General features: G+C 49.7%; 110 protein-coding genes and 1 other RNA gene (2 of these 111 only partly in view). 47 read left to right on the forward strand and 64 right to left on the reverse strand.

Translation table 11 applies throughout. From position 1 onward, the window contains the following. The 9 genes from ACYVAM_RS19470 to ACYVAM_RS19510 form a co-directional block, all read right to left on the reverse strand. Positions 1–1,268 carry the 5' portion of a hypothetical protein gene (locus tag ACYVAM_RS19470; protein ID WP_461070054.1) on the reverse strand. The gene continues 271 nt to the left of window position 1, outside the view, so 1,268 of the gene's 1,539 nt are visible here — the first part of the coding sequence; it begins with the start codon at positions 1,266–1,268; its stop codon lies beyond the left edge, outside the window. A 134-nt stretch (positions 1,269–1,402) separates the two neighbouring features. Then, a complete protein-coding gene (locus tag ACYVAM_RS19475; RefSeq protein WP_461070056.1) occupies positions 1,403–1,759 on the reverse strand; it encodes a four-helix bundle copper-binding protein in 357 nt (118 codons plus the stop codon). A gap of 86 nt (positions 1,760–1,845) precedes the next feature. After that, positions 1,846–2,985, reverse strand: a complete 1,140-nt coding sequence (locus ACYVAM_RS19480) for a glycosyltransferase family 61 protein (protein WP_461070058.1) — start codon at positions 2,983–2,985, stop codon at positions 1,846–1,848. 185 nt (positions 2,986–3,170) lie between these two features. Next, a complete protein-coding gene (locus tag ACYVAM_RS19485) occupies positions 3,171–3,737 on the reverse strand; it encodes an AraC family transcriptional regulator (RefSeq protein WP_461070060.1) in 567 nt (188 codons plus the stop codon). Then, positions 3,737–6,073, reverse strand: a complete 2,337-nt coding sequence (locus ACYVAM_RS19490) for a TonB-dependent receptor (RefSeq protein ID WP_461070062.1) — start codon at positions 6,071–6,073, stop codon at positions 3,737–3,739. Before ACYVAM_RS19490 ends, ACYVAM_RS19485 begins: the two co-directional genes overlap by 1 nt. Before the next feature lie 73 nt (positions 6,074–6,146). Next, positions 6,147–6,593: an HYC_CC_PP family protein gene (locus tag ACYVAM_RS19495; protein ID WP_461070064.1), complete on the reverse strand. Its 447-nt coding sequence runs from the start codon at positions 6,591–6,593 to the stop codon at positions 6,147–6,149. A gap of 115 nt (positions 6,594–6,708) precedes the next feature. Continuing rightward, positions 6,709–7,227, reverse strand: a complete 519-nt coding sequence (locus ACYVAM_RS19500) for a DUF4494 domain-containing protein (protein WP_461070066.1) — start codon at positions 7,225–7,227, stop codon at positions 6,709–6,711. Between the two features lie 112 nt (positions 7,228–7,339). Continuing rightward, positions 7,340–8,251, reverse strand: a complete 912-nt coding sequence (locus tag ACYVAM_RS19505; RefSeq protein ID WP_461070068.1) for an SDR family oxidoreductase — start codon at positions 8,249–8,251, stop codon at positions 7,340–7,342. Positions 8,252–8,323: 72 nt separating this feature from the next. Continuing rightward, entirely contained in the window at positions 8,324–9,163 is an 840-nt protein-coding gene (locus ACYVAM_RS19510) for a crotonase/enoyl-CoA hydratase family protein (RefSeq protein WP_461070070.1), read from the reverse strand. A 196-nt stretch (positions 9,164–9,359) separates the two neighbouring features. On the opposite strand from ACYVAM_RS19510, the gene ACYVAM_RS19515 reads away from it, so the two are divergent. Beyond that, positions 9,360–10,478, forward strand: coding sequence for a trans-sulfuration enzyme family protein (locus ACYVAM_RS19515; protein WP_461070072.1), 1,119 nt, complete (start codon positions 9,360–9,362; stop codon positions 10,476–10,478). A 55-nt stretch (positions 10,479–10,533) separates the two neighbouring features. Here ACYVAM_RS19515 and ACYVAM_RS19520 read toward each other — a convergent pair whose 3' ends face one another. Next, entirely contained in the window at positions 10,534–10,878 is a 345-nt protein-coding gene (locus ACYVAM_RS19520) for a hypothetical protein (RefSeq protein ID WP_461070074.1), read from the reverse strand. Positions 10,879–11,020: 142 nt separating this feature from the next. Between ACYVAM_RS19520 and ACYVAM_RS19525 the strand changes: the two genes are divergently transcribed. The 3 genes from ACYVAM_RS19525 to ACYVAM_RS19535 all read left to right on the forward strand — a co-directional run bounded on the left by ACYVAM_RS19525 (position 11,021) and on the right by ACYVAM_RS19535 (position 13,512). Beyond that, complete coding sequence (locus ACYVAM_RS19525; RefSeq protein ID WP_461070076.1) at positions 11,021–11,617, forward strand: NAD(P)H-dependent oxidoreductase; 597 nt, start codon at positions 11,021–11,023, stop codon at positions 11,615–11,617. An 89-nt stretch (positions 11,618–11,706) separates the two neighbouring features. Continuing rightward, entirely contained in the window at positions 11,707–13,020 is a 1,314-nt protein-coding gene (locus ACYVAM_RS19530; RefSeq protein WP_461070078.1) for a peroxiredoxin family protein, read from the forward strand. Between the two features lie 102 nt (positions 13,021–13,122). Further along, positions 13,123–13,512, forward strand: a complete 390-nt coding sequence (locus ACYVAM_RS19535) for a VOC family protein (RefSeq protein ID WP_461070080.1) — start codon at positions 13,123–13,125, stop codon at positions 13,510–13,512. 49 nt (positions 13,513–13,561) lie between these two features. On the opposite strand, the gene ACYVAM_RS19540 is transcribed toward ACYVAM_RS19535, so the two are convergent. Further along, on the reverse strand, positions 13,562–14,749 hold the full coding sequence (locus tag ACYVAM_RS19540; protein ID WP_461070843.1) for a cysteine desulfurase family protein: 1,188 nt from the start codon (positions 14,747–14,749) through the stop codon (positions 13,562–13,564). Between the two features lie 104 nt (positions 14,750–14,853). Between ACYVAM_RS19540 and ACYVAM_RS19545 the strand changes: the two genes are divergently transcribed. Both ACYVAM_RS19545 and ACYVAM_RS19550 read left to right on the forward strand, forming a co-directional pair. Further along, positions 14,854–15,723: a mechanosensitive ion channel family protein gene (locus ACYVAM_RS19545; protein ID WP_461070082.1), complete on the forward strand. Its 870-nt coding sequence runs from the start codon at positions 14,854–14,856 to the stop codon at positions 15,721–15,723. Between the two features lie 337 nt (positions 15,724–16,060). Then, positions 16,061–16,897, forward strand: a complete 837-nt coding sequence (locus tag ACYVAM_RS19550; protein WP_461070084.1) for a nuclear transport factor 2 family protein — start codon at positions 16,061–16,063, stop codon at positions 16,895–16,897. 76 nt (positions 16,898–16,973) lie between these two features. Here ACYVAM_RS19550 and ACYVAM_RS19555 read toward each other — a convergent pair whose 3' ends face one another. From ACYVAM_RS19555 to ACYVAM_RS19570, 4 genes are all read right to left on the reverse strand, one after another. After that, positions 16,974–18,221 (reverse strand): sugar MFS transporter, encoded by a 1,248-nt coding sequence (locus ACYVAM_RS19555; RefSeq protein WP_461070086.1) that lies wholly within the window; start codon positions 18,219–18,221, stop codon positions 16,974–16,976. A 203-nt stretch (positions 18,222–18,424) separates the two neighbouring features. Beyond that, entirely contained in the window at positions 18,425–18,952 is a 528-nt protein-coding gene (locus ACYVAM_RS19560) for a transposase (RefSeq protein WP_461070088.1), read from the reverse strand. Between the two features lie 113 nt (positions 18,953–19,065). Then, positions 19,066–20,607 carry an RtcB family protein gene (locus ACYVAM_RS19565; protein ID WP_461070090.1) on the reverse strand — a complete coding sequence of 514 codons (1,542 nt, stop codon included), beginning with the start codon at positions 20,605–20,607 and terminating at the stop codon, positions 19,066–19,068. Positions 20,608–20,799: 192 nt separating this feature from the next. Continuing rightward, a complete protein-coding gene (locus tag ACYVAM_RS19570) occupies positions 20,800–21,909 on the reverse strand; it encodes a slipin family protein (protein ID WP_461070092.1) in 1,110 nt (369 codons plus the stop codon). A gap of 636 nt (positions 21,910–22,545) precedes the next feature. On the opposite strand from ACYVAM_RS19570, the gene ACYVAM_RS19575 reads away from it, so the two are divergent. The 5 genes from ACYVAM_RS19575 to ACYVAM_RS19595 all read left to right on the forward strand — a co-directional run bounded on the left by ACYVAM_RS19575 (position 22,546) and on the right by ACYVAM_RS19595 (position 26,445). Further along, positions 22,546–23,577: a helix-turn-helix transcriptional regulator gene (locus tag ACYVAM_RS19575; protein WP_461070094.1), complete on the forward strand. Its 1,032-nt coding sequence runs from the start codon at positions 22,546–22,548 to the stop codon at positions 23,575–23,577. A 233-nt stretch (positions 23,578–23,810) separates the two neighbouring features. Next, complete coding sequence (locus ACYVAM_RS19580; protein ID WP_461070096.1) at positions 23,811–24,413, forward strand: TetR/AcrR family transcriptional regulator; 603 nt, start codon at positions 23,811–23,813, stop codon at positions 24,411–24,413. 128 nt (positions 24,414–24,541) lie between these two features. Next, positions 24,542–25,075, forward strand: coding sequence for a YceI family protein (locus tag ACYVAM_RS19585; protein WP_461070098.1), 534 nt, complete (start codon positions 24,542–24,544; stop codon positions 25,073–25,075). A gap of 11 nt (positions 25,076–25,086) precedes the next feature. After that, on the forward strand, positions 25,087–25,791 hold the full coding sequence (locus ACYVAM_RS19590) for a DsbA family oxidoreductase (RefSeq protein WP_461070100.1): 705 nt from the start codon (positions 25,087–25,089) through the stop codon (positions 25,789–25,791). Positions 25,792–25,812: 21 nt separating this feature from the next. After that, positions 25,813–26,445 carry an NAD(P)H-dependent oxidoreductase gene (locus tag ACYVAM_RS19595; protein WP_461070102.1) on the forward strand — a complete coding sequence of 211 codons (633 nt, stop codon included), beginning with the start codon at positions 25,813–25,815 and terminating at the stop codon, positions 26,443–26,445. Between the two features lie 467 nt (positions 26,446–26,912). On the opposite strand, the gene ACYVAM_RS19600 is transcribed toward ACYVAM_RS19595, so the two are convergent. From ACYVAM_RS19600 to ACYVAM_RS19610, 3 genes are all read right to left on the reverse strand, one after another. Continuing rightward, a complete protein-coding gene (locus ACYVAM_RS19600) occupies positions 26,913–27,791 on the reverse strand; it encodes an NmrA family NAD(P)-binding protein (protein ID WP_461070104.1) in 879 nt (292 codons plus the stop codon). 106 nt (positions 27,792–27,897) lie between these two features. Beyond that, positions 27,898–28,812 carry a helix-turn-helix domain-containing protein gene (locus ACYVAM_RS19605; RefSeq protein WP_461070106.1) on the reverse strand — a complete coding sequence of 305 codons (915 nt, stop codon included), beginning with the start codon at positions 28,810–28,812 and terminating at the stop codon, positions 27,898–27,900. 154 nt (positions 28,813–28,966) lie between these two features. Then, the gene (locus tag ACYVAM_RS19610; protein ID WP_461070108.1) at positions 28,967–29,719 is read right to left on the reverse strand and encodes a hypothetical protein; all 753 of its coding nucleotides are present in this window, start codon (positions 29,717–29,719) and stop codon (positions 28,967–28,969) included. 381 nt (positions 29,720–30,100) lie between these two features. Between ACYVAM_RS19610 and ACYVAM_RS19615 the strand changes: the two genes are divergently transcribed. Then, on the forward strand, positions 30,101–31,129 hold the full coding sequence (locus ACYVAM_RS19615; RefSeq protein ID WP_461070110.1) for a LacI family DNA-binding transcriptional regulator: 1,029 nt from the start codon (positions 30,101–30,103) through the stop codon (positions 31,127–31,129). A 9-nt stretch (positions 31,130–31,138) separates the two neighbouring features. On the opposite strand, the gene ACYVAM_RS19620 is transcribed toward ACYVAM_RS19615, so the two are convergent. Then, positions 31,139–32,005, reverse strand: a complete 867-nt coding sequence (locus ACYVAM_RS19620) for an AraC family transcriptional regulator (RefSeq protein ID WP_461070112.1) — start codon at positions 32,003–32,005, stop codon at positions 31,139–31,141. Positions 32,006–32,169: 164 nt separating this feature from the next. Between ACYVAM_RS19620 and ACYVAM_RS19625 the strand changes: the two genes are divergently transcribed. The 3 genes from ACYVAM_RS19625 to ACYVAM_RS19635 are packed head-to-tail and all read left to right on the forward strand — an operon-like array spanning position 32,170 to position 35,361. Then, the gene (locus tag ACYVAM_RS19625) at positions 32,170–33,081 is read left to right on the forward strand and encodes a dihydrodipicolinate synthase family protein (protein ID WP_461070114.1); all 912 of its coding nucleotides are present in this window, start codon (positions 32,170–32,172) and stop codon (positions 33,079–33,081) included. A gap of 16 nt (positions 33,082–33,097) precedes the next feature. Next, entirely contained in the window at positions 33,098–34,102 is a 1,005-nt protein-coding gene (locus ACYVAM_RS19630) for a 4-hydroxyproline epimerase (RefSeq protein WP_461070116.1), read from the forward strand. Beyond that, positions 34,099–35,361, forward strand: coding sequence for an NAD(P)/FAD-dependent oxidoreductase (locus ACYVAM_RS19635; protein ID WP_461070118.1), 1,263 nt, complete (start codon positions 34,099–34,101; stop codon positions 35,359–35,361). The genes ACYVAM_RS19630 and ACYVAM_RS19635 overlap by 4 nt, the downstream gene beginning before the upstream one ends. A 67-nt stretch (positions 35,362–35,428) precedes the next feature. Here the strand turns inward: ACYVAM_RS19635 and ACYVAM_RS19640 are convergent, their stop codons facing one another. From ACYVAM_RS19640 to ACYVAM_RS19650, 3 genes are all read right to left on the reverse strand, one after another. Continuing rightward, on the reverse strand, positions 35,429–36,718 hold the full coding sequence (locus ACYVAM_RS19640; RefSeq protein WP_461070120.1) for a hypothetical protein: 1,290 nt from the start codon (positions 36,716–36,718) through the stop codon (positions 35,429–35,431). A gap of 235 nt (positions 36,719–36,953) precedes the next feature. Continuing rightward, complete coding sequence (locus tag ACYVAM_RS19645; protein ID WP_461070122.1) at positions 36,954–38,357, reverse strand: tetratricopeptide repeat protein; 1,404 nt, start codon at positions 38,355–38,357, stop codon at positions 36,954–36,956. 112 nt (positions 38,358–38,469) lie between these two features. After that, the gene (locus tag ACYVAM_RS19650; RefSeq protein ID WP_461070123.1) at positions 38,470–39,525 is read right to left on the reverse strand and encodes an NAD-dependent epimerase/dehydratase family protein; all 1,056 of its coding nucleotides are present in this window, start codon (positions 39,523–39,525) and stop codon (positions 38,470–38,472) included. A 216-nt stretch (positions 39,526–39,741) separates the two neighbouring features. Between ACYVAM_RS19650 and metG the strand changes: the two genes are divergently transcribed. Further along, positions 39,742–41,793, forward strand: coding sequence for a methionine--tRNA ligase (metG, locus tag ACYVAM_RS19655; RefSeq protein ID WP_461070125.1), 2,052 nt, complete (start codon positions 39,742–39,744; stop codon positions 41,791–41,793). Between the two features lie 132 nt (positions 41,794–41,925). Here the strand turns inward: metG and ACYVAM_RS19660 are convergent, their stop codons facing one another. Further along, on the reverse strand, positions 41,926–43,182 hold the full coding sequence (locus ACYVAM_RS19660; RefSeq protein ID WP_461070845.1) for a DUF2264 domain-containing protein: 1,257 nt from the start codon (positions 43,180–43,182) through the stop codon (positions 41,926–41,928). 170 nt (positions 43,183–43,352) lie between these two features. Here ACYVAM_RS19660 and ACYVAM_RS19665 point away from each other — a divergent pair, with 170 nt between their 5' ends. Next, a complete protein-coding gene (locus tag ACYVAM_RS19665) occupies positions 43,353–45,116 on the forward strand; it encodes an ABC transporter ATP-binding protein (protein WP_461070127.1) in 1,764 nt (587 codons plus the stop codon). 181 nt (positions 45,117–45,297) lie between these two features. Here the strand turns inward: ACYVAM_RS19665 and ACYVAM_RS19670 are convergent, their stop codons facing one another. Together ACYVAM_RS19670 and ACYVAM_RS19675 are read right to left on the reverse strand one after the other, a co-directional pair. After that, positions 45,298–45,609 (reverse strand): hypothetical protein, encoded by a 312-nt coding sequence (locus ACYVAM_RS19670; protein ID WP_461070129.1) that lies wholly within the window; start codon positions 45,607–45,609, stop codon positions 45,298–45,300. A gap of 51 nt (positions 45,610–45,660) precedes the next feature. Beyond that, entirely contained in the window at positions 45,661–46,950 is a 1,290-nt protein-coding gene (locus tag ACYVAM_RS19675) for a hemolysin family protein (RefSeq protein ID WP_461070131.1), read from the reverse strand. A 117-nt stretch (positions 46,951–47,067) separates the two neighbouring features. On the opposite strand from ACYVAM_RS19675, the gene ACYVAM_RS19680 reads away from it, so the two are divergent. After that, positions 47,068–47,763, forward strand: coding sequence for an NUDIX hydrolase (locus ACYVAM_RS19680; RefSeq protein WP_461070133.1), 696 nt, complete (start codon positions 47,068–47,070; stop codon positions 47,761–47,763). A gap of 25 nt (positions 47,764–47,788) precedes the next feature. Here the strand turns inward: ACYVAM_RS19680 and coaD are convergent, their stop codons facing one another. The 4 genes from coaD to ACYVAM_RS19700 all read right to left on the reverse strand — a co-directional run bounded on the left by coaD (position 47,789) and on the right by ACYVAM_RS19700 (position 50,321). Continuing rightward, on the reverse strand, positions 47,789–48,262 hold the full coding sequence (coaD, locus tag ACYVAM_RS19685; protein ID WP_461070135.1) for a pantetheine-phosphate adenylyltransferase: 474 nt from the start codon (positions 48,260–48,262) through the stop codon (positions 47,789–47,791). Positions 48,263–48,304: 42 nt separating this feature from the next. Continuing rightward, a complete protein-coding gene (locus ACYVAM_RS19690; RefSeq protein WP_461070137.1) occupies positions 48,305–49,195 on the reverse strand; it encodes a DUF3822 family protein in 891 nt (296 codons plus the stop codon). A 75-nt stretch (positions 49,196–49,270) separates the two neighbouring features. Then, complete coding sequence (locus ACYVAM_RS19695) at positions 49,271–49,768, reverse strand: NUDIX domain-containing protein (RefSeq protein ID WP_461070139.1); 498 nt, start codon at positions 49,766–49,768, stop codon at positions 49,271–49,273. Positions 49,769–49,883: 115 nt separating this feature from the next. Next, a complete protein-coding gene (locus ACYVAM_RS19700; protein ID WP_461070141.1) occupies positions 49,884–50,321 on the reverse strand; it encodes a CBS domain-containing protein in 438 nt (145 codons plus the stop codon). 139 nt (positions 50,322–50,460) lie between these two features. On the opposite strand from ACYVAM_RS19700, the gene ACYVAM_RS19705 reads away from it, so the two are divergent. After that, positions 50,461–51,951: an ATP-dependent DNA helicase gene (locus ACYVAM_RS19705; protein ID WP_461070143.1), complete on the forward strand. Its 1,491-nt coding sequence runs from the start codon at positions 50,461–50,463 to the stop codon at positions 51,949–51,951. A gap of 109 nt (positions 51,952–52,060) precedes the next feature. Further along, positions 52,061–52,696 (forward strand): DUF4126 domain-containing protein, encoded by a 636-nt coding sequence (locus ACYVAM_RS19710; protein WP_461070145.1) that lies wholly within the window; start codon positions 52,061–52,063, stop codon positions 52,694–52,696. 91 nt (positions 52,697–52,787) lie between these two features. Here ACYVAM_RS19710 and htpG read toward each other — a convergent pair whose 3' ends face one another. Further along, positions 52,788–54,617, reverse strand: a complete 1,830-nt coding sequence (htpG, locus tag ACYVAM_RS19715) for a molecular chaperone HtpG (protein WP_461070147.1) — start codon at positions 54,615–54,617, stop codon at positions 52,788–52,790. A gap of 571 nt (positions 54,618–55,188) precedes the next feature. On the opposite strand from htpG, the gene ACYVAM_RS19720 reads away from it, so the two are divergent. Further along, positions 55,189–55,497 (forward strand): rhodanese-like domain-containing protein, encoded by a 309-nt coding sequence (locus tag ACYVAM_RS19720; RefSeq protein WP_461070148.1) that lies wholly within the window; start codon positions 55,189–55,191, stop codon positions 55,495–55,497. On the opposite strand, the gene ACYVAM_RS19725 is transcribed toward ACYVAM_RS19720, so the two are convergent. The 3 genes from ACYVAM_RS19725 to rplS form a co-directional block, all read right to left on the reverse strand. Beyond that, positions 55,494–56,423 carry a bestrophin family protein gene (locus ACYVAM_RS19725; RefSeq protein ID WP_461070150.1) on the reverse strand — a complete coding sequence of 310 codons (930 nt, stop codon included), beginning with the start codon at positions 56,421–56,423 and terminating at the stop codon, positions 55,494–55,496. The two genes, ACYVAM_RS19720 and ACYVAM_RS19725, sit on opposite strands and share 4 nt — an antisense overlap. Before the next feature lie 43 nt (positions 56,424–56,466). Then, the gene (dapF, locus tag ACYVAM_RS19730; protein WP_461070152.1) at positions 56,467–57,240 is read right to left on the reverse strand and encodes a diaminopimelate epimerase; all 774 of its coding nucleotides are present in this window, start codon (positions 57,238–57,240) and stop codon (positions 56,467–56,469) included. Between the two features lie 79 nt (positions 57,241–57,319). Then, a complete protein-coding gene (gene rplS / locus ACYVAM_RS19735; protein WP_461070154.1) occupies positions 57,320–57,694 on the reverse strand; it encodes a 50S ribosomal protein L19 in 375 nt (124 codons plus the stop codon). A 114-nt stretch (positions 57,695–57,808) separates the two neighbouring features. Between rplS and ACYVAM_RS19740 the strand changes: the two genes are divergently transcribed. Beyond that, positions 57,809–59,326, forward strand: a complete 1,518-nt coding sequence (locus ACYVAM_RS19740; protein WP_461070156.1) for an NAD(P)H-hydrate dehydratase — start codon at positions 57,809–57,811, stop codon at positions 59,324–59,326. Between the two features lie 388 nt (positions 59,327–59,714). Here ACYVAM_RS19740 and feoB read toward each other — a convergent pair whose 3' ends face one another. From feoB to ACYVAM_RS19755, 3 genes are all read right to left on the reverse strand, one after another. After that, the gene (gene feoB, locus ACYVAM_RS19745; protein ID WP_461070158.1) at positions 59,715–61,832 is read right to left on the reverse strand and encodes a ferrous iron transport protein B; all 2,118 of its coding nucleotides are present in this window, start codon (positions 61,830–61,832) and stop codon (positions 59,715–59,717) included. 70 nt (positions 61,833–61,902) lie between these two features. Then, positions 61,903–62,136, reverse strand: coding sequence for a FeoA family protein (locus ACYVAM_RS19750; protein WP_461070160.1), 234 nt, complete (start codon positions 62,134–62,136; stop codon positions 61,903–61,905). A gap of 78 nt (positions 62,137–62,214) precedes the next feature. After that, the gene (locus tag ACYVAM_RS19755; protein ID WP_461070162.1) at positions 62,215–62,979 is read right to left on the reverse strand and encodes a sulfite exporter TauE/SafE family protein; all 765 of its coding nucleotides are present in this window, start codon (positions 62,977–62,979) and stop codon (positions 62,215–62,217) included. A gap of 230 nt (positions 62,980–63,209) precedes the next feature. Here ACYVAM_RS19755 and ACYVAM_RS19760 point away from each other — a divergent pair, with 230 nt between their 5' ends. The 12 genes from ACYVAM_RS19760 (at position 63,210) to ACYVAM_RS19815 (ending at position 71,947) form a co-directional block, all read left to right on the forward strand. Then, complete coding sequence (locus tag ACYVAM_RS19760) at positions 63,210–63,884, forward strand: heme exporter protein CcmB (RefSeq protein WP_461070164.1); 675 nt, start codon at positions 63,210–63,212, stop codon at positions 63,882–63,884. A gap of 67 nt (positions 63,885–63,951) precedes the next feature. Continuing rightward, a complete protein-coding gene (gene ccsA, locus ACYVAM_RS19765) occupies positions 63,952–64,611 on the forward strand; it encodes a cytochrome c biogenesis protein CcsA (protein ID WP_461070166.1) in 660 nt (219 codons plus the stop codon). 66 nt (positions 64,612–64,677) lie between these two features. Next, positions 64,678–64,932: a CcmD family protein gene (locus tag ACYVAM_RS19770; RefSeq protein ID WP_461070168.1), complete on the forward strand. Its 255-nt coding sequence runs from the start codon at positions 64,678–64,680 to the stop codon at positions 64,930–64,932. Between the two features lie 59 nt (positions 64,933–64,991). After that, positions 64,992–65,432 (forward strand): cytochrome c maturation protein CcmE domain-containing protein, encoded by a 441-nt coding sequence (locus ACYVAM_RS19775; protein WP_461070170.1) that lies wholly within the window; start codon positions 64,992–64,994, stop codon positions 65,430–65,432. Between the two features lie 26 nt (positions 65,433–65,458). Then, positions 65,459–65,656 carry a hypothetical protein gene (locus tag ACYVAM_RS19780; protein ID WP_461070172.1) on the forward strand — a complete coding sequence of 66 codons (198 nt, stop codon included), beginning with the start codon at positions 65,459–65,461 and terminating at the stop codon, positions 65,654–65,656. Continuing rightward, the gene (locus ACYVAM_RS19785; RefSeq protein WP_461070173.1) at positions 65,653–65,880 is read left to right on the forward strand and encodes a hypothetical protein; all 228 of its coding nucleotides are present in this window, start codon (positions 65,653–65,655) and stop codon (positions 65,878–65,880) included. Before ACYVAM_RS19780 ends, ACYVAM_RS19785 begins: the two co-directional genes overlap by 4 nt. Positions 65,881–65,914: 34 nt before the next feature. Next, on the forward strand, positions 65,915–68,596 hold the full coding sequence (gene ccsA / locus ACYVAM_RS19790) for a cytochrome c biogenesis protein CcsA (protein WP_461070175.1): 2,682 nt from the start codon (positions 65,915–65,917) through the stop codon (positions 68,594–68,596). Positions 68,597–68,687: 91 nt separating this feature from the next. Next, a complete protein-coding gene (locus ACYVAM_RS19795) occupies positions 68,688–68,915 on the forward strand; it encodes a hypothetical protein (RefSeq protein WP_046574475.1) in 228 nt (75 codons plus the stop codon). Positions 68,916–69,001: 86 nt separating this feature from the next. Beyond that, positions 69,002–70,282: a hemolysin family protein gene (locus tag ACYVAM_RS19800; protein WP_461070177.1), complete on the forward strand. Its 1,281-nt coding sequence runs from the start codon at positions 69,002–69,004 to the stop codon at positions 70,280–70,282. A gap of 31 nt (positions 70,283–70,313) precedes the next feature. Further along, positions 70,314–70,952, forward strand: a complete 639-nt coding sequence (gene pyrE, locus ACYVAM_RS19805) for an orotate phosphoribosyltransferase (RefSeq protein WP_461070179.1) — start codon at positions 70,314–70,316, stop codon at positions 70,950–70,952. Positions 70,953–71,033: 81 nt separating this feature from the next. Further along, positions 71,034–71,477: an OsmC family protein gene (locus ACYVAM_RS19810; protein WP_461070181.1), complete on the forward strand. Its 444-nt coding sequence runs from the start codon at positions 71,034–71,036 to the stop codon at positions 71,475–71,477. A 26-nt stretch (positions 71,478–71,503) separates the two neighbouring features. Continuing rightward, entirely contained in the window at positions 71,504–71,947 is a 444-nt protein-coding gene (locus ACYVAM_RS19815; RefSeq protein WP_461070183.1) for a (4Fe-4S)-binding protein, read from the forward strand. Positions 71,948–71,982: 35 nt separating this feature from the next. On the opposite strand, the gene ACYVAM_RS19820 is transcribed toward ACYVAM_RS19815, so the two are convergent. From ACYVAM_RS19820 to ACYVAM_RS19840, 5 genes are all read right to left on the reverse strand, one after another. Beyond that, the gene (locus ACYVAM_RS19820) at positions 71,983–73,332 is read right to left on the reverse strand and encodes a dihydrolipoyl dehydrogenase family protein (RefSeq protein WP_461070185.1); all 1,350 of its coding nucleotides are present in this window, start codon (positions 73,330–73,332) and stop codon (positions 71,983–71,985) included. 124 nt (positions 73,333–73,456) lie between these two features. Beyond that, a complete protein-coding gene (locus ACYVAM_RS19825) occupies positions 73,457–75,088 on the reverse strand; it encodes an ABC-F family ATP-binding cassette domain-containing protein (RefSeq protein ID WP_461070187.1) in 1,632 nt (543 codons plus the stop codon). Between the two features lie 113 nt (positions 75,089–75,201). Continuing rightward, entirely contained in the window at positions 75,202–76,083 is an 882-nt protein-coding gene (locus tag ACYVAM_RS19830) for a formylglycine-generating enzyme family protein (RefSeq protein ID WP_461070846.1), read from the reverse strand. Between the two features lie 196 nt (positions 76,084–76,279). After that, positions 76,280–77,860 carry a sulfatase family protein gene (locus ACYVAM_RS19835; protein ID WP_461070189.1) on the reverse strand — a complete coding sequence of 527 codons (1,581 nt, stop codon included), beginning with the start codon at positions 77,858–77,860 and terminating at the stop codon, positions 76,280–76,282. A gap of 112 nt (positions 77,861–77,972) precedes the next feature. Next, on the reverse strand, positions 77,973–78,911 hold the full coding sequence (locus ACYVAM_RS19840; protein WP_461070191.1) for an EamA/RhaT family transporter: 939 nt from the start codon (positions 78,909–78,911) through the stop codon (positions 77,973–77,975). 111 nt (positions 78,912–79,022) lie between these two features. On the opposite strand from ACYVAM_RS19840, the gene ACYVAM_RS19845 reads away from it, so the two are divergent. The 3 genes from ACYVAM_RS19845 (at position 79,023) to ACYVAM_RS19855 (ending at position 82,193) form a co-directional block, all read left to right on the forward strand. Further along, entirely contained in the window at positions 79,023–79,694 is a 672-nt protein-coding gene (locus ACYVAM_RS19845; RefSeq protein ID WP_461070193.1) for an outer membrane beta-barrel protein, read from the forward strand. Positions 79,695–79,769: 75 nt separating this feature from the next. Then, positions 79,770–80,906, forward strand: coding sequence for a serine hydrolase domain-containing protein (locus ACYVAM_RS19850; protein ID WP_461070195.1), 1,137 nt, complete (start codon positions 79,770–79,772; stop codon positions 80,904–80,906). Between the two features lie 318 nt (positions 80,907–81,224). Further along, positions 81,225–82,193 carry a hypothetical protein gene (locus ACYVAM_RS19855; RefSeq protein ID WP_461070197.1) on the forward strand — a complete coding sequence of 323 codons (969 nt, stop codon included), beginning with the start codon at positions 81,225–81,227 and terminating at the stop codon, positions 82,191–82,193. 300 nt (positions 82,194–82,493) lie between these two features. Here the strand turns inward: ACYVAM_RS19855 and ACYVAM_RS19860 are convergent, their stop codons facing one another. From ACYVAM_RS19860 to ACYVAM_RS19870, 3 genes are all read right to left on the reverse strand, one after another. Further along, positions 82,494–82,841 carry a HigA family addiction module antitoxin gene (locus ACYVAM_RS19860; RefSeq protein ID WP_461070199.1) on the reverse strand — a complete coding sequence of 116 codons (348 nt, stop codon included), beginning with the start codon at positions 82,839–82,841 and terminating at the stop codon, positions 82,494–82,496. Continuing rightward, positions 82,841–83,149, reverse strand: a complete 309-nt coding sequence (locus ACYVAM_RS19865; RefSeq protein WP_461070201.1) for a type II toxin-antitoxin system RelE/ParE family toxin — start codon at positions 83,147–83,149, stop codon at positions 82,841–82,843. Before ACYVAM_RS19865 ends, ACYVAM_RS19860 begins: the two co-directional genes overlap by 1 nt. Before the next feature lie 146 nt (positions 83,150–83,295). Next, positions 83,296–84,036: an EcsC family protein gene (locus tag ACYVAM_RS19870; protein WP_461070848.1), complete on the reverse strand. Its 741-nt coding sequence runs from the start codon at positions 84,034–84,036 to the stop codon at positions 83,296–83,298. A 106-nt stretch (positions 84,037–84,142) separates the two neighbouring features. Here ACYVAM_RS19870 and ACYVAM_RS19875 point away from each other — a divergent pair, with 106 nt between their 5' ends. Beyond that, on the forward strand, positions 84,143–84,862 hold the full coding sequence (locus ACYVAM_RS19875) for a murein L,D-transpeptidase catalytic domain family protein (protein WP_461070850.1): 720 nt from the start codon (positions 84,143–84,145) through the stop codon (positions 84,860–84,862). Here ACYVAM_RS19875 and ACYVAM_RS19880 read toward each other — a convergent pair. Further along, positions 84,832–86,031, reverse strand: a complete 1,200-nt coding sequence (locus tag ACYVAM_RS19880; protein ID WP_461070203.1) for a L,D-transpeptidase family protein — start codon at positions 86,029–86,031, stop codon at positions 84,832–84,834. The two genes, ACYVAM_RS19875 and ACYVAM_RS19880, sit on opposite strands and share 31 nt — an antisense overlap. 60 nt (positions 86,032–86,091) lie before the next feature. Further along, positions 86,092–86,421 (reverse strand): hypothetical protein, encoded by a 330-nt coding sequence (locus tag ACYVAM_RS19885; RefSeq protein ID WP_461070205.1) that lies wholly within the window; start codon positions 86,419–86,421, stop codon positions 86,092–86,094. Between the two features lie 193 nt (positions 86,422–86,614). Between ACYVAM_RS19885 and ACYVAM_RS19890 the strand changes: the two genes are divergently transcribed. Further along, positions 86,615–87,553: a hypothetical protein gene (locus ACYVAM_RS19890; RefSeq protein ID WP_461070207.1), complete on the forward strand. Its 939-nt coding sequence runs from the start codon at positions 86,615–86,617 to the stop codon at positions 87,551–87,553. Positions 87,554–87,620: 67 nt separating this feature from the next. Here ACYVAM_RS19890 and ACYVAM_RS19895 read toward each other — a convergent pair whose 3' ends face one another. The 3 genes from ACYVAM_RS19895 to ACYVAM_RS19905 all read right to left on the reverse strand — a co-directional run bounded on the left by ACYVAM_RS19895 (position 87,621) and on the right by ACYVAM_RS19905 (position 91,158). After that, on the reverse strand, positions 87,621–88,199 hold the full coding sequence (locus tag ACYVAM_RS19895; RefSeq protein WP_461070209.1) for a fasciclin domain-containing protein: 579 nt from the start codon (positions 88,197–88,199) through the stop codon (positions 87,621–87,623). Positions 88,200–88,340: 141 nt separating this feature from the next. Further along, positions 88,341–90,740, reverse strand: coding sequence for a gliding motility-associated C-terminal domain-containing protein (locus tag ACYVAM_RS19900; RefSeq protein ID WP_461070211.1), 2,400 nt, complete (start codon positions 90,738–90,740; stop codon positions 88,341–88,343). A gap of 160 nt (positions 90,741–90,900) precedes the next feature. Then, positions 90,901–91,158, reverse strand: a complete 258-nt coding sequence (locus ACYVAM_RS19905; protein ID WP_461070213.1) for a hypothetical protein — start codon at positions 91,156–91,158, stop codon at positions 90,901–90,903. A gap of 133 nt (positions 91,159–91,291) precedes the next feature. Here ACYVAM_RS19905 and ACYVAM_RS19910 point away from each other — a divergent pair, with 133 nt between their 5' ends. The 4 genes from ACYVAM_RS19910 (at position 91,292) to ACYVAM_RS19925 (ending at position 94,676) form a co-directional block, all read left to right on the forward strand. Then, entirely contained in the window at positions 91,292–91,759 is a 468-nt protein-coding gene (locus tag ACYVAM_RS19910) for an FKBP-type peptidyl-prolyl cis-trans isomerase (RefSeq protein ID WP_461070215.1), read from the forward strand. A gap of 77 nt (positions 91,760–91,836) precedes the next feature. Next, the gene (locus ACYVAM_RS19915) at positions 91,837–92,790 is read left to right on the forward strand and encodes an L-threonylcarbamoyladenylate synthase (RefSeq protein ID WP_461070217.1); all 954 of its coding nucleotides are present in this window, start codon (positions 91,837–91,839) and stop codon (positions 92,788–92,790) included. Between the two features lie 813 nt (positions 92,791–93,603). Next, a complete protein-coding gene (locus ACYVAM_RS19920; RefSeq protein WP_461070219.1) occupies positions 93,604–94,095 on the forward strand; it encodes a hypothetical protein in 492 nt (163 codons plus the stop codon). A gap of 380 nt (positions 94,096–94,475) precedes the next feature. Then, a complete protein-coding gene (locus ACYVAM_RS19925; protein ID WP_461070221.1) occupies positions 94,476–94,676 on the forward strand; it encodes a hypothetical protein in 201 nt (66 codons plus the stop codon). 408 nt (positions 94,677–95,084) lie between these two features. Here ACYVAM_RS19925 and ACYVAM_RS19930 read toward each other — a convergent pair whose 3' ends face one another. From ACYVAM_RS19930 to ACYVAM_RS19940, 3 genes are all read right to left on the reverse strand, one after another. After that, entirely contained in the window at positions 95,085–96,158 is a 1,074-nt protein-coding gene (locus ACYVAM_RS19930) for a phosphotransferase family protein (protein ID WP_461070223.1), read from the reverse strand. A 40-nt stretch (positions 96,159–96,198) separates the two neighbouring features. Further along, complete coding sequence (locus ACYVAM_RS19935; RefSeq protein WP_461070225.1) at positions 96,199–97,476, reverse strand: acyl-CoA dehydrogenase family protein; 1,278 nt, start codon at positions 97,474–97,476, stop codon at positions 96,199–96,201. Positions 97,477–97,572: 96 nt separating this feature from the next. Continuing rightward, the gene (locus tag ACYVAM_RS19940) at positions 97,573–98,496 is read right to left on the reverse strand and encodes a 1-aminocyclopropane-1-carboxylate deaminase/D-cysteine desulfhydrase (RefSeq protein WP_461070227.1); all 924 of its coding nucleotides are present in this window, start codon (positions 98,494–98,496) and stop codon (positions 97,573–97,575) included. Between the two features lie 71 nt (positions 98,497–98,567). Here ACYVAM_RS19940 and ACYVAM_RS19945 point away from each other — a divergent pair, with 71 nt between their 5' ends. From ACYVAM_RS19945 to ACYVAM_RS19960, 4 genes are all read left to right on the forward strand, one after another. Next, the gene (locus tag ACYVAM_RS19945; RefSeq protein ID WP_461070229.1) at positions 98,568–99,620 is read left to right on the forward strand and encodes an RluA family pseudouridine synthase; all 1,053 of its coding nucleotides are present in this window, start codon (positions 98,568–98,570) and stop codon (positions 99,618–99,620) included. A 71-nt stretch (positions 99,621–99,691) separates the two neighbouring features. Continuing rightward, positions 99,692–100,144 carry a GNAT family N-acetyltransferase gene (locus ACYVAM_RS19950; protein WP_461070231.1) on the forward strand — a complete coding sequence of 151 codons (453 nt, stop codon included), beginning with the start codon at positions 99,692–99,694 and terminating at the stop codon, positions 100,142–100,144. A 141-nt stretch (positions 100,145–100,285) separates the two neighbouring features. Next, positions 100,286–102,559, forward strand: a complete 2,274-nt coding sequence (locus tag ACYVAM_RS19955; protein WP_461070233.1) for a transglycosylase domain-containing protein — start codon at positions 100,286–100,288, stop codon at positions 102,557–102,559. 11 nt (positions 102,560–102,570) lie between these two features. Next, positions 102,571–102,942: a hypothetical protein gene (locus ACYVAM_RS19960; RefSeq protein WP_461070235.1), complete on the forward strand. Its 372-nt coding sequence runs from the start codon at positions 102,571–102,573 to the stop codon at positions 102,940–102,942. 120 nt (positions 102,943–103,062) lie between these two features. Here ACYVAM_RS19960 and ACYVAM_RS19965 read toward each other — a convergent pair whose 3' ends face one another. From ACYVAM_RS19965 to eat, 12 genes are all read right to left on the reverse strand, one after another. Continuing rightward, a complete protein-coding gene (locus ACYVAM_RS19965) occupies positions 103,063–103,695 on the reverse strand; it encodes an NAD(P)-dependent oxidoreductase (protein WP_461070237.1) in 633 nt (210 codons plus the stop codon). Positions 103,696–103,805: 110 nt separating this feature from the next. Beyond that, positions 103,806–104,636 (reverse strand): phosphatase PAP2 family protein, encoded by an 831-nt coding sequence (locus tag ACYVAM_RS19970; protein WP_461070239.1) that lies wholly within the window; start codon positions 104,634–104,636, stop codon positions 103,806–103,808. 2 nt (positions 104,637–104,638) lie between these two features. Continuing rightward, the gene (ppk1, locus tag ACYVAM_RS19975) at positions 104,639–106,711 is read right to left on the reverse strand and encodes a polyphosphate kinase 1 (RefSeq protein WP_461070241.1); all 2,073 of its coding nucleotides are present in this window, start codon (positions 106,709–106,711) and stop codon (positions 104,639–104,641) included. 36 nt (positions 106,712–106,747) lie between these two features. Next, on the reverse strand, positions 106,748–107,422 hold the full coding sequence (gene trmD, locus ACYVAM_RS19980) for a tRNA (guanosine(37)-N1)-methyltransferase TrmD (RefSeq protein WP_461070243.1): 675 nt from the start codon (positions 107,420–107,422) through the stop codon (positions 106,748–106,750). Further along, the gene (gene rimM / locus ACYVAM_RS19985) at positions 107,412–108,020 is read right to left on the reverse strand and encodes a ribosome maturation factor RimM (protein ID WP_461070245.1); all 609 of its coding nucleotides are present in this window, start codon (positions 108,018–108,020) and stop codon (positions 107,412–107,414) included. The genes trmD and rimM overlap by 11 nt, the downstream gene beginning before the upstream one ends. 181 nt (positions 108,021–108,201) lie before the next feature. Further along, positions 108,202–108,798 carry a 30S ribosomal protein S16 gene (locus ACYVAM_RS19990; protein ID WP_461070247.1) on the reverse strand — a complete coding sequence of 199 codons (597 nt, stop codon included), beginning with the start codon at positions 108,796–108,798 and terminating at the stop codon, positions 108,202–108,204. 164 nt (positions 108,799–108,962) lie between these two features. Then, positions 108,963–109,373, reverse strand: an RNA gene (rnpB, locus tag ACYVAM_RS19995) — RNase P RNA component class A. A gap of 77 nt (positions 109,374–109,450) precedes the next feature. Further along, a complete protein-coding gene (locus ACYVAM_RS20000) occupies positions 109,451–110,746 on the reverse strand; it encodes a DUF4403 family protein (protein WP_461070249.1) in 1,296 nt (431 codons plus the stop codon). A 145-nt stretch (positions 110,747–110,891) separates the two neighbouring features. Next, on the reverse strand, positions 110,892–111,920 hold the full coding sequence (locus tag ACYVAM_RS20005) for a Smr/MutS family protein (RefSeq protein ID WP_461070251.1): 1,029 nt from the start codon (positions 111,918–111,920) through the stop codon (positions 110,892–110,894). Between the two features lie 150 nt (positions 111,921–112,070). Then, positions 112,071–112,859, reverse strand: a complete 789-nt coding sequence (eutC, locus tag ACYVAM_RS20010) for an ethanolamine ammonia-lyase subunit EutC (RefSeq protein ID WP_461070253.1) — start codon at positions 112,857–112,859, stop codon at positions 112,071–112,073. Beyond that, on the reverse strand, positions 112,856–114,238 hold the full coding sequence (locus ACYVAM_RS20015) for an ethanolamine ammonia-lyase subunit EutB (protein ID WP_461070255.1): 1,383 nt from the start codon (positions 114,236–114,238) through the stop codon (positions 112,856–112,858). The genes eutC and ACYVAM_RS20015 overlap by 4 nt, the downstream gene beginning before the upstream one ends. 15 nt (positions 114,239–114,253) lie before the next feature. After that, positions 114,254–115,343: the 3' portion of an ethanolamine permease gene (gene eat, locus ACYVAM_RS20020; protein ID WP_461070257.1), read on the reverse strand. Its footprint extends 245 nt past the window's final position; only the last 1,090 of its 1,335 coding nucleotides appear in the window; its start codon lies off the right edge, out of view — the gene reads right to left on this strand; its stop codon occupies positions 114,254–114,256.

Below are 115,343 nucleotides of genomic sequence, written 5' to 3' on the forward strand. Positions count from 1 at the left end.
GATGTCGGCTGGTAGATAGCCAGCTCTTCCGCCGATTTCTTGACGTTTTCATATCGGCCATAAACCGCTACTTTATCCAGTTGCAGGCTACTTTCTGCCAGGTACGAATTCTCACCAGCGCCATCGTGGCTATTGCGCCCCCAAACAACCGCCGACGTTATATAGCTGGAAGGTCCCAGTCCCTTGCTGTGCAAAATGGATGCCGTAGTTCGGGTGATGTTTTCTTCGGGATGCGCTTCTTCGGGGCTGTGCAGAAATCCCTGCGAGAATTGAACGGCAAAGGAAGGCGACGGATTCACGGATAAACGATAGGAATAACTGTCAAATTTAGGCGTATCGAAGTTATAGCGATTCTCGTCGGGTTCACGCCCTTTAAAAGTCGATGCCTCCAGCTTGGCCCATTTGTACCGAAAACCCGCCGTAGCAACGCCAAACAAAATGTGTGTAGCATCCTGCCAGTGGTGGCTGAGGGGTGCGTCGGGGTTGTTGAATGCCGAAATCCGGTGCATAAACGCAGGCGGCCCAAGGGCGGGTTCGCCTGGATACCCGACGTATCCATATACATCTACGTCTTTACTAAGCGCATGACTGTAACTCACGGATAGCTCTGACACAAGATCATGTGGGTGTTGCCGATCTATCAAAGGCTGGCCTTTATATGTTTCGCCCGTTTGAAACAGCAACGGGTACCCACCATTTCCCACCGTCAGCGGGTCGAGCGACACCATAGCGCGCACCTGAAACAGGCCACGCTGCCCAACTTTACGTTGCGCCATGCCCATAAACCAGTTCGGTGCCCCCAGTTGCTGCCCACGCCCCCGACTGTCAGGATTGTTGCCATTCTGATTTGTGTACCGTAAATAAATGGCGTAGTGCAGCATATAACTCCAGCCTTTGGGCGTTGGCTGGCTCATGTAGGCATACATGGGCGTATTGTCGGGATGCCACGATGTGCCGGAACCATTCCGGTTCATGGGTAAATTCCGCGATAACGAGTGCGTCATACCCATCGTTGTGTCCATTGTCAGGCCCTGATTCAGGGCTTTCATGTCACCTGTCATTTCCATACCCTTTTGCTGATCCATATTCATACCATGGTGTCCGGAATGATCCATGGGCAGGGTGGTATCAGCAACCGTTTTGCCGGAAGTTTTCCCGTTCGCAGGCGTATTCTGAGCGGGCATTTTCATGCCTTCGTGGTGCTGATGCTGCGCCTGAACGACACCAGTCAGCGCTATGAGCCAAAAGAAGAAAAGTATTTTTGTCATAACGTCGGTATGAGTATGGCCTCGACTTGAAAAAATGGCGCAAATTACGACGTACACTTAAGTCGTGTTTTAACATTGATTAGTAGTAAGCAAACAACTACTAATCAATGTTTTATGCTCCACGAAGACTGTTTTTATGCATTTGCCGACATTGACCGGCACTCTTCGGCACACTTGCGGCAAGCTTCAGCGCAGGCTTTGCAATGAGCAAAATGATCTGCGTGTTTTTCGCATTCTTCGGCACAGGCTTCGCATACTTCGGCGCACAACACCATGAAATCGCGGGCAAATTCAGAGCCGCGGGCATCTAACCGACCGCAGAGTGTGCAAATATCGGCACAATCGCGACAGAGCTTGATGCAGGCCGTCATGTCATGGCCTTTGCCATCTTTGTCACCCATTTCCAGGCAGGCAGTAGCGCACCGTTCGCACGCTTCCGCGCAACTGAAACAAGTATCCGTGTGGCTGTGGTTGTGTTGCATGGTTTCCATAATCGTTGTCATTTTATTGACCACCGTTGGTCTGACAAAATAACTACGCTTTCCCGATAGAGTTTTTACATAATTGTGGTCTGGTTTTATACCTGCACGAATAATGCGTCGAGACTTTTCTCCAGATCGGCAATGGAGACGAAGACGTCTTCCTCAATATGGTGCTTCGTCTGCCCCATTTTAATGACATGGCTGTAGGCCGAATAACGCATGTCCATAACCTGGGAGAGGTACGCGAAGTGGTCGACAATCATGTTGGCCGGGAACAACTCAAAAAGGTGCGTTCCGGGTTCGCACCAGATTATATTCGTAAAGGAAGCCCCGTGTGGCCCCATGATAAACGAAGCATTTTTATAGATCGTTACCTGCTCCGCCACCGACCGGGGTTTGTCTTCAATGATGGTGAAGTCGTACTTTTCCAGCAGTTTAAGTAAGGCGGCTTCGTTCACAACTTTGCGACGAGTGGACCGGCTTATATAAATTCGGCTTTGGTTCGTTTGTTTGATCGTCAGTTTGGCTTCTACCAGTTCTTTCAAGGCAAAAATATCGGCTGGGTCCGGGTAAAACCAGTGCCCGCTATTGGCCAGAATACACCGGTCAAACCGAATATCATACGCGACGCTATCGAAGATATGATCTGGTTCAACCCCAATCAACGCCAGGTACTCCTGCTCGTAGGTCGTCTTGAAAAGCGGATATGCCAGGGCGGCCTCGGCGAAGACCTGCTCTGGCAAGGCGGCTTTCATACGGCTCAGTTTAGCAGCCACCAGTATGACAAAGTCATAATAGCCTCCAAAGACGACGATATCCAGATAATGGCTAAAGGGGGCAATAACCGTTTCATACGCTAGCAGGGTTCGCTTACCAAAGCCCCGCCAATTTTTAACCAGGTGGTAACTCTCGAAATCCAGACACAATACCTTGCCTTCGGCCAGAATACCTCCATAAGGTAGTTGAACCGCCTTTTTCGTTCCCCGTTTGTAACTCCAGACAAATGACGGATGCGTGGCGGCCCGGACGGGCGAAAAAATAAGCTTTGTCAGCTCCCCCTGATTTTGCACACCGGGTATAAAGACCTCTCTTACCGGGCTTTTCGCCGTTTGATAGTTCTCCAGAAAGGTTTCTGTTTCCTGTTTCGTCAATGGATCAACTTTACATGCCTTCAGGACCCGCTTAAGTAAGGCCCTGGGAAAAGCCTTCACGGTTGCAAAAAAAGAATAGATCATACATATGGTTAGGTTATGCTTCTTTAGACTGATTTCTTTTATAATCAGACACATAGACAACCTTATGTTAGAACGATTCTGCCGAACCAGGTATCCTGCCTGACAGGCCCAGCGGTATCTTGACGAGTTGCTTTCCACCGCCTACGGCGAAAAATTACTACCCAGCAAGCCAATCCGTAGTTGTCCTAAATGGCGTCCAGGTTGCGTCGGTTTGCATGGACGGCCTTTCTGAATTGCCCCGGCGTTTGACCAGTCACCTGCCGAAATTGACTGGAGAGGTGCTGAACACTGCTGTAGCTCAATCGCCAGGCTATCTCACTCAGGGTAAGTTCAGCGTATTGCAGCCACTCTTTCACTTTCTCGATCTTAAGCGCAATGATGTACTTCTCTAACGTCTGACCTTCACTGGACGAAAATAGCCCACTCAAATACGAGTACTCATAGCCTACTTTCCGCTCCAGAAACGTCGAGTAGTTTTCAGTCGGTAGCCGGTCGGCTTTCAGGTACTGGATCTCATTGATTAGCAACACTTTGATGTGTTCTACGAGCGACTGCTTTTTGTCGTCGATCAAATCAAATCCGTTTTCCTGCAACCGGTGGCGGATAGCCTCCAGGGTGTGGGCAGTCGGTGGAGTATCGAGGTCGACCTCCCCCAACTCAACCCGATTAACAACCAAACCCAGTTGCTCGAGTTCATCCCGGACGACACGCTTGCAGCGATCGCACACCATATTTCGGACGGTAAGTGTCATTAGTTTACTGGTTTAAAGCGAAACCCTATATAGACCATACGCCCCGTTACGGGTCCCCACGCCCGGCTTGCCGCATCGAAAACAGGCCCGTAGGGATCATTGGCCGCAAAAATGGGATTCAACTGGCGGAAGCCCGTCAGGTTCTCCCCACCCAGGTAGATTTCCCAACCACTCCTGAATCCACGACTAAGCTGCGCATTCAGGTTGGCGAATCCCGGCGAGTAATCCGTTGGCGAATTCTGGTTGCTGGCATGCACATAGCCTTCACGCAGATAGTGGATCCGGCGGGGACCGTTCCACTGCAGCGTTGCGTCGAATTTCCATTTATCGTAGGGCAATGCATAGCCCACATTCAGCAGAAATCGCTCGCGTGGCACCATCATTTTGGGGAGCAGCACTGTATCTCCGGCTGGCATGGCCGTACTTTGCTGGGTATCGAAAAGCCGGTAAGCCACTTTCACCTCAAACCGCCGGGCAGGCTGCACATTTAGCTCAGCCTGAAAACTATTGGCAAATGAGCGGCCATGATGCGTTGCATCGCGCAGGTTATAAAAATACAGGAGCGACGAGTTCTCTACATTGACTACCAGCTGGTTCTGAAAATCAGTCCGGTAGTAGTCCAGCGCCAACGATGCTTTTTTACGCAGGACTGTAAAGTCTTTTGTTAGGCTAAGGCCATAATTCCAGGAGACTTCGGGCTTTAACGGCGTCAGGTTCCAGTTGATGTAAGGACCGGCATTTCTGTTTTGGTACATAAACACGGCCCGTGAGCTCACCAGAAACCCCATATTTTCGCTGATCGGGTTGGGCACCCGGAAGCCCCGCCCCGCCGAAGCCCGTAGCGTCAGACTCTGACTAATATTGTACTTTACATGCGCGCGGGGCGTCCATTGCGGACCGAACAGATTATGGTAATCAAACCGTCCGCCAAGCACGAGTGTCATTTTTTCGGGGTAGGTGTATGTATATTCAGCAAAAACGCCTGGCACCGACTCCGTACGGCTGGTGGCTAAAGCGGCCAGATCTTCTTTGTAATCATCCAGCAAATAGCTTAGTCCCGCTTTGTAGGTGTGGTTCGTAGTGCCAATGATGTTCTGATAGATCAGGTTTGCGTAGAGGGTTCGCTGCTGTCCGTTATAGGGTCTGAAGCCGATAATAGCCGTTTGGTCATGGTGAACACCGTTTATGATCAGGCCCAGACCTTTGTACGGTTTATCGGGGAAGAGAATGGCCGTTTTTGAGAAGAACTCCAGACGTCGGGTTGTGTTTCCAAATTGATACCGGGCGATACCGACCGGTGAACGAAATGTCGATAGCTGCCCCCCGTCGCGGTCTTCATAAAGCGCCTTCACCCCGAACTGCGCCATGAATCGTTCGCTGCTATACTTATATCGATTGATGGCGTTGAGTTGTGTGTACAAAGGCAAATCGCGGAAACCATCGTTGTTCTGATCAATTTCCTTCTGGAGGGTGCTGGCATGGCCCAACACGCCCACACTCCACTTTTTATTGAGTGTATGTGACCAGTTCACGTTTCCTTCAATTCGCCCAAAGCTGTTCGCGTAGCCGTTCAAAAATAGCTTGTTCGTATCGTCCGGCTTTTGCAGTTCGATGTTCATTTGGCCGCTCATGGATTCGTAGCCGTTTACGACAGAACCGGCTCCTTTGCCAACGTCGATGCTGGTGATCCAGGTACCGGGAATGTAGTTTAACCCAAACGTAGTGGCCAGCCCGCGTACCGTCGGAATATTCTCGATGTTCGTCTGAACGTATTGGCCACCCAGGCCCAGAAACTGAATTTGTTTCGCACCGGTAACGGCATCACTATACGACACACTGACGGAGGCATTGGTTTCAAAGCTCTCCGACAGGTTGCAGCAGGCGGCTTTGGCGAGGGTGCGCTGCGTGATAAGCTCCGTTTGAATGGGATTGATCCGGTCGATCTGCCCCGGCGCCCCCGACACCGTTACCTCCTGCAAGGTTCGTTCGGAACGAAGCGTCACCGTTAATTCAACGGATGGATCGGTAACGACCAGGGTATCTGCCTGGTAGCCAACGTAGCTAATAATCAGTCGGTTCTGAGTCGGATGCGTGAGTAGTTGAAACAGTCCATCTGCATCCGTATTCGCACCCGAAGTTGTGCCAGCCCAGATGACCGTTGCACCGACCAAAGGTAGGCGCTTTCCGTTCACGGTTTCGCCAACGCTACCCCGAACCGGTCTGTTTTTTTCGATGAGAGTGGTATCCGACTGCGCCTGCACGGCGGGCAGAATGGCGAATAAGCCAAGCCATAGCCCACTGATTAGCAGCACAATCCGTAAAAATGAAAAGTACATGAGTCTGCTGATTAATAAGTACGTAGAACAAGCCCATGATTACTACATCGGCCAGAACAACTTAATCAGCGTATCAAAGGAGGAGGCTCTGAACGAACGTCAGGATGTCGCGCCCGGAAAGAGAAGGGGGCGACGAAAAATTTGAAACGGTCGTTGATTTTCCAGCAAAAACGACCTCGATAATCCAGGCCATAACGGCCACGAAGCCGGTTATAACCGCTTCGGTAACAATCTTAACAAACTTGGCAACGAACTGGCTCAACGACGATGAGATATCGACGTTTTCGTAGCGTTGATCATCCTGGCAGCATTCTGTTTTTTTAACGACCGTTTGCTGCTCTGGCATGGGCTGTTTGTTGGTCGCACAACCCGATGACTTCACCTCACTAAAGGCAACAACCATCGTTTTTTTCTTGCCCCGCATCTGACACGAATGCTCCACCAAACCAAAGCCGGTACTGCTGAGCAGCACGACGCAGGCCATGAGTAGGTTGAAGAATTGGAACAGGTTACGTTTCATGATGGGACAAATATCAGCACGGAACGAATTCAACGCAAGTCTTGACGGCTGAAAGTCAGGAATTTCGTAAAAAAAGAATGCCATTCTATAAAAGGATGGCATTCGATTATGAGCGTTAGACGGTTTCCGGTTCGGGACTGAGCACCTCGCTGAGTGGGCGAAGGTTTCGTTGCTCCTCTTCATTGTACGGAAATATCTCCAGAATCTTGGTTGTATTTACATCCGTGATCTCGAACGGATCGAGGGCACTTTTCAGGCTGATTTCAACCTGTTCGTAGGCCTGTTTGGGCGTTTCGGCATTGACGAGCATTACACTGGGCGTTTTCTTCTGTTTACCCGTTTTTTCGTCGTCCGTAATGAACATGGCCTTCACCTTGTACCAGGTTTCGCCCCCTTCTTCGATATGAAACACATCGGCCAGTTTCATGCGCGAAATGTTCGTGATCTCAAAGTCGGGTGTATTGGCAGCAATTTCCTGATAAAGACGAGCCTCTGCATCGGTATAGCTAACCGCATCAACCAGATAGGCTTCTGTCACGGTTTTTTGCTTGATAAACTCTTCATTCCGGGTGCCGACATTCGAGTCGTCAATGGGCTGCTGATAGCGGATCTTTCCGAGAAACCAGTTGGGCATTTTAAAAGGTTTTGATACGTAAATAGAACAAAAATCTATCGGCAAAGGTGCGGAATAATGGTGAAAGAGCGAAAGATTGAACGAGCGAATTCACCACCTGCAATTCGCTCGTTCAATCTTTCGCTCTTTCGATATTTTTACTCGCCCGGTTAGCTTGTTTGATGGTCTGCTCAATCATATCCCATTGCTCGGTCGTGACTTTTTCGAGGTGGCTGAACTCCCCCGCCATCAGCACTTCGCCCCCATCAATTGTGATGCTTTCGCCCGTAATGTATCCCGAATAGTCTGACAACAGAAAAGCCGCCAGGTTCGCCAGTTCGCCATGGTCGCCAACCCGATGGAGTGGAATGCGGCTAGTAGGGTCCATCATGCTGGCCAGCGGCTCGGGAAAGAGCCGATCCCAGGCACCTTTGGTCGGAAACGGCCCCGGCGCAATGGCGTTGAGCCGGATGCCATATTTTCCCCACTCGGCGGCCAGCGATTTGGTCATAATCAAGGCCCCGCCTTTGGCAACGGCCGAAGGCACAACATAGCCCGAACCCGTTGTGGCGTAGGTGGTGGAAATGTTCAATACAGTCCCCGGAATTTTATTGGCGATCCAGTATTTACCCACGGCCAGCGTAAAGTAATAAGTGCCGCGCAAAACGATGTCGACAATGGTATCGAATGCCTTATAAGACAGCCGCTCGGTAGGGCTGATGAAGTTCCCGGCAGAGTTATTGAGTAAGCCATTCAGCTGGCCAAATCGCTCAATTGTCTTCTGGATGACATTTTCGATTTCGTCCGTATTGCGAACATCGCAGGCAATGGCCAGCACCGTCCCCGATCCACTGATCTGCTTCATTTCCTCCATCAACTCGTTCGCGGTTTCGTCCAGAACGGCCTGACGGCGGCTACAGATCGTGACGTTAGCCCCCAGTTGCAGCAAATAACGGGTCACCGATTTACCAAGCCCCGTGCCGCCACCGGTCACGATAATTGTCTTACCCTTTAGCGCATCGTCGCGCAGCATTCCAGTCGTCATACGTTTTGAATGATTGAGTGATAGAATAAAGAGTGAGCTACTATTTAATCACTCAATCATTCTATCATTCTGTCAATAACCTCGGTTTATCTTCTTGTTAAATTCGGCTTTGCGTTTTTCTATGGTCGCCTGCATGGCTTCACCAAAATCCACGGACTGCATCTGGCTGGAGTTCCAGACGGCAACGTACTGCAACCCGTCTTCGATGGATTTATTGATGCTGTAGTTAAGCACTTCTTTTGCGCCCTGTACGGCTGGAGCCGGATTATCGGCAATTTGGCGGGCCAGCGTGCTGGCAGCCTCGAACAGGGCCTCGGGCGTATCGTAGACATGATTCACCAATCCGACCCGCTCGGCAAACGTAGCATCGTAGTCACCCCCCGTAAAAGCCATCTCGCGGGTAAACCCCTGCCCGATCAGGTGAGGCAGAAACTGTAAGCCACCAATATCGGGTGTAATAGCCAGCTTAGCTTCCCGAAGGCTGAATTTAGCGTCGCGGGAACACAAACGAATATCGGCTGCAGCAATCATGTTCAACCCACCCCCAATGCACCAGCCATGAACAGCCGCAATGACCGGTTTTGCCGACTCGTGGATCTTCAGAAACCCGGATTGCATGAAGCGAATCTGAGCCATTAGCTTACGGCGCTCGCTGGCCATTGGATTTCCGGACGCCAGGCTGGCAATGCGCGGCATCATCCGGGCAACATCCAGGCCATAACTGAAATGATCACCACTGCCCCGAAAGACAACACACCGAACATCGGACATCTCATTGATTTCATCCATGACCCTGGGCAGTTCCTCCCAAAACTCCGGACCCATGGCGTTCCCTTTGCCCGGACCAAGCAGTGAAACGGTCAGTACACCATCGCCTGACTCGAATGATAAAGACTCATATGTTTGATTCATAACCTGTAGTATGCTTGCATACGGATTTCTAAAAGTAGTAGTCTGACTGCGATTACTGACACTTTATAAAAAATATTCATGCGAGTAGTTCGTAACGCGGACCACCCGTGCGGTCCACGTTACGTATGTCAACTTTCTTTCAGTTCCTGCTGTTTCGATGTCGAGTCTATTACACATAGTCCTTACTGACCATCTTATGCATTTCGATACCCTTGCTCTTCGCGCTACTCATCAGCCGGATCCAATCACCGGAGCCGTTGTTTCTCCCATTCACTTATCGACTACGTTTGCCCGCAACGAGGCCAATGAGTTGCCTGAAAACTATATATATGCCCGACCCAATAACCCTACCCGCGAGTCGCTCGAGATGGCAATTGCCACGCTCGAAGGAGGAGCAGTCGGGATGGCGTTCGGATCAGGGCAGGCAGCTGCGATGACACTTTTTCAGGCCCTTCGTCCCGGCGATCATGTGCTGCTTTCTGCCGATGCCTATTATGGCACGCCCGCCCTGCTGGAACAGGTTTTTCATCCCTGGGGGCTAACCTACACCCGGGTGAACATGAGCGATTTAGACGCCGTCGAGTCGTCGCTGCACGAGAATACCCGGATAGTGTGGTGTGAAACACCGTCAAACCCCATGCTATCGATAACCGATTTGCTGACAGTAAGCCGATTGGCGCACGAAGCCGGGGCCATTTGCGTGTGCGATAACACCTGGGCAACCCCTGTACTCCAGCGCCCTATCGACTTCAATGTCGATGTGGTGATGCACTCGACGACCAAATACTTCAGTGGCCATTCCGATGTGCTGGGGGGCGCTCTGGTATTCAGACAGGATAACGAGTTTGCGCAGCGGGTACGACTCTTGCAGGGATTGTCCGGCGCGGTTCCCTCGCCATTCGATTGCTGGCTGGTGAGCCGGGGTATCAAAACGCTGGGCGTTCGGGTGCGGGCACAAAGCCTGACCGCACAGGCTATCGCCGAGTTCCTGAATGATCATCCAGCCGTTGAGAAAGTACATTACCCTGGCCTGGCCAATCACCCCGACCGGGCTATCATTCAACAACAAATGAATGGGCCGGGCGCGATGTTATCCGTACAGATAAAAGGCGATGCTGCCGATGCGTTGCAGTTCATTAGCCGGTTAAAACTGTTTACGAGAGCAACTAGCCTCGGCGGTGTCGAGAGCCTGATCGAGCATCGGGCCAGTGTTGAGGGCACCAACTCCACGACACCAAAAAATCTTCTTCGTGTATCCATCGGGCTGGAACATGCCGACGACTTAATTTCCGACCTGGCGCAGGCATTGAACTAATGGCCTATAAAAACACCAGAACAGGAGTCAGCGATTGGCTTCTGTTCTGGTGCTATCAATGATTTTTCGGTGTTATATGCGGGAATACTTTTGGATATAGGCCTGGCGGGTCGATTGGGCCTTTCGGATACAGGCTTGCTCCAGGCATGGTGTAGGTCATGGATGTATCCGGAACCTTGATAGGCATGTTATCCAAGGTCGCCCGCACGATATTGGGGCCATCCTTAGGATCTCGGTAGAAGGCATTGTTTGGCCGGACAGCAGGCATGCTGCTGGATGAGTTTATGTCCGGCAGAAACCGTTGCCGTTTCTCCGGAATGGAATCCTTCCGAATGGATTCAATAGGGACCTGCGCATACGCACAACCCGAAATCAACACGAGGTATAGGAGCTTGTTCATGGGTATAGCTTAGGTTCGGTCAACCAATAGGATGCAAAGACTCATTCTATTCCACAAGCGTTGCATGGCTCCGCCTGCTTTATCCCTGGAAACTAAAGCGGTAACCCCGTGGTTTGTTAGGCATATTCACTGAATTGACCGCATGAAAATCACACTAATTTCTACCTCATCGCGCAAGAACAGTAACTCGCTGCGCTTTGTCAACTACGTTCGGCACCTTCTGACGGCCGAGGGTCAGCATGAGGTATCCATTGTCACGTTTGAGCATTACGATATTCCTTTTGTCGGTCAGGGATCGGTCAAACCCGATCAGCTAACCCCTTTTCAGCAGGAGTTGATCAGTGCCTGGGAGGCCGCCGACCTGGTTCTGTTTGCCATGCCTGAGTACAACTGGACGGCTCCGCCACAGGCAACCAACGCGATTCATCAACTGGGTGGTCCATCGTTCAAGCACCTGTTCGAAAACAAAGTCTTCGCTATGGTAGGCATCTCCAATGGACGCGGTGGCCGCCAGCCAGCGCTGGATATGACGACAGTGATGAACAAGATTATCAGCTTCACCAACAGCTATTCAATCGTTTCGCCGAAATTATATGAGTCGCACGAGACGGATAAAAATCTGGATGAGAACGGCCAATTCATCGGCCATGACGTGTACGAACGGACGGTAAATGCCTTTTTGACCTACACACTCAATGTGGCTAACCGATGGTTGACACCCACGCTGGTGGAGAAATAACCGTCTGATAAACTGCACAATAGCAAAAAGGGCACAAAGCTAAAACTTTGTGCCCTTTTTGCTTACTTGCCTATCTAAGCCTTCTGCTCATGAAAACGGCAAGCCTATTTCTTTTCCTCATTATCACGCTGGTTGGTAGCTGCCACCAAGCGGAGCAGGCTACCCAGGTAGCGTTACCACTCACATTAGTTGACGGATACGGACCGTTTCACCCTGGCTTTAGCGCCCTGGGAAACGACCATAAAAACGATTCGGAGGGTAAGAAACTTTGGGGTAAAATGTATTTATCAGTAACCGGCATCCCGAAACATTGGTCACATGTCGACAAAGCAATAGTCTGGTTAAATTCATACCAACTTGTTTATCAAAACTACCTCGCGGGCAATATTACAAAAGCCTGGTTCAACCATCTTCAGGAATCCTGGAAATGGGTGCCCGACACACTAACGCTCTCTAAAAAACCCATTAAGTGTTATGTGTATACATTGCATGGCTTCGACGAAGAAAAAGGCAAGTGGGCGGTAATGATTGACACAGATAACGACCTTGACTTTAGTGACGAAACGGCTACATACCCCGAAGTCATAAAAAATACGGATCCCTATTCCTACAAAAATCCATCAATCGTAAACTATGAGGTTTATCGAAATGGTCAGGTCGTGAAAATGAAAATTCCTATGGTGATAAAAACTATGGGGAGCGAGTTTCTGTATAACTTTCCACAACATGCGCAGACTACGTTCAGGAAAGATGGCAAGGAATACAAACTGTCCGTAATATCTGGTTTTACAAATCCCGACTTTGAAAATTCCGCGTTCGTTGAGTCATCTTCCTTTGGGGAGGGGCAACGGGTTTCTGAAGACAAACTGATCAAAATCAACGAGAACATCCGGTTAGATGGCGTTACCTATAAAAACAAGGGGGTTGACTTCTATAATAATGTGTTACGGTTAGATCCCCTGTCAGACGACAACAAAGAATATTCGCTACAAATCGGCTACCCGTTCCGGCCATTTTCTGCGCAGGAGTTCACCTCCAAACAGCCCATTACCCTGGCCGATTATAAAGGAAAATATGTGTACGTCGATTTCTGGGGAACCTGGTGCAAAGGATGCGTGAACGACATTCCAAAGCTAAAAAAGCTGTATGCGGGACTTGACAAAAACCAGTTCGAGTTTATTGGCATCGTTCAGGACTCATCGGAAAAGCTAACCAAATTCATCCAAAAGCAGGACGTACAATGGCCACAAATCCTATCCGACAAAGGCAACAAACTGGTTGAGACGTATGGTATTACGGGTTACCCAACATCCGTTCTTCTCGACCACGATGGCGTTGTTATTGCCAGAAATCTACAGGGAGATCAATTGAGAAATAAGCTCAAGGAACTGAGAGAACAGTAAGACAGTCAATAGATATAGATTCCTTAGTTATGCCCGCCGTCTAGATTGCCGAAACGGCTAAATCATCTAGCTTCTCGGTAGCCCGCCGACTATTTTTGTTGCATGAAACAACGCATTCCCCACATTACGCTTGTTGTCGATAACTACGACGACGCCATTGCTTTTTATACCCAAAAACTCAATTTTACCCTAGTTGAGGATACGCCATTAAGCGAAACAAAGCGCTGGGTTCGGATAGCTCCGCCTGGTTCTACAGACGTTTGCCTGTTACTCGCACAAGCCTCCAATGAGGAACAGAAAAGCCGGGTGGGGAATCAGACAGGTGGGCGGGTTTTCCTGTTTCTGTACACGGATGATTTCTGGCGCGACTACAACAGCATGCTTGCCAACAACGTAACATTTGTTCGCCCACCCTCCGAAGAAGAATACGGAACAGTAGCCGTATTCGAAGATTTGTATGGCAACTTATGGGACCTGATTGAACCTAAATAATCACCGTCCCTGGCCCCTTCTGAAGCGCGAGGGGCCGGGGACTATTTCTTTACACTAGCTTACCCTCTTTGGCATACAAGCCAACCAGCGTATCGACGGCATAATCGATCTCATCGGCAGTATTGTATTTTCCGAATGAGAACCGGACATAGCCCCGGTCGGCATCCAGGCCCGGAAGAGCACCCAACACATGAGAGCCAATACTTGACCCACTCGAACAGGCCGACCCACCCGATGCCGAAATACGGGCAATGTCCAGGCTGAACAGCAGCATATCACTGATTTCCGATGCAGGCAGGCTGACATTCAGCACGGTATACAGGCTGTTGTCAACATCCGCCGAATCGCCGTTGAACTGCACCTCCGGCAGTTGAGTCCGTAGTCGCTCGATCATCCGGCTTTTCAGTGACGTAATGTGCTGCCGGTGTTCGTCCATGTCGCGGTAGGCAATTTCGAGGGCTTTGGCCAGCCCAACGATGCCATAGACGTTTTCGGTACCGCCCCGCATGTTACGCTCCTGCGCGCCCCCATAAATAAACGGGTTAATTTTCACCCGGTCGGCATTGACGTACAAGAACCCAACACCTTTGGGGCCATGAAATTTGTGCCCGGCCCCCACAATGAAATCGACCGGTAGCTGTTGCAGATTATGCCGAAAATGGCCCATCGTCTGTACCGTATCGGAATGGAAAACCGCATCGTACGACCGGCATAGCTCCCCTACCCGACTCAGATCCAACATGTTGCCGATCTCGTTATTACCGTGCATAAGAGAAACCAGTGAACGGGTCGAGCCCGTACCAGCCGGCTGATGTTGACGTAGAAGTTCGTCCAGATGGGCTAGGTCAATATGCCCTTTCTGGTCTATATTCACCATACTCAGCTTAATAACGCCCTGTTTGGCCAGGTGCTCGAGCGTATGCAGCACGGCATGGTGCTCCAGGGGTGATGTGATGGCGTGAGTGAGGCCATAGGTTTCGATACTGCTTCGAATGGCCGTGTTGTCAGCTTCGGTTCCGCCCGACGTAAAGAAAATTTCGGCAGGGGATGTATTCAATAACATAGCTACCGTTTTCCGCGCTTTTTCAATGGCCGTTCGCACCGCCCGACCATGACTATGAATGGACGAAGGATTGCCAAACTGCTCCGTCATGAGCGGCAGCATGGCATCCAGAACTTCAGGATCGAGCCGGGTAGTAGCGGCATTATCGAGATAAATGGCAGCGGTAGGTTTCATCATCAATCAGTTGTATCAGTTCACAAAGGTACGGGGAATGCACGTACTATTGAAACAGTAAGTAAACTCGCGTCGTTCTCGGCTTACACGATTACCTTTGCTTAATGGATTTTTCTCAGGCTCCCGGTCTTATTTACGCCGAACTCTCTCTCTGGATACGTAACGCTATCCGATTTGTGCCCGAACTGGCCGTGGCGATCCTTGTCTTTGTCCTCTTTACCTTCCTGTCGCGTTGGCTAAGTCAGGGAATGGTGCGGGGGCTACGTCGGGTTAGCGACAATCAATCACTCGTCAACCTAACGGGAGCCCTGGTCAGAGTCATGGTTGTTGCCGTTGGGCTATTCGTGGCGCTCGGTGTGTTAGGGCTCGACAAAACGGTCACCTCGTTGCTGGCCGGTGCGGGCGTTATTGCGCTGGCGGTCGGTTTTGCGTTTCAGGATTTGACCGCCAATTTCATTTCGGGAACGATGATTGCGCTGGCCCGGCCCATTCAGGTGGGCGATACAGTCGAGACCAACGGATACACGGGCAAAGTGCTCGATATTAAATTACGCTCCGTTGTGATGGATAATGGGCAGGGGCAGACCGTCGAGATTCCGTCCAAAGATGTTTTTCAGAAACCAATTACTAATTTTTCGCGGATTGGCATTCGCCGAATCGAGCTGGCAGCTGGTGTTTCCTACATCGACGATCTGGCGAAAGCCCAGCAGGTAGCCAAAATTGCTGTAGCCAAGCTTCCGTTTGTCCTGAAAGGTCATCCTGTCGAATTGCATTACCGCACGTTTGCCGATGCCAATGTGCAGTTTGTGCTGTGGTTCTGGATCAATCCGTCAACAACCAATGCTCAGGCAGCCTTGAGCGAGGCCATCATGGCCGTGAAACGCGCCTTCGATGAACACCAGATACTTATTGTCTTCGCCGGACAAACGTTTGATCTGAAACAGAAACTGGCGAATACCCCGCCGGGAAGTTAAGCCATCACATCAGGCTACCTCCTTCAAAAAAGTTTAACCACGGAGACACAGCGAACACAGAGATTCCTCGTCACAGAAACTAAACGGCGAAGGAACCTCTGTGTTCTTTTTACCTCCGCGGTTAAACTTTTTTGCCGCCCTGGCAAAGCCTCTTTTTCAAAATAAAATCAATACCTTTATCGCTACGAATCGTATAATTACATACCGCTAATCTGGCCCGAAACCCCGCTGCGAAAGCAGGCAGGGCATTTCTGCTGTGCTGTCCAACCCTGGACAGGTGTAAATCTACATGCACAGCTTACCAGTCATTATTCCTTCATTAGTTAATTTTCATATCATGAAATTTCACGATTTCATCACGGGCATGCTGTGCTTACTGGCAGCCCTGTCTCTATCGTGTACCAGACCGCTGTCCAAACAGACAGCCAACCAATCGCATACCATGCAAAAAGAAACACTCCATAAATCACTCATACGCGATTTCTATCGGCGGGCGGTAGCCCAGGGCGATATTGCCTTTGCGGAACAGCTTATCTCCGAGCATTACATTCAACATAGTTCAGCCCTGAAACCTGGCAAAGCTGGCGTCCTTGAAGCCCTGAACCTGATGAAGCAGATGCCCAAACCGACCGCTGCGACAGCCCCGTTTATGCGACTCATTGCTGAAGATGAATACGTGGTTACAAACCTTAGTTTTGACTGGGGAGGCAAACAGAAAGTAGTCGTCGATCTATTCCGGTTTGAGAACGGCCAGGTAGCCGAACATTGGGACGCGGTACAGGACCAGCCCGAGACAACAGCTAATGGAAACGCCATGATGAACGGCCCATTACCGACTGAGAATACGGCCTTAACCGCTACTAATAAAACAATAGCGCTTGCTTTTTATCAGCGGATTTTCGTTGACAAACACCTACAGGCTCTGCCTGAATTTGTTGTGGCTGATCTTATCCAGCATAATCCCGACATGGCTAACGGGCTTGATGGCCTGCACTCCTATCTGCATTCCGCCACACTGACCATCTCGAAGATTCATCGAGCAATCAGCGAAGGCGATTTTGTGGTCATCCAGGCAGAAGGTCAACTGGCGGGTAATCCCACGATGGTTTACGAGATACTTCGCTTCGACCAGGGAAAAATAGCCGAGCAGTGGACCGTAAAAAGTACACTATAGTCTAGAAAAGCAACAAGCCGTAAGTGACTGTTATCGAGTCCACTTACGGCTTGCTGTCTTCTGAACCAGAACTCGATCAGTTCACTTTATAGAATTTGGCACCGAACAGGAAGATAACGGCGTAACAGATAATGGGCAGGTAATAGGCCGATGCCACATCGTGTTCGGCCGCCATGCCCATCAGAAAGGGAAAAACAGCGCCCCCAACAACGCCCATCGAAATAAAGGAAGATGCCTGCTGCGTATGCGAACCCAGATTTTTCAAGCCCAGACTAAAGATGGTTGGGAACATAATACTGAAAAAGAAATTAAGCATCAGCAGCGCGATAAACGAAGGCCAGCCAAAACTTTGGGTGATAATAAGGCACATTACAATGTTACAGGCAGCAAAAATAGCCAGCAACGAATGGGGCGCGATAATCCGCATCAGGAACGTACCCGCGAAACGTCCAGCCAGCATGAGTCCCATAAAGAGAATCATGTAATTGCCCGCAGTAGCGTCGGAAAAGCCCATTTTTTCGTGGCCATAATTAATGAAGAAGGCCCAGGTTCCGCCCTGTGCAGCCACATTGAAAAACTGAGCGATAACGGCCCAGATGAAATGCTTGTGTTCGAAAAGAGTTTTTCCGGGTGCCGTGTCTACGTTGGCGGCATCAGGATCGGCCACAACGGCATGCGGGTCCGTCAGCGAGGGAACTTTGACAAAGGAAAACAGAATGGCAATGGTCGCAATGACGCTGCCAATGACAATGTATAAGGTCTTGACTGACGTCAGATCGGTACTTCCTTCGGTATTGTTCCGTAGCAGAAAATAAGAGCCGATAGCTGGCCCGATGATGGCGCCTAAGGCGTTGAAAGCCTGAGCGAAATTAATGCGCTGGTCACTGGTGCGCTGGTCGCCAAGGGAGGCCACAAACGGGTGCGCCACGGTTTCGAGGGTTGAAATTCCACAGCCCAGGATAAACAAGGCAATACCAAAATAAGTGAAAGACGCAGCTGCGGCAGCCGGAACAAACAAGAACGAACCCAGCGCAAACAAGGATAGCCCTAACAAGACGCCATTTTTATAGCCGAACCGTTTCATAAACAGACCGGCGGGAATTCCCATCACAAAATAGGCCCCAAAAATAGCAAACTGAACAAAAGCCGATTGGGTCTTGGTAAGGCTCAGAACGTGTTGAAAATGCTTGTTCAATACATCGCCCATGGTGATGGCGATGCCCCAGAACATAAAAAGAGACGTAACGAAGACGAGGGTGATAAGGTACTTATTTTCGGTGAAAGCGGCTGGTTTTGATTGGCCAGTTGCGGTGGTTGCCTGCATTAGTTTGTTAGGATTAAAAGCTCGAGTGTCCTGGGGCTTTGTTTGTAGTAGCAAAGCTGTTGAGTAGGCGAAATTACCCTTATTCGCGTTAAATTACACGTAGAGACGCATATTTGCGTCTCCTTATCCGGACGGCTTTGGCTGGCGCAAAAGGAACCATCCGGATATGAACCATCCGGATAAGGAGACGCAAATATGCGTCTCTACATTGGGTCATTACGCTCGGCTGCCCATTTGGCTGGATTATCTTCGATATACATACGGATACGATCCAATTCATCTTGATTTCGAACCACGCGATCATAATACCGAGGCTGCCAGCCGAATTCAATCTGATTCAGCTTTGCCTGTTTTGTTACGCCCGCTTTAAAGCCTCGTATGACTGCCGCCAGATTTTGTTGTTGTGGTCCAAACTGGTTAGGTTGCCAGCAAACCTGTTCTGTTTCTGGTTTGCCAATCGCCAGAATACCGTGTAAGTGATTAGGCATCACTTGAAACACGTCCAGCTCAATAAATGGGAAATAAGTCGGTATAGACGACCAGCAATCAATGGCAATCTGTCCGACAGCTGATGGGCACAAAGAGGCAGGATTCAATTCGATATTCCCAAAAAATGGATATTTATTAAGGGTACAGATTGTTACAAAATACATCCCATTCGACCCATAATCGTATTCTGCCAGGCGGGCAGCGTTTATTCGATATTTGTTCTGGTATACATTTTCCATCATCGCCCAGCGTATTGTAGAGACCGGTCCGCCGGTGCGGCATACTTGCGTCTCTACAATACGCTGCGTCAGCCATTAGACGGAAATGCCCATACAAGGTCATGAAGGACAGCCTACTAATCCTCCCGTCCTTCTTTCCGATTGGCATCGGCCATCCGAACAATTTTGGGCGTGAAGGTAGCCAGCACAGATACCAGATCCTGTTGCGCGTCGATGACAGTATCTATGTTTTTATACACCATCGGCGCTTCGTCCAGATCACCCCCAATGAGCTGAATGCCCGCTTCTTGCAGGGCTTTGTTCCACTGAGAGCGAGTCAGCGTATTGAACGCCTGGCTCCTGGACATGAGCCGACCGGCCCCGTGCGATGCCGAGTTGATGGATTCGGCATTACCCCGCCCCTGCACCACGAAACCGGGTTGAGTCATCGAACCCGGAATAATGCCCAATACACCCGCCCCGGCGGGTGTGGCGCCTTTGCGATGAACGATTACCTGGCGCCCGTCAGCTAGTTGCTCTTTCCAGGCAAAATTATGGTGGTTTTCAACCATCACAAGCGGCTTTTGTCGAATGGCTCTGGCTAGTTTGTTATGGATTTCGTGGTGATTGGCCGAGGCATAGTCACCGGCCAGACTCATACCGATCCAATAGGCCTGCCCTTCTTCGGTGTTCAGGTCGAGCCACGCCAGATGAGCAGCCTGTTTGGGCAGTCTGGTTTTCTGCATGGCCAGCTTTGAATACGTGTTGGCTATGGCGGCACCAAATCCGCGCGAGCCCGAGTGCGATAACAACGCGAGGTATTCGCCCGGTGGCAGGTTCAGGACCGACGGCCCGGCTGGATTTTCTGTCTCCTGAATCGCAACAATGCCCCACTCCACAAAGTGATTCCCCGTTCCCGAGCTTCCCAGTTGGCGGTAGGCTTTGTCTTTCAGATCACGAATCACTTTGGTCGCCTGCCATTCGGGCAAATCCATAACGCTCTCGTCGATTTTATTCCGGGTTTCGCCCCCAATCCCAAACTTGGTCTCCTCCACCAGCGACTTTTTGAGCAGATGCGGTTCCCGAGTCAAAAAAGCAGGCGGCAAATCAAAGACGGACAGGCACATGCGGCAGGCAATATCGACGCCAACAGCATACGGAATTACCGTATGCTCATCGGTAGCCAACACACCGCCAATAGGAAGACCATATCCCTGGTGGGCATCAGGCATGAGCGCACCGGCCACCGAAATGGGTAAGCTGGCCGCCGTTTGCATCTGCGTCAGCGCTCCTTCTTCAATTTGCTCCCGGCCAAACACCGCATAGGGCAATGGTTCAGCACGCAGCCCGAAGGTATTCTCCGGTTGTTTTTCATGGCTCACTAATACAGGTGGAGCTACCTCGCGTGGCAGGAAGGTCACACCCATTTCGCTGAGCGGGACAGCAATTCCCTGCTTATTCAGGTCATAAATAGAGCGGGCCAGGTTGGTAACTTTATTTTTGGAAAAGGCAAACTTTTTTGGATTCTGAAGCATCTGTGCCAACAACCCCAGCGCCTTTTCCTGGGGGTATTCGGCCCGCTGGACGAGACCGTTTGCTACCCTCAGAAAAGCAGGCTGTAAGTGATCGGGAATTGGCCCCAATGATAAAATATCGTCAAGTGAAACGATCGAGTCCATTTATCTGGCGTTTATTAATTAGCTTAATTTATTGACTAACACTGCCTTACATTACATGTGAAGTAGATTCTTAAATCTGACTTCGTGAGGTTTCTTAACACCGGATGATTCAGATGGTTCGGTTTTAAGAAACCTCACTGGGCAGGTTTGAGAACCTACCCGCACGAACTGTTTGGTTTCCTGCTACTATTCTCACTGCGATCGGCCACGAACGAAAAGCTGTTTCAACTGATCGACCATCGAGCCATCGCTGGACATGGAGATCGAACTGATTTTGTCCGCAATTTTCTCCACGTATTCCATCTCTTTCAGCTTCCAGAGCATTTCGTTATCGTCCATCAGCTTGGCGGTGTTCAGTAAACTGCGGGTCGATGCCGTTTCCTCGCGACGCATGATGCTGTTGGCCTGTGCTTTCTTTTCCGCCATCAGCACCTGGTTCATGATGTCACGCATGTCGCCCGGCAGGATGATGTCCCGCACGCCACCGTTGCGAAGCTCAACACCCAGGGCAATCGCCTTTTCCGCCGTTGCGTTGATCACAAAAGGAGCTAATTCGCCCTTCCGGTCCAGCAGTTCATCGAGCGTTAGTCCACCAATGTATTCGCGAAGGGCCAACTGTATCGATACATAGAGTTGTTTGTCAAACTCCTTGTTGTCAACCAGCGCCTTAATAACATCCCGCACCTGAAACTGCATGTAAAAGCTCAATCGCAGAGAAGCTTTGTCCTTCGTCAGAATCTCCTGCCCCGAAACCTCAATTTGCTGCTGGCGCATGTCGGCTTTCAGGACATGAATCGGCGTGTTGTTTTTCCACCACATATACGTTCCGGCCGACAGGATCCGGTCAAATTTCCAGTCGATGAACAACACGCCCTGCTCGTGCGCTTCGACCGTATACGTCCGCACATACGCTGACAACGGCTGAGGCATCAGCGAACTCAGATCAATCTCCGTCGGAATCTCAAGCTGGCTCATGTCCGCTTTTATGTATTGGTACTGCTTTACGCCCTTCCAGTACGCCCAGCGTCCTTTGCGCAGAATGGCCTGAAAAAGCCCATCGACATACTGTAATACAATTTCGTTGTCTTTGACCTCAACCACGTCCAGTGCCGCGGCTACCTCCGGATAGGCGAGCAAAACGGACAGATCGCAGGGTGGGTTCTGTAGCCATTCGCCCTGGTTGTAGACATGCACAGTTTCATTCGACCAGAGCCAGTGGTTTCCTGCCGAAAGCATTTTTTGATACCCGCCATTTTTGAACAATAACCCGATTTGAAGGGCCTGAATGCGTACAGTTTTCATGCTAGTTGTGTGTATAATTTATGGCATACGGTAGATTTCAGGTAGATTCATCGGCAACCGTATATACAATGCCGACGACTACGTTTAAAAACCAGTCAGAAGCGCCCCATCTAGCTCAAGCGGAAGCAGGTAAGCGAATGTTTTGGCACGCCGGTCTTAGATAGGATTCGGGCGGGTATTTCTGAAGACATCCGCAAACGCATTTGTCTTTTCAACCAGCAACCCGGAAAACGTTCGAGACACAACGTACACCCCACACACGCGGAGCCTGCCTGCTGGCTCTCGCTAAACTGTTTCATCCGGGCGAGCCCGAACGGAACCGGATAGCTTCTAACCGATCTTCTTTCAGGAGAGCTTTTTAGAAGTGCTCGTCTTCTTCCATCCAACGGATCAACGTGACAGGTTGATAGCAGGATTCGAACCCGCATTTTGGAGACAGAACCAACGCATAACCAACAGCATATCAAACCAGCCAGTGGCCGCGATACTAGGGGGCTATTCAGAAACCCGCATCCGGTTCGGCTATGTTTGCTTCCGTCACGACAAAGGTTTGGCCCTACTACGCAGTGTTTTTGCGTAGTACAAATTTTTTTCTCATTTTTCCAAAAAATCACACTTCCTTCATGAATTCTATCCATGCCTGCTAACCGGAATGCACTCATTCGCTACAAAACCATTGATGCCTGTCTGCGCAACAGGCAACGCAAATGGACACTCGACGACCTGATCGAAAAAGTATCCGAATCGCTGTATGAATACGAGGGCATCGATAAAGGCATCAGTCGACGCACCATTCAGGCCGACCTTCAGCTCATGCGAAGTGACAAGCTGGGGTACTTCGCTCCCATTCTGGTAGTCGACAAAAAATATTATACCTACGAAGACCCAGACTATAGCATCACCAATATTCCCCTGTCGGATGGCGATCTGTCGCGAATGAATGAAGCCGTTGACGTACTCCGGCAATTCAAGGGGTTTTCCCATTTTACGGCGCTGAATGAAGTTGTTCAAAAACTGGAAGATCATGTGTATTCGACAGCCCGCAAGTCGGTCTCAGTCATTGATTTCGAGAAAAATGAGAGCCTGAAAGGGCTTCATTTTCTCGACGATCTGTACCAGGCCATTATTCATAACCGGGCGCTCCGGATTCAGTACCAGTCATTCTCGGCCCGGCTTCCACAAACGTTCCCGTTTCATGCGTGGTGGCTGAAAGAATTCAAAAATCGATGGTTTGTCGTTGGCATTCGCGATGGGAAGGGCTACCCCATGAATCTGGCGCTGGATCGTATAAGCACGATAGCTGTTGCGCCCGACATAACGTACCTGCCCAATCAGAATTATGACCCGGAAGTATTTTATCGGGATGTCATCGGCGTCACCGTGAGTCTAACCCTGCGACCGATCAAAGCAAAACTTTTTGTTAGTCGTTTGCATGCGCCCTATGTCGAAACAAAGCCGCTTCACGCGTCGCAGCAAGTGGTGGAACGGACAGATGACGGTATTGTTATTCAACTCACAGTGCAGCATAACTTCGAGCTGGAAAAAGAAATTCTGGGGTTTGGCGACGGGATGCGCGTTCTCGAACCCGAACGACTTCGCTACACTATTCAGAAACGATTAGAGGCCGGTTTAGCCGCTTACACATCAATTATTACTGAAGTTGTTTAGGATTATTTGTCCGTTTGCTTTACCCCTAAATCCCCGTAACTAGCAAAAAAGGTGATCCTAAACCGTTTTAATGATTTGAGTTAAATAAGTGCTTATTTAACTCAAATCATTAAAACGGCCATTTCCAGGAAAATGGCCACTATTCAAATAAGTTAACAGAATAATATAGACGCCTGGAAACTTTTACAACCCTTAGAATAGTTAACACTGTTATAAAGCATAACACTACCCAAATGGGAATTCTGGAACGTCGTTTACGGCAAAAAGTAGAAGTTAAAACCAGCATCTTGCAGGCGGCCTGGCAGCTCGTTCTGGAAGAAGGCTGGCAGGCGCTTTCTATCCGTAAAATCGCCGACGCCATTGAATATAGCGTTCCTGTCATTTACACGCATTTTGAAAATAAGGACGCGATTCTGCAGGAATTTACCAGAGAAGGCTTTCGGTTATTGACAGAAGTCATTATCCAGCAGCGGGATAGCCAACCTGATCCCAGTCAGCAACTGGTAGCTATTGCTCAAGGGTATTGGAATTTCGCTTTTGCCCACAAAGAATACTACCAGGTTATGTTTGGGCTGGGTATCCCCCGCTGCGAACAGGTGAATCAGGTGGCCGAAATAAAGCAATTTTCAGCTGTACTCATTAATGTTATCCAGAAAGCGATCGATAAAAGTCAGCAACCAGAGGTTGATGCGTTTCTAAAATTCCATACATACTGGTCTATTCTACATGGCCTGGTGTCCATCCAACTCATTGACCAACAGCCTAATGAAAACCCCTGGAGCCAACTGGTACTGAAAGATGCCGTTGACGGATACATTAAATCACTGAACGGCTAATTTTTTTGCCTATCTACTAACAGTGTTAGCTTTTATATCGCCAATAGATAACCCCACACCATTCAACACGAGACCCGATTACAAAAACTTAACAAAATCGATAACCAGTCAAACCAGTACCTACAATTATGGAAACTACAAAATGGGTCGTTGATCCGATGCACTCCGAAATCCAATTCAAAGTAAAACACCTGGTCATCTCAACGGTAACCGGCACGTTCCGGAATTTTGAAGGGGGGGCCACCACGGAACACGATGATTTTGACAATGCCGAAGTGCATTTCTCCCTGGACGTCGACAGCGTTGACACCAATCAGGAAATGCGCGACACACACCTGAAAGCAGCCGACTTCTTCGACGCGGCAACCTATCCAAAGATCGTTTTCAAATCGACTTCCTTTAAAAAAGTTGACGACGATGAATATGCCATGACCGGCGACCTGACCATTAAAGGCATTACGAAACCAGTAACCCTGAAAGCCGAGTACGGCGGCACAGCCAAAGATGCCTATGGCAATCAAAAATTTGGTTTCGAAGTTACGGGCAAAGTAAATCGTAAGGAATTTGGCCTGACCTACAACGCCTTAACAGAAACGGGCGGCCTAGCCCTTGGTGAAGACATCAAACTATCAGCTAACATTCAGCTGGCCAAAGCTGCTTAATCAGTAAACCAATGGACGTTGAAATCTGGAGTGACATCATGTGCCCTTTTTGCTACATCGGTAAGCGAAAGTTCGAGCACGCCCTTAGCCAGTTTACGCATAAAGATCAGATAAATATTGTCTGGAAGAGCTTCCAGCTTAACCCGGACATGAAAACCGAGCCCGGCAAAAATATCAATCAGTATCTGGCCGAAGTGAAGGGATGGAGCCTGGCCGAAGCGAAACAAATGAACGACCGCGTCACGGCAATGGCCAGCGAAGTCGGTTTGGCGTATGACTTCGACAAAGCCGTTGTCGCCAACTCGTGGGATGCGCATCGGCTCATTCAATTGGCCAAACAGCAGGGTTTGGGCGATGCCGCCGAAGAACGGCTGTTTAAAGCGTACTTCACGGAAGGCCGAGACACGTCTGACCATGCAACACTACTCGAACTGGGTACGGAGATTGGTCTGGATAAGCTGGCGATTGAGCAACTCCTGAGTAGCAATCAGTTTGCCGAAGCCGTCAATCAGGATGTGTACGAAGCGCAGCAGGTAGGTGCCCGGGGCGTTCCCTTCTTTGTCCTGAATCGTCGGTATGCCGTTTCGGGAGCCCAGCAGCCCGAAACATTTTTAAGTGCCCTCGACACCGCCTGGGCCGAATGGGAAAAATCCCGACCGACCCTCACCGAGTTACCTGCCGAAGGACCAACCTGCACGCCTGGTGAAGTCTGTTAACGTATAAATACAACCTATACAATGGAATTACTTGAAGCAATGAACTGGCGGTATGCTGCCAAAAAAATGAACGGGCAGAAAGTGCCAGCCCAAAAAGTTGACACAATTCTGGAAGCTATCCGTTTATCGGCCTCGTCGGTGGGCCTGCAACCCTACAACGTTATTGTGATCGACAATCATGAATTGAAGGGGAAAATCCACGAAAAAGCCTGTCCACAACCACAAATCGTGGAAGGCTCCCATTTGCTGGTTTTCGCGCACTGGGCAAGCCTGGAAGCGTCCCAAATTGATACCTACATCAACCTAATTGCCGATACCCGGAACGTTCCTGTTGACTCGCTGACTCCCTTTGCCGATTCGATAAAAGCTGGTCTCTTATCCAAAACGCCAGAAGATCAGGCAGTATGGGCCTCCCGCCAGGCCTATATCGGTTTAGGATCAGCCCTGATTGCGGCCGCTACCGAACACGTTGATGCCACACCCATAGAAGGCTTCAATGCCGCAGCCCTCGACGAATTACTGGATCTACCAGCCAAAGGCTTACGGAGCGTGGCCCTGGTAGCCCTCGGCTATCGTGATGAAGAAAAAGATTTTCTGGCAAAAGCGCCGAAAGTTCGTCGCGCCAAAGAAGAATTTTTTATTGAGCTGGCGTAGTTTTCGCTATCCTGACGATCAAACCCGGCGTCACTTCTTTAAGAGGTGATGCCGGGTTTTCTTCTGTCTCCTCGGTCCGTGAGGACACGGACCAAGGAGACAGAAGCGGACTACACGCCAACTAGTCAATTGAAAGGCTGGCTATCGAGTATGCATAGCCATGCCCCATAATATGGTTTGGGTCGGTGGAGCGGCCCGGTTTCTATCTGTAATCGAATCGCCCTGAAACAGAAAATAAGGCCGGTATCTTTGCCTCAATCAACTGGCAACGAATCGGTACGTGTTGAATCTGGCCCGAACTTGGGAACCAGTCCAACCAAAGCAGATGACTTTAGAAACGTTCGCCGGGGCTATTTGCGAACCATATTCGTCAGAAGCTATTTTTCATCCTCCTCTACCCGAACCTTTACGAACGAAGAGAGAGGCTGCCCAAAAAAGGCAGCCTGCTAAGAGAAAGACCCGTGTTCTTAAAAAGAAGCCGCAAACTCTTTGGCAAAATCAGCCAGCTTTACCTTGCCCATTACGGCTGGCTGGTGCAGGTCATAATCCTCCCGCAAGGCACCACTGTGAATGCTAGCGCCCAGTTCGATAAAACCAGCCACATAGGAGGGTGGCATGCCTGCCTCTGTCATCGCGTCTTTCACTTGTTCGTCACTAAAAACGACCCATTTCAGGTCAGGCTTGCCAATGGCAGCGCCTATGATATGGGCTACGTCACTGGCAACAAGGTCATCGCTGGCGATGTAGCGCACGTTAATTCCTGTAGAGGGCGTTTCTAGTTCTTCGGCAGCAACAGCGGCAATATCGACCGGAGAAACCATCACCAGCCGATCATCACCCCCATAATTGGTGCCAATAAAACCCTGCTCCTTGATCATCGGAACGAAGTTGTACAAATTGTAATAGAAGTAACCGGGACGCAAATGCGTAATGGTCACGTCTGGTAATTCATTCAACATACCTTCCGTATAATGCGAACCCAGGATCAATCCGGTACCCTTGTCCAGGTGTGCACCGTAGCTGCTGAGATAGACTACCCGCTTTATACCCGATTGCTGGATGGCCTGTATGTAATTACCGACAATTCTCCGGTAATAGGCCAACTGATCGGGTTCAGCATAACCTGGCGGCACCATGGCAAATACAGCATCGGCACCGGTAAATGTAGCGGCCATAAAATCAACATCGTCCAGTGAGCCAATGGCGGCAATGGCACCTAGTGCGTCAATGGCCGACTGCTTTTCCGGCTTGCTGCTGATCACGGTAACAGTATGGCCTTTTTGAACTAACTCCGTTGCCAGTGGATGGCCGATATGCCCTAACGAACCTGTCACTACGACTTTCATAACACTTTGTTTTGGTTTACAAGACAAAGGTCGGCACCCCGATAGTCAGGGTTGTAGCTTAATCATCGATTGTTGTAGCCGTTTCTTTACGAATCGTCGGGCCCGTTTAATTGAACGAATGCCGGAAGTCTAATGGTGAGAGATTGGTCTTGTTTTTGAATAATTTACTGAACGACTGCGAATGCTCAAAGCCTAATTCATAGGCAATTTCACTAACCGATAACGTTGTTGTAGACAACTTCTCCTTCGCTTTTTCGATCAGTTTATCGTGTATATGCTGCTGCGTACTTTGACCGGTCAATACGTTCAGGAGTACACTGAGGTAATTGGGCGATACATTCAGGGCTTCGGCAATGTATTGAACCGTTGGCAACCCCTTATCTGTCAGGCGGCTGCTATCAAAATATTCGTCAAGAATAGCTTCCAGACGGGTAAGAAGCTGATGATTCGTAATTTTTCGGGTGATGAACTGGCGATGATAGAACCGATCAGCATAGGTCAGCAGTAAATCAAGCTGGGCAATGATTACGTTCTGGCTGAATTTATCAATAGGCGAGTGATACTCCTGCCCGATATGTTGCATGATCCCTGTGAGCATGGCTTCTTCTTTCTCGGATAGATGCAGGGCTTCATGCACCGCGTAGCTAAAATAATCATATTGCTTTATAGCTTTGGCTAAAGGCGTATTCCATAAATAATCGGGATGAATAAGCAACATCCAGCCCGTGTGTTTTAAATCACCCTCTACCTCAATCGAAAAAACCTGACCAGGCGACATAAAAAGCAGTATGCCCTCGTCAAAGTCATACGACTGCTGACCATATTTTATCTTACCCGTGAAATTTCGCTTGAGCACAATGGAATAAAAGTTATTGATAAGGCTCTTAGGACCATCGGGGGGCAGGCGTTTAATGGCGTCAAAATTAACGACACTGATTAACGGATGCTCCGGTTTTGGAAGACCCATTAGTTGATGGTACTCGCTTATCGTGTTGATTCGGAGGGGTTGTGTATTTTTCATTGTTGACGTCTGTTCTCGAAAGAATTCACCACAAATTACTCACTAACTCATTGGTTAACAAGACTACATGAGCCATTGCATGAGCAATCATGGCAAAGACGAGCCCATAGCGCCAGTATACCCAGCCACCAACCATCATTTCGTACCGGTGCCATTACCACACCCGGCTCGCAGCCAGATTGATCAGTACGTTGATCAGGAAGGCAATCCCAAAGGAGAGAGCAATCGAAAAGTCGTTAAGCAGAAAGACTTGCAGAAATAGAAAGGTGGTAAACCCCAAAAGACCAATGACAAGGCCACGAAGTGTGGTAATGGTAGCGCTGCTCCCCTGAAGTGTATGGGTAAAGATGGCCAGAATTGTCGTCATGATCGGAAAGGGGGTCAGGATACCACTCCAGTTAGGGCCCAACACGCTGGCTAAGGCCGTGATAGCCAGGACAAATACCGTAGCGACGGCCATCCGGATAGGAATATCGAAGGGCAAGCGACGGGTACTCGCTGGCGGTCCGGTAGGCGACGGATAAACCTGTAGACTCACGATTATACTGATTATGACAAGGGCGTAACTTATATACAAATTCAGTTGTAAATAATTGAACATCAGAGCCGTAGCCGTGTATAACGTGTACGAGATCAGGAGCGTCGGTAGCCAGGTTAGTTTGCGGGAAAAAGCGGAGTAACTGACACAAAAACTGATCAGCGCCAGGATGCCGGTCATCGATCCCTGGATCGAGTAAATGCCAAATGCTTTGCCTTGTTCCAGGATAAAAAATAGTAAAATCGGACCCGCCACCCAGGGCATACTGCCAATCAGTCCACCTGCTTTACTTCCCCACTTTCGGATGGCCAGCGTCACCAGCGCAATGACCGAGGGCATTAATGTTACTTTGAGCAGGAGTATGTTCATTCGAAAAACGGTTGCAAGGTAGGCCAGCCTGAACCTTTACATCTTTTTAAACAGGTTGGTAGGCATGGGCTGGTGCGAAGTTACGTGCTTTCCTTTTGATGGTATTCCCTTATTAAACCTGGCTGTAAATTTCTATGGATTGACCTTGCCGATCCCAGGACGCACCTAATCGCGCTGCTCACATAAGACATGTATAAATCTAATCAACTGCAAGCATTGCCGCAACCAGTTGCGGCAATGCTTGCAGTTGATTAACAAGCTTAAAATCTTTAAACTTTTTTCGTTATTATTGACAAACATTCCCATGGCTCTTCGCTGCTCTATACAGCCTAAAGAGCGATTATTCCCGGTAGGCAACGTGCGCAGAGTCCCGCTTATGTTATGAAGAATACACCCGTAACCATCAAGGATATTGCCCGCTCGCTTAACATCTCTATCTCGACTGTTTCGCGCGCGTTACGGGGATTACCTGAAATTCATCCGGCAACACGGGATGCCGTGGTTAAACTGGCCGAAGAGCTTGATTATCAACCCAATCAGTTGGCTAAGAACCTAGCGAAAAGCCGTACAAAAACCATTGGTGTGATTGTGCCCAATTTGAGCTATCATTTTTTCTCGGCGATGCTCAACAGCATCGAGGAGGCCGCTCTTCAGGCGGGTTATAGCGTCCTGGTCTGCCAAACCAATGAATCGTACCTCCGGGAAATTACCAACATTCAGAATCTACTACGAAGCCAGGTCGAAGGGTTTATCATTTCGCTGTCGCGCGATACGGATAATTATGAGCACGTCGAACGGCTGGCTCGCAAAAATATTCCCCTTGTCCTGTTCGACCGTTATGCCGAAAGTATCGACGTCTCAAAAGTCATCGTCGACAATGAGGCTGCCGCGTTTAAAGCTACCGAGCATCTGATCGAGAATGGCTGTCAGCGCATTGGCTTTCTGGCTGGCCCGGCCCGATTGTTATTGAGCAACCAACGGATAAAGGGATATCAGGCAGCCCTGGCGAAATACAACTTACAGCCCGATGACCACTATGTGTTCCACTGCGACTACACTCAGGAGAACACCGTTATGCAAACATTGGCCTTAATGAGTCTGCCACAACCACCCGATGGCGTTGTTACAATTAGTGACCGGGTGGCCTATCCGGCCATTTATGCCATGAAACAAAAGGGGCTTCGTGTACCCGACGATGTGGCGGTCGTTAGTTTTAACAATGAACCGGTATCCGCCTTCTTCTCGCCAGCATTGAGCAGCATCAGCCAGCCCATTCAGGAAATGGGCACAGAGACCGTTCGCCTGTTACTCAAACAAATAGACGCCAACGATACGGGGGCCGAGAAAGAGACCCGGATCATGGACACTCAGCTCATTGTGCGGGCATCGTCGCTCCGGCAAAAGGCTTGACAGGCTGCATCAAAGGCGATAGCTCCGAATGTATTCGCCGGGTGCCATGCCCACCACTTCTTTAAACTGGCGATTAAAATTTGACAGGTTCGTGTAGCCACAATTGAACGCAATCTGGCTAATGCTTTCCCGCGATTCGCGCAAATGTCGGCAGGCATGTTCAACACGGACCTCATTGAGCAATTGCGAAAACGTTTTGCGCGTATGTTGCCGAAAGAAACGACAGAAAGCACCGGGCGTCAGGTTGGCCACGTTCGCTACGTCTTCCAACGAAATAGGTTGGGCATACTGTTGCAGAATATAGGAGAAGACCTGCTCCAGCCGACGCTGATCGTCGGGTCGCTGGGGTCTTGCATAGGCAGTAGCCGACAGAACTTCCCGGTCGGGATTTGTTGCCAGGTTATGCAATAAGGCTAACAAGCCCAACAACTGCTCGAATGGGCGCTGTTTTGGCATATTTTCCAATTGCGCGGTGAGTGCATTACTTAGTCCACAGCGCAGCCGGACGCCGTGCTGGGCTTCCTGCAGCAAAAAGCTTATATGTTTTGTTTCTGGTAGATTCAGCAGGGTTGCTTCCAGATGCTCCGGCCTGAATAGAACAGTAACCGAGGCCGCCAGTTGAGTCGAACCGGGCAGGTAATAACGAGGATCGCTCAGTAAGACATGAGGCAGGTTAGCGCCGAGCAACAGCATATCGTACTGGCCAAAGCGATCTATTTTATCCCCGACGATCAGCGTACCTTCCCCCTGCTGAATAAGGGTCAGTTGTATTTCGGGATGAAAGTGCAGATGTCCATAAAAATGAGGAGCACTATCCTGTTCAATCCGAAAAGAGCGGTCATCGACCGTGGGCACCCGAAACAGAAGCGGTTTCATTAATACCTATTTGACTACTTTTTGTGATAACTTGGCAAATATGGGTAAATAAGTATTAGTATGCATGAATAATGGGCAATGGACTACCTCGATAATTGATGAACTTTGAGTGTGTCAAACGACCAGACTGTTTAACCGAAGCATTTAACATTACAACTACGCCAATGAATGTATCTGTCCTGTGGGAAGGTGTCTACCCCGCACTCTTAACGCCATTTACGGCCGATGATGAACTGGATATCCCACTCTTCGAGAAAAACCTGCATGCCCAGCTCGACGCGGGTGTACACGGATTTATCATTGGCGGCTCATTAGGTGAAGCCAGTACCCTGCTGAATGAGGAAAAAATCACCCTGTTGCAGTCAGCACTGGCCGTTTGCCAGGGCAAGGTTCCGGTGTTGGTCAACATTGCCGAGCAAGGCACCAAGCAGGCCATTACCCGCGCCCGCGAAGCCGAAGCGAATGGGGCCGACGGGCTGATGCTTCTGCCGCCGATGCGCTACCCGGCCGATGCCCGTGAAACGGTTACGTTCTTCAAATCGGTCGCGGAGGAAACGACCCTGCCCATCATGATTTACAATAATCCGTACGATTACAAAATCATGACAACGGTGGCCATGTTCGAAGAGCTGGCCGAACTACCCAACATTCAGGCGGTCAAAGAATCGACTCGCGACCTGACCAACATTACCCGGATGCGCAATGCTTTCGGCAACCGGTTCAACCTGATGGGTGGTGTCGATACGCTGGCGCTGGAAGCCCTGTTGCTGGGCTGCGATGGCTGGGTGGGTGGTCTGGTCGATGCGTTCCCGCAGGAAACGATAGCGGTCTACGACCTGGTGAAAGCCGGTCAACTGGCCGAGGCACTGGACATTTACCGCTGGTTTATGCCCCTACTCGAACTGGACATTCACCCAAAACTGGTGCAATATATCAAACTGGCAGCCCAGGCCACCGGCATTGGTTCGGAGTATGTCCGGGCTCCCCGCCTGCCGCTCATCGGTGACGAACGAGCTCAGGTGGAACATATTATTCAAACGGCCATGGCCAAACGTCCACTTATTAACGTAGCCTAGACGACTGGTTCAAATCATGGCCGAGTATCACTTTTTCTGCATCGACGCTCATACCTGTGGCAACCCGGTTCGGGTGGTTACGGGCGGCAGCATTCCGTTTCTGCAAGGGGAAACCATGAGCGAGAAACGGCAGCATTTTTTGCGTGAGTACGACTGGATCCGGAAGGGGCTGATGTTTGAACCACGCGGCCACGACATGATGTCGGGGAGTATTCTCTACCCGCCCACCGACCCGGCGAATGACGCGGGTGTTCTGTTTATCGAAACCTCCGGCTGTTTGCCCATGTGTGGACACGGCACCATTGGCACCGTTACCGTAGCGATCGAACAAAACCTGATCCGGCCCAAAACGCCCGGTGTTCTGAATCTGGAAGTACCCGCCGGACTGGTTCGGGCTGAGTACCAGCAGGAAGGAAAGAAAGTGACATCGGTGAAGATTACAAACATCAAATCGTACCTTGCAGCCGAAAAACTACCCGTCGACTGCCCGGAACTGGGGCCGCTAACGGTCGACGTCGCATATGGAGGAAACTTCTACGCCATTGTCGATCCTCAACCGAATTTCCCCGGCCTGGAGCACTACAAAGCCGAACAGCTAATTGGCTGGGCGCGCGAGATGCGAACACGCCTAAACGAACAATACACCTTCGTTCATCCCGAAAACCTGACCATCAATGGACTTAGCCATATCCTGTGGACGGGCAAACCGCTAAAGGAAACGTCAACCGCCCGTAATGCCGTTTTTTACGGCGACAAAGCCATCGATCGTTCGCCCTGCGGCACAGGCACCTCGGCCCGTATGGCGCAGTGGTACGCGCAGGGCCGCCTGAAACCGGGTGAAACGTTTGTGCATGAGAGCATTATCGGGTCAATTTTCAACGGTCGTATCGAGGCTGAAACGGAGTTGGCGTCTAAACCAGCCATTGTTCCCAGCATCGAAGGCTGGGCCCGGATTCACGGTTACAACCACCTTATTCTGGACGAAGACGATCCATACGTGTATGGATTTCAGGTAATATGACACATCGGGCGTCAAGTAGGATTGGCATTGTTGGCGGAGGTATAATTGGGCTTAGTTCCGCCTATTATCTACACAAAGCGGGGCACCGCGTTACCCTGTTCGACCAGACGACCATTGCCGACGGTTGCTCGTTTGGTAACGCCGGAATGATTGTGCCCAGCCATATCATTCCGCTGGCTCAGCCGGGCATGATTGCCAAAGGCATGCGCTGGATGCTTAACTCCACCAGCCCATTTTACGTAAAGCCCCGGCTGGACTTGGAGCTGGCCCGATGGGGCTGGTTATTCTATCGACACTCGACGTCCCGACACGTGGAGCACTCCATTCCGGTTTTGCGCGACATCAGCCTGTTGAGCAAGACCTTATATCAGGATTTAGCGGCTAATGGCGATCTGGATTTTGAATGGCAGGAACGGGGCCTGCTGATGCTTTACAAAACGGCATCGGCCGAACACGAAATGGCCGAAGAAGCCAGCGTTGCCAATCGGGCGGGCATCGAAGCGAAGGTACTTACCGGCCAGCAGGTTCAGGAGCTGGAACCCCACACGCGGGTCGATGTACGGGGCGGTGTACTGTATCCCGGCGATGCCCATTTGAATCCCGGTGAACTGGTCCGTTCGCTGGTCACGTATTTACGCAAGCAGGGCGTTACTATCCTGGAAAACCATACCGTAACGGGCTTTGGCAAAAGTCAGTCGCGCATTACGTCGGTACACACCGCACAGGGCGATTTCCCCATCGACGAACTGGTTGTGGCGGGGGGAGCATGGTCGCCATCACTTGCCCGATTGCTGGATCTGAACTTATCGATGCAGGGCGGAAAAGGCTACAGTTTCGCGGTTCGCAACATAAAAAACAACGTCCGTATTCCGGCTATCATGCTCGAAGCACGCGCTACAGCGACCCCAATGGGCAACGATCTACGTTTTGCGGGTACGCTCGAGGTGGCGGGTACGGACATGACCGTGAACATGAATCGCGTGCGGGGCATTGTTCAGTCCATCAATCAATATTACCCCGATGTACCGGTTACTATGCCCGACGTCGAGATGGTTTGGCGGGGTTTGCGCCCCTGTTCACCCGATGGCTTACCCTACATTGGCCGGACGGAACGATTCGATAATGTCATTCTGGCAACCGGGCACGGCATGATGGGGCTGAGTTTAGGCCCCGCAACGGGCAAGCTGGTGAGTGAACTCGCTAGCGGAGCCGCCGACAGTATGGAGGTTACAGCCTTTAGTCCCGATCGGTTTTCCTGAATTGCCCCGGAAGCCGTTTGACTTGGTGAAGTCGGTTTTAAGAACCCGACTTCACCAAGTCAAACGGCTAAAACACCTCGCCAAAATTAAAAAAGAACCCCCGAGCCCCGCCGATTCCTACACCATAGTCGATTGCCAGATTGAGGTTGGAATGCTTGTTCATTTTCACCCGTAGCCCAACGCCCCCACCCGGCAACAAGCGCCCGAAATGGCTCGTGTCGGGGTAGCTGCTGTACGTCTGCATGTTCGTAAAGACAACCGCGCCCAATAGCCCATTGCTCAGCAACTGTGTGCGGTATTCGGCTTCCAGATAAATCAGGTCCCGACCGCGGTACCGGCCCTGCACATAGCCACGGCCCATATTCGAGTAGGTATCCCAACCACTGCTGGGTAAGTCCAGATACGGCGCCTGACCACCCAGGCTTAGCCAGTTCATGTTCCAGAAAGCCAGAATATGCCGACCCGTTGACGACAAGGGTATGTATTTCCGAAAATCAGCTATAACCGATTGCCAGTTTTGATCACTACCCAGCCAACGTAGATTTGGCCGCACAACCACGCTCCCAAAGAAGCCACTTTGTGGATTATTTGGGTTGCGTCGGTTGGTGTACTGCACGCTGAACGTAGGTCCGGATGAGACTGTGTGATCCGTCGATGTATATTGGCCAAAATCATTATTTAGCTGGGGCGTATTGTTAACATCCTGGATATGCCAGTGATAATCGAGCGCATACCCAATACCAACCGACAGATTCGGCGCAACCTGACGCAGCACCGCTTGGTGAAAGCGCAGGTAGGAATACATCAGCCGGTCATCCGCATTACCGGGTGAGTCGTCACCTAATCCAAAGTTATCGGCAGAATAGTCGTAATAGCGCCAATCCGTAACGATGTTGTACCGGTTCCCTTTTGTCCAGAAATTAACGACAACCGGAATAATCACCTGACGGTATTGCGTATACTGCGGGGTTGAAATAATGGTCGAGACGTTCTGTTCGGGGTTAGCGCTGGTAAAGGATAGATTGGCATTCAGCCCAATGGCCACGCCCGTTTGCAGCGCGTAGGCTAACTCCGGAAAGATGGTCGTATGCAAACCGGGCTTATAGTGCTCCGCACGGCGGTGCCCCTTCCGGTCGATGTACTTATAATACACATCCCAAACATCAGCCAATGAATCGCGCGGGTAATCAGTCACATGCTCCTTACTGGCCAGTTGAACAGAGTCGGACTGGGCACTGCTCGTTGCTGACGGAGAGAGCGTTGCCCAAACGCTAATGAATAGTAATCGTAAAAGAAGCCAGCGGCTTTGCAGACTGCATTCCGCCCAGCTCAGACTACAGAAGTAGATTTTTATCATGCATTGTCAATTGGTCGTTTAACTTATTTGCAACTCATTCCGTTCCCATCAATAACCAGGCTACAGACGATTTAGCCATAACCCCCAACTGGTTAAAACTGTCGGAATTCACTCTCTCCAAATAGACATCGAAAATACTTTTTTCACATCAATAAAAGCAAAAAGTCGATTCCCATAACGGGAATCGACTTTTTGCTTTTATTGATGCACTGGATAATATACCGGCGCCATGTATTTATTCCTTCTTGTACTGTTGAATAATCTTGTACAAAGCCTTCTGTTTTTCCAGTTCGGGGAAGAACTCGAACAACTGAACGTGCGCGTCATAATCCAGTGAAAGCGCAGCCTCCAGTTGAATGAGCGATTCGCGATAATGACCGGCATGAATCAAATAAACGGCCGAGCGATAGTACAGATCCGCTTCGGCGGGCATGTCGTTGATACCCGACTGGATAATATCGTTGGCCCGCAGAAAATCGCCCTGATCGAACGGCACCAGCGACCAGGTCAGATACACATCAGGATTTTCCGCGTCGACCTCAGCTGCTTTTTCAAACGCTTCAACACTCGACAGGACATTACCGATTTTATATTCTGTTTCGGCAATGGCGAGGTAATATTCGCCATTCTGGTCACTAAGTTTAACGGCTTTTTGCAAAAACGGCAGGGCTTCGTACCACTTACCCGATTCGCTCAGACAGACACCGATGCCAAACCAGGCTTCATCCCACATGGCATCTAATTTGATGGCTTCGCGGTATTCCTTGATGGCTTCGGGAATGCGATCCTGTTTTTCCAGGCTGGCTCCAAGGTGGCAGAAGGTATCGGCAGTTGCTTCTTCGTATTTCAGCGTTTCGCGATAACAGACTTCAGCTTTCTCGAACAACCCCAGATTCATGTAGGTGTTACCCAGGTTAAAATGCGCTGAGGCAAAATCTCCCTTGATAATGACCGCATAATCATACGCTTCCGCAGCTTCGGCATAACGGGCCAGCTTGCTGTAGGCGATACCGATGTTGTACCAGGCATTGTAAGAATACGGGTCTGTATCAATCAGCTGCTGATAATAGGACAGACTGTTCTCTAATTCTCCCGTTACATCCAGGCAAAATGCCAGCTCATAGAGCGCATTTTCATTGTTAATGTTCAGCGCAATCGACTTTTTATAGTGCGTAATCGCTTCGTCATATTTACCCCAGTTCTGATAGCTCTGCCCCAGTTGAAACAGAATGTCATCCTTATCTTCAGCGCGGTCGAGTAAATCTTCCAGTACCTGAATCGATTCTTCATAGCGACCAGCCATGTTCAGCACCGATCCCTGCATAAAGGGGACATCCAGGTCGCCGGGGTTAAACAAAGAAGCCCTTTCCAGCAAATCCAGCGACTCATCGAACCGTTGAAAATTAGCCAGAATCTGGGCCTTATCGAGCATCAGTTCCAGCGCATAGGGGAAATTTTCCAGACCGGCTTCGGCGGCTTTGAACGCCTTGTCTAAATCACCTTGATTGAGGTAGTGCTCAATCATTTGTTCATAGACATCCAGGTCGAAAAACTGACTTTGTTGCTGATCCAGCATCTGCTCAAAACGCCGGATTGATTCTTTTATATCGCCTTCTCGTTCTTCGAACTCTTGCTCCATGCTATTGCCTTCAAAATGTGGGCGGATAGGGGCCGCACCAATGGTGCGATTTATCCTTTGGCACTTCAATATAAACTCAAAAAAGCGAAACTCCAACCCCCGAACCGAAAATTTACGGACCGTTTCGGAGCTGCCCGAAGGCGTCTGCCACACGCTTCAGGGTCTCGCTCAATGCTCGATACTGAAAATCAAGCACCTTCTCAATACTGCGCCCGTCATACTGGTATAACGAACTCGCCGACCGCGCTGTTTCTCTGGTTATAAGCGGTGCTTTGTCCATCAACCAGGCCCGCATAGCCTCCAGAGGCCAAAGTAAACGGCTAATGGCGGGCGGAATCGACACCGTCGGTGGCCGCTTACCCAGCACGGTGGCTATCTGTTCTAACAACGAACGGTACGGAATGGTGCCCCCATTGAGAATGAACCGACGGGATCTTGTATCCGACTGCATCAGACCCACAAGCGCGTCTGTCACATCGAGGACGTCGACATAATTGGCCAAACCGGCCGGATAAAATGGCCGTTCGTCCTGTACGTATTTGATTAGTTGAAGGCTGCTTCGGCTCCAGTCGCCCACGCCCAGCACGACAGATGGATTGACCATCACGGCGTTAAGGCCTTCGGCAACACCCCGCCACACTTCCAGCTCTGCCCGGTATTTGGTTTTGGCATATTCGGAGTTGTTCGGCGATTCTTCCCATTTCAGTTCCTCATTGATCAGGACTGGTTCGCCAGCCTTCCCTCCTTTTGCCGAAGGTCGACCGATGGCGGCTACGGAGCTAACATAGCCCAGTTTTCGGACATTCGCTTTCAGACAGACATTCACGATGTTGGCCGTCCCCTCCACATTGATCCGCTCCATTCGATCGCGATCTTTGTGAATGAACGAGACGATGGCAGCAGCATGAATCACATCCACCGAACCATCGGAAGTGCGGCTATCCGACCGTCCTGCCTGAATGGCCGCTTCGAGTGAGGGAATATCCAGCACATCGCCCTCATGCCAGGTAAGTTGATCCGCCACATCGGCTAGGAGCCCATACCCGCTCGTCGGACGAAAAAGCACTGTAACCGAATAACCATCAGCCAGATAGCGCCGGGCAATATGAGAGCCGATAAAGCCAGTGGCCCCTGTGATAAAGACCGATTTAGGTAATGATGAATTCAATTGACGTTTTTGATTTCGACCCAGTTGAGGAAATTATTCGTATTCGTCCCGGTGTTCTCCATAGTAGCGCGGCAGTTCTCTTTGTGTAAACATAACAACGTTCGGCCCTGAATTGCTAATTTTGCGGGCAAATAAGGTTTTCCGTTCCCTGTTTGCCGGGGTTCGTTTGAGCCACGGGTAAACCGAAGACCAGAAACCGAAAACCGAAATCAATCTATGTCTCTAGAAAATCCACAACGCTATACCGTCACGGCAGCTCTGATCTACGCAAACGGACCCATTCACATCGGACACCTTGCCGGGTGTTACCTGCCCGCCGACATTTACGTTCGTTATCTCCGCTCGACGGGCAAAGATGTTGCGTTCATCAGCGGCACCGATGAGCATGGCGTGCCCATCACGATCAAAGCCAAAAAAGAAGGCATCACACCACAGGAGGTCGTCGATAAATATTACGGGCAGATCAAGCAGGCGTTCAGTGAATTTGGCATCTCGTTCGATATTTACTCACGAACCTCGAACCAGATTCACCATGAAACCTCACAGGAATTTTTCACAAAACTCTACGAAAAGGGCGATTTCGATGAGGAAGTGACGGAGCAGTATTATGATGAGGTAGCCGGACAGTTTCTGGCCGACCGATACATTGTAGGCACCTGTCCAGTCTGCGGCAATCCCAACGCCTATGGTGACCAGTGCGAACGCTGCGGCACCGCCCTCAGTCCCACCGAGCTGATTGAACCGCACTCCATGCTGTCTGGTTCCAAACCGAGTTTGCGTTCTACCAAAAACTGGTTTTTGCCGTTGGACCGCATGCAGCCCAAAATTGAGGAGTACGTTAACAGCCATACAGAATGGAAAACGAACGTATTTGGTCAATGTCAGTCGTGGCTGAAGGAAGGACTGCGCCCCCGCGCCATGACTCGTGACCTGGAATGGGGCATTAAGGTGCCCCTTCCCAATGCGGAAGGCAAAGTGCTATACGTCTGGTTCGATGCGCCCATCGGCTACATCTCCATGACTAAAGAATGGGCCAAAGAGCAGGGGCGCGACTGGGAGTTGTACTGGCGCGACGAACACACCAAACTCGTCCATTTTATCGGCAAGGATAACATAGTTTTCCACTGTATCATTTTCCCGGCCATGCTGATGGCCGAAGGAAGTTACATTCTGGCGGATAACGTACCGGCGAACGAGTTCATGAACCTCGAAGGCGACAAGATCAGCACCTCGCGTAACTGGGCCGTCTGGCTGCATGAGTACCTCGACGAGCTGCCGGGCAAGCAGGATGTATTGCGCTATGTCCTGGCGGCCAACGCCCCCGAAACCAAAGACAGTGAATTTACCTGGAAAGATTTTCAGGCACGGAATAACAATGAGCTGGTGGCCGTATTCGGCAATTTCGTCAACCGGGCCGTTGTGCTGACCCAGAAATTCTGCAATAACCATGTACCCGTCCGGGGCGACCTGACCGAGTATGACAAAACGGTATTCAACGAACTAGCGCTGTTCCCGGACCGCATTGGGCAGTCCATTGCCCAATACAAATTCCGGGAAGCGCTGGGTCACCTCATGGACCTGGCGCGTTTGGGTAACAAATACCTGGCCGAAACCGAACCCTGGAAAGTTGTCAAGACCGATCCGCTTCGGGCGAATACCATCCTGAACATTGCCCTCCAGATTTCGGCAAACCTGAGCATTGTCTGCGAGCCATTTCTACCGTTCACGAGCGAGAAATTACGCAGCCAGCTCAACATTACCGAGCACTTCAACTGGACCAATGCCGGTCGGGCCGACTTGTTGACTGAAGGCCATCCGCTGGGTAAAAGTGAGCTCCTGTTCGCTAAAATCGAGGACGACGAAATCAATAAACAGATTCAGAAGTTACTGAATGCCAAACACATGAATGAATTAGAAATTAAAACCGTGCCGGCCCTTCGGGACGAAATCACTTACGATGATTTTGCTAAAATGGACATTCGCATCGGTACGATCACCGAAGCGGAGCGGGTGCCCAAAAGCGATAAACTCCTGAAACTGAAAGTAGACGACGGATTGGGCGGACGTCAAATTCTGAGCGGCATTGCCAAGCATTTTGCGCCGGAAGACATCATCGGCAAACAGGTAACCTTTCTGGCCAATCTGGCCCCGCGTAAAATGATGGGTTTCGAATCGCAGGGAATGATTCTGATGGCCGAAGACCGCGACGGGAAACTAGCCCTCATCGCGCCCGGCGATTCTGTCTGGAACGGGGGAACCGTATCGTAACAGCCTTAACAGTAGACCTATCGAAAGCCGGGAGCAAGCGTTCCCGGCTTTCGATAGGTCTACTGTTAAGGCTGTTAAACGATACCGGTTTTTATAGTGGCATTCGCTAAAACGCCAGATAATGGCTCGCCCTCACCCCTTAATGGCGTGGTCCGTTTTGACATCCTGCCCGGACCAGATCCGTTTCGATGTCCAGTCGACGGCCGGGGCCAACCAGAATTTATCGGATGCCGGTAAGCCCAGCGGTAAAAACGCCACCGAACACAAATACAAACTTCCCGTAGAAATATACGTTTCGCCAATGCCCGGTTGATGGCCGCACAGACCGATCTGGAGCCAGCCTTTCGCATCAAATGTGCCATTGACGTCCATCGTTCGCCGGATCACAGCCGTCAGCGCCGAACGTACCTGGCCGGGTGGCAACTCCGGTGGTAAGTTACCCTGCAAGGCAACCTGCGCCAGCAGTTGAAAAGCCCCGCACCGGTACGCCAGTGACCGGCCAAAAGCCGCAAAGGAACCGTCGGGATTGATCAGTCGCTCCTGTACGATGGCATACCGCTGCGCCCTGGTCATCAGTGACGCATACAAATCCGTATCGGCCTTCCCAGCATCGGCCAGGGTTTTGACCACATCCAGCAACATAGGCTGAATGACATAACTGTTGTAATAATCCCAGTGAAAATCAGGGCCGTCGCCATAGGTTCCATCTCCTTTATACCAGGCTTGGTGTTGCCGGATGGCATAATCCATGCGCAGTTCATCACCGGATCCCGCATATTTCAGCAAAGCGGCTTCCACCATGGCACTGAATAACAGCCAGTTGTTGTACCCTGGCTTGATAACCCGGCTTGCCTGCAACGCCTTAATCACATTCGCCTGTTCGGTTGCCGTTAAGGACTGCCATAGTTTCGGTGACCGAATCAGGCCGTGGGCCAGAAAAGCCGCATCGACTAACGGCTGACCGTTCTTGGTGAAGTTCAGGTAATCGGGCGATGTAGGATCGACTCCGTTGGCAATGGCCCGTCTGGCCAAGTCAAAGTACCGTTGGCGCAAACGGGTCTCCTGTGCGTCGTCATGGGTACTCAGTTCAAGCCAGGGAGCCAGCCCCGCCATCGTCCGACCGAGTGCTTCAAGGTGGGATACAGCCGCCCGGCTTGCCTGCTGGCCCGGCGCGCACTCAATCGGCATGGTGGCTTTCAGTCGATTATCGGCTAAAGCCGTCAAAACCGGATCAGCGACCTTCAGCAAGGTTTGCAGCCAGTAGGCCCGATCGCCACCAGCCACGTTAGCGTCCGGCCCGCCGGAGAAAAAGGGTTCATCATCTCTTGTTGTACTACCCAAACTTACCGGTAACGCGGTTATAAGCCGGGTAAACATCCGCCGTTTCATCATTTGCGTTTAAATCAGGCCTTCTCTCAACAAAGCTGCCGTGCTCGTTTTTTACTGCTTCCTGACGTAGGGTTCTATGATTGCAGGCATTCCCCGGTAAATGCCTGCTGCGGTGAAACGTTCAGTTTGAAAACACTGTTACCCAACTGAACTTGCCATGTAGTTACCCTGTGAACGAAGAACAGAAAAGCGCGGGCCGGATATTTGACTTAGCTATCCTCCGGCGACTCTACGCGTTTGTAAAACCATATCAAACGCGCTTTTACCTCCTGATCGGTATTATTATGCTGGCGGCCTGTCTGGCTCCGCTGACACCCCTGCTTATCCGCTACACCATCGACAATGTGATTGCCATGGGCGATTACCAGCAGTTGACGGTCATGCTGGTCATTATGATTGGCGTCCTCGTTGCCCAGGCCGTTATCCAGTTTCTGAATACGTATCTGTCCGGCTGGTTAGGCCAATATGTCATTCGGGATATTCGGGTACAGCTGTATCGCAAAATACTTCATCTACGACTCAAATTCTTCGACAATACGCCCATCGGTCGGTTAGTTACGCGCTCGATTTCTGACGTCGAAACGCTGGCCGATGTGTTCAGCGAGGGTATGGCGGCCATTGCGGGCGATATTCTTCAATTGGTTCTTATCATCGGTGTCATGTTTTATACCGACTGGCGGCTGGCAGCCATCAGCCTGTCGACCATTCCGCTCATGCTGTTCAGTACGTACGTCTTCAAGGAAAAAATCAAGAAGTCGTTCAATGAAGTACGAACGGCCGTTGCCAACCTGAACTCGTTTGTTCAGGAACACATCACGGGCATGAACATCGTCCAGATTTTTGGCAGTGAAAAAATTGAGGCCGAGAAGTTCCGCGTCATCAACAACGAGCACCGGGCCGCCAACATCCGCTCCATCTGGTATTACTCCGTCTATTATCCCGTTGCCGATATTATTTCGGCAGTGGCCGTTGGCTTAGTCGTTTGGTATGGCGCTCAGCAGATCATCAGTTCGGATGTCACATTCGGGACGGTTACGGCTTTTGTCATGTTCATTAACCTGTTCTTTCGTCCGATTAGGATGCTGGCCGACCGGTTCAACACGCTACAGATGGGTATCGTCAGCACCGACCGTATTCTGAAATTATTGGACAGCGACGAGTTTACGGTTAATAATGGTACTTACGCTCCTACGGCCATTCAAGGCGAAGTTGAGTTTAAGGATGTCTGGTTTGCGTATAACAACGAAGATTGGGTACTGCGCGACATCTCGTTTCGGGTCAATGCGGGCGATACGGTGGCTTTCGTAGGTGCAACGGGTGCGGGCAAATCGTCCATTATCAATCTGTTGAGTCGTTTTTATGACATTAACAAAGGTGAAATACGCGTGGATGGTACCGACATTCATGAATACGAATTAGGCCACCTCCGCCGGAATATAGGTGTTGTGCTACAGGATGTTTTCCTGTTCTCCGACACTATCGAAAACAACATCACGCTGGGCGACAAACGAATCAGCCGGGAGAAAATAGTCGAAGCCGCCAAACTGGTTGGCGTTCATGATTTCATCGAGCGACTGCCGGGCGGATACGAATACAATGTTATGGAACGCGGCTCCACCCTTTCCGTTGGTCAGCGTCAGCTAATTTCATTTGTTCGGGCCATGGTGCAGGACCCTAAGATCATTGTCCTCGACGAAGCCACCTCTTCTGTCGATACGGAAACCGAAGAAATGATTCAGGATGCAATTGGGAAGCTGATGAAAGGGCGTACGGCTATCGTTATTGCCCACCGGCTGTCAACGATCCAGAAAGCAAATAACATCATCGTCGTGGATAAGGGCCGAATCGTTGAACAGGGAAACCACGAAGAATTGCTACAGCAGGAAGGCTTCTATGCTAATCTGTACCGGATGCAGTACAAGGAAGTGGTTTGATGTCGGCATTTTAGCTTGTTTTCTGTGCTTTTGAGAAAAGCGCGTCTACCTATGGCAACGTCACCAACAACCGGAAAAGCGGCAAAACCGAAGCGAAAAGTACCCAATCACCTTATTTATGAGATGATGGATGGTAAGCTACCTTGCTGACGAAAAAGGGATTGTCGTCGATGAATCGTAATCAGGACCGCAACGCTTCCTCTTCATCCTCAGGTCCGGCACCCGTTATGCCTTCGGTGATGATTTTATGACCCGACACATTCGGTTTGTCGTTCGTTGGGCCGGGGCCGCTGCCGTCGAGCGCATAGGCTATCGAAGCCGCTAAGTCATCAGGAACGATTTTCGCTGATTTCTCCACTGGTTTTGGATACTCTTCACCAGCCTGCTGGTTAATCACTTCCTCATCGGCATTGGGATCATTATCCATACCAGATGGAACACGGCTGGACGTATTGCCAGTCAACTCGTCGGGATCGGGGCTGAAGTGTCGCATGGGCGTTGATGAGTTTGATTTCAGATATAACCCGCGAACAAGGACTGCTGTTTATTCTTCAGCAAGTTTCTTGACCATTATCTTGTCAATTCGGCTCTTATCCATATCAACGATCTCGAACCGGTACCCATGCCAGACAAACGATTCGCCCGCCTGCGGAATGTCTTTCAAAATATATAACGCAAAGCCACCCAAGGTATCGAACCCGGTTAAATCACGACGCATCTGCGCATTGATATTGATCGACAGATGCGACAGGAAATCCTCAAAAGGCAGTTGTGCATCAATGAGATAGCTTCCATCTTCGCGTTCCCGGATTTCGTAGTCGGAATGAACATCATCGTTGATATCGCCAACCAGCACGTCCAGAATATCATTGAGGGTGATAATACCTAACACGCCCCCATACTCATCGACTATGACGCCCACATACTGCCTGCGCTCCCGAAACCGCTCCAGAACCTGATACGCCTTGTTGTTTTCGGGAATGAACAGCACATCCCGTTTCATGTCGCCCAGGTGCAGCAGCTCCGAGTCGAGATCTCTTCCCAGAAAATCTTTGGTATAGATCAGGCCAACCACCTCATCGACTCCCCCATTGCAGAGCGGATAGACCGAGTGCTTGTGTTCCAGAATCCTCGCTTTATTTTCGATCGGGTCATCCTCCAGATCAAGAAAAACGATTTCCTGCCGATTCGTCATCAGGGAGGTAATTTTACGGTCGCCCAACTGAAAAACGTTTTGCACGATTTCCTGCTCAATTTCCTCGATGGCGCCCCCCGAGGTGCCTTCCTGAATCAGGCTTTTGATTTCTTCTTCGGTTACGGCACTCTCATTCGGCCGGATGTTCAATAGTTTAAGCAATAAATCACTCGAAATGGTAAGCAGGGCAATAAAGGGGGACGTCAACCGCGAGAGAAAAATCATGGGCGCGGCCATGGTTTTGGCAATCCCTTCCGGGTTGGATAAGCCAATTCGCTTGGGTACTAACTCGCCGAAAACCAGCGAAAGATAGGTGAGCAGCAGAAGTACCAGAACAACCGCCACGGAGTGCGCATAGGGACGAATGAACTCTATCCGGGCCACATATTCCTGCACATCGGTTGTCAACTTATCGCCCGAAAAAATACCGAGTAAAATCCCGATCAATGTGATCCCGATTTGCACGGTCGATAGAAACCGGTTGGGTGAATTTGACAGATCGAGCGCAACCTGAGCCTGTCGATCGCCATTCTTGGCGGCTGTTTCTAACTTGGACTTACGGGAGGAGACTAAAGCGATTTCTGACATCGAAAACACGCCGTTCAGCAATGTCAGAAGGAAAATAATGAGGAGTTCCACAAAGAGGATGATTGGCCTGTTGCAAAAATATAGAAATGGAACTGGTTTGCAACAGATTCAACAGTGCGATAGACCATCTGTTTTGCTACTTTTACGCTTCGAACTGTTTATCTTCTGATGATTGTCTTTATTAATGACCGGCCTATTCGGCTCGTTGGCCCTAAAGCCGCTGCTCAACTGACCAATCCAGCGTTGGCAAATCACCCGGAATTCGTTGACTATGACCAGATTGTTGATGCGCGATTGGAAGCCCTCAAGCCAGACGCTTTGCATGGCCATCTGCTGCTTATCAACGCTACGCCTGCCACCGTCAATAAATTGCTCACGCTGCTTCAGAAATCTGACGCGGGTCAATTATTGTCGGTTACGCTGGGTTGCCTCAATAAAGAAGATTGTGAAGAAGCCATAAAAAAACCGTTCAAGATTATTAAAGCCGCGGGGGGCGTGGTCTTCAAAGGCGACAGAATGTTGTTGATGTTTCGACGGGGCGTCTGGGATCTTCCCAAAGGCAAGTTGGATAATGGCGAATCCTCGCGTCAGGGAGCCGCTCGCGAGGTAGAAGAAGAAACAGGCGTTCGGGTGTCCGTCAGCGAACGGATCTGTACAACCTGGCATACCTACACCTTGAATGGTAATCGAATTCTGAAACGCACGAAATGGTATCGAATGGCGGTCGTTAATGACAGCCGTATGGCTCCTCAAACCGAAGAAGATATTGAGAAGCTTGCCTGGTTCGATAAACGGGAAACAAAACTAGCTCTTACGAATTCGTTCAGTTCGATTCGGTATGTATTTGATCAGTTAGCTCTATAAGAAAAGAACAGTTACGTGTTCCTGTTCACTTGGCTCTATCGGGTACCTGTAATCGATACGGAAGAAACTCGTTCACATCCTGACCGTAGCGATGCAGGTCACGAATAATACTTGAACTGATGGGTGCCAAATGCGGTGACGTAATCAGGAAAACGGTTTCTACGTCTTCATAAATATATCGGTTCACCTGCGATATACCATTTTCATATTCGAAATCGGTCGTATTACGTAACCCACGAAGCAGGAATTTGGCCCCAATTTCACGGGCTACGTTGGCCGTCAGGTCATCATAACTCATCACCCGAACGGCGGGCTGGTAGCGGAATGCCCCTTCGATCAGTTCGGTAATCTGCTCAAGCGGGAAATAGCGCACCTTATGGGAATTACGCCCAATGCCAATCACGACTTCGTCAAATAATTGCAAACCACGCAGAACAATATCCTCATGACCCCTGGTAAATGGGTCGAACGAACCAGGAAAAAGAGCAATACGCTTCATAGAGAATGGACAAGTGACTGAGTGACCGGTTAGATGAATCCCTTATTCACCCATTAAGCCTAACCCGTATAAACTAAGATACCGATGATCGGGCAGGTCATTGAAATCGGCAGCAATGGATAAACCTGGTGGCGTTTGCCCAAAGGCCAGGTTGGGTAAAAAACGACTTAACTCCGCATACGACTCAGCGAATGGCGTAATCTCGCCAAATAAAGAAACCCGAGTCTGCATAGGATTTAGTTTCTGTTCATCGAGCACATACAGAATATAATAGGTCAGATCCTGCACATTTTTATAACCAAACCGATTGCAGTAGCGCACCTGATGTGCCTGACGGTAGATGACCGTTACAAATTCATCTTCGAAAAACAGATACAGGTTATCGGGCGTCAGCGCATGGCGGTCAAGGTCGGCGGTGGCCTGTATCAGCGCACTTACCTGATGAACAAACGTTAGAGGCTGAAGTGGATACATCTCCGAAAAGAAGTCAGCCAACGGGTGTTCAAGATTGAATACGGATAAAAATCCTTCAGATCGATGCAAGAAGGATTGAGCAAACTCATGAGCAGGCAGCGCACTTCCCCGCATCAGTGCCAAATAACTACCAGCATATTCTTTTCGAAAAAGAGGAGCGGGTATTAGCGTAAAGGAAGGCGAATTAACGCCGATCCGAATCTCTTGCCACGGCCCGGCCGATAGTACCGGATGCTGGCGAAATATCTCCGGCAAAATGCCCGTTATTGATCGATCACTCAGCAGGGACGAAAATGCGTAATCATTGAGATAAATACCACGCCCTCCTTTATCCTGCACCAGTAACCGGAATCGGTCTCGACCGACCTCCAGACTTAATACCGAATTTTCGGTCAGCCGTGGATCGAATAAGTCAGAACCAATGGAAATAGTGGGCGTAAGGGTCACAGCGATTTGCACAATATCGGACAACTGAAGTTTACGAGTGGATCAAAAGATAAACATAGATAAAACGGGCCATTACTTCTCAATGTTTTATTGTAAATAGCCGCTCAGCTTAAAAACATCATCCAGCGAGTTGCAGTAGCGGAACATCGCATGTACTTCTTCGGGTGGGTAACTTTTGATTTCCTCAAAGCTCATCAGTCGAACTTCTTCAATGATTTGTCCATCGAGACTCATTTCCGGATCAACTCCCTGCCGGAGCACTCCTCCGGTTACCTTCACCTCGAAAAACAATTCCATAGCATGGAGGGGCGGTTGCATGAACTCATTCACAAACAGCATATCGCCGATTTCAATCTCCAGCCCGGTTTCTTCGATGAACTCCCGTACCAGCGCTGCGGGGGCCGTTTCACTAAATTGAGCACCACCGCCGGGGGGGCACCAGAACGTATCGGTTGGGCCAATACCCCGATGGCGGACCATCAATAATTGGTCACCTTCCCGATAAAGGCCACAAACACGCAGCCGAAGCCGGTTTCCATACAATTTAAGTACCTCTTCCCGAGGATTATCAGCTACTTGCGTCACGGTATACGATGCATTTGGGGACGCAAAGGTAAGTTTTTACTGATGAATTATCACTGATGAAGGATGAATCGTACATCAACCAATTCATCCTTCATCAGTGATAATTCATCATTTATCAATACGGGCTTCCGGAGATGTAGCTTTCGAGGGAGTCGATTCGGGTTTTCTGATCACGGATAATGGCCGTGACTACGTCGTTGATGGAGATAATCCCGATCAGGCTTCCCTGTTCCATCACCGGCAAGTGGCGAATGTGCCGATCAGACATGATGACCATACAATCCTCCAGGGACTGCTCGGGCTCAATGGTGATCACATTTGCCGTCATAACATCAGCAATGCGGGTATCGTCGGAGTGGCGATCTTTCAGGATCACTTTGCGGGCATAGTCACGCTCCGAAAAAATGCCGGTCAATTCGCCATCATCAACGACGAGTAAAGCGCCTATATTTTTGTCGGCCATAACCTTGAGTCCATCCAGCACGGTTTGGTCAGACGAGACGCTGTAAAGCGCGTTAACAGACTTTCCCTGAAGTATTTGACGTATGTTCATTGGGGTAAAGGTTTAGTAGAGGGTGAATATAAGAAAAAGGGCGTAAGGCCGAAAGACGGAATGAAAAAAGGATTAAAAATTAAAAAACGACGGTCTTTTTCTCCTTTCCCGTTTGCTCCTTTTTTCGTAAATTAGTCCCATGAACGAAACCCAAGCGGCCGCCGATTTGCTGGCCAAACGTTTCCCTTTTAAGCCTACTCCCGGCCAGAAACAGTTCTTCGAACAGATTGGCCAATTCATTACTCCCCAGGAAGTTGAACATTATCGCGACTGCTTTTTACTACGCGGCTATGCCGGTACCGGAAAAACGACACTCGTTGGCACACTCATAAAAGTACTCCCCCGATTTGGCTATAAATCGGTGCTGCTGGCCCCTACTGGTCGGGCAGCCAAAGTAATGACGAATTACGCCAAGAAAGCTGCCCAAACCATTCACCGGAAAATTTATCGGCAGGTGGCCGAGCCGGGTTCAGGGAGCCTGGCCTTTCAGCGGCAAAAAAATTACCACGAAGACACGCTGTTTATTGTCGACGAGGCATCGATGATCTCGGACGAAGCGGACTTTGGTGGCAAAGGACTCCTAACGGACCTGATTGATTATGTTTTCGAAAATCCGGGCAATAAGCTAATGCTCGTGGGAGATACGGCTCAGCTCCCCCCCGTTGGCCGTGAGCTGAGCCCGGCCCTGGACCGGGGGTTTCTGGCCAGTGCCTTCGACATGACGGTTTATGAACAGGAATTGACAGAAGTCATGCGACAGGACGAAGAATCGGGCATTTTATACAATGCAACCAGCCTGCGGATGTTACTGGACGGTATTTCATCAACGCCCAAAGCCGTTGGGTTCGATGCCCTGCTTACCGATAATCCTGCCAGTTCACCCACTGAAATGCCACCGATTCAGCTCAACGTCCGATCGTTCAATGACATTTATAAAATGCCCCTGATGAAACTGGAAGATGGCATTCGGTATGCGTACGACAAATATGGTCGCGAGAATACGGCCATTATCTGCCGATCCAACAAGACAGCGGTGCAGTACAACCAGTTTGTTCGGCGGATGATCGACCAGTGCGAGGAAGAACTCGATGCGGGCGATATGCTGATGATTGCCCGAAACAATTATACGGTGCTGGACGAAGACTCTCCGGCGGGGTTTCTGGCGAACGGTGAGTTTGCGGAAGTGCAAAAGATTCGTAATAAAGAAGAAATGCACGGCTTTCGGTTTGCGACGGTGACGCTGCACCTGGTCGATTATGAAGAGCAGCCTGATTTCGACGCAAAAATCATGCTCGATACGCTGCATACGCCTGTGCCCTCCTTAACCGCCGATCAATATAAGGCCTTGTACGAAAGTGTCTCGAAAGATTACTTCTACATCAAGAGCAAAAAGGAGCGCTCCGAAGCAATCCGGCGCGATCCTTATTTAAACGCCCTACAGGTTAAGTTTGCCTATGCGCTCACGTGCCATAAGGCACAGGGCGGCCAATGGAGCGCTGTTTTCGTCGATCAGGGCTTTTTGCCCGAAGGTCAGGTAAACGACGAATTTGTGCGGTGGTTATATACCGCTCTGACCCGCGCAACGGACGAAGCCTTCCTGATGAATTTCAATCCGCAGTTTTTTAACTAGTTTACCGTTTTTGGGTTTACAGTTTGTGGTTTGTGGTTGGCTAACGGGTAGCTACCTTTGGATCAGTCCCAACGGGGAACCGCAACCACAAACTGTAAACCCAAATAGTATGTCCCTCGACTGGATTATGAGTGCCTGCATTGGCGTTGGCCTGGCTGCCTGCTGCGGGTTTCGAGTGTTTGTGCCTCTGTTGATTGCCAGTGTAGCGACAAAGCTCGGCCTGATTGGTACAATGACTGGTTTTGAATGGCTGGCGGGATGGCCAGCTCTGCTCGGCCTCACGGTGGCCACGGTCTTTGAAGTTGGCGCCTATTATATTCCCTGGCTCGACAATCTGCTCGATACGGTTGCCACACCGGCATCCATTATTGCGGGCACTTTACTCAGTACCTCTTTTCTGCACATTGATAACCCCGTGATTCATTGGGGCCTTGGCCTGATGCTGGGCGGTAGTTCGGCCGGAATCGTTCAGGCGGGAACCAGCTTACTACGGCTCGGCTCAACAGCAGCGACCGGTGGAGCCGCAAATCCGGTGGTAGCCACCGGTGAAAATGTAGCCTCGTTTGGTTTATCCGTCTTTACAATTTTTTTACCACTCGTTGCCATAGTCATCATTGCCCTGATCCTTATTTTTATCATCGGCCGCCTGGTATCCCGGCGGAAAGTATGGTTTACGCGAGCCTCAGCCAAACAGGCGGGCGGGCCCATCAGCCAGATCCCGCGAAGCAGCAACGGGCGGGGGTAAAATCTGAACCGGGATTTTTGTGATTATTCTGATTACCTTGATTTAAAGCAATCATAGTCTATCAGAATAATCACAAAAATCCCGGTTCAGACTACAAGGTCGCCACCGTCCGCTTCACAAACGCGGTTAAGTCAGCACCAGTCAGCATGTTCTGCGAAAGCAGGGCCAGGTCATAGACTTGTTTTACCAGTGCTTTCTGTACGTCGGCGTCGGTTTCGGCCAGAATTTTGCCGATCAATGGGTGGTTCGCATTAACGACCACATTATGCGTCATCGGGAAATTTCCGTAGAACGATTGCTCACCCGACAGGGCCGACATATCCTTCATCCGGCGCATGAACTCCGGCAACGTAATCGTAACGGGTAGCTCGTCGATTGGCTGGGCTTCAATGCTTACGTTAAGCATCTTGTTGTCCAGCACCTGATCGAACACTTCCTTCAATTTCGTTTTGTCGGCTTCTGACAGAACGCTTTCGTTATTCAGTCCCTTATCGATCAGCTTATCAAGTGTATCGGCGTCAACGCGCTGGAAGTTGACTTTTTCGAGCTTTTGCTCAAGGGCATTGATAAAGTGAGCGTCAATAACATTATCCATCAGCAAAACATCGTACCCCCGACGACGGGCCGATTCGATGTACGCATCCTGCTGTTTACGATCCGATGTGTAGAGCAGCACCAGCGTTTCATTTTTATCGGTCTGATTCGCCTGTACTTTCTCGCGGTATTCGTCCAGTGTGGCAAACGAGCCTTCCGTATTTTTAAGTAAGACGAAGTTTTTGGCTTTCTCCCAGAACTTATCGTCGCTCAGGATACCATATTTGATAAACAGGCCAATATCATCGAACTTCTCTTCAAACGACTTCCGGTCGGCATTAAACAGGTCATTTAATTTATCAGCTACCTTACGGGTAATGTAGCCGTTTATTTTCTTAACGTTAGTGTCCGACTGCAGGAAGCTGCGCGATACGTTAAGCGGAATATCGGGTGAGTCGATAACGCCATGCAGCATCATCAGGAAGTCAGGCACAACGTCCTTCACCTCGTCGGTAATAAATACCTGGCGGCTATACAGCTGGATTTTCTCGCGCTGAAAACGCAGTTCATTTTTAATACGCGGGAAGTACAGAATACCCGTTAGATTGAACGGATAGTCGACATTCAGATGAATCCAGAACAAGGGCTCCTCGCTCATTGGATACAATTCCCGATAGAAGTTTTTATAATCTTCGTCGGTCAGCTCCGAAGGCGATTTTGTCCAGATCGGGGTCGTATTGTTCACCACCTTCCCGTCGAACTCCACCGGCACCGGTAAGAAACGAGCGTATTTATCCAGAATGCCCTGTAAGCGACCTTTATTCAGGAACTCCTCCGAATCCGGCGCGATGTGCAGAATAATATCTGTTCCGCGGTCAGCACGTTCGGCGGGTGCTAATTCAAATTCGGTTGAGCCATCACACGTCCAGCGAACAGCTTCGGAGCCGTCTCTGTAGGATTTCGTAATAATGTCGACCGTTTCAGCCACCATGAAGGCGGAGTAGAAACCCAAGCCAAAATGACCGATGATCTGACCTTTGTCGTCGGTTTTGTCTTTATATTTTTCCAGAAAGTCGGTTGCGCCAGAGAAGGCAATCTGGTTGATATACTTTTTGATTTCATCGGCCGTCATGCCGAGGCCATTGTCACTGATGGTGATCGTTTTGGCGGTCTCATCGAGCGACACAGTAACTTTTAAATCACCTAATTCGCCCCCAAATTCGCCGAAAGATGCCAGCTGACGCAATTTTTGCGTAGCATCTACGGCGTTTGATACCAATTCCCGCAGGAAAATCTCGTGGTCCGAGTAAAGGAATTTTTTAATGATGGGAAAGATGTTCTCGGTGTGAATCGAAATCTGGCCCTTTTCGTTTTGTACTGCTTCCATAATTTAGTCAGAATGAGATTATGAATCTATTCAGGCGACGTCAAATCCTGTTCCACCCTACTCGTCTATGACACATTGACAGATTTTTTCCTTTAATATCCTGTTACAACGTTTATCACACTAGATGGGTCCACGAAAGAAATGATGCTGCCTGAACATGAGACTTACCTGGTATTTACTGCTTGTCGTTTTGGTTAGTTGCCAATTCAAGCGTGGCAACACTGTTGGTCCAGATCGTGTACTATTTGGGTTTATCAATGATTACAGCCGCTACGCGGATGGTTGTGAATTGTACATCGAACAGGATAAAGATAGTTTATCGGTTCAAGCTAGTCAGTATAAGCCTTCCGCCAGTAGTTTATATACAGTGAAGCGGGCCCAATTAAGCATAGCTCCTGGTCAAGTCAATCCAAATAGAGTGCCAGTCAAAGTCTTATATAGGGAAACCGGCAAACGAGTCATAATTCATTGCGGCTGGGTAAGCCCGACGGTTCCTGAAATTGATATCCTGGAAATCACGAAACGCTGACGTAAACGAACAGCTCATTAACATTAGCTGTTATGCCTGCATATGCTTACACACGCTTATACGGACATAACCTTACACGAATTGCAGGAACTTCGCCACCAACCGCACACGGCGATTATCGATGTGCGGGACGAGTGGGAGTTTGACGAATTCAATATCGGCGGCCTCAATGTACCGCTACCTGATATTCGCACCCGGAAAGCAGAGCTCCTGCCCTATCAGGCGCTGGTCGTCATTTGCACCAATGGCGTACGGAGCCGGGTAGCGGCCAAAGATCTGCTCCGTCAGGCAGAATTTCAGGACAAGACGATCTATCATCTGCATGGCGGCATTATTGAAGCCGTTGATTAGGTCACGATAGTGAAACCCGGCTTGGCAGCCTGTTTTTCTACATGGGGCAGATGAATCTGTAGAATATCGTGTACGTTCACCCGAATCAACTGGCTTAACTGACTCAGTGGAAGGTCATTCCGTTCTAACCCGAAAGGCTCCTCTATTTCCTCACCAATCAGTTCGAGACCGACCAGAATGTATGACGTTAGTAGAACGACCGGGATTGTCAGGTAGCCAAAGGCGGTGATTACAGTGAACGGCAGCATCATGACGTAGAGCATGATAAACAGCTTAATAAACAGCGCGTAGGAGAACGGAATGGGCGTACTTTTGATCCGTTCACAGATCCCACAGACATCCATAAGGGTGGTTAAATGCTGATTGAGGTTAATGTGTTGCGATTCCGAGATGTGCCCTTCTCGATAGAGAATTTCAGTTTTTACCCAAAGCTGATTAGCTACACCCGCCGGTTTATGATCGAAATTCCTAAGATCACGTCGCTCCCCTTCCTCCACCATGTCTAATTCACTCACATCAGCTATATCGCGCAAATGGTTTTTTAACGCGACAGGAAAGTTAGAAATGGCTTTAGCAAAAAAGTGTCGGCTGCTGATGTCGCCCTCGGGCAGAACAGCGTTAAAAAAAATAGCCAGATTACGGCAATTATTGACCAGTGTACCCCAGGCCTGGCGGCCTTCATAAAAGCGGTCGTAAGCGGTATTCGTCCTGAAAATAAGCAACAGGCTAAGCAAAATACCCATGGCGCTCAGAAAAGAACCAGGCGTATCTTTCAAACGTATGTCGAGGAAAGTCATTTCGCCAATCGTAACCAGCGTTACATAAACAGCAACGACAATCAACTGGCGCAGTAATCGTTTAGCAGTAGGACCCGTGTGAAAATGCCATATAGATGGTAATAATCCTTTACTCTTATAAATAATCATCAGGTTGTTGAGTAATTCGCTTTTTGATTAACGGCCTAAGGCGCTAAACAGTTATGCTTCCCGCAAAAACACGTTTGGCGGGGCCAATCAGGTAAATAGTATCGAATTTGCCGTCGGCCGATTGATTGAAGGACACGCGCAGGTTGCCACCAATTGTTTTGATCGCAACGGGACCCGTCATAGCCAGTTGCTGGTGAGCGGCTAACGCAACCGCCGTTACTCCCGTTCCGCAGGAATAGGTTTCGTCCTCAACACCCCGTTCATAGGTTCTGACAAAAACGGTGTCATCGGCAAGCACCTGTGCATAGTTCACGTTCGTACCACCGGGATGAAATGAATCGCTGTACCGAATGGCACGACCCTCAGCCACGACATCGAGCGACTCCAGATCATCGACAAATAAGACAACGTGGGGTGAGCCAGTGTTCAGGAACGTGAGCCCATCCCGACCATCGATCCCGGATACAGGGCTCATTTTCAGTGAAACAGTTTCTTCATCGACAACGGCCGTGTGTTCGCCGTCTACGGCAATGAACCGTGTTTCCCGATCAAAAATACCCAGATCGTGGGCAAACCGGACGATACATCGCCCGCCGTTGCCACACATGCTGCCTTCCGCTCCATCGGCGTTGAAATAGACCATCCGAAAGTCATAATCCGAATCAGGTTGAAGCAGAATCAACCCATCGGCTCCAATGCCGAACCGGCGGTGGCATAGTTGTTCGATCAGCGCCTGGTTGGCTGCGGGAAACGTTTTAGAGCGGTCATCGATCAAAATAAAGTCGTTGCCGGTACCCTGGTATTTGAAAAAGTCCATATGACGTGGGCCAATTGAATACAAAAAAAGCCGTCTTCACAGACAGCTTTTTCAACATTGTTGTACAAAATCGAGGCAATTAAGCTGCTGCAACTACTTTTGCTTTACGCTCTTTAACACGAGCAGCTTTACCCTGACGGCCGCGAAGATAGAATAGGCGCGCACGACGAACCTTGCCCAGACGGACGATCTCGACTTTGTCGATATTGGGTGACAGAAGCGGGAAAATCCGTTCAACGCCAACGCCATTTGATACTTTGCGGACTGTAAAAGTCTCGCCACCGGTGCTTGGATTACGGCGTTGAATCACCGTTCCTGTAAACACCTGAACACGTTCCTTATTTCCTTCGCGGATTTTAACGTGTACGTTCACCGTATCACCCGCCCGGAATGTGGGCAACTCGGTGCGACGCTGCGCGTTGTCTGCCTCCACTAATTTGATTAACTCGCTCATGACCGTATATAAATCGCCAGATAACTATTTGCGAAATGAGCCGCAAAGATAGTAATTTTCTCAGTAGGAGAAAATACTTTTGCAAAATTACGTGCGGCACCAATAACCAACTTTATGAAAATACTGAACGTTGATCAAATTCGTTCCCTCGACCAATCGACAATACAACACGAACCGATAGCGCCAATTAATTTAATGGAGCGAGCCGCGCTCACCTTTGTCGACTGGTTCGTTGACCACTTTTCGAACAAAACAAAAACAAAAATTTTCTGTGGGCTGGGTAATAATGGGGGCGACGGTCTGGCCATTGCCCGTTTGCTACTGGAGCGAGAATACCCCATCGACATTTTCGTTGTGCGGTATGCTCCCCGCGAGTCGGATGATTTCATGCATAACCACCGGCGGCTCAAGCTCGTCACTGAAAACGTTCATTACATTGAATCAGCGACCGATATCCCAGCTATACGACACAACGACGTTGTTATCGACGCTATTCTGGGTTCGGGTTTGTCGCGCCCAACCGAAGGCATTGTCAGTGACACCATCAAAGCGATCAACCGCGCTCCGGCCACGGTTGTTTCGGTTGACATTGCGAGCGGACTTTATACCGATCAGCCCAATAGCCCGACTGATGTCATTATCGAGCCCGATTATACGCTTTCCTTTCAGCTACCCAAACTGGCCTTTATGATGCCCCAAAACGGGCCTTACGTAGGTGACTGGCAGTTATTGGACATTCGGCTACATAAACGATTCATTGACCTGGCGCCAACGCCTTATTATTTTACCCAACCCGACGAAGCCCGCCTGTTGCTCCACAAACGGGACCGATTTTCGAACAAGGGCACCTTTGGTCATGCCTTGTTGCTGGTGGGTAGTTACGGGAAAATTGGCGCAGCCGTTTTGGCCGCCCGGGCCTGCCTGCGGTCGGGGGTAGGGTTGTTGACAGTACAGGTACCGCAGTGTGGTTACACCATTGTACAGACAAGCGTCCCCGAAGCAATGTGTAGCCCCGACCGGCACCAGAATGTACTCACCGGAACCGCTCCAGCAGGCCATTCAGGCAATGAAAGCATTGATCCGGCTGATTATTCGACGATTGGCGTCGGTCCGGGCATTGGCAAAGCTCCCGAAACACTGGCGATGTTAAAAGGGCTATTACCAGCCTTAAAAAAGCCGATTGTTGTCGATGCCGACGCTCTGAATTTGTTGGCTGAGAACCGTGAGTCATTGGCAAATCTTCCCAAGAACAGCATTCTGACTCCGCATCCTAAGGAATTTCAACGGCTCACAAGAAAATGGAATGACGATTATGAAAAGTTGACTCTTCTGCGTGAGTTTGCCAAGAAATACCAGGTAGTCGTCATTCTAAAAGGTGCTCATTCTGCCATCACGACGCCCGATGGGGATATTCACTTCAATTCGACGGGCAACCCTGGATTAAGTACGGGTGGCACTGGCGATGTGTTAACGGGTATTTTAACGGCTTTGCTAGCGCAAGGCTACGATCCGGTCGAAGCGGCTGTGCTTGGCGTTTTTGCGCATGGTCTGGCTGGAGACCGCGTGGCCCAGCAACGCGGACCAATTGGTATGACGGCTTCTGACGTGATCGACGCCTTACGATGGGAATAAATTCACCAATTAGTGTGGATTTTGTTCCACATATCCACACAACTAAATAGAGTAATAATACACCTGAACTTACCGCTTACGAAATATTTAGAGAAGGAGGAAAAAGGTAGTTCTACGTATTCAGCCGATTCCGGGTTTTCGCTCTATTTACGACCAAAACAAGGTCCCAAATTTGTGTCAGTATTATCAAACAGCATACTACTGCACAAAATGAAACAAACAGTACAGCGCGATTGGCGTACGAGCCGTCCTTCCCGAAGGAACCGAGTATCTTTTGATCAAACAACTGCCCTGGGCGGACTAACAATGGCTTTGTTTGCTTATATACTCTACTATTTCATTTATCCGATGATTGCCAAAGGACTACTTTGGTAAGATTCATACCCAGCTACTTTAGAAACTGATAAGTAGCCAGCGCTGAAACGTAGGCCAGCACCATCATGTACGCTAACTGTACAGCTGGCCATTTCCAGCTTTTTGTTTCCCGTTGGGTAGCGGCTAGTGTGCTCATACACATCATAGCGAAGACATAAAATACCAGCAATGACCAGGCCAGCGCAGGTGTATACATTGCCTGGCCTGTTTCAGGATTCCGTTCCTGCCGCAGCCGCTCCCGAATGGTAATGCCGGCATCATCGGCTCCATCACCAATACTATAAATCGTTGACATCGTACCAACGAACACCTCCCGGGCGGCAAACGAGCTTAACAAGGCAATACCGATCTTCCAGTCATAGCCAAGTGGCCGAATCACGGGTTCAATAAAGTGGCCGAAATTGCCGGCGTACGAAGCTTCAAGTCGTTCAGATGCGATTTGATTCTGCAACTCGTCCGCCGAAGCTGTAGGATTTTGCCGGCGGACATCAGCCTCAGCCTGCTCCATTGAATTGCCGGGCCCATAACTAGCCAGCACCCATAAGACAATGGATATGGCCAGAATAACTCGCCCGGCTTCCCATACAAACGACCGTACACTTTCCCAAACTGTTAAGCCAACATGGTTCCAGCGGGGCAGCTTGAACGTGGGCAATTCCATAATAAAGTACCCGCGCTCCTTTGTTTTGAGAAAAAGTTTCAATACATAAGCCGCCAGTAAAGCACTAACCAGACCCAATAAGTACAGGCCCATCAACGCTAATCCCTGAAGGTTGAAAACGCCCAGAACGCGCTGACTCGGCACTACCAGCGCAATTAAAATCGTATAAATTGGCAGTCGGGCCGAGCAACTCATCAGCGGTGTTACCAGAATCGTAATGAGCCTGTCGCGCCGGGTACCGATGCTACGGGTTGCCATAATGGCGGGAACAGCACAGGCCACACCCGATATAAGTGGCACAACGCTTCGCCCATTCAACCCGAATTTTCGCATGATCCGGTCCATGATCACCATCACCCGCGACATATAGCCCGATTCTTCCAGCAAAGCAATCAGCAGAAACAGAAAGGCGATCTGGGGAATAAAAACCAGTATGCCGCCAATACCGGCCAGTATCCCATCCGTAAGCAGATCGGTGAGCGGACCGGGGGGCAGGCTTTCTTTCAGTTGCCCATTGAGCCAGGCAACCCCTGTGTCAATAGCATCCATGAATGGCTGTGCCCAGGCAAAAATGGCCTGAAAAATCAACAGGAGCACAAAGCCAAAAATGGCGTATCCCCAAACGGGATGCAATAAGATCCGATCAAGCTTCTGGCTCCAGGTCGGTTGGTTGACTGGACGTTTATCAGTAACGACTTCCGCTACGATTGCCGCTATACGTTTATAGCGTGTTATTGTCTCGTTCGCCTGAAACGTTGACTCATTGAACTGATACTTATCAATGATAGCATCTAAACCTATCTGTTGAGGACGGTTCAGAAACGAGAACCCATCATGCTGAATGATGTACTGTAAGGCGAGGTAGTTATTATCGAGCTGGTATTGGGTTTTGGTATCCGCAATTACGTTTGCGGCTTCGTCGGCCGGATCGAAGAAAAGTTTGCCTGGCAGCGTTGGTGCTTTGATTTGTTCCTGAACAGCTTTTTTGAGTAACTCAACTCCTTCACCAGTCCGGGCATTGATTCGAACCACAGGTACGTCCAACCGCATCGCCAACCGTACGGCATTGACGGCTTTGGCCTGCTGCTCGGCCACGTCCAGCATATTCAGCGCCAGAACAGTCGGCACACCCAAATCGATAACCTGGGTGAAGAGGAGCAGATTCCGGTGAAGATTGGCGGCATCGACCACTACAATAGCGACATCGGGATAATCGGGGTGATCGGGATTGGCCAGAATATCCGTAACGATCTGCTCGTCTAACGACTTGGGATAAATGGAGTAAACGCCGGGAAGATCGACAACGATAGACGAAGTCTGCGCATCCAGGGGCCACATTCCGGACTTTTTGTCCATGGTGACGCCAGGAAAGTTACCCGTCTTCTGACGTAGGCCGGTCAGTTGGTTAAATAAAGACGATTTACCGGCATTTGGGTTGCCAACAAGGGCAATTATAGAAGACGATTTCAAGGCACAGGTTCAGACGAAGCCGTCCTTACACAAGGCATGAAGACGGGACCATCTGCATGGTTAAGTACAGTTATTCTTTGTTCTGAATCAGAATCGTAGCCGCTTCAGACTTACGCATAGCCAGGCAGTAACCGGCAACATTCAGGCATATCGGATCACCCAGGGGCGCTTTGCTGTGCAAGCATATTTCAGAACCGGGTAAACAGCCCATTTCGAGCAATTTTAGCGACATCAACTGATTATTGAACGATTCAATGATGGCTCGTTCTCCAACTTTCAGGTCAGCTACGCTACGGTTGCTCATGGTCTTCTTTAGGCTAATCTTTATTTAGATTCAGTTTAATTAACACAAGATTACAACGGAAAGTTTATTGATGCAAATCTATCGTAGCAAATCCCAAGCAAACCGGATAATTGTTGCCGCGATAAGCGCCAGAAAGAACACGCGTATAAAGCGATTGCCTTTCAGGATAGCCAGTCGTGCGCCTAAAAAAGCACCGGTCAGATTGGCGATCGCCATAGGGAAAGCCAGGGCATACAGGATTTTACCTTCACTCACAAAATACAGGGTACTGGCAAGATTCGTAGCCGCGTTGACCAATTTAGCGTGAGCACTTGCTTTGAGAAAATCGAAACCGATCAGGGCAATAAATCCCAGCACCAGGAAACTACCCGTTCCCGGACCAAAAAACCCATCGTAAAAGCCGATAACCGCTCCCATACTCCACATGCGAATCCGCTGCTGTTTGGCCGTTACGATTCGGTTGGAGACCTGCCCAAAATCCTTTTTGGTAAACGTGTAGCTAAACACCACAACCAGAATAAAGAGTGCCAGCGGTTTCATAAAGCTATTGGGCACCTGCGAAAGCGTCCAGGAGCCAAGCCATGATGCCCCAAAGGCAATGGCCATCATAGGACCAATAAATCGACCAACGACGGCTACATGTCGGGTGTATTGAAAAGCACCCATCAGACTGCCAAACAGGGATGGAATCTTAGTTGTACCAATCAAAGTTGGCACCGGATACTGCGGCAGGGTGAAGAGCATGGCGGGCGTTTGAATTAGCCCTCCCCCACCAATGATCGCGTCGACAAAACCAGCGAGGAACGAAAAACTGCAAAGAACCAGAACGGTAGAATAATCCATTAAGTAAGCGTACACCTAAACCAGCAATGGTACAAAAGTAACAGGTGTGAAGGCTGTTGATGCCAACATGCTGGCTGTAAACTAAAAGAATTCCGGCATCAACGCCAACCCGATTTTACCGGACTAAGCGCTGAGCGTAACAGGCCAGCATACGTACGCATCAGAAGGTGAAACTATTTCTTTTTCGCATCAGCATTGCGCCGTAAATTTGCAGAATTAATAGATCGAGCATGGCAGAATCAGTACGGCAAATGAGCGCGTTGATGCGGAAGGAATTTCTGCTGGAGTGGCGACAACGCTACGCGCTCAACGGAATGCTGCTGTATATTGTCGGGGCGGTGTTTGTGTGTTACCTAAGTTTCAATGCCAAACGTGGCCAACTAACGCCCATTGTCTGGAATACATTATTCTGGATCATCCTGCTGTTTACCGCCATTAACGCCATTGCCAAAAGTTTTGTCCAGGAGCGGGCAGGGCGTCAGCTCTATTACTATACGCTGGCCAGCCCGCAACAGATTATCCTGTCGAAAATTCTGTACAACACTATTCTCATGCTGGTATTAGCCTTTTTAGGCTTTGCTGTATATGCCTTTGTGATGGGTAATCCGGTGAACGATATACCGCTTTATCTGCTTACGTTATTGCTGGGTGCCATCGGTTTTGCCTCATCGCTAACCCTGGTATCGGGCATTGCCAGCAAAGCAGAGAACCCGGCAACGTTGATGGCCGTGCTGAGCTTTCCCATCATTCTGCCATTGCTGCTCATGCTGCTGAAAGTCTCCAAGAATGCCCTGGATGGTCTTGACCGGAGCGTCAGCTGGAGTGAAATTGCAACCGTGTTGGCCATCGATGCCATTGTGGTGACACTTTCGTGGTTATTATTTCCGTTTTTATGGCGGAGCTAATGTAACGCGGACATCCTGTCCGCCTTTATTTGCATACTACTGCGGACAGAATGTCCGCGTTACTTAAATGAAAAAAAATTGGTGGAAGGCCCTAGCGGTCTTGATTTTAACCTACGTGATTTTACAGGGCTTACTGGGCGTCGTGCCACGCCAGCCAATTTTGAACGAGAGCATTCGGAACGTCTATTTCCACGTACCGCTTTGGTTCAGCATGATCGTTCTGCTGCTGACTTCGGCAATTTACTCCATCCGGTACCTGCGCAGTGGTCGTCTGGACGATGATCTGGTCGCGGTTGAGTTTGCCAATTCGGCCATTCTGTTTGGCTTGCTGGGTTGCCTGACGGGTTCGATCTGGGCTAATTTCACCTGGGGCGAACCCTGGCCCAATGATCCGAAACTAAATAGTGTGGCCGTGGGGATGCTTATGTACCTGGCTTACCTGATTCTGCGCGGCTCTTTTGACGACGATCAACGCCGGGCCCGCATTTCGGCGGTCTACAACATTTTTGCCTTTGCCGTATTTGTGCCACTCATTTTCATCGTTCCACGCCTAACGGATTCGTTGCACCCTGGCAATGGCGGTAACCCGGCCTTTGGAAAGTATGACATGGATAACCGGATTCGGATGGTGTTTTATCCGGCCGTTATCGGCTTCACCCTGCTGGGTGTCTGGATTACGGAACTGCGGGTTCGGTTCCGGCGTCTGAAAGCTGCTTTAGATGACTAAACTCATAGCACTTCCGGAATGATTCAGCTTATCTTTGCGTTATTTTTCTAACTACTACATACGACAATGCGACTGCCTTTTCGCTTAACCTGTCTCCTGGCAACGTTCCTTCTTTTTAGCCAAAAGCTGATGGCCCAGCAGCCGGTAGCCGATGGTATCGAAATGGCCGACCGGCTCCGTGCCGACGGGAAAATCTGGGTAGTAGTGGCTGTCATCGCGGCCGTTTTTACCGGTATTATCATCTACCTCATTCGGCTTGACCGGCAGATCGGAAAGCTGGAGAAAGATGTACAGGAGCAAAAGAAGCAATTTAGTTTATAGTCCGTGGTTTGTGGTTCACTAAGCCTGATAAGCCACAGTCACTAAACCAGTTTAACAACATGAAGCTTTCTCACATTTTTGGTATTGTCGTCATCGCTTTAGCCATCGGCATAATCGTGGCCACAGCGGGTGATGCTAGTTCATATGTTACCTTCAAGCAGGCGACGGAGCTCGCCCAGGACGGTGACGATAAACTGATTCACGTAGTTGGTAAGGTTCAGAAAGATGCACAGGGCCGTATTACAGATATGTTGTATAACCCCGCCATCGACCCGAACCACTTCGAATTTACACTGGTTGACAATGACAACCGGGCGCAAAAAGTGATTTTCAATAGTCCAAAGCCACAGGATTTTGACCGGTCAGAGCAAATCGTGATCATCGGTTCGATGGAAGGCGATCATTTCCGGTGCAACAAGATTCTGCTGAAATGCCCATCGAAATACCAGGATGGTAAACTGGAAACGACGGAACACGAAGCAAAAACGGCACAGTTGTAAATGACTATGGCTAAACTGGCACAAGTATGAGCGTACAGGAAATAGAAAAGGCCGCTAAAGAATTACCAACCGATGAATTAGACGGCCTTGTAACTCGTCTTTTTGATTTTTTTAATGATCGTTGGGATAAGCAGATTGAAGCCGATGCGAAAGGTGGTCGATTAGATGCGTTGCTGAATGAAGCAAGAGAAGAAATTCGTAAGGGCAATACAAAGCCTCTATGAATCATAATACGACGACAACGTTTTGGAAACATTATTATAACTTATCCGAAACAGTTCAGGAATTAGCTGACAAGAATTTTAGTCTTTTAAAAGCTGACCCGTTGCATCCTTCACTGCATTTTAAAGAAATAAGTGGAAAAGATAAGTTGTGGGCTGCACGTATAGGGGATCATTTCCGTGCGTTGGCTATACGTGAAGACAATGAATTGTATTGGTTTGGATAGGCTCTCACGCAGAATACGATAGAATTATTAGTCAATGATACATACCACAGTCGGACAACTCGGCCATTTTTTCGTCATTTTATCGTTCGTTACGGCACTCGTCGCTACGGTCGCTTATTTCCTGTCCGCGCTTGGATTGGGGAACAAGATTTCAAAAGTTGAACCCGTTGAGGAGCCCCAGCTGGCTTATGCCGGTGAGTCGAGTCTGGGAAGCAAAAAGGCCCGACATAAAACGCCGTCCAACCAAACCAACCAGCAGGAAACAGCCGACAAGGACGATTGGCGAACGCTGGCACGCTGGGCCTTCTACATTCATGGGGCAGCCGTTATTGGTGTGGCATCGAGCCTTTTTTTTATTATCTACAACCATTATTTCGAGTATCATTACGCCTGGAGTCACTCGTCGCGGGCACTTCCCGTTCAGTACATGATCTCGTGTTTCTGGGAAGGCCAGGAAGGGTCGTTCCTGTTGTGGCTGTTCTGGAATGCTGTCTTGGGCGCTATCTTGATCCGCACGAGCGGAAAAGGCTCGTTATCCCGGCAATGGGAAGCACCGATGATGGCCGTTTTTGCCCTTGTACAGGCGTTTCTAGCGTCCATGATTTTGGGCGTCATCTTCGGCGATTCGTTTAAAGTAGGCTCGTCGCCGTTTTTGCTGCTGACCGAAGCCATGCCGGATGCGCCGATTTTTACGGCTGACCCAACCTTTGTGCCCAAAGATGGCAATGGATTGAACCCACTGCTCCAGAATTACTGGATGGTCATTCACCCGCCAACCCTGTTCCTTGGCTTTGCCCTGGCGCTGGTTCCGTTTGCGTACTGCATTGCCGGGTTGTGGCGCAATCAACCCCTCGAGTGGATACGGCCAGCCTTACCCTGGACACTGATTGGCGGTATGGTTCTGGGCATCGGTGTCATGATGGGCGGTTACTGGGCGTATGAAACCCTCAACTTTGAAGGATATTGGAACTGGGACCCCGTCGAGAATGCGGTGTACGTTCCCTGGCTGGTGCTGGTGGCTGCATTACATACGATGCTGATCGCCAAACGTAGTTCGACAGGCCTGAAGATGGCCATTATCCTGACAATTTCTACGTTTGTGCTTATCCTCTACTCTACTTTCTTATCGAGAAGTGGGATTCTGGGCAACGCATCGGTTCACTCGTTTACTGATCTGGGTTTATCGGGACAGTTGTTGCTGTATCTAATGGCTTTCATTGTACTAGCCGTTATTCTGGCGGCCAGCAAGTGGAAATACATTCCGGCCGATAAAGAAGAAGCATCGGTATACACCAAGGAGTTCTGGGTATTTATTGGGGCTACCGTCCTTTGCCTGGCCGCTTTTCAGGTGATTGCGACGACCTCCATCCCGGTTTATAACAAGGTACTGGAATCGTTCGGTAAAATCTCAAATCTGGCGCTCCCTGCCGATCAGGTAGCCCATTACAGCAAATTCCAGATCTGGTTCTTTGTCGTCATTGCGCTGCTGACCGGCGTTGGCCAATACATGTGGTGGCGTAAGCTGGAGAATAAAAAATGGGATGCGCTCATTACGCCCGGTATTCTGACGATGCTCATTAGTGCAGCTCTCATCGCTTTTGGCGAGATGAAAAATCCGGTCTACATGGCCTTGTTAGTAGCCTCGGTTTTTGCTCTGGTCACGAACGGTACCATTATGCTGAATGTCATGCGGGGTAATCACCGGCTATCGGGGGGCGCTATTTCGCACATTGGCATGGCCCTGATGCTGGTCGGGATTCTTTACTCAGCGGGTTATACCAAAGTGATTTCGCTCAACAACAGTGGTCTACTCATTTCCAAACAGGAAGAGTTTACGAAAGACAACAACAAGCAGAATAAAGAGAATAAGCTACTGTGGCTTAATCAGCCCGAGCGGATGGGTCCCTATCAACTTACTTACCGGGGTAAGCGCATCGAGGCACGTGATGTACCAGGTTACATTCCCCGTCAGGACGTTGTGGTCATTGAAGGCGATTTCCACGGTATTGCCCAGCGCGACATTGAGCAAAATGGTAAAGTTTACCACAAGAAAGGCGATACGCTTGCACTCTATCCGGAAAACACCTATTACCAGGTTGAATACCGGGAGCCTAGTGGAAAGATCTTTAACCTGTATCCTCGCGCTCAGGTAAACGAACGGATGGGCTTGCTGGCCTCACCCGACATTCGGCATAAGACGGATCGGGACATGTACACGTATGTATCGTCGGTGCCGGACCCGGAAGCAGAGAACACCTGGGAGAAAACAGAAACCTATAGCGTTGCCATTAAGGATACATTTTTCCTGAATGATTATGTCGCTATTCTGGATGATGTAGCCCGCACAAACGAAGTTGAAGGCGTTGAAATCGGTCCAAATGATGCCGCCGTTCGGGCTAAAGTCCGGGTGCTCGATAAAAATGGCGAACACATTATCAGCCCCGCTTTCGTGATCAAAGACCGGATGGTGGCTCACCCCGCCGAGGTGAGCGATGAATTGGGTGTTCGGATGCAATTGAACGAAATCGATCCGCGCACGGGCAAATTCACATTCGCCGTCAACCGGACCCAGCGGGATTATATCGTCATGAAAGCCATTGAAAAGCCATTAATCAACATTCTCTGGATTGGCACCCTGATCGTTGTGATCGGCTTCCTGATTGCCACCGTTCGGCGGTACCGGGAGTTTAACAAGATGCAAAGCAAAGCAGTTTAACGAGTTAGTGGTTCGTAGTCTGTAGTGTATCAATGCGGTAACATCCGTTCTATACGCTACAGACTACGAACCACTAACTGCAACAATACGTATGAAACTCTCCGAAATGCTTCTTTTAGCCGTTTCCATTGGCTTTTTGGTCATCTGGATTGCGGAATATCAGCGGACCACTTTCGGTGATAGTTATTGGTTATTGATGCTGTTTCTGGGGTTTATTCTGGCCTTTCAATATGTCCGGAATAAACGAATCGAACGGGAGAAAGCCGTTTCGCCAACGATCAAACAAATGATCGAAGACCGAAAGAAGAAAAAGAAATGATGCGTTATGCATGAAAAATGATGAGCCCAGGCAAATCCAATTCATTCATAACACGTCGTCCATAACTCACCATTTTTCATTAAAATTTGGAACCTTACGCTCTATTAATCGGTGCCTTACTTGCTCTCGTACTGGCTGGTTTTTTTTCGGCGGTTGAGATGGCCTATGTATCTGTCAACCGATTATATTTTGAGTTGCACAGCAAACAGGGGCCACTGAGTGAAAAACTGGTATCGAACTTTCTGAAGAATCCTATTTTATTCGTTGGAACCACCCTAACGGGGAACACGCTTTTTCTGGTTCTTTATACCGTTTTGGGCGTTACCGTTCTCAACCCTTTTCTGACGGTTATCTTACCCGAAAGCTGGGCTGCGCACGAATCGGTATTCATTTCCATCGAAACCCTGATTCTGACGGTCATTTTTTTGCCCCTGGCAGACTATATCCCCAAAAGCCTGGCCCTCATTCACCCCGACCGTTTTCTGGAAGCACTGGCGGTACCGCTTTGGGTAATTTATAAAGCCATCGCCCCCATCGTTCGGATCCTGGTGGGTACGGCCAGATTTTTTATCCGGTACGTACTGGGCAAACGCAATCCGGAAATCCGTCCGGTCTTCGGCTTGACAGACCTGAACCACTATCTCCAGCAACTCAATCAGAAAGCTGATACCGAAAAGGACGTAGAAGTCGACACCAAGATCTTCAACAACGCCATTGAGTTTCGGGATGTACGGGTACGCGATTGCCTGGTGCCCCGGACGGAAATTAATGCTATTGATGTAGAGGATACGGTGGAGGATCTCCGGTTAGCTTTTCAGGACAGTGGGCACTCTAAAATTGTGGTCTACCGCGATACGATCGACGATGTGATCGGCTACTGCCATGCCCTGGCCCTATTCAAAAAGCCAGCAACGGTTGCAGAAATCATTACGCCTATTATCGTTGTACCGGAAACCATGCCCGCACAGGACTTACTCTTACGCTTTCTGTCGGAACGGAAAAGTCTGGCCCTCGTTGTCGACGAATTTGGCGGCACGGCAGGCATTGTGAGCGTTGAAGACATGGTTGAAAAGATTTTCGGTGAGATTCAGGACGAATACGACACAAACGAAGACTGGGTAGAGCAGCAACTAGATGAGTCGAACTGGTTGTTGAGTGCCCGCCACGAAATTGAGGATCTGAATAAAACCTACGGCTGGACTATTCCCGAAGGGGATTACGATACGCTGGGCGGTCTGATTTTAGAAACGCATGAAGATGTTCCTCGGGTTGGCGAGGTAATTGAATTTTCGCCATTTACATTTACCATTATCTCAATGGACGGTACACGAATCGATACGGTAAAGGTCCATTTGAGTAAGGAATAACGTTTTGCTTTCGTTACCATTCTCTTATATCGTGAATAAATCATCTATTCAAAAAACTGTAGCGCGGCATTTACTCGCGGTACAGGCTGTCCGGCTCAAACCTAATGAGCCGTTTACGTGGAGTTCAGGCTGGAAATCGCCTATTTACTGCGACAATCGAGTGACGCTGGCCTACCCAGAAGTACGTACGTATATCAAAAATGCACTGGCGGATGCCATCCGCGAACGCTTTCCATCGGTTGAGGTCATTGCGGGCGTCGCTACGGCGGGCATTCCTCAGGGTGCGCTGGTTGCCGATGTGCTGGGGCTCCCCTATTGTTATGTACGGCCGGAACCCAAGGCACACGGCATGGGCAAGCAAATTGAAGGGCATCTGTCCACCGGCCAGCGGGTTGTTGTTATTGAAGATTTAATTTCGACGGGAGGCAGTTCGCTGAAAGTAGTCAATGCGCTTCGGGCAGTGGGTGCTGAAGTGGTCGGTATGGCCGCTATTTTTACCTATGGATTCTCCATCGCAGAACAGAATTTTGCCAGTACAAACGTGCCGCTGGTGTGTCTCAGTGATTATGATGCACTTCTGATCGAAGCACAGGCCCTCGATTATATATCGGCTGACGCCATGGATTCGTTAGCTTCCTGGCGACAGAATCCGGCGCAGTGGGGTCAATAGCTTGATACGCTAATCGTTGCCGGTAGCTGGTGATTGACATTTATTTGTCTATATTTCATCTTATTCACTACACTAAATACCATGGCGACAATTACAGCAAGCATTCAGCGAACGCCTTACGAAACGCATCTATCAACGGATTCGCAGGTTATTGTGGCCGATGAGCCGGTTGACATTGGTGGACAGGATAAGGGCATGCGACCGGGCGAGCTACTGGCGGGATCGCTGGCTGCCTGTACCGTCATGACCCTGAGAATGTATGCGGACCGGAAAGGCTGGCCGCTCGAATCGGCCGTTGCCCATGTCGATTACACCAATGACCCGGAAACGAAACGGTCACTTTTCACAGTACGATTGATCCTGAACGGTAGCCTCAGCGAAGAACAACGAGTAAGGCTATTGGAGATGGCTGACCGATGCCCTGTTCATCGAACGCTTCAGAATCCCATCGATTTCAACACAATTCTGGTTGACGATATGCGATCTACCAGCAACGTACCGAGCATTCCTGAAGCCGCGGATTAAGTCATTTGTTTACCAGATAACAACCCATGAACCCATCCGAACCTACGCCCGATATTACCAAAACATACACCAACGGCGAGATTACCGTTGTCTGGAAGCCGAACGTATGCATCCATTCGAAGCTTTGCTGGACGCAACTGGCCGAAGTTTTCAATCCGAAGGCCCGCCCCTGGGTCAATATGGAAGGGACGACCACGCAACGAATTACCGAACAGGTAGACCGTTGCCCCTCCAGGGCGTTGAGCTATTTCTGGAATCAGGAAAATATACAACCTGAGAACGTACAAGCCGAAAGCATTGTCGAGCCAATGCCGAACGGCCCGCTGCTGGTGTACGGAAACTTAACCGTTAAAAGCCCTGACGGACAGGAAACCCAAAAGAATAAAGTCACGGCTTTTTGCCGATGCGGAGCCAGCAGCAACAAACCGTACTGTGATGGGTCGCACGTCAGGATTGGGTTTGTTGGCTGACAGAAGCCCAATCCTGACAGCCAAAAAGCTGGCTTCTATGCGGGTAACATCGAACTCAGGTCCGATCCATGCGTTGGGTAGGCAAACAATGTATTTCCCAGGTCTTTGGCCGAAATATGGTGCTTTATGGCCACGGTGAAGAGATTGATGACTTCGTCGCTGCCAGTGCCCAGCAAATGCGCTCCAACAATTTCGTCGGTTTCCTCATCGACCAGTGTTTTAAAAGCTGAGAAGGATTCGTTAATTCGTCGGCTGCTGTACCAGTCGCTGGTTTCCTGAAACATCACCTTTACTTTCCTGCCCTGCTCGTTGGCCTGCTCCTCCGTTAAGCCAACCGATGCCAACGTTGGCAAGGTGTAAACGGCAGATGGCGCTGGGGTGTTCTGATACGTTTGCCGATTGCCGTTCAGTATGTTATCGATGACAATGTTACCTTCATAAGATGCCAATGGCGTGAGCGGTAGCCCCTTATCAGCAACGTCGCCACAGGCATAGACAGTCGAATTAGAAACGCTCTGCAGGTATTCATTGACCAATACACCCTTTTTGCCCACATCGATGCCCGCTTTTTCCAGGCCAAGTTCCGCCGAATTAACCACGCGTCCGGCCGCATGAACGACAAGTTTAGCCGATACTGAATGACTTTCCTTTTGCTGCGTATAGGCTACGGCCAGATCGCCTTCTTTTCCGGAAATGGCAGTTACAGTGGCGTTCAGCACAATGCGTATGCCGATGGCTTCCATCGCCTTGACCAGCACAGCCACCAGATCGGCATCGAAGCCCTCCAATGGGCGTTTCCCCTGATGTAGAATAGTCACCTTTGACCCGGCGCGGGCGGCTATATGCGCGAATTCAAAGGCAATATAACCTCCACCAACCATCACAATTTGATCAGGTAGTTGCGGTAGCTCCAAAAAGACCGTGCTGTCAATCAGCAGTTCCTCTCCGGGAATATTGAGTGGTTTAGGCTCCAATCCCGATGCCAAAACGACATGGTCTGCCTGTAACTCATCGTTGCCAACACGTACTGTATTGGCCGACGAAAACGACGCAACGCCATGAAAAGTCTGAACACCCAGATCAGCAAATTTCTTATTCGTTTTCTCAGGAACCGGATCCGTAAATGTCTTCTTGAACGCCATCAGCTCAGGCCAGTCGATAGCCGGTTGGTTCGTAATGCCTTTTCCAGTCATTTGTTCGGATCGGGCAATGATCTCAGCGGCTCCAACCAGCACTTTTTTGGGATCGCAACCCCGTTGTGAGCATGTCCCGCCAAAAGGCAGTTTATCGATGATGGCCACCGTTTTACCCGCTTCCCGTGCTTTCTGCGCAACCGTTGCGCCGGCCGAACCGGTGCCTATTACAATTAAGTCAAAAACCTGCATATACCCTGTGAATGGTGACGAGTTAACACTATAACACAAAATGAACGGCACTGGCTAAAAAAAAAGTGGTTGATTCGGGTGAATCAACCACTTTTTTATACTAGAACGTTTAGGCCAGAATTGATTATGCCACAGCCTCATATAACTCCTCACGTTGCGCCTTCACGCGTTCATCCGTAAGGTATTCATCATAGGTCATCAGTTTATCCAAGATGCCAGCCGGGGTAATTTCAATCACACGGTTGGCAACCGTCTGCACAAACTGGTGGTCATGGGATGTAAACAGAATAGGTCCTTTGAAATCAATCAGACCGTTGTTCAACGATTCGATAGATTCGAGGTCGAGGTGGTTGGTTGGTTCGTCGAGCATCAGGAGGTTAGCTCCGGAAAGCATCATTCTCGATAGCATGCAACGCACTTTTTCGCCCCCGCTTAAGACGGTCGCTTTCTTGAGCGATTCCTCACCCGAGAACAGCATACGGCCCAGGAAACCCCGAATGAAGCTTTCGTCTTTCTCCACCGAATACTGCCGCAACCAGTCGACCAGGTTCAGGTCCGTCTGGAAAAATTTCTCTTTTTCGGCATCAGTTGGGAAATAAGACATAGTGATGGTTATGCCCCAGCGGAACGTACCTGAATCCGCTTTACGCTCGCCCGCCAGAATATCCAGCAGCGCCGAAACGGCCAGTCCATCCCGACTAAACAGAAATATTTTATCCTGCTTGTTCATCGTGAACGACAGGTTTTCAAATAATTTTGTGCCGTCTTCAGCCGTATAGGTCAGGTTTTCAACCGTCAAAATCTGATCACCGGGTTCACGTTCGGCTTTGAAATTGACATATGGGTACTTCCGTGATGAGGGCTGAATGTCGTCCAGGGTAAGTTTTTCGAGCAACTTACCGCGGCTCGTAGCCTGCTTCGATTTAGACGCGTTAGCCGAGAAACGACGTATGAACTCTTCGAGTTCTTTCCGCTTGTCTTCCGTTTTCTTGTTCTGATCCTGGCGTTGTTTCAGAGCCAGTTGGCTCGACTCATACCAGAACGAGTAGTTCCCGGCGAAGAGCTTAACCTTGCTGAAATCCACGTCGACGATCTGCGTACAAACCTGATCTAAGAAGTGACGATCGTGAGATACCACGATGACGGTGTTATTGAAGTTAGCCAGGAAGTTTTCGAGCCACAAAACGGACTCGACATCGAGGTTGTTGGTCGGCTCATCCAGCAGCAGCACATCGGGGCTACCGAACAACGCCTGAGCCAGCAGTACACGCACTTTTTCAGAGCCATTAATTTCGCTCATCAGTGTGTAGTGCATATCCTCTTTGATGCCCAAACCCGACAGCAGACTAGCCGCATCCGATTCGGCATCCCAGCCGTTCATCTCGGCGAATTCCGATTCCAGTTCAGCCGCTTTTTCACCGTCGGCATCCGTAAATTCGGTTTTGGCATACAAGACATCTTTCTCCTGCATGATGTCATATAGGCGTTGGTTGCCCATAATAACCGTTTGCAGAACCGGATACTCATCGAAAGCGGATTGATTCTGGCTCAATACGGACATGCGCTCGCCGGGGGTCATAATGACCGAACCCGTTTGCGGCTCGATTTCGCCCGATAGAATTTTTAGAAACGTGGACTTCCCGGCTCCGTTGGCGCCAATAACACCATAACAGTTGCCGGAAGTGAATTTTATAGTTACGTCGTCGAAAAGCACCCGCTTACCATAGCGCAGTGAGACGTTTTGGACCGATATCATGACGTGATCTCCTATTCAGATTGAGCCGCAAAGGTACGAATTTTTAACGAAAAATCTGGACGTGATTTCATAGACTTCTATGACTGAGGCCGTGAGCTGATACCAGCGGCCTCTTACTTTTCGCGCACACACCGAAAGCCAAGATTGTTGCTTCCACTGCTTATTTCACCCTTGCCCCGGCTGCCAGCCTTATACCGGATACAATATTGATCGCTGCACAGGAATGACCCGCCCCGCTGCACGTGCTTGACCGCTCCGGGTTCTTCAGGATCGTAGCTATCGGTAGGGCCGCGCGGGTCCGTTTTCGGCGATTTGCTGTAGTAATCAGGCCGGTACAAATCCTGGCACCACTCCCACACATTGCCATCCATATCATACAGTCCATACGGATTAGCGGGAAATGATTTGACGGGTGCAACGCCCGCGAAGCCATCTTCCGTCGTGTTCCTTGAGGGGAAATCACCCTGATAGATATTAGCGATCCATTTTCCGGCGGGCTTCAGCTCGTTACCCCAATAATACGTTCGATTTCCTTTACCGCCCTGAGCGGCAAATTCCCATTCGGCCTCAGTGGGCAGACGCTTTCCGGCCCACCTGGCATAGGCTGCAGCATCGGTATAACTGACATGGATGACAGGCTCCTTTTCATGTCCGACGAGGTTACTTTTCGCCCCAGTTGGATGGTTCCAGCTTGCCCCTTTCACGTATTCCCACCACTGCAGCGGATTCGCCAGTGAGACTTTCTGGGCAGGGGGCGTAAATACCGCTGAGCCAGGCACCAGCTGCTCGGCCGGAACGCCCGGATAATCGGCCGGATTGAGTGGGCGCTCGGCTACCGTTATGTAGTTTGTGGCCAATACAAACCGGGCAAACTCGGCGTTGGTTACCTCATGCTCATCCATCCAGAAGCCTTTCACCGTAACCGAATGTACGGGTCGGGCATCGGGAAACTCGTCGGCACCCATCAAAAACGTTCCGCCGGGAATCCAGACCATGTCCTTCGTGCCCGTCACTCCCGAACCATCCTTCGAAGCCGCCGTGCGAATAGCCGCCGACCGCGAAGGCATTCCGTTGGCAACGCAGGTAGCACCCGTATCGGCCGTCGTGGCCTGCTCATTTGCGGGTTTATTTGTGGAGTTGCAGGCGAACAACCCGGCAAAAAGAGCATAGCCCAGTAAGACAGTCCGTCCGTTATAATTTACGTTCCAGAAGGGTAAGCGCTTCATCATCCTTGTACTTCTGCATCTGCTCTTTCAGTCTCGTTTTCAAGTCAGCCGTTATTGCCTCATAGCCTTTCATGCCATACAGATTATGCATGTTATGAGGATCTTTTTTAATGTCATATAATTCCCAGAAATCCTTCGGTCCATAAAACCGGGCTAATGTATATTGGTCTGTTCGGATGCCAAAGTGCGGATAAACGTGGTGCGGCTCTGGATACTCATAGTAGTGGTAATACGCTTCCTTGCGCCAGGGAACCTTCTCTCCTTTTAACAACGGCAGAAACGACTCACCCTGTATGGCTTTGGGGACGGCGGTGCCGGTCAGGTTCAGCAGCGTAGGTGCCCAGTCGATGTTGGAAATCAGGTCGCGGATTTGAGTCCCCGGCTTTATAACGCCCGGATAGCGAATAACAAAGGGCGTCTTTAGCGATTCTTCGTAGATAAACCGCTTATCGAACCAACCATGTTCGCCGAGATAAAATCCCTGGTCAGAGGCATAAATGACCACCGTATTTTTGGCCAGACCGCTTTTATCCAGGTGATTCAGCAATTCGCCAATGTTACGATCCAGCGAATTGGCAACCGATAAATAATCTTTCAGATAGCGCTGGTATTTCCATTCGGCCAGAGCGCGGCCAGAGAGTTTTTTGGCGTCAAACTCCTTGCTGATTTTATTCTCGTAATAGTCGTAAAAAGGCTTCTTCTGCTCCGGTGTCAATCGGTTAAAAATACCACTGTTTTCATAGTCGGCATGCACCTTCAGATCCTCCTTCAGGCGCATCGTTTTTTCGATGGTCATGTCCTGATCTTTGGCGGCTTCACGACCCGCATACTCATCATAAAACGTTGCGGGCAATGGAAAGTTGACCTTATCATAAGCGCCCAGATCGGGAGCGTCGGGCAGCCATTCCCGGTGGGTCGCTTTGTGCCCAACCACCAGAAAAAACGGTTTTGATTGATCGCGTTGGTTGAGCCAGTCGATAGACAGTTTCGTAATCACGTTGGTTACATAACCCGGATAGCGAACCGATTCATTTTTCGAGTTGATAAACTCCGAATTGTAGTAATGACCATGACCGGGCAACACGTTCAGGTAATCGAATCCGTGCGGCAAACTACCCAGGTGCATTTTGCCCACCCAGGCAGTTTGGTAGCCATTTTTCTGTAACTCTTCGGTAAATACCGGCTGGTTTATATCAAATACTTTTTCATTCAGTTTATAGCCATTCAGGTGGCTGAATTTCCCCGTGAGCAACGTCGCCCGGCTGGGTCCACAAATGGAGTTGGTCACAACGTTTGTGTGCAGAATTGCCCCTTCTTTGGCAATACGATCAATGTTCGGCGTCTTAGCCAGCTTGCTTCCATAGGCGCTGATTGCCTGGGAGGTATGGTCGTCGGAAAAAATAAAGATAATATTGGGTGGTACGGTATTCTGACGGGCTGGCGGAGACGTTTCCTGCTTTTTAGCGATACTACCAGACACAGCCAGCAGGCCCGCTAGCACCGAGCAAATGGCAAGAGTAGAAAGAATGGTATTTTTTCGGTTCATAACGGATTGAAAAATAAGCACAGATCGACCGTTTTCTGATAAAGACCGGGTCGGGCCTTTTTTTACTTTCCAGAAGGTTGATTCGTTCCTTGCAGTCATAGAACGCCTGTCCTTACGAACCCACCTTCGCCAACTCTTGCCACGAAATCAGGCCGATGGCCAACACGGCTAGACCAAGCCCAATTTTATTGGCTGTCGATAGCTTCTCGCGAAAAAAGAGTGTAGCCATCAGGGCAGCCAGTAAAATCACACCAATGTTGTAAAGCGGATACACAAAGGCTCCATTACTACCAAAAGCTGACAAAGCCAGCAACAATGTATAAAAGCTAAGAAAGTTGGGGACGCCCAGCGTAACAGCGCCAATCAGACTTTTGGCCTGAATCGTTTCCTTACCCTGAATGATCCGCACGATCAGCATACCAAGGCCAGCCACAACGGCTCCCAATACCATTGTCAGGGTTACCTGAACGGTTTTGTCGGCAGAGGGAATATAGTGCAGGTTCATGTAGTTGATCATGGTGTTGGTGGCTCCGTAAAAAAGGAACACACCCACGGGCAATAAAATAGTAAGGCCGGACCGACCTGGCTTTCTATCCTTCGTATCACTCGGCTTTTCCGTACGCTCCTCCTTTTTATAGGTGCTCAAACCAACCGCAACGACAGCTAGAACTAACCCCAAATAATTGAGCGTATCGAAGCCCGAGGTCCCTCCGCCCGTCCGAAAGACAAACAGACTAAAGCAGACTGGAATGACCAGCGATAGGTTATTAGCCAGCGATGTCGCCGTAATTCCCATTCGCTGGGTAGACGCCCCCGACAGCAGGAACGTTAAAATAAATCCCACGCCTAAGCCCAGCGACAACCACGTCCAGGTTTGCGAAAAATCAATGATGAACGATTGTCCGGCTGGCAGTAGCAACCAGCCCGTTAGAAAACAGACCGGGTAGTTGAAAACAATCGCCTGGAATGTGTTGATTTCATAGCGTGGAAACAGCCGGAAATTCAGCAGCAGAAATACCGAAAGAAGAATACTTAGGCTTAAAAAAAGCATGAGCGGCAGGTATCGGATTGGTAATTTTGGGCCTAAGTTACTTTACTGTTCGGTTACCCGCTTATCTTTAAAGACCGTTTACTGATCTATTCTGAAAATAGCCACTCCGTTATGCCATTGACCATACGCCTGCTGATTGCTCTTTTCTGGTTTCCAGCGACCCTTGTATTCGGGCAGCAGAAACTGGCGATTTCAGCCACGGTGGCCCCTACCTATTCACATACATCGTATAAATCCCGTTTTTTTTATCCCAACAGTGCTGGCCAGATTGTGGAGCCTATTTACATGAACGGCAAACGGTGGGCGCCGGGTTATTCAGCTGGGGTATCCGTTCTGTACAACTACGCACCCGGCTGGTCGGTTGCGTCGGGTATCTGGTATCAACAATTAACTACGCGACAGGCACGCCAGACGGCGGCTGGTGAAGGAACAACAACGGTACATAACCGGGCCATCCGCCTTCCTGTACTGCTCAATTACGCGTCGTCGACGAAACGGTTAACGCCCTATTTTTCGCTGGGCTTATTAACCGATATTCCCCTGTCGGCGCGGGTGGTCGTTGTGCGGGCAGCCGAATCGACACAGAATCTTGTTTTGGAGAACAGCAGTCGTCCTGTTTTCAACCTCATGCTGGGAGCTGGTGCAAAATACCAGCTCAGTCGTCAGTATACACTCATAGCTCAACCCGCATGGACGTACCAGCTGGGGCAGATAGGCGGAGCGAATACCGACAACCCAAGGTTTGAACTCAGCCTGCTGACACAGTTGGCGTATTCGTTTTAGTAACCTGTATCGACTACCAATCACCGGCTTATACAACGCTTTTCAGCAGGTGATCTACCACTCAAACTTGTCCCGATGAGCCATTCATTACGTTCTTTCACAAAACGTCTTCTTTTTCTGTCAGTCGGCATTCTGGTGTCGGCGTCGGCCAGCGCACAAGCGGTATCAGCCGAGATGACACCGCGCCAGATCGACCAATTCATAACGCAACTCATGGACAGCACTCACGTGCCGGGACTGTCCATTGCGGTTATTCGGGGAAACAAGCTGCATTACAGCCAGGGCTATGGCCTGACCAAAGCCGATTCGACACAACGAGTTACCTCCGCAACGGTATTCGATGCGGCCTCGCTCAGCAAAACCGTCTTTGCGTACGCCGTATTGCAGCTGGTTGAACAGGGAAAGATCGACTTGGACAAACCCCTGTTCGAGTACCTACCCTATCCGGACGCTGCGGAGGATGAGCGTTATAAAAAAATTACGGCCCGTATGGTACTGAGCCACCGAACGGGGTTTCCAAACTGGCGTAAAAACAGAAGGTTACCCCAGTTAGCGATGGTGGCTGCTCCCGGCGAGCGATTCGGGTACTCGGGTGAGGGCTTTTTCTATCTGCAAAAAGTAGTGGAGAAAATTACGGGCCAACCTCTGAATGTCTTTATGACGGAGCGCGTTTTTACTCCCTTACAGATGACCCGCAGCAGCTACGTCTGGAGCTCCGCTTTCGACAACGACTTTGCCCTCCCGCATAACAAGGCAAGTGAGCCGGAACCAAAAGACAAGTCGAATTACGCGAATGCAGCCTACTCCTTACAAACGACCGCCGATGATTACGCCCGGTTTCTGCTGGCTATCCTGACGCCAACAGGACTCAAAACAAGCTCTGTCGATCAGATGCTATCGCCCCAGGGCCGCTTGCCTAAAAAGCTTTCGGGTGGCGATTCCCTTTCGCCAGGTTTAAGCTGGGGCTTAGGGTTCGGTCTGGAGCACACGCCAAACGGGGATTATTTCTGGCATTGGGGCGACAACGACACGTATAGATGCTATATAGTTGGCAATCGGAAGCGCCAGGACGCCGTCGTTTACTTCACCAATTCCGAAAACGGACTTCGCCTTATCGACGAGATAACCCATCAGTTCATGGGATTCAGCCCATCGACCGTTGATTTCCTGGGGTACAAATCCTACAAGAAAGGCCAGAAACAGGCGAAGTAGTGGCAGAATCAAGGTTTTTCTCGCTCAAAAAGCGCATTCAGTTATAAAGCATTCTAGATAGATATTAACAGTACATAAGCGTTTACTATCTTGATTTACAGGAAGTTTATTTTACGTTTCGTTTGTGTAAGTTGATCTATTTGTATAGGATTGTGTGAAAGTGAAATACTTTTCTATTTAGTCACCCAAAGTAGCCAATGTAGAACGCATACTGAATGATTAGTGGTTAATTGTTAGATAGCCACAGTGAGCAGAATTTGATATTTACTTTATATATTCTTATCGTCATTCAACAAAAATCCATAACCAATAATCCCTATGAATAAAAAAGTTATAATGGCGTCCTCTCATTTAGATCGGCACAATCATCGCATTATGCCCTCCGCTCTGAAACAGATGAGAGACATAATAAATGGTGAAAAAGCCGTTCAACTCTTATTTGAGCATAATGCCACCATGCCACCTTTAGGACAAATTAAAAACGCAGAAACGTACATTGGAGATGACGGTGAGACAATACTAATTGTCGAGCAGAGCTACTTTAATGAAGGTCTCATTATTGAGTCTGAAGAAGGGGAAGACTTATATGTAGAACGGTTAAAAGAAGGTGGTAGACCTTTTAATTCAATCGAATATGAGGAGTTAGAAAGTATAGAAGTTTCAGTTGATATTACCAATCTCGGCAATCAACCAGATAGCGTGGAAAAATTTAAAAATAGTATAGAATCAGAAATAGAGTATGATTTTGATTTATCTGAATTTGGAAGAAAATCAGAAATACCTGATCCGCAAATCTTAATAAAGCTAACCCCAGAAATTGTAGCTTATCTGCTTGGATTAACTTTTCTGTTTAAGTTTAGTGAAAAACTGGGCGAAAAATTTGGCGAACTATCTTCTAGCGACATTTCTAAGTTCTATAATTTTGTCAGTGTTACAGCCAAGAAAATAACGGCAGTCGCAATACCGAAACTTAGACCTGTAACGTATGTCATCCAAATTTTAGGGGAAATAAACATTGAACTTGTTGTTGTTACAAGAAAGCCAGATGACGTAGTGAAAGCAATTCAAAAAGACTCTCTACATGGCGTCAGCGATAAAATAAAATCGTTAATGAAGCTGGCCAATGCTCAGAAGATTCAGTTTCTTTTCAATGAGAATGGGGAATGGGAGTTTAACTATATGCTAACAGGTAATGGTGAGGTTATTGGAACACCCAAGTCATTTGACAACAGAACAAAATTTATAAATAGTACGATTTCTTCTGCTCGTCTAGAAAATCCTGAATAGTTTACTCGTCTTAGAATCATTGCCGGGTGACCGGAAGCGTGTCCTGTAGAATAGCTATTAAGCTTAACAAAATGAGTGGACAAAGGCTCAAGTACGTTTGTTAAGTTAAATATTCTGCTCACCATCAACGCCCATAGTCGTTAGGTAACTCGCCTAAGTAAGCAGTGTTGTCGGGTTACATTCAATAAGTTAACTAGCTGTAAATGAGCATTATTTATTAACTTGCAACATACCAGCCGACTGACCAATCACTGGTGAGTAGAACAGGTAAAAAGCGTTTCGGTTGCTAACTTAGATGACTTATGAAGCTACTGCTTTGAGTAGTTCCTTTTGCTTAGACTCTGGTACGTTTAACCGTTTTAATTCACGCTTGGCTTTGTGGTAAGCCAAATCCCGGTTGTAATTGCGTTGCGCATTCAGCCAGAAGGAGGCATCTATTTGTAGGGCTTGCTCTAGCTTCAACGCCATAGCGACTGATACGCTCTTTTTGCCATGGGTTAATTCAGAAATAAACGTAGCGCTAACCTCTATTTGCTCCGCCAGTTGTTTTTGGGTGATGGCGCGCTGCTCTAATTCATCGGCTAACATTTCGCCTGGATGCGTAGGATGGGCTGCAAATACTTCTTCTCCTTTGCTGTTGAGTATCATCAGTGATAGTCGGTTAGTTGTTCAATATCAATAATTTCGAGTTCTCCTTCCTGGGTCAGGCTAAACACGATCCGGTACTGCATGTTAACACGAACCGCATATTTGCCTGCCAGCTCACGCTTAAGGGAGTGAAAATCTAACGATTTGTTTTGCTTCAGTATCGTTACACTATCAGCGGCATCAAGTTTACGAACTGTCTTCTGGTAGGCTTTGAGGACAGCGGCACTAAAAGGTTGTTTACCTGAATAATCTTCAGTGAACCAGTTTTCAATTGCTTGGTGGCAAAGCGTATTGTCATAGCGCTTCAAAAGTAACAATAAACCTACTTGGTTTATTCATCCCTTGCCGAATAGTTTTTGTGAAATGTGCTTAGCCTTTTATAGGAAATCATGAGGAATTTCGGTCAAGCCTGCGGGGCTCACTTACCTCAGAAAAGCAGGCCCTACAAAATCTCCTATTCTTTCAGCAAAGACGGTGCATCCTGCACCAAGCGCATCCGGTACGCATTCATGGCCGTTTGGCCGAGCTGGTTGACGAGTCGGTAATTGACCACGATACCAACGGCGGCCCCAATGCCGGGAATTAACTGCGCCATCTTAGCCAGATCAATGTAATCGCGGTATTCCTGCTGAAAGGTCAACCAATCGAACTGATTGATATCATTGGGTAATTGGCGGCTGTGCTCCGGCCAGTTAGCAAGGTGCTGATAAATAACCTGCCGACGCTCCTGACTCGAAAAGGCCAGTTGAAAAACGTATAAAATGAAAACCCGCTCGCGGTAATCACTGGTCGAATACCCATAAAGGCTCGCTATTTCAAACAGCAGTTTCATCTTCAGACTGAGCAACAGGGGAAAGTCCGCCAGACCGAGCAGAATACCTCCAGCGCCCGTAACGCCCCCTTCGGCCGCACTGGTTTTCTTGTAGAATTCGATACGCCGGGCCACGGCCGCATCCCGTTGGATCAATGTCTGCCCGGATACAGGCGCACGATTCAGGAAATCGGCCCCGAACAAGACCGCCCGCGTCATCTGCTTGATAGTCGCCGTAATGAGGGCGTGAATACGATCCGGAATGATTCGATTAATCCGCTTTTGTACCGATGTTGACAGCTTTCCAAATCTTGAGGGCGGCTTTTGCATGGCCTGCTGCCAGCGAATCAGTTCCGTCTGGACGGCTTGTTCGTATGGATTCATGCTGCTATTTTTGGCAAAAAGTGGTATCTTCATCGAATCAAAAGACCCGTAAGCTTGTTGAAATTATATGCATATTCATAAATCCCGACGTCGCAAGTTAGTAGGTATGATGAATGTCCTGGTTGTGATGGTGGCTATTGTATTGATTTATTTTGCCAGCACTGCACACAAAACTATACCAGGCCCAACCGTAAAAACGGTAGCAACAGCGCCAAAGAAAGTCAAAACTATGGCTCACCTGGATGTTTACGACCAGTTGAACCTCAGCAAAGTTGGCTTGCAGAAAAGCGTTTTTGAGTACGCATTGCGCGGCTGGCAAAAAACAGACACGGCTAAATCAATGCTGACGATTGTCGATCTCAGCCAGCCCTCCTCTCACAAACGCTTATACGTAGTCGATTTAGTCCAAAAAAAATTACTTTTTAACACCTATGTCTCGCATGGACGCAACTCCGGCGACCTGATGGCCAACCGGTTCTCCAACGCCCAGTCGTCCTTTCAAAGTAGTCTGGGTTTTTACCAGACGCTGAATACATACATGGGCAAACATGGCCTTTCCCTACAGCTCAAGGGGCTGGAAAAAGGCTTTAATGACAATGTGTACAACCGAAACATCGTTCTGCACGGAGCGGATTATGTTTGCGAGGATATTATTCGCAAAACAGGTCGCCTAGGCCGTAGCCAGGGGTGCCCGGCCGTACCGTATGCCGAATCGAAGGGCATCATTCAGGCCGTTAAAGGTGGCTCCTGCCTGTTCGTTTATTCGCCCAATCCCGACTACCTGAAACAGTCGGCTTACTTAGCCAACGAGTACACATCTTTGTAGAAATGCAGCTTTCCGCTGGCATCAACATCGGCGATGTTGTAGGTGATAAAGACTGGAAACTTCTTCGGAATGGGTAATGTGCGAGGTTTCTGGTCGATCAGGCATTTGTTCATAAACGCAGCGTCGAAGGTGTTGGTACCCAGCACCAGGTTAGCCAGCTCAACGGGCTTCTGAACGCGCACACAACCGTGGCTGCGCCAATGATCTTTCGTACTGGTGAACAGGTCCCGGCTGTTGGTATCGTGCAGGTAAATCGCCAGTGGATTTGCCAGGTTGAACTTCAATAAGCCCAGCGAGTTTTCACAACCAGACGCTTGCCGAACGCGATACGGAAAGTTTGTTTCGGACAGGCTGTCCCAATCAATATCTTCCGGGTCAACTTCGTGCTCTTTTTCGTCCAGAATCTGGAGGTTCTGGTTATAGATGTATGATAAATCCCGCTTCATTCGGGGAAGCATTTCACTCAGGGCAATATTCTTAGGTACGTTCCAGTACGGATACATCACAATATCCTGAATGTAGGTAGTCATACAGGGCGTCATTTTATCGGGTTTGCCCGAAATAACCTGCATGGGTAGCAGCCGTTTACCAGTCCGGTCGAACACGTTTAATTCGCCGGCCGGAATATTAACCAGCACAAACTGATCAGGATCGAACCGATTGACGTATCGGTAGAAATTGAGCGTCTGCCGGATCAGGCGCAGTGAATCGGCAAAAGCAGGATTGCCCGCCCCCTGTTTCCGAAGTCGGTTATAGTGCCCAACCAGTTGTTTATAAGGGATAAATGTAGCCAGTGTCGCCAGCGAACTGGGTTCAGCTTTGGCAGACCAAGTCGAGTCTACGGTTTCTTTTAAGCCGCTAAACGCCATGCGGGACGGTTTTTTGCCGTAGCGAATTTCCATCATTACATCCGCTAAAACTTCCTCGTTTTGAGCGGCATCGGCACTCAGTTTATAACGGGTGGTATCGATTCCCACTGAGTCGGCGTACTGGCATGCCTGGTGCACGAGCTGAGCAACTTGCCGACCAGATTCTTCCGATTTCTGTTCTTCAACCTTAGCCTGATCTGGCTTTTCGTTTTTGTTTGTGAACAGGTACTTCCCAACAAAGAACAGAATGACCAAACCTACCACCACTCCTATGCCAATTCTTATTCTTCGGTTATCCATATGTATGTAGTCAATGTGCTTGCATCATATAACATGATAAACGAGCCATTGGTTGTAACATTAATCTTCAGAAGCGTTGGCTAACTCAGCCATCATGTCCATACCATCGGCTCTGCGAATGGGTTGTTTGCTTACCTTCCGGTTGGCTTTGCCCTGAGTCAGTTTCTCAATGGCATACACCATCCAGACCATGCGGTTGCCTTTGGGAAAGGCGGGCGTTTTCTCGTCTGCTTCTCCATCAGACAGGCAAAATAGGGTTGAGCCGAGCGCATCGAGGGGCCGTTTTATGCAGTCTTCATCACTGTCAAAGGGCAGACTTCCTACCAGTAAGGCCGATCGTTTGCTGTGGGCATGAGCGGCAAAAACGGGCTTCTGTTGATTGGCTGGCATAAGGGTAGATAGGTATCGAAATACAATAGTATTTTTACCGTCGTAACATACAAGTCTCTACAACAGAGACTTCTCCGATCAAACTGCTAATTATCAGATACTTAGACCTACGAAACTTGCAACATGTAACCAAGCTTATCTGCCATTAGTTGTACATCACGTCTGAATCATTCCCTGTTCACCAAACTACTTGATGAAATCGCTACCACTTCACCTCCTGCTCAGTCTGGCACTGGGTGCTTTTCTGACCTCCTGCCGGTCACTCAGCCATCAACCCCAAGCGACATCCCATAACTATTGCGAACCCACAATTACTTACCAGTATGACGCCAGCAGCCTTCCGCTGGACAATATCGAAACCATACTGGCAACGGATACCAGCCTGACGCGTCGGTATTCGCACCACGACTTGGTACTGGCCAATGCAATGGGCATCTTACCGCTATTGCGTGAGTTGGTTCGTCTGGAAGGCAGCCAACAGTCAGACAATCGCCTGGAAATCTTGACCACATACCGGCGAATTCTTAGCCGAATCACGTTGACGTCTGTCCAAATTTCGGGGCTGGCTGCCGAACTGGACTGTGAAAGTCAACGGGCCAACCGAATCGCAACGTATTTAGATCAGCGCGACGCCCAGCGCATCAGACGACTGACTATTTTATCCGTTGTATTAGGTGCTGTAACGACCGTAGCCACAGCTTTGATTCATGCCGATGGGGCCAACAAAGTAGTAGGCGTTAGCGGTGGGGTTCTCAGCGCCGGTTTTGGCGGGCTGGCCGCTACGTCTTCTTCACATTCCGTTCCGTTTCAGCATGATCGAAATCTGTTAGCCGACATTTGGTATCAGCCCAAACAGTCGTCCGTTTATCCACCTATGATTTGGTATTTCCTGAATGAGAAACTGTTCAGCAACATTGGCGAGCATACCATTAGTTACAATACCCGCGAGCGCTGGCAGAACTATGTGCTCAATGGTATTCCGGCAAATCAGCAAGCGCTATACTTTGGCAAAGGGGGCAATTATCAGGCCGACGATCTGCACAATCGGGCCAGTATGCTCAACCAACTCCAGTCATCCGTTCGATCCATCAATCAGGACTTACAAAGTTTAGTGCTGGCACTGGCCCGGTAAATAAACAGCGAGGTCCATAAAGCCTGATTGCGTTAGGAACCTCGCTGTTTTTGGCTGTATACCCGACTTATTGTTTGGGCGCCGTTGGCATCAATACGGTATCAATCGAATGTACGATCCCATTCGTCGCTTCAACATCGGCCTGATTGATGGTCGCCGTACTTCCCGCGCCATCAGTAATGGTTATGTTATCGCCCTGCTTCCCTACCGTTAACGTTCCACCCGTAACGGTTTTTAATTTCTGACCGTCCTGCAACTGGTCGGCGGTGAACTTGCCCTTCACCACGTGATAGGCCAGCAGTTTTATCAGTTTTGGTTTGCCTTCGGGCTTCCACAATTCAGCCACCGATTCGGCCGGGAGTTTTTCGAAAGCCTCATTCGTTGGCGCAAAAACGGTATAAGGGCCCTTACCGCTTGCCTGTTCGGTTAAGCCCGAAACCCGCAAAGCCCGAAACAAGATCGTATGATTAGCTGATTTTGCAGCACTGATCGCCAGGTCTTTTCCCGTCGACGCACCCGTCTTGACCGTGGTGGTGGTTGTGGTGGTTTGGGCTGCTGAGTTCTGACTTTGCGCCACGACAGTCGCATACGAACTCACCAGCAGCGTGAACGAAACGGCCAGGCATAAAAATGGTGTCTTATTCATTTGGATTTAGTTAGAAATAAAACATACGACTTGTTGTACAGACAAGCCCGGAACAAACGCTCCAATTTGTTGATTAAACGGTCGGGACACCCCAGAAAATTGTTCAGAAAGGAAAGAAACTGAGCGAAAGGCCACAATAGGTTAATGAATAACCGACAATTGGCCTCGGTAAGTTGTAGTCAACGGCCCGTTACCCGTTTTAATCTGGTAGGTATAGATCCCGGTTTGCACCGTTTCGTGCCTGTAGGTGCCATCCCAGGGCTGGTCATATCCCCTGGAAAAATAGATGAGTTCGCCCCAGCGACTAAAGATCGACACTTCAGCCTGCGGGAAGGACCCAATGTTGGGTATTACCCACAAGTCGTTCATGCCATCGGCATTGGGCGAGAAGGCCGACGGAATATAAAGCGGCTCGCTTACCTCAACCAGCACCGCAAATGTGGCAACACAACCACTCACACTGACGGCCGTTAGCTGATACGGTGTCGTTTCGACCGGACTGGCCTCGGGGCTGGCCACATCCGCCCGACTCAAGGCCGTTGGCGGGCTCCATTGATATTGGCTGATGGGCTCATCACTCTGAGTTACGAGTTGAACAGTAGCGCCTTTAACGATACCATAGGTCGTTTGGCCGGTTAACGTAGGCCCACCCGACACAACGGCCCACCGATCCGCCGACACCCGACAGCCATCTGCCGATGTAATCATATAGGTTAATTCATGTCGACCCACGCCCGCCAATGCTGGCTCGAATGTGTTGTCTTTTACACCAGCGCCCGCATAAATGCCCCCGGCTGGCTGCCCCCGTAAGGGAATTGGATTAGGGTACGTAATGCAAACAGGGGCGATAGAATCGAATTGTACCGTTAGTCGATCAAACTGACCCAGCACATACACATTGGAAACGGCCGTGCAACCCGTTGGAGCCGTTACCGTGACGAGATACGTTCCTGCCTGGCTTGCTGAGACCTGGCTTCCGGTGTCCGTGAGTTTACTACCGTTCTGCTGCCATACGTAGCTGTAGCCCGTTCTGGAAATTGTCGTCAGCTGGACAGATGAATCGGGGCAAAGTTTGGCAGCCGATGCACTGATCTGCGCTGCCGGTCGATCATTTATCGTTAGTTGAAGGCTATCCAGGCCATCGCATTCGGCCACAGTCGATTTTGTCAGCACCCGGTAGGTCCCGGACTGATAAACCCGCAACGTAGCCTGCTCACCAGCAATACTCCTCCCATTCCGAAGCCATTGGTATTGGGTACCGGGTTGCCCATCGGCCTGTATCGTAATCGTGTCGCCGGTGCAATAGGGAGCGGGTGTAGTTACCGATAGTTTAACGGCTGCCGTTTTTGACACGTTAACTTTTACGGCCTGCGATATGGTATCGTTTGCACAAACTTTGGCCTGGCTCTTGACAACGGTATACACACCCGACTCCGCAACCTGAATCGTATCCGTTGTTGCCCCCCTCAGGTTAATCCCGTCTTTCTGCCACTGATAGGCCCAGACCGGGTTTTTCTCGACACTGAGCACCAGCGGTTGCGTGCCACACCAGTTCAGTTCAGTGGTCGGCTTTCCATTGGCCAGAACGACGGCGGGGGGTGGTGTATTTTTGGAACAATCGACAACAGGCAGTTGAAAATCCCGGCGCACAACCCCGATAAGCACGCCATTCCGGTATTCTTCGCACTGAACCGTGAATAAGTAAAGCCCTTCCTGACTGGCCCGAACCGCTAACTGGCCCGTTGCCGGGTCAATACGCAAGGCAGGATTCCCCGGAATTATGTTTGTCTGGCTATAGCCTGGCGCCCACGAAATAACTGGATAGGTGGCTCTTGGCGACTGATCTATACTGTTGGGGACACCCCGATTTGTGTAGCCGTTCAGCGGAGTTACGAGCGAATACCTGAGTTGATCTCCATCTACATCAGTAGCGCCGGCATTGAATGTAAACGACTTATTTATACAGATATAAGCGCCATTAGGCACTCTAAAGTCAGGCGCTGAGTTTTTAAAACTCACGCCATTTTTAGTCATTGCCGGAAACTCCAGGTAGAATACCATGCCAACACCCGCGGCTGTGCCGCTGTTAACATTTGTCAGATTATCCGTTCGGCAACAACGCTCCCAAACCATGTAGTAACCACCAGGATCCGTAAATTTTTGCGTATCAAACTGATAAGTCGTGTAGTATTTTGCCTGCGTGAATTCTAATTGGCGAAGCGTTGCACAGGCTTCATTATCGAATGTAAGCGGAAGCGTTTCCTGAAGTGTGAGTTCAATTTTTTCGATAAGTATGGGGTTCTGCTTGCGGTAAATCAGCAACGTAACGGACGGATCCCGATTGCCAGCACTCGTTTTAGTTTGATCCCAGTATTGATTTAACTGCAATAGAAAGAGACCAGGCGTTGTGCCTACCGCGCGCATGCTTACATCGCCACCGATAATGTGAGTTGCCCGAACGCAGAACGACAAGAGCAGCCCGGCAATCAACATCATTCCCACCTTTATCAGAGATGGACGCTTACCCTTCACCCGTCGCATAACGCCAGTGCCAATTAGTCAGATTTGTACAGTCAGCTTCACGGAAAAACAATACTGAATATACAAACGCTTATAGCACTTATGCGTCACACGGCTATAGCCTATTTATCCTATGGTACTTTAGATACATAAAACAGGGATAAATATTTACTACTACGTCCTATTTAGAGAGGATACCTTTAGCAATCAGGTATGGAATCAAAAGCCACAAAAGACCTTTGATAAGAAAAAAAAGAAAGCCGCCCCAACCAACGCGTTTGAGCCAAAATTTAAACCGCTCATTCATAGAATAAAGATAGTAATTTCCAATTGCCTGGTCTGTTTCGTACCAACGTTCGCCTTGCACCGGTCCGATCACTGCTGGCCAAAACAGATGATTCGACAAGACTAACGGGCGGATGCTGTAAACATAAGTCAAGGCTGTCTAGGAATCAACAAAATACCTGCGGTTGATCTTAAAACTCGTTTTCGATAAATTATACCAAAAAATAACAGCAACTTTGCCCGCTCAGTTGTTAGTCATAAAGAATCATTTTAGGGCAGAATCAATCATGAATATTACAAAAGACAAAGTTGCCGCCATCCACTATACCCTGCGTGATAGTAACGGTAACATACTGGATTCCAGCGAAGGGCGAGATCCATTGTACTACCTGCATGGCGCGAACAACCTGATTCCGGGCATGGAAGAAGGACTGGAAGGCCGCACAAAAGGCGACGTCCTAAAACTGGACGTTGATCCTGAAAAAGGTTACGGCAAACGTGATCCTCAACTGGTGGAAGAGGTACCCATTAAGGCGTTTGGCGGACAAAAGATCGAGGTAGGCATGCAATTTGAAGCCAACGATGGTCAGGTAATTACGGTGACCAATGTGGGTCCGGAAACTGTAACCGTCGATGCAAATCATCCTTTAGCCGATCAGAGCTTACATTTCGATGTTGAAGTGATCGATGTTCGGGACGCGACGTCCGATGAACTTACACACGGCCACGTTCACGGCCCCGGCGGACATCATTAAACGGTTTGTGGTTTGTAGTTCGTTAATAACAACGAACTACAAACCACAAACCGTTTCTATCTTTGTGCCACAAAATCATGGCACAACTAGGGACAGACAAGGCGCTTGCAAAAGCATTTCTGGAAGCGGGCAATGTAGTGGGTATTCCCACAGAAACTGTGTACGGACTGGCCGGTAATGCGCTCAACCCGGATGCGGTATTAACCATTTTTCGGGTAAAAAACCGCCCCTCCTTCGATCCACTCATTATTCATACGGATTCGTTCGACAAACTCAGCCAGTTTGTTTCGGACATTCCGGATCGTGCCTATCAACTGGCCAAAACTTTCTGGCCTGGTCCACTTACTCTTCTGTTGCCCAGGCGTGACATTGTTCCGGACCTTGTTACGGCAGGACTGCCCCGTGTTGCAGTTCGCATTCCCAATCATCCGCTCACCCTCGACCTACTTCGTTCACTCAACTTTCCGCTGGCCGCGCCAAGCGCTAATCCATTTGGCTACATCAGCCCCACAACGGCGCAACACGTAGCCGATCAACTAGGCGATCAGGTACCGTATATTCTGGATGGTGGCCCCGCCGGAATCGGACTTGAATCCACAATTATTGGGTTTGAAAACGATGAAGCTACGGTTTTCCGACTGGGGGGAATGGCCTTTGAGCAGATCGAAGCCCTGATCGGCCCTGTCTCGGTACGAACCCATTCCAGCTCGAACCCCAAAGCACCGGGTATGCTGAGCAGCCATTATGCCCCCCGCAAACCACTGTTCCTCTTGCCCGTTGGCACAAGCCCGCAACCGGGCGAGCGAGTCGGCGCACTCGCCTTTCGGGAACCCTTTGGCGGTATCCGCCCGGAGAATCAGCGTATCCTCTCGCCCACCGGCGATTTAAGCGAAGCGGCCAAGAATCTCTTCGCTCATCTACGAGCGTTGGATAATTTAGCCATCGATGTCATTTATGCCGAACCCTTGCCCAATGAAGGGCTTGGCTGGGCCATGAACGACCGGCTCAGACGCGCCAGCGTGCAGGTGTAATAGGTAGCTTTTTGTCGCAGTTTGATTAGGAGAACCACCTTCACCCAAAAAGGCATATACTATCTTGCAAACCACTTAGATTAGCATAATTTCACTTATATATAAACCCTTACAATCAAATCTTTACTTGTATTATCTATTTTTCTGGCTCTGTTGAGGGGGTGTAATAAAGAAACAGCGACGGTTCAACCACAGTCGACTACGTCAACTAATTTGGCGAGAATTCAGGCCATTATTAACGCATCACCGAATTTGACTATAGATATTTATCGAATCAGTGATTCGATTCTTCTTTCCAGGATTAATATTAAATCAGGAAATACAAGTGGGGTGCTCTCTGACAATTTCATTGTTGCCCAAGATGGCAATGGCAATTCGATCTATTAAAATCTGGATTTAGTGGTACGCTACATACCTTTTACCCAATTTCAGCGATTAGAATTATACTTTTAACAAGATCTTCAGCAATGTCTATAAGTGCTTCATTAGTTTATCTCCTTAACATGATCACAGTGACTGTTGCAAAAGGCTGGAATGGCTCAGATAAGCCTGTGTTTTGAGCCGTTGGACCTGATTAGGGGCAAAATTTGTCCATTAGAGCGGTCTTTTTGAGCTGGTATTGACTTCTGCAACAGCCGCGCCACTTATACAACATCTGTTCAAAATGTACAATATTATACTCATCCTAGTAGAAGTTTATTTTGTACTTTCGCTTGAAACTCTAAAATATATAATCCATCTAAGCCTTCTGTAATTTTGTTAACTACTTTAATGTATTAATATACTTTTCACTGCCGCTGGCAAAACAAGTCTATGAAAAGATCCACACTTCTTGCTTTAGCAATTTTTGGGTTATCGGCCTGTTCTGATACTGATAAGCAACCCGAGAGCGCCCTTTTAGAAGGGACTTACGAAGTGACCCGTTTGACTCAGTATCAAGACGGTCAGAAAGTTTTTGATGGTTATTTACCGTATCTACTATCAGACTCAATAACGGTAACAAATCGCGTTGGTATAAGTATAAATAAACAAGCCGGGGGGCCAGATACTTACTTAATACTTAGCCATAAAGAAAAAAGTCAACAGACAGGAAAGAGTGTAGTTGGCAATATTGGCGGGCTTAATATTACCCTTAGAAAAGTTTCAAGTCAAAGGTACAATTTCTATAAGGACGGTAGCACCGAAATTGGCACAGGCGACGGTAGGGAACTTTTAATCGACACCGAGGATAAGAACTCGGACGGTCATAACATGAGAAATGTTTTGGTGGCGAAAAAGATAATAGACAAAACGATAGTTCTCTAAAACAAGGAAAACACTAAAAATGCAGTAATGACATCCTAAACTATCAGTAGCGCTTTTCTTAAAGTCGTTGTATAACTAACGTGGCTGTTGCAAAAGTCGAGTATGGCTATCAAATGGAAAAATATAGTAATCGTTTACCTGATTTCACTGGTTGTCGGGCTTGGGCTCATTCTTCTTATACCGTCTCCGCCAGTATGTGACTTCGTTGGAGGGCTACTCGATGTAGCCCCCTTTACTCTGTTGGCATAGTTTCTTATCCAAAAAATAGCCCAACTGCTTAGTTGGGTCATCGAAAAATGGCGAGATATGTAATACCGATTTACTTTTGCAACAGCCACGACACTTATAGAACAGGTTAGCTAACCCCCAAACTACTTCCTATGCCGACCCTTGTATTTAAAGCACGCCTATCTAAACAGGAAGAAAATCGTTCTGCGGATATAGTTAGAATACTGTTTGGATTGGAGACAAAAGCTGAAAAAGAGCAGTTGTTTAGAGCTTTCTGCGAAGCGAGATATCCTGGCTGGATAATTGAAGAACCTCTGAGCATTTCTATATCGAAGCTCAATCTGAAACGGTAGGCAGAAATTGTATTTATTCGATACTCTGAACTACTATGGCTAAGCATGAATATATTTTAATTCCCTTAACATATTGTTAGTGGCTGTTGCAAAAGGCTAAATGGAGTTAGGACGCCTTAGCTAATTCCTTGTTTTCGGCAAAAAAACGACCTATCCCCCCCTTTTCTGAGCTTACTTATAGACTACAAGACTTTTACAACAGCTACTGTCTTTATCTTAACCTGCCTGGTAAATGTGCGATTTTTGGAGTATCTGGGTCCAGTCGATTTGTACAAAAACAACCCAGCCAAACAGGCGCTGACAGCTGAATTACGTCGTAAGAATGAAGAACATCTATTGTCAGGCTATACGCTTGGTGCTGGCTTTCGATGATTAATTGACGGACTACAGAAATAGCCTTCGCCCTCTTTAGACCTCTCTCCGCTCAATGGCCTCAACGGCTTTGTCAGCCAGTTCAATAATCATCGGCAACAGGTGTCCAAATCGGGCATCCTGGCTGTGTCCCTGCTTCCAGCGAGCGTAAATCTGCTGGGCAATTACTGCGTTTTTATACAGCCCAAATACATAATAAAACAGGATGTGGCTAACATCGCGACCGCTTTTTTCGGCGTACCGAGCGATCACTTCCTGTCGGGTTAGGTTACCGGGAAGCCATGTCAGGTTGAAGTTTCGATAGGCCGGACTGTCGCCCGCTTCCGACCAGTAGGCCAGCGTGGCGCCTAAATCCATGAGCGGATCGCCTACAGTCGCCATTTCCCAGTCCAGCACGCCGTTGATTGATGGCATCGGCTCACCCGTGGCCTTGTCGGATTCCAGCAACACATTATCGAATTTATAATCGTTGTGCAGAAAAGCAGCCGCCTGTTCGGGTGGATAGTTTCGCTGAAGCCAGTTTTCTGTGCTGTCCATAGCTGGAATTTTATCGGTTTCAGCAGTATGATACCGTTTTATCCAACCCTCGACCTGCCGCTGCACGTACCCCTCTGGTTTTCCCAACTGATTAAGGCCCGTGGCCTTTATATCCAGCGCATGAATAGCGACCAGATTGTCGACGAGCACTTCCGACAACTGACGCATCCGTTCGGGAGCAAGATTCAGCGCTGGGGCCATCGACGCCCGCAAAATAACCCCACTCACCCGTGTCATAATGTAAAACGGAGCACCCAGCACATCGGGCGATTCGCAAAACACGACCGGTTTCGGAATCTTGTCGTAATGCCCCGTCAGCAACGACAATACCCTGAACTCACGACCCATATCGTGACCTCCCTTTATATTGGCCCCAAACGGTGGTCGGCGGAGGACGTATTCCTGATCGGCCGTTTTGAGCAGATACGTCAGATTGGAGAAACCACCTGCAAACTGTCGAATCTCCAGCACCGTACCCACATTGGGCGCGTTGGCCAGCAGAAACGCAGCCAACGCAGTTAAGTCAAGCGCTTCGCCCGAACGGACCGAACGCGATAAATCAGAAGAGATCATAGAAAATCAATCAGTACCGAAGGCCATCTCCGGTCATTCTTTATCCGTTCGTTTCGATCATTTTCTCTGCCGCCATCATTTGGCGGAACTGCCGTAATTCGCGGGCTTTCTGCTTAATATCGAGGCCATATTTTTTCAGTATGCTGATCGCCAGATTCTGCTTGTGCACCTCATCGGCCCCATCCCAAATGCGGGCCCCACGCTCGTGGCGGTACATCGCGGACAGAACAGTATCGTCCGTAACACCCAACGCACCGTGCACCTGAATAGCCCGGTCAAGCACGCGCAAAAAGGCATTGGCTACATAAAACTTAATCCCGGAAACAGCCTCCCGTACGTTACTTACACCAACCGTATCAATCATATACGCCGTGTTGAGCACATACAAACGGCAAGCGTCAATCTCGGCCCGGCTTTCGGCGATAAAGTCCTGAATGAATTGCTTTTCACCCAACATCACTCCGTCTTCGATCTCCCGCGTTGCGGCCCGTTTGCACAACAGGTCCAGCGCTTTCTCGGCATTGCCGACCCACCGCATGCAGTGGTGCACCCGCCCCGGCCCCAGCCGTTCCTGTGCCAGCCGAAACCCCATACCTTCTCCGGCAATTACGTTGGTAACGGGCACGCGGCAATTGGTGTAGGTAACTTCGGAATGACTGAACCAGCCTTCTCCCGCTTCGCCAAACACGGGTATATTTCGTTCAATAGTAAAGCCTGGCGTGTCGGTTGGCACAATGATCATGCTGGCCCGCTGGTGCGGAGCCGTGTCAGGATTAGTCACCGCCATAACAACCGCAAACGCAGCGCCATCGGCCGACGACGTAAACCATTTACGGCCATTGATGACGTATTCGTCCCCCTCTCGTACGGCCAGGGTAGCCATGCGAGTTGGGTTCGAACCGGCGAACTCAGGCTCCGTCATGGAAAAACAGGAACGAATCTCACCCGCCATGAGGGGTTTTAAATAGCGCTCCTTCAGTTCGTCGGATGCGAATTTGTTCAGAAGCTCCGTATTGCCAATATCGGGCGCCTGACAGCCAAATACATAATGTCCGAAAAAAGGCGCGTAGGCTAGTATTTCGCTGATTTGCCCAAATTCGCAGAGTGTCAGGCCGTGGCCATCTTCTTCCAGGGAAAGATGCAGTCCCCACAAACCAGCGTCTTTTACCTGCTGGCGTTTTTTATCCAGAACGGGAATCAGGTCACCAAGTTTATTATGCGAAAAGCCATTTTCAAGCGGAATCAGCTCAGTCTCAACAAATTCTCGCACACGGGCCAGCAAGGGCCTGACGCGTTCGGTAGTGAAAATTGTGTCCATCGTTTGTTTACCTAAAGGCAGGCAAATTATGGCATTTTATTACAGTAAAATAGCACTTTCTAAAATGTTGCTGCCCACATATCATTCGTAATTCCGCTACCACACCCGATCAAGCTCCGCACTCCTTCCCTGCAAGCCGCCCGTATGCACCGCGACAACGGTCGCTCCTTTGGGAAAGTACCCTTGCCGGGCCAGATCATAAATGCCGTAGAGCATCTTTCCGGTATATACCTGTTCCAAAAGGACTCCGTTTTTCCACTCAAAGCTCCGGATGAACGTCATCAGGTCGGGTGTGGTTCTGGCATATCCGCCGAAATGGTACTGATGTACCTGATAGCCAGGGATTATTGGCGCAGGCCATTCCAACAACCTCTGACTGGCGGGTATTTTTAACACCACAAATCCCATCACTTGGGTGCCTTCCGGGGCCGACTGCGTCAGGCCGGCCGTCGTGCCGCCCGTACCAACCGAACAACAAACGTAGTCGGGTGCGTAGCCAAGCTGAGTTACTATTTCCGGCATGGTTTCGGCGGCCCCCTGAATAGCCAGATCATTGGTACCGCCTTCGGGTACTAGATAAGAGGGACCAAACTGATCGGTTAATTTAGCCAGAAAATCAGGCGCATCTTTCCGCCGATACGTTTCGCGGCTAACGAAATGGAGCTGCATGCCAGCCTCCCGGCAAAAACGCAGGGTGTTATTCAGCGGCTTTCTAGCAAGTTCGTCTCCCCGTACAATCCCGATTGTCTGAAAACCAAATACCTGACCCGCTGCCGCTGTCGCATACAGATGATTGGAATACGCCCCGCCAAAGGTCAGCACTGTAGAACAGCTCTGTTCACGGGCTGCCAGTAGATTATACTTGAGTTTACGCCATTTGTTGCCCGACACGAGTGGATGCAGCAGATCGTCCCGTTTCAAATATAAGAGGATGTCCACGGGCTCCGGAAAGGGGTCGGTCAGTAGCTGAAGTGGCGAGTTACCTGCCAAATTGGTGAGTTGCCGGGCAAGTTCGTCCATAATCCGTATTTTTGCTGATTCATTACAAACCTAGGTGGTTTTTGAACCCAATGGGTCTATTAGGTATAGAAATGGTAGCGGAAACGGAAGACGAATTACCCGAAGACGACGAATTATACGAACATCACCGCATTGTGGTGGATAAAGGCCAGAGCCTTCTACGGATCGATCGCTTCCTGATGGATCGGTTGCAGAATGCGACGCGCACCAAAATTCAGGCCGCTATCGATGCTGAATCCGTGCGGGTAAACGACAAGCCAACCAAAGCCAGCTATAAAATAAAACCGCTGGATGTGATTACGGTTTCGCTCGCCCATCCGCCCCGCGAAACGGACGTCAAACCCGAGAACATCCCCATCAACATTGTCTTTGAAGACGATGATCTGTTGGTCATCAACAAAGTAGCGGGTATGGTTGTCCACCCGGCCCATGGCAACTGGGACGGTACGCTGGTCAATGCCCTCGTCTATCACTTTCAAAATCTGCCAACCTCCCGAAACGGTGAAATCAGGCCGGGTCTGGTTCACCGCATCGATAAAGATACGTCGGGCCTAATGGTGATCGCGAAAACCGAATTCGCCATGACGCACCTGGCCCGGCAGTTTTTCGAGCACAGCATCGAGCGGACGTATAATGCCCTGACCTGGGGCGTACCCAATCCGCTGGTCGGCACCATCACGGGCTTTATCGGGCGGTCGATCAAAGACCGGAAAGTGCAGGCCATTTACGATGATGAATCAAAGGGAAAGTGGGCCATAACGCATTACACCACGCTCGAAGAGCTGGGGTACGTGGCCCTGGTGCAGTGTAAGCTGGAAACCGGCCGGACCCACCAGATTCGGGCGCACTTCAAGCACATCGGCAATCCATTATTCAACGACGCCATGTACGGGGGCGACCGGATTCTACGCGGCACACCCGTTGGCAGCTATAAAGCTTTTGTCGAAAATGCCTTCAAATTGTTACCTCGTCAGGCACTACACGCAAAGTCACTTGGGTTTACGCACCCTCGCACGCGCGAATGGCTCCAGTTCGATTCTGACTTACCCGCCGATTTCCAGGCCGCGCTGTCCAAATGGAGAGGCAAAATGACGAATCGATCAGCCGGAGAAGATGATCAATAAAGTAGTATATTCGACCAGTCGCACTCACTGATTCCCTATTTATCATTCACTACCTTACTTTTCCCTGATACATGATTTCTATTCGCCCCGGTACCCTTGAAGACGTTCCAGAAGCCTTCGCGCTGGTAACAGAACTTGCCATTTATGAACGGGCAGTCGATCAGGTTACCAATACCATCGAACAGATGGCTATCGATGGCTTTGGGCCAAACCCGCTTTTCGGGATGATTATGGCCGAAGACTCTGATCGCAAAAAAATTGTCGGTATGGCCCTGTATTTTTACCGATACTCGACCTGGAAGGGAAAACGGTTGTACCTCGAAGACATTATTGTTACGGAGAGCTTTCGGGGGTATGGGGTTGGAAAACTACTTCTGGACGCCACCATCGAGATGGCCCGAGAAACCCAGTGTACGGGTATGATGTGGCAGGTGCTCGACTGGAATGAGCCCGCCATTGGTTTTTACAAACAGTTTGGTACCCGTTTCGACGATGGCTGGACGAACTGCCACCTCGATTTTTAGGTAATAAAGGCGCGTAGTGAGCAACAGGAACGAGAAGAGTTGATCTGTAAAGTAACATGAATGCAACATCCCTTCTCGTTGCTCACTCCGATTCCTAGCCGTAAAAACCTTACCTTTGCCTCTCGAGCATAGATATTAAGCATGACGTATCGTCAACAGAAAGCCATCCGTATAGCAGGATGGGTATTTTTAAGTATTTTTTTGCTGGCTCTCGTGGGCGCTGGCGTTGCCTATTTCAAACGGGAAAGCCTGTTAAAGACCGCTCTTGCAAGAGGTATTCGCAAAGCTAAACGAGACTATAATCTCGATGTTAAGATTGGGTCAGCCAAATTCACCGGATTAAGCTCGCTAGCCTTTACCGACATCTCGGTCGTGCCGGAAAAGCGCGACAGTCTGGCCCGTATTCAGCGGGTAGAGCTGGAGGTTCGGTTCTGGCCGTTGCTGGCCGGCAAAATTGGTCTGTCGGGTATGACGCTCGAAAATGGCCTCATCCAGGTAATCAAACGCGACTCCCTGACCAATATAGATTTCCTCCTTCACCGCAAACGCGATTCAACGGCCACTGACAGCGCCCCCGTTGAGCCAACCCGACGGACAAACCTGGCCGATGTGACGGAGAATCTGATCGATAATATCCTGTCCAAAATTCCGGACGACCTCAACGTGAGTAATCTTGAATTCAGAGGTATTGATATCGGCAATGACACCATTAACCTGCTCACCCAAACCGCCGTCATCAAAGACGAAAATGTTACCTCAACCATTAAGCTGAATGGGAATCAGGCAACCTGGCATCTGGCGGGTACGGCAGATCCCGGCGATCGTGAATACAACCTGGCCCTCTATGCTGAAGGACAGAACGGCCGCCCGCAACCCATCGAGATACCGTATGTTCAGAAGAAATATAATCTGAAAGTTCAGGCAGATACACTCCGCGCCGAACTACGGGACGTAGATCGATCTGGTGGACAATTCCGGCTCGAAGGCGCAGGCTCTGTACGGAACCTTCGGATCAACCACCCGGCCATCGCCCGTACCGACGTATTGGTGACCAGTGCCGCCGTGGATGCTAATCTGTTTGTCGGGGAGAATTACATTGGCATCGACAGTTCGTCGACTCTCCATCTGGGCGAAGTGAGTGCGCGGCCATTTATAAAATATACGCTCCCCGATGCAGGCTCGTCTACCGGCCAGGGGAAACTGTACGACGTGCAGTTGCATACCGATCCAATGGATGCGCAGGCCTTGTTCAATTCATTCCCTCAGGGGCTTTTTGAATCGCTGGAAGGCATGCAGGTGGCGGGCAAGCTCAAATATGACCTGTCATTCCAGTTTGACACCGCTCTCCCCGACTCGGTCAAATTCAACTCTGGCCTGACACAGGACGACTTTCGGGTCATCAAAATGGGCCGAACGGACTTCTCAGCCATCAACAAACCCTTTGTCTATACGCCCTACGAAAAGGGCAAACCCGTTCGTGATATCATCGTTGGTCCCGAAAACCCGGACTATACACCCATCAACCAGATTTCTCCTGATCTGCGGAACGCCCTTATGACATCGGAAGATTACAACTTTTTCACCCACAATGGCTTCAATGAAAAAGCATTTCGGGTGTCGATTGCGACCAACTTCAAGGAAAAATCATTTAAAAGGGGAGCCAGTACCATTTCGATGCAGCTGGTGAAGAATGCGTTCCTGAGCCGAAATAAAACGCTTTCACGCAAGATTGAGGAAATCCTGATTGTCTGGCTCATCGAAAATGAGCACATCGTTTCCAAAGAACGGATGTATGAAGTGTACCTCAACATCATCGAGTGGGGTCGCAACATTTATGGCATTGGCGAAGCCGCCCGTTATTATTTTGCCAAAAGCCCCGCCGATCTGAATCTGGGAGAAAGTATTTTTCTGGCTTTTGTTGTTCCTCGCCCAAAAGCGGCTCTCAATTGGTTCGTTCCTGATGGCACCCTTCAGACCCGTAATGTGCGGGGCTATTTCAAGCTGATTGGCCGGATCATGGCCCGTCGTGGTCTTACTGCTCCAGATTCTGGCGCTTATGGCTTTTATGATGTTCGCTTACGTCCGGGACTTCGCAAAGAGGTGGCCCCTGTCGACTCCCTTTTCCAGGGCGATAGCCTGATGACCGACCCAGTCGATACGGATATCGACACGGATGAAGAAGGCGGAAATGGTATCGGCAATTTCTTCCGTCGCTTGTTTAAAGGCAAGAAAACGGACGATAACCGCAACAATGAAGAACAGCCAACGGTCCAGCCAGACCGCCAGGAAGTGATCCCCGGTTCACCAGCGCCCGCCGATACGGTTAAAACCCGCAAGCAGCTTCGGCAGGAAAAACGGGAACGAAAACGGCGGGAGAAAGAAGCGCAACAGGCGTTGGAAAATAGTAATCAATAAACTTGTAAGGCATGAAAACGCTTTTTAGACTTTTACTGGTCGTGGTCGTGCTGGGCGGCATTATCCTGTATGTCGTTTCCCGGCACAATAACACATCCCTGAGTCCACAAACCATCGACCTGCAGGTTGACTGTTCCGATCTGGAAAACATTCTGGTTACCTCAACGGTCAATGTGTCGGTCAAGAACTTGTCATCCCGGTCACACAACGATATATCCGTAAAACTCGTGGCCTACGACAAAGAGGGGAAGATGCTCAAGGAGAAATATACAACGTTTTCCCGAACGCTTTCGCCAAACAGTATCTTCGATAAACCGGTTACGCTACCCGCCGAAACCAAGCGTTGTGATTGCAAAATAGTGAGCTCGCATCCCGTTCGCTAACAGGTTAGTTCTTATTTACGTTAATTGACCAGCTACCTTTTGTCTGGGCCAAGCTCCGGCTTGGCCTTTGTCATTTCAATGGCTAAGCCGGAGCTTGGCCCAGACAGATCACCGCCGGGACTAGGCCCCTGTAATGGTTATGGCTTTTTGTCGATAGGTATCCTTATCGAGCTGGCCCAGCAGGAAAGCAGCTACATCGGCGCGGCTGATTCGGGGGAAGTCAAACCGGCTAAATGGCAGGTGTTCGCCTAGTCGGTAATGCCCGGTTACCAGACCGTTTGTCAGGCTCGTAGGCCGGACAATTGTCCAGTCAAGTCCGCTTTCGCGAACAGCCTGTTCCTGTTTTTCTTTCTCGGCAATAACCCCGCTCAACAGCGTTTTGATGATCAGCTTGCTGGGTAAAGAAGCCTCTTCGTAGCTGGTTCCTACACCTAGCGACGACACCACAAATAGTTTCTGAACACCCGCCTGGTGCATGGCCGCTATCAGATTCCTGGTCCCTTCGGCAACAGCCTGATCATGTTGACCCGGACGGCTCCCCAACGAACAAATGACTACATCCTGACGCCGGACAGCGGGCAGCAGGGTTTCGGGTTCCAGAACATCGCCCATCAGGACGGTTAAATTGGGGTGCTGGATAGGAAGCCGGGCCGGATCACGAACGAATGCCGTTACAAAATGGCCTGCCTGAAGTGCCTGTTCTACCGTTTGCCGCCCTGTACCTCCGGTGGCACCTACTACGAGTACTTGCATAAAAAAGCTGAATTGAGGTTTGTGTATAACCCTAAACCAGCCGTTCAGTTTAATCGCATCATGTGGATACAGCGTAAAGCCTTACTAATCAAGGGCATTTCTGAAATCACTTAAAGTTTAAGACCAAGCGTCAGTCCACTTTGGCCAGTTGGTGTAAAATAAGGGTCAAGCGTTACTTTATCCATGTGCTTTCTTCGCTTGTGCCATTCCGGAATGAGAATGCCCGAAGCGGCACCGACAACAAATCCCGTGATGACATCTGTCCTGAAATGCTTACCCGCCTGCATTCGATTCCAGGCCACCAGCCCCGGTGGTACGCTGGCAACGGAGTAGGCCAGAATGCGCTTCCAGCCTTTAATGTGATGATAGTCGGTAAATACTTTGGCTAGAAAATACGTCGATGTGGAACTGAACGACACGTGGCCGCTATAGAATGAGTTGGTTTTGGCCTCACCGATTTTTGCTTCCAGCGGGAGCCCCGGATTGTAGGTTAATGGCCTTGCCCGCCGGATCGAATAAGCCGAAGCGAAGTAAATAATATTATCGACGGCGTGCGTTACGGCATACAAGGTCAATAGGTCGAGCCAGTCTTTTCGTATGCGTTTATCGGCCGCCAACAATAGCGGACTTAAAATAGCGACATTCAAAAAAAGGTCGGAACGGGCCTGCGCCCGCTCAAAGCCTGCCGGATCATACAGCGCAACGGGTCTATCGAACGCATTGATTTTGTTGATGTCCAGGGCCTTGACATCGTCTGCCGTAAAAGATGCCAGCCGGTCCAGTTTCTTGAACCCAACCGAGGATACGCCGATAAAGAGTACAGAACCGGTTAGTTCGTACTTTTTGGTTACCTGGTAAATCGTTTGATTTGTTGAATCCGACTGGCCAGACGCACTACGGATAACAAATAGACACATGCATAGGGCGACGCGAATAGTCATAGCTAAACGGAAACGTGATTATTGGTTGACAGTTGCGTATAAATAGCTTCCTGTGACCGTACCGGGGCACCGACCGATGGTACGGGCAACATCCTCAACTGGTCATCTATAAAACGCGCTTGTGTATTATCGGCCAGTTGTAGGTCTATCAATTGCCGGATCTGGGCCTGCAACTGAGCGTCATAAAGGGGAAAACATACTTCAATTCGCCGATGCAGATTTCGGTTCATCCAATCAGCCGAACCAAGGTACGTTTCAGGCTGGCCGTTATTGTGAAAAATATATACGCGGCCATGTTCTAGGTAGCGGTCAACAATCCGCCGAACCGTGATGTGTTCACTCTGCCCAGGCACGCCCGGCACTAACGTACAGATTGCCCGAACGATCAACTCCACCCGCACCCCGGCCCGGCTGGCTTCGTAGAGTTTATCGATCATTGTTCTCTCCTGTAGATTATTGAGCTTAATCGTGATATGTGCTTCGCTGCCAGCCCGTTTATGCGCAATCTCCCGATCGATGAGGGATAAAAACCGATCCATCAGGTTGAACGGTGCCACGAGCAGATGCCGAAAGGAAAGAGACGAATAGGCATCGGGCTGCTCGCGGGTTTGCAGATAGGTAAAAAGCGAATCGAGTTCCTGGGTCAAGCCCGAATGGCTCGTCAGCAACACGTGATCGGTATAAAACCGGGCCGTCTGTTCGTTAAAATTACCCGTTGCCAGCAGGCCATAATGCTGGCTCCGTGAACCCTGCTGCCGTTTTACCAAAGCCGTTTTGGCGTGTACCTTCAATGACGGAATACTGTATACGAGCCGGACACCGGCTGCCTTCAGTTGCTTACCCCATTTAAGGTTATTGGCTTCATCAAAACGGGCTTTCAACTCAACAAAAACCGTTACTTGCTTACCGTTCGTAGCCGCACTGATCAGCGCATGGACAATCGCCGAATCAGAGGCTACCCGATACAGCGTTACGTAAATTTCGCGCACGTACGGGTCAACGGCGGCTTCGTTAAAAAAACGCAGTACCGAATTATACGACTGGTAAGGCAAATGCAGCAAATGATCCCGTTGATCGAGTTGGGTAAAAATAGACGAGTCGCCCTGTAGAACCGGATAGGCAAGCGGAGGATGTGGCGGGTATCTCAGCCGACTGCCTACCGGATTGGGCAGGTCGGTCAGATCGCTCAACGTATGGTAACGCCCGCCTACTGTCAGCTCCTGCCGGGTCAGGGCAAAATACCCGCAGAGAAAATCGAGCAGTTCGGCGGGCATGGTTGCGTCATACAAAAACCGGGTCGGACGACCGGCACTCCGCTGTTCAAGCATTCGGGCCACATTTTCGTCCATCTCGCCCGAGAACTCATCGACTATGCTGACATCGGCATTTCGGTTGATTTTGATACTGTAGCACCCCTGTATGGCGAAATCCGGAAAAACTGCGGTCAGATGCTGACGAATCACGTCGTCGAGAAACACCAGCTGATAGCCATTCGCTAAGACAGGCAGCTCATAAAAGCGCGGCAGGTGCTGGCGAGGAATAGGCAACAGGGCGTACTGGATTGGCGTCGAGGCATCATCTGTCGCCAGGGCGACGACAAAATAAAGCGAACTGTCGGGCAACTGAATTGCTTTCCGGTTATCCTCAGTGAGCCATACAGGCTGAATAAAGCCTAATACTCGACTAAAAAAGTAATCGGTTACGGCCAGTGCATGAGCCGGTACTATCGGTTCTCCGTAATACAAATGCACGCCATTTTCAACCAATTTCGGCAGAAGCTGACCCGTTAACAATCGCCCAAACTCTTGCTGAAATTGCTGTACCGTCGTTTGTACCTCAAGCAGTAAATGTGTGTCAGTAGCCTCATGATCGGCAGATCCTAATTCACCCAGCGCCATCAGAGCCGACACTCTAACCCGAAAAAACTCTTCCAGATTGGACGAGAAAATAGCTAAAAACCGGATGCGCTCGTAGAGTGGCACGGCTGGATTAGCCGCTTCCTGAAGAACCCGATGGTTGAAACTGAGCCAGCTCAGATCCCGGTTGAAATACGTATAGGACGAGAGCGGGGACATCTTGTTTCGATTAGTAGTTACGGAACAGAAGGTTTTTTACTCGAGCAAATCGGGTCGCCGGATACGGGTTCGTTCGAGCGCCTGTTCGTGCCGCCATTCGTCAATTTTAGCTTCATGGCCCGAAAGTAAAATATCGGGAACCCGATGCCCTTCAAACTCGGCGGGGCGTGTATAAACGGGTGGTGCTAAGAGGTTATCCTGAAACGAGTCGGTCAGGGCCGATGTTTCGTCATTCAGTACGCCCGGTAACAAGCGGATAATAGCGTCAGACAGGACGCAGGCGGCCAGTTCGCCCCCAGAAAGCACATAGTCGCCGATGCTCATTTCTTTCGTAATGAATACCTCCCGTACTCGTTCATCGACCCCTTTATAGTGGCCGCACAGAATGATCAGGTTCTGTTTCAACGAAAGCGAATTAGTCGTCTGTTGGTTCAGTCGTTCGCCATCCGGCGTCATGTAAATAACCTCGTCGTAGGTACGGTCGGCCTGTAGCGACCGGATGCACCGGGCAATCGGCTCGATTTGCATGACCATTCCGGCCCCGCCCCCGAAGGCATAGTCATCGACACGACGGTGTTTATCGGCGGTGTAATCGCGCAAGTCGTGCACGACAACCTCCACATAACCACCCTGTTGCGCCCGTTGCAGAATGGAATGGGCAAAGAAACTATCCAGAAGCCGGGGCAGGCAGGTTATAATATCAATCCTCATCGGTAGTATCCGGGCTGTGTTCAGCGTCGTCGCCGTTCACGTCTGCGTTTTCATTATTCTTACTATCCTCTTCCATATAGATCGCCAGTAAGCCATCAGGCAAGACTACGTTGAGTTTCTGTTTGGCCCGATCAACCGTCCGAACGATGTCGCTATTGATTGGAATCAACACTTCTTTACCCAGATAATCCATCGCAATCAAGTCTTGGGCATTCATGGCATACACCCCCCGAACAATCCCTAATTCACCCGCTTCGGCATCAACAACCTGGTAACCAACGATTTCATGAAAATAGAACCGAGTTTCGTCGGTAATGGGTTCCAGTTCATCCAACGGCAAAAAAGCACCACAGTTGATGAGCCGCTCAGCCTGCTCGATGGTGTTTACATCGTCAAATGCAACAATAGCCCGGCTTCCTTTAACAATCGCGATGGATTCGATAAAGTACGGAATCAGGTCCCCTTTTACTTCCAGTAAAACAGATTCCAGATCGGCGTATTCGGCCGCATTGTCTACATCTAAAAAAAGAACTAACTCACCACTGACGCCGTGCGTCTTGGTGATGTGTCCTAGCTGGTAACAATCATCTTTTGTCATATATAATGTGGCTCATGGCACTTTATCAGAACGCTGTCTTTATTGATTAGCACTAGGGCAAGCCAGCCCGGCAACGGCCGTTGACCCGCCGACTGACTGCCTATTGTACAAAAATAGCCTGTTCATCGTTGAACAGGCTATTTAGTAACATTTTTACAGGAGCGCAGCGCTCCGTAGAAAATTATTCAGCAGCCGGCGCGTCCGTTGCAGGAGCAGCTTCAGCGGCAGGCGCTTCCGCTACGGGAGCTTCGTCAACGGCAGGTGCTTCGGCTACAGGCGCTTCTTCCGCTACGGGAGCGGCTTCCACGACTGGCTCTTCTACCTTGTTTTTCTTAGCGATGGCTTCAGCACGCGCTTCGTTCACCTTTTTCTCCGCATCCAGACGAGCAGCACGATCCTGCTCTTTGGTTTGCGATTTGGTGTCGGCAGCACCGGCTTTGCGATTCTCTTTCTCGCTCTTCCAGGTCGAATATTTCTCATCGGCCTGTTCCTGTGAGATGGCTCCTTTATTGACGCCAACCTGCAGGTGTTTGCGATACATGATGCCTTCATGCGACAATACCGAACGCGCGGTATCGGTCGGCTGAGCACCTACCATGAGCCAATAAACGGCCCGTTCCGACTTCAATACGACCGTCGATGGGTCGGTGTTGGGGTTGTATGAACCGATTTTTTCGATAAACCGGCCATCGCGAGGAGAAGTTGACTCTGCGATCACGATGTCATACATCGCCATTTTCTTGCGTCCACGACGCGCTAAACGAATTTTAACAGCCATTTGTGCTTGTTTGTTTTTGACGGGAGACGCATCCCCCTTGTAAAACGTGGCCGCAAAGGTAAGAAAAAATATGGGTAGACCAAAAAAGTTTGTAGTTTATGGTTTGTAGTTAGCTGACGCATGCACAGTTGTCGCGTCAGCCAACTACAAACCTAAAAAACCCTTCACCATACGAGTCTATAAGCCGGGTTCTGTCCTCCCGCTGAAAGCGGAATGGCTTATCATTTATCTAGGATGGTCGTCACCGACCACCTCGTTCGACCTACCCGCGTCGGCAGTCAACGCACTCCCGGCTGGAAGTACGCAGAAACGGAGACGAGCCGCCCCACGTCCGACGCTTATTTGGTCTTTCAGCCCCTAAGGTTTATCCTGCCCCGCTGGTCACCCAGCGGGCGGTAGGCTCTTACCCCACCTTTTCACCCTTACCCCGCCAAAACGGGGCGGTATATTCTCTGTGACACTGGCTGTCGAACGGTCGTTCCCAACCGCCCGCCTTCCCGTTAGGAAGTAGGGTGCCCTATGCTGCCCGGACTTTCCTCGCCCAATTGCTCGGACGCGATAAGCCGACTCGTACCGCTCAGGGAGCGCAAAGGTACGGATATGCGTCGGTTTTGAGAAACCAATATAAGTTAACCTGCAACCATAGGTTATCTCACTGCAATCCCTCCACTTTTACGTCGATCCGGCCTTTCGCATGAACAACGGCCAGCATGGCGGTTGGGGTCAAATAAACCTGATCGGGTTTAATTTCGTCGATATGCCCATTGATCGTGACACCCTTAACGATCTGGTTATTTTTTAATCGCTCCTGCAACAGTTTCTGCATGTCGGCCAATTGGGAGCCGATGGGAATTGTGAGTTGCTTCTCGAGAGTTCGGGCAAAAGGGCCTTTCAATAGCCAGCTAGCCGACTGCTGTAACACATTGCGGGTGTCCAGATCATACCGCAAGTCTTTTAACGAGATAGTCTGTTGCTGTGCATCGTAGTAAGGCCGTCCGCTCAGATAAATATCGCCGTTGATCGTACCTTTCAGGCCAGCCTTGATAATCAGGTTATCATTCTGACCGTACATGTCCATACTCGTAATCGTGATATTGTATCGATTCTCGCTAAAGGAAAACGATTTACCAACGAACTCATCGGCGGCAAGTTTAGCCGCTTCCGGGTACGTGGCCTCACTTAATAATCCTATTTGAAAATCATCTTTTACCTGCGGAACAACGACCAGATCAGGGAGCGATACGGCTGGTTTCACATCCGGCTTAGCGCCGGTTGTCGTCAGCGTAAATCCTTCAAAGCCAATGGTAGACCGAATGACCCGACCTTCAAAACGCAAGGGTGTAATGAGTATCCGTTTGGGTACCACCTGCAAATAGGTCCGGTATTTTTCGGAGATAAGGTAGGGCTCCCGAATTGTGTTCCAGGCTTTTAGGACGGGCGTTCGAAGGTCGATGTTTCGGCGCACCTGCTGGTCCAGCGTTTTGGTGATACTGCCCAGATTTTTGTCGATCATCCGGCCAACAATATTCGTAATCGGAATATTTAGTCCAACAATATTCACCGTTGGCCGACGCACCCATCCGTACCCATCAGCTTCGGTATGTGTGTTGACTGACCAGTCGGGGTCCAGATCGAACTTCGTTTTGAAACGTAGATCGATCTCAAATTCAGTTTCCTTGTACTGCGTGAAGCCAAGTACCGACACGCCCGCTTTGACCCAGATACGCAACGGCACGGTGAAATGGAACAGGCTATCCTGGGCATTGACCAGGATGGTCCCCCGCTTCCACACCTTTGTCATGAACTGATCCTTATTGTTGTCGTCTAAGCTGTTATCCTCATAGATCAGTCCAGTTACCTGCGCATTGATTTGCCGTTCAACATCGCCCAGCGCAATGGACACAGGTACATGCGCCGTAGACAAAAAGCGTTCATTTCGAACTTCCATTTCGGTGGTATTATAGGCTTCTTTAGGTGCTCTGGTATTCAGTCGGTTACCAGACGGATGTCCGCAACTTACTAGAAAAAAATTACAACACAGAACAACAAGACACAAATAGGGGGATCGATAGTCTCCATCGAGCATACCCTGTCTACTTAAGCGTGACCTTGGTGGCGCCATAGCCAAATTTCTGCTTTTGAGCGTCTTCAAAAAATTTGACATGCGGGTGTTGACCTAATCGCTTGTGGAGTTCAGTACGCAACGAGCCGCTCCCTACCCCATGAATGAACGTAATGTCGCTCATGCCGCTGGCAATGGCATTTTCAAGCGTTTTCTCAAAGGTATCGAGTTGTAGTTTTAATAACTCAGCGGGGTTTCGGTTACCCGCTCCCTTGGGTAGCAATTGTTCGACGTGCAGATCGACAACCGACGTTGGCCGTTCAACGGACACCGTGTCTGGATCTGATTTTGGTTTAAGCATTTCTGCCTTTAAATCCTCGGGATGAATGACCGTAGGCTTCGGTTGGGCAGCCCGGTTGCTGGTCGGTGCAGATGCTTGCGGTTGATCGCTCTCCGCATCCAGCTGCGTCAGGAAGCCGGGCAGATTGATAATGGGCACTGTCGTTTTATTCTTAAAAAACGTTGTTGCCCGTGCTTTGAACCGTTTGATCAGCGGCTGTCGTAACGACGATTTGCCTGCTCTGAACCAAAGACCCTGCACCACAAACGTCGGCCAGCTTTCGAAGCTGGCATGTACATACAGATCGTTCATTTTCTGTTGCGACTTGGGTTTCAGGAGGCCACTGTGAAGGCCCCGAAACTGAACCCCTCCGCCGGCACCCGCCGATTCTTCACCCAGCACGTAGGCAAACTCCCAGTCGGTGTTGTTGATCAAATGAAGCGTATACTCCCGGTCATTAACGGGCATAAACGCCAGATAAATACCCTGGTTCGACAGGATCGTCGGGGCTTTTGGCTCCACCGTTTTTTGCGGGGCAAAGGTGCTGGTCCTGAGCAGACGGTCGGCTTCCAACGGCGAAACCGGAACCAGTTCCGAACGCATGACCGGAATCCTGAATCCATCTTCAATTTCAATCTCGATCATATCGCCGGGTAAAAAGCGCGATATAACTCCTTGTTCTTTTGCCCGGAGCAACCGGACTTTATCACCAATATTCATAGAGGGTAGCGATCAGTCGTTTTACGTCAGTCGTCAATCGGCATTTGGTGCCAATGACTTGCCAAAAGTATAACTGATATAAACAAAAATCCCTTCCCTTTTAGGGCAAATCATTTGAAGAGAAATGGTTTTGGTTGGTTATGTATGTAACTATCCGACAATATTTCCCCGTAAGTCACTTGCAGCAAGGTCGTTATTGTCTTTCAAGGCGACGCCCGTTAGTTGCAGCCGAAAAGCCGACTGAATGAGATACATCAGCTTATCGACGGCCATTTCAGCGGATAGGCCCTGCTCCCGAATATTCGAAATACAGTTTCGTCGTTCATCCGTCAAGCCAGGCGCGGGCGCGTAGGTAATGTAGGCCCCCATGCTATCGAACGAACTCAGGCCCGGCCGTTCACCAATGAAGACAATAGCCAATCGAGGGCGCAGAATCTCGCCAATGGCGTCGGTGATCGCTACCCGTCCCTGCTCAACGACGAGTATTGGCGCCAGTGAATAACCCGCCTGCCGGACCCTGTTGACCAATAATGGAATCACCGAGCCAGCATTTTTCATGATGGCCGTTGCCGACAGACCGTCGGCAAGGATAATGCAGATGTCGGCCGGAGGGCTGTTAAGTTGCTGGAGGTAATCAATTGAGTGGTCGTCAAGCAAACGACCGTAGTCGGGTCGTTGCAGATAGATATCCCGGTTCCCTGCCCGGCTCCGCAAAGTATGAATGGGCAAGCCCGCATCGGCCAGAGATGTCTGTAAATCAGCCAGATCTAACTGTGAATAGACGGCATCTTTTGCGTGCGCATGCGCCAGTTTGAATCGAAGAGATTCGTTAAGCGGAACCGAAACACCGGTTTTTCCCAGCGCAATCCGGGCTCGGGTATAAGCCTTGAGCGGCTCCCATTCGTCGGGCTCGATGCCTTTTTTTTGCGGTTCGTTCATGCTGGGAGAAGGGCCGCAAATAGTTGTTTTTGCGCACCTCCCGACAATCGATTCCCGATGCCGTCCATAATGCCCTGCCGAAGAAGCCACTCTTCAAATTCGGGCGCCGGTCGCAGGCCCAGCACCCGGCGGAGGTAAAGCGCATCGTGGAAGGAGGTCGACTGGTAGTTGAGCATGATGTCGTCGGCGCCGGGAATGCCCATGATGAAGGTAATACCGGCTACACCCAACAGGGTCAGCAGCGTATCCATATCGTCCTGATCGGCCTGCGCGTGGTTGGTATAGCAAATATCCATGCCCATGGGCAAGCCCATCAGCTTCCCGCAAAAGTGATCCTCAAGCCCCGCCCGAATGATTTGTTTTCCATCGAACAAATACTCCGGGCCAATGAAGCCAACGACAGAATTGACCAGAAACGGGTTAAACTTCCGGGCTACGGCATACGCCCGCACCTCACATGTTTGCTGGTCAACGTTATGATGGCCGCCTGACGAAAGCGCACTCCCCTGCCCCGTTTCAAAGTACATCAGGTTGTTGCCAAGCGTACCCCGATTCAGCGAAAGACCCGCTTCGTGCGCTTCCTGCAGGAGCGATAAATTTACCCCAAAACTGGCATTCGCTTTTTCAGTACCGGCAATCGACTGAAAAATCAGATCAACGGGCACGTTTTGCTCAATCAACTGCAACGTGGTCGTAATGTGGCTCAGCACGCAGTTTTGGGTCGGCATGTCGAATCGCTCACGCAGGTTGTCAAGCATGTACAGCAGTTGCGCCGTTGCCGCCGGGCTATCCGTGGCCGGGTTGATACCGATCATGGCGTCACCACTGCCATACAATAACCCGTCGATAATACTGGCCGCTACCCCTTTGGCGTCGTCGGTGGGGTGATTGGGCTGCAAGCGAACGGATAAATGCCCCGGTAGCCCCTGCGTATTTCGAAACCGGGTGACTACTTCACACTTCTTTGCCACCAGAATCAAATCCTGATTTCGCATCAGTTTCGATACAGCGGACACCATTTCGGGTAAAAGTCCGGGAGCTATCTGGCGCAACATACCCGTGGTGGCTTCATCACTCAGCAACCAGTCGCGGAGTTCCCCGACGGTAAAATGACTAATACTCGAGAAAGCCGCTTTATCATGCGTATCCATGATCAGGCGCGTTACCTCGTCGCTTTCGTACGGAATGACGGCCTCATTCAGAAAGGTAGTCAACGGCACATCGGCCAGTGCAATCTGGGCCGCCACACGCTCTTCGTAACTCTCGGCAACCAGGCCAGCCAGCGCATCGCCCGAACGTAGCGGGGTCGCCTTGGCCAGGAGTTGCTTTAGGTCCTGGAAGCGGTATGTAAAGCTGCCAATGGTGCATGTATAGGCCATTCCAAGGTTGTGGTTTTATGAGTTGGCCGGTAGGGCCTGCTGCCATTCCTGCTTCACTTTCTGATATTTACCCGATACGTAAAATACGCCCGCAAGAACAACCAGCCCGATAAAGAATAGAAAACTTAACCAGCTATAAAAGTAAATCATGGCAATGAGCGTTACAACCGCCAGCAACAGGGCCAGCGCCGGAACGTATGGATACAACGGCGCTTTGAAAGATCGTGGCAGGGCGGGCTGCGTTTGCCGGAGCCGGAATAGCGCCAGCATGCTGATGATGTAAACGACGACGGCCCCAATTGTAGACAGGATCACCAGTTTGCTCGTGTCAAATGAAAGTAGTGCGATCATACCAAAGACGGCACCCGCCACCAATGCCCGGACCGGGACTTGCCGGGTTTTACTGACCGACGCCAGCCCATTGGGCAGGTAGCCACTTCGGGCCAGCGCAAAAATCTGCCGGGAATAGCTGATAATAATGCCATGAAACGATGCAATCAGGCCAAACAAGCCAACGCTGGCGAAAAATTTTGTCAGTGGATTCTGTCGGCCAAGCACAATGGCAATAGCTTCGGGCATCGGGTAATCGAGGTGGTCCAGGTTTTCCCAATTCGTAATACCGCCCACACTGATCATGACCGTGAGGGCCAGAAAGGTCAGCGTCAACACGGCCGAAATGTAGCCTTTGGCAATCGTATTTTTTCCATCTTTCACCTCCTCGGCCACCATCGCGATGCCCTCCAGGCAAACGAACAACCAAATAGCAAACGGCAGGGCCGCAAACACGCCGGACCAGCCAAACGGCATTGGGTTATGCAAAAAGGTCTCGAAACGAGTGTACGGATACACGACGCCAATGAAAAGTAATAGTTCGCCGATGGCAATAATGGTCATCGCTAACGAGAACCAGGCCGCTTCTTTTATGCCCAGCAGATTGATCAACGTAAACACGACGAATGACCCTATGGAACACCAGACAACCGAAATGCCGGGATAAAGAAAATGCACATAACTGCCCAGCGCCAGCGCAATAGCGGGTGTCGCAAATAAAAACTCGATCAGGGTGGCATACCCGGCCACTAACGCCCCCAGAGGTCCAAAGGCT

The organism is Spirosoma horti (assembly GCF_054776595.1).

Excerpts from the sequence above, each read along its gene's own strand:
- ACYVAM_RS19795 (WP_046574475.1), top strand. The coding sequence starts at position 68,688 with ATGAAACTCTCCGAAATGCTTCTTTTAGCCGTTTCCATTGGCTTTTTG.
- ACYVAM_RS19515 (WP_461070072.1), top strand. The coding sequence starts at position 9,360 with ATGCATTTCGATACCCTTGCTCTTCGCGCTACTCATCAGCCGGATCCA.
- ACYVAM_RS19725 (WP_461070150.1), bottom strand. The coding sequence starts at position 56,423 with ATGATTATTTATAAGAGTAAAGGATTATTACCATCTATATGGCATTTT.
- ACYVAM_RS19870 (WP_461070848.1), bottom strand. The coding sequence starts at position 84,036 with ATGAATCCATACGAACAAGCCGTCCAGACGGAACTGATTCGCTGGCAG.
- ACYVAM_RS19520 (WP_461070074.1), bottom strand. The coding sequence starts at position 10,878 with ATGAACAAGCTCCTATACCTCGTGTTGATTTCGGGTTGTGCGTATGCG.
- coaD (WP_461070135.1), bottom strand. The coding sequence starts at position 48,262 with ATGAAGCGTATTGCTCTTTTTCCTGGTTCGTTCGACCCATTTACCAGG.
- ACYVAM_RS19925 (WP_461070221.1), top strand. The coding sequence starts at position 94,476 with ATGCCGACCCTTGTATTTAAAGCACGCCTATCTAAACAGGAAGAAAAT.
- ACYVAM_RS19970 (WP_461070239.1), bottom strand. The coding sequence starts at position 104,636 with ATGACTATTCGCGTCGCCCTATGCATGTGTCTATTTGTTATCCGTAGT.
- ACYVAM_RS19660 (WP_461070845.1), bottom strand. The coding sequence starts at position 43,182 with ATGAAACGGCGGATGTTTACCCGGCTTATAACCGCGTTACCGGTAAGT.
- ACYVAM_RS19475 (WP_461070056.1), bottom strand. The coding sequence starts at position 1,759 with ATGGAAACCATGCAACACAACCACAGCCACACGGATACTTGTTTCAGT.
- ppk1 (WP_461070241.1), bottom strand. The coding sequence starts at position 106,711 with ATGTCCCCGCTCTCGTCCTATACGTATTTCAACCGGGATCTGAGCTGG.
- ACYVAM_RS19570 (WP_461070092.1), bottom strand. The coding sequence starts at position 21,909 with ATGAAAACTGTACGCATTCAGGCCCTTCAAATCGGGTTATTGTTCAAA.
- ACYVAM_RS19500 (WP_461070066.1), bottom strand. The coding sequence starts at position 7,227 with ATGCCCAACTGGTTTCTCGGAAAGATCCGCTATCAGCAGCCCATTGAC.
- ccsA (WP_461070166.1), top strand. The coding sequence starts at position 63,952 with ATGAAAAAAAATTGGTGGAAGGCCCTAGCGGTCTTGATTTTAACCTAC.
- ACYVAM_RS19575 (WP_461070094.1), top strand. The coding sequence starts at position 22,546 with ATGCCTGCTAACCGGAATGCACTCATTCGCTACAAAACCATTGATGCC.
- ACYVAM_RS19950 (WP_461070231.1), top strand. The coding sequence starts at position 99,692 with ATGATTTCTATTCGCCCCGGTACCCTTGAAGACGTTCCAGAAGCCTTC.
- ACYVAM_RS19770 (WP_461070168.1), top strand. The coding sequence starts at position 64,678 with ATGCGACTGCCTTTTCGCTTAACCTGTCTCCTGGCAACGTTCCTTCTT.
- ACYVAM_RS19815 (WP_461070183.1), top strand. The coding sequence starts at position 71,504 with ATGAACCCATCCGAACCTACGCCCGATATTACCAAAACATACACCAAC.
- ACYVAM_RS19740 (WP_461070156.1), top strand. The coding sequence starts at position 57,809 with ATGAAAATACTGAACGTTGATCAAATTCGTTCCCTCGACCAATCGACA.
- ACYVAM_RS19920 (WP_461070219.1), top strand. The coding sequence starts at position 93,604 with ATGAAAAGATCCACACTTCTTGCTTTAGCAATTTTTGGGTTATCGGCC.
- ACYVAM_RS19525 (WP_461070076.1), top strand. The coding sequence starts at position 11,021 with ATGAAAATCACACTAATTTCTACCTCATCGCGCAAGAACAGTAACTCG.
- ACYVAM_RS19965 (WP_461070237.1), bottom strand. The coding sequence starts at position 103,695 with ATGCAAGTACTCGTAGTAGGTGCCACCGGAGGTACAGGGCGGCAAACG.
- ACYVAM_RS20005 (WP_461070251.1), bottom strand. The coding sequence starts at position 111,920 with ATGAATATTGGTGATAAAGTCCGGTTGCTCCGGGCAAAAGAACAAGGA.
- ACYVAM_RS19860 (WP_461070199.1), bottom strand. The coding sequence starts at position 82,841 with ATGATACTCAACAGCAAAGGAGAAGAAGTATTTGCAGCCCATCCTACG.
- ACYVAM_RS19705 (WP_461070143.1), top strand. The coding sequence starts at position 50,461 with ATGAACGAAACCCAAGCGGCCGCCGATTTGCTGGCCAAACGTTTCCCT.
- ACYVAM_RS19505 (WP_461070068.1), bottom strand. The coding sequence starts at position 8,251 with ATGACGACTGGAATGCTGCGCGACGATGCGCTAAAGGGTAAGACAATT.
- ACYVAM_RS19600 (WP_461070104.1), bottom strand. The coding sequence starts at position 27,791 with ATGAAAGTCGTAGTGACAGGTTCGTTAGGGCATATCGGCCATCCACTG.
- ACYVAM_RS19585 (WP_461070098.1), top strand. The coding sequence starts at position 24,542 with ATGGAAACTACAAAATGGGTCGTTGATCCGATGCACTCCGAAATCCAA.
- ACYVAM_RS19875 (WP_461070850.1), top strand. The coding sequence starts at position 84,143 with ATGATGAATGTCCTGGTTGTGATGGTGGCTATTGTATTGATTTATTTT.
- ACYVAM_RS19550 (WP_461070084.1), top strand. The coding sequence starts at position 16,061 with ATGAAATTTCACGATTTCATCACGGGCATGCTGTGCTTACTGGCAGCC.
- ACYVAM_RS19855 (WP_461070197.1), top strand. The coding sequence starts at position 81,225 with ATGAATAAAAAAGTTATAATGGCGTCCTCTCATTTAGATCGGCACAAT.
- ACYVAM_RS19820 (WP_461070185.1), bottom strand. The coding sequence starts at position 73,332 with ATGCAGGTTTTTGACTTAATTGTAATAGGCACCGGTTCGGCCGGCGCA.
- trmD (WP_461070243.1), bottom strand. The coding sequence starts at position 107,422 with ATGAGGATTGATATTATAACCTGCCTGCCCCGGCTTCTGGATAGTTTC.
- ACYVAM_RS19670 (WP_461070129.1), bottom strand. The coding sequence starts at position 45,609 with ATGCGACACTTCAGCCCCGATCCCGACGAGTTGACTGGCAATACGTCC.
- ACYVAM_RS19635 (WP_461070118.1), top strand. The coding sequence starts at position 34,099 with ATGACACATCGGGCGTCAAGTAGGATTGGCATTGTTGGCGGAGGTATA.
- ACYVAM_RS19590 (WP_461070100.1), top strand. The coding sequence starts at position 25,087 with ATGGACGTTGAAATCTGGAGTGACATCATGTGCCCTTTTTGCTACATC.
- ccsA (WP_461070175.1), top strand. The coding sequence starts at position 65,915 with ATGATACATACCACAGTCGGACAACTCGGCCATTTTTTCGTCATTTTA.
- ACYVAM_RS19775 (WP_461070170.1), top strand. The coding sequence starts at position 64,992 with ATGAAGCTTTCTCACATTTTTGGTATTGTCGTCATCGCTTTAGCCATC.
- ACYVAM_RS20015 (WP_461070255.1), bottom strand. The coding sequence starts at position 114,238 with ATGGCCTATACATGCACCATTGGCAGCTTTACATACCGCTTCCAGGAC.
- ACYVAM_RS19630 (WP_461070116.1), top strand. The coding sequence starts at position 33,098 with ATGGCCGAGTATCACTTTTTCTGCATCGACGCTCATACCTGTGGCAAC.
- ACYVAM_RS19885 (WP_461070205.1), bottom strand. The coding sequence starts at position 86,421 with ATGCCAGCCAATCAACAGAAGCCCGTTTTTGCCGCTCATGCCCACAGC.
- ACYVAM_RS19565 (WP_461070090.1), bottom strand. The coding sequence starts at position 20,607 with ATGGACTCGATCGTTTCACTTGACGATATTTTATCATTGGGGCCAATT.
- ACYVAM_RS19930 (WP_461070223.1), bottom strand. The coding sequence starts at position 96,158 with ATGATCTCTTCTGATTTATCGCGTTCGGTCCGTTCGGGCGAAGCGCTT.
- eutC (WP_461070253.1), bottom strand. The coding sequence starts at position 112,859 with ATGAACGAACCGCAAAAAAAAGGCATCGAGCCCGACGAATGGGAGCCG.
- ACYVAM_RS19540 (WP_461070843.1), bottom strand. The coding sequence starts at position 14,749 with ATGAAACCTACCGCTGCCATTTATCTCGATAATGCCGCTACTACCCGG.
- ACYVAM_RS19610 (WP_461070108.1), bottom strand. The coding sequence starts at position 29,719 with ATGAACATACTCCTGCTCAAAGTAACATTAATGCCCTCGGTCATTGCG.
- ACYVAM_RS19720 (WP_461070148.1), top strand. The coding sequence starts at position 55,189 with ATGCTTACACACGCTTATACGGACATAACCTTACACGAATTGCAGGAA.
- ACYVAM_RS19835 (WP_461070189.1), bottom strand. The coding sequence starts at position 77,860 with ATGAACCGAAAAAATACCATTCTTTCTACTCTTGCCATTTGCTCGGTG.
- ACYVAM_RS19495 (WP_461070064.1), bottom strand. The coding sequence starts at position 6,593 with ATGAAACGTAACCTGTTCCAATTCTTCAACCTACTCATGGCCTGCGTC.
- ACYVAM_RS19485 (WP_461070060.1), bottom strand. The coding sequence starts at position 3,737 with ATGACACTTACCGTCCGAAATATGGTGTGCGATCGCTGCAAGCGTGTC.
- ACYVAM_RS19895 (WP_461070209.1), bottom strand. The coding sequence starts at position 88,199 with ATGAATAAGACACCATTTTTATGCCTGGCCGTTTCGTTCACGCTGCTG.
- ACYVAM_RS20000 (WP_461070249.1), bottom strand. The coding sequence starts at position 110,746 with ATGGAAGTTCGAAATGAACGCTTTTTGTCTACGGCGCATGTACCTGTG.
- ACYVAM_RS19845 (WP_461070193.1), top strand. The coding sequence starts at position 79,023 with ATGCCATTGACCATACGCCTGCTGATTGCTCTTTTCTGGTTTCCAGCG.
- ACYVAM_RS19510 (WP_461070070.1), bottom strand. The coding sequence starts at position 9,163 with ATGAATCAAACATATGAGTCTTTATCATTCGAGTCAGGCGATGGTGTA.
- ACYVAM_RS19900 (WP_461070211.1), bottom strand. The coding sequence starts at position 90,740 with ATGCGACGGGTGAAGGGTAAGCGTCCATCTCTGATAAAGGTGGGAATG.
- ACYVAM_RS19780 (WP_461070172.1), top strand. The coding sequence starts at position 65,459 with ATGAGCGTACAGGAAATAGAAAAGGCCGCTAAAGAATTACCAACCGAT.
- ACYVAM_RS19620 (WP_461070112.1), bottom strand. The coding sequence starts at position 32,005 with ATGAAACCGCTTCTGTTTCGGGTGCCCACGGTCGATGACCGCTCTTTT.
- dapF (WP_461070152.1), bottom strand. The coding sequence starts at position 57,240 with ATGGACTTTTTCAAATACCAGGGTACCGGCAACGACTTTATTTTGATC.
- ACYVAM_RS19840 (WP_461070191.1), bottom strand. The coding sequence starts at position 78,911 with ATGCTTTTTTTAAGCCTAAGTATTCTTCTTTCGGTATTTCTGCTGCTG.
- ACYVAM_RS19830 (WP_461070846.1), bottom strand. The coding sequence starts at position 76,083 with ATGGTCTGGATTCCCGGCGGAACGTTTTTGATGGGTGCCGACGAGTTT.
- htpG (WP_461070147.1), bottom strand. The coding sequence starts at position 54,617 with ATGGAAGCAGTACAAAACGAAAAGGGCCAGATTTCGATTCACACCGAG.
- ACYVAM_RS19560 (WP_461070088.1), bottom strand. The coding sequence starts at position 18,952 with ATGATGGAAAATGTATACCAGAACAAATATCGAATAAACGCTGCCCGC.
- ACYVAM_RS19935 (WP_461070225.1), bottom strand. The coding sequence starts at position 97,476 with ATGGACACAATTTTCACTACCGAACGCGTCAGGCCCTTGCTGGCCCGT.
- ACYVAM_RS19990 (WP_461070247.1), bottom strand. The coding sequence starts at position 108,798 with ATGGCTGTTAAAATTCGTTTAGCGCGTCGTGGACGCAAGAAAATGGCG.
- rplS (WP_461070154.1), bottom strand. The coding sequence starts at position 57,694 with ATGAGCGAGTTAATCAAATTAGTGGAGGCAGACAACGCGCAGCGTCGC.
- ACYVAM_RS19595 (WP_461070102.1), top strand. The coding sequence starts at position 25,813 with ATGGAATTACTTGAAGCAATGAACTGGCGGTATGCTGCCAAAAAAATG.
- ACYVAM_RS19785 (WP_461070173.1), top strand. The coding sequence starts at position 65,653 with ATGAATCATAATACGACGACAACGTTTTGGAAACATTATTATAACTTA.
- ACYVAM_RS19825 (WP_461070187.1), bottom strand. The coding sequence starts at position 75,088 with ATGATATCGGTCCAAAACGTCTCACTGCGCTATGGTAAGCGGGTGCTT.
- ACYVAM_RS19605 (WP_461070106.1), bottom strand. The coding sequence starts at position 28,812 with ATGAAAAATACACAACCCCTCCGAATCAACACGATAAGCGAGTACCAT.
- ACYVAM_RS19645 (WP_461070122.1), bottom strand. The coding sequence starts at position 38,357 with ATGGAGCAAGAGTTCGAAGAACGAGAAGGCGATATAAAAGAATCAATC.
- ACYVAM_RS19750 (WP_461070160.1), bottom strand. The coding sequence starts at position 62,136 with ATGAGCAACCGTAGCGTAGCTGACCTGAAAGTTGGAGAACGAGCCATC.
- ACYVAM_RS19680 (WP_461070133.1), top strand. The coding sequence starts at position 47,068 with ATGATTGTCTTTATTAATGACCGGCCTATTCGGCTCGTTGGCCCTAAA.
- ACYVAM_RS19490 (WP_461070062.1), bottom strand. The coding sequence starts at position 6,073 with ATGTACTTTTCATTTTTACGGATTGTGCTGCTAATCAGTGGGCTATGG.
- ACYVAM_RS19615 (WP_461070110.1), top strand. The coding sequence starts at position 30,101 with ATGAAGAATACACCCGTAACCATCAAGGATATTGCCCGCTCGCTTAAC.
- ACYVAM_RS19940 (WP_461070227.1), bottom strand. The coding sequence starts at position 98,496 with ATGGACGAACTTGCCCGGCAACTCACCAATTTGGCAGGTAACTCGCCA.
- ACYVAM_RS19960 (WP_461070235.1), top strand. The coding sequence starts at position 102,571 with ATGAAAACGCTTTTTAGACTTTTACTGGTCGTGGTCGTGCTGGGCGGC.
- ACYVAM_RS19810 (WP_461070181.1), top strand. The coding sequence starts at position 71,034 with ATGGCGACAATTACAGCAAGCATTCAGCGAACGCCTTACGAAACGCAT.
- ACYVAM_RS19760 (WP_461070164.1), top strand. The coding sequence starts at position 63,210 with ATGGCAGAATCAGTACGGCAAATGAGCGCGTTGATGCGGAAGGAATTT.
- ACYVAM_RS19535 (WP_461070080.1), top strand. The coding sequence starts at position 13,123 with ATGAAACAACGCATTCCCCACATTACGCTTGTTGTCGATAACTACGAC.
- ACYVAM_RS19580 (WP_461070096.1), top strand. The coding sequence starts at position 23,811 with ATGGGAATTCTGGAACGTCGTTTACGGCAAAAAGTAGAAGTTAAAACC.
- ACYVAM_RS19955 (WP_461070233.1), top strand. The coding sequence starts at position 100,286 with ATGACGTATCGTCAACAGAAAGCCATCCGTATAGCAGGATGGGTATTT.
- ACYVAM_RS19555 (WP_461070086.1), bottom strand. The coding sequence starts at position 18,221 with ATGCAGGCAACCACCGCAACTGGCCAATCAAAACCAGCCGCTTTCACC.
- ACYVAM_RS19530 (WP_461070078.1), top strand. The coding sequence starts at position 11,707 with ATGAAAACGGCAAGCCTATTTCTTTTCCTCATTATCACGCTGGTTGGT.
- ACYVAM_RS19880 (WP_461070203.1), bottom strand. The coding sequence starts at position 86,031 with ATGGATAACCGAAGAATAAGAATTGGCATAGGAGTGGTGGTAGGTTTG.
- metG (WP_461070125.1), top strand. The coding sequence starts at position 39,742 with ATGTCTCTAGAAAATCCACAACGCTATACCGTCACGGCAGCTCTGATC.
- rimM (WP_461070245.1), bottom strand. The coding sequence starts at position 108,020 with ATGACAAAAGATGATTGTTACCAGCTAGGACACATCACCAAGACGCAC.
- ACYVAM_RS19545 (WP_461070082.1), top strand. The coding sequence starts at position 14,854 with ATGGATTTTTCTCAGGCTCCCGGTCTTATTTACGCCGAACTCTCTCTC.
- ACYVAM_RS19755 (WP_461070162.1), bottom strand. The coding sequence starts at position 62,979 with ATGGATTATTCTACCGTTCTGGTTCTTTGCAGTTTTTCGTTCCTCGCT.
- ACYVAM_RS19915 (WP_461070217.1), top strand. The coding sequence starts at position 91,837 with ATGGCACAACTAGGGACAGACAAGGCGCTTGCAAAAGCATTTCTGGAA.
- ACYVAM_RS19480 (WP_461070058.1), bottom strand. The coding sequence starts at position 2,985 with ATGATCTATTCTTTTTTTGCAACCGTGAAGGCTTTTCCCAGGGCCTTA.
- ACYVAM_RS19910 (WP_461070215.1), top strand. The coding sequence starts at position 91,292 with ATGAATATTACAAAAGACAAAGTTGCCGCCATCCACTATACCCTGCGT.
- ACYVAM_RS19710 (WP_461070145.1), top strand. The coding sequence starts at position 52,061 with ATGTCCCTCGACTGGATTATGAGTGCCTGCATTGGCGTTGGCCTGGCT.
- ACYVAM_RS19945 (WP_461070229.1), top strand. The coding sequence starts at position 98,568 with ATGGTAGCGGAAACGGAAGACGAATTACCCGAAGACGACGAATTATAC.
- ACYVAM_RS19625 (WP_461070114.1), top strand. The coding sequence starts at position 32,170 with ATGAATGTATCTGTCCTGTGGGAAGGTGTCTACCCCGCACTCTTAACG.
- ACYVAM_RS19700 (WP_461070141.1), bottom strand. The coding sequence starts at position 50,321 with ATGAACATACGTCAAATACTTCAGGGAAAGTCTGTTAACGCGCTTTAC.
- ACYVAM_RS19850 (WP_461070195.1), top strand. The coding sequence starts at position 79,770 with ATGAGCCATTCATTACGTTCTTTCACAAAACGTCTTCTTTTTCTGTCA.
- ACYVAM_RS19640 (WP_461070120.1), bottom strand. The coding sequence starts at position 36,718 with ATGATAAAAATCTACTTCTGTAGTCTGAGCTGGGCGGAATGCAGTCTG.
- ACYVAM_RS19890 (WP_461070207.1), top strand. The coding sequence starts at position 86,615 with ATGAAATCGCTACCACTTCACCTCCTGCTCAGTCTGGCACTGGGTGCT.